Raw genomic sequence first — 115,343 nt, 5'->3', positions numbered from 1 at the left:
CCGGGCAAACCGTGCTGGAGCTGGGGTGCGGTGTGGGCACCGCCTCCATCTGCTTGCGTACGCGGGTTGAAGCCCGGCTAAGTGGCATCGAGTTGCAACCCGCTTATGCTGAACTGGCCCGCCGCAACGCCGCCGAAGCCGGCTTTGAAATGGAGGTTGTCGACGCAGATCTCGCCCAACTCCCGGCTGATCTTCGCAACCGCAGTTTCGATCATGTTATCCTGAACCCTCCATATTACGGCCCCGGCACAGCTTCGCCAGATGAAGGCCGAGACACTGCTTTGCGTGAACACACTCCACTTTCTGTATGGGTCGACACGGCCCTGCGACGGGCCGGTCCAAAGGGGTGCGTCAGCGTCATTCATCTTATCGACCGGCTTGGAGACCTTATTGAGATGCTCAATTCTCGGGCAGGTCTAATCGAAATCAAGCCAATCGTTGCGCGAACGGGTAAGCCTGCCGGGCGGGTTTTGCTGCGAGCGCAAAAAGGGCGTGCCGCAAAGACAATACTCCATAACCCGTTGGTTCTGCACGATGGGTTGCAGCACAATCAGGATGGTGATGACTACTCGCAAGCTGCCACCGATATTTTACGCAACGGATGCTCACTAAAATTTTAGAAGCAATCGCTGCAATGCCGCGACGCATTTGCGTGACTTGGGCTTTTTAATGTGATGCAATGAAGATCTAAACCACACAAAAAGGAGTTATGCCCATGACGATCAGTTCTCACGTTTCTGAGCTGAAGCGCAAACACGATGCATTGTCCCAACGAGTGGAAGAAGCACAAAGAAGCCCAGGCTCAGACGACCTGACTGTCGTTGAACTGAAAAAGCAAAAGCTGCGATTGAAAGAGGAAATTTCGAAATTCGCTGATTAGGATTTTCGTGACCCAAGCGCGGCAAGCCCCGCTCCGGCCGTAATCAGTCCGGCCGCGAGCAATAAAACTGCCGTCGCTTGGGCATACCCTGCTACGATCAAGATACAAGTAGAGAACAGCGGCGCCGCATAGGATGCAGTGCCAAGCAACTGGATGTCGCCCTGCTTGACGCCAACATCCCACAAGTAAAATGCCAAACCAACGGGCCCCAATCCGAGCCCTGCGATCGACAGCCATGTGATGGCACCGCTCGGCAAAACTGTTTGCTCGAAGATCAAATGTGCAAGACCCGACAGAATTGCAGTGGCTAGGCAAAAAAATGTGACAACTTCGGTCGGCACTGCACGAAAACGCCGTGATACAACGGAATAGCCCGACCAAGTTAAGGCACACAAAACCGCCAGCAAATACCCGGGCACATAGGCCCACTGAAACCCCGCCCCGCCCCGCGCCACAATAAGTGCCGCTCCAGTGAAGGAAACGATCGCACCCAATACATGCAGCGGTTTCAGCTTTTCATCGGGGAGCAGGCCAGAGAAAATTACAATCAACAGCGGCCAGAGATACGCGATAAGCCCTGCTTCAGCGGCTGGAGCCAGCCTTAGAGCCGAAAAGTACAATGCGTGGTAACCAAAGAGCCCGCCAATCCCAAGCACCCAAGCCAAAACCGGAACGGACCTGAGCGTCCGAAAGAGATGTCCGCGCTTAAGTGAAAACCCGAGGCCGACCAGCCCGCCTATCAAGAAAGCCATAGCGCTAAGCTGAAAAGGAGGTATCGGGTCCGATCCCACAGTCAGCAATGCCAGCAAGGACCAAAGCAACACGGCCCCAAATCCAATCGTCGTCGCCAAGGATTTACTCATCAGGTTGCCTGAGCAAAAACCGAGCGTCCTGCGCAACCGTGTCCATTCCTGCAATCTCCCGTACAACCCACTCGATGAAGCGTGCCACCTGCGGCCGTGCTTCCTGTCCTTTAGGGCAAACAATTCGGTAACTCGCGCCGGTAGGCAACCGATGACGGATTGGCATGACCAACCGACCATCCCCCAAATACGTCGCCGCCAAAGACAGCCTACCCAACACAACACCACCACCAGCCAAGGCTGCATCCACAGCATGATCCGCCTGAGAAAATCGTGGCCCGTGCTCCTCGATATATGGAACCTCCGCAGCGGCAAAATATGCGCGCCAATTCGCAGGTGGCTTGAGAAAATCAATGTCTTCTTGATGAAGCAATGTCATCCTTTGCAAGTCGGCCACCTCGGTCACGTTCTTGGCAAGTTCCGGCGACATCATTGGCGCCATCCACTCGTCTATCAACGTCCTAGAGTACAACAGCGGATCAAATTCCTGACCAAAGCGAATGGCGACATCCACGTCATCACGGGCAAAATCAACCAACCCGAGGCCAGCGGAGAACCGAAGCTCAATGTCAGGATTCTCTTTGGCGAAGCTGAACAGCTTCGGGGCGAGCCATTTTGCGGTAAAGGCTGGCCCAGCGGTCACCGTCAGGGTTGCACTGTTCAACCTTCGCTTCACAGCGCGCCATGCAGATTGCAATGCGTCAAAACCATCAGACACACCGGGGGCGAGCAACTGCCCCTCCTCGGTGAGTTCTACCGCGCGGTTTAGCCTGCGGAACACGAGCACCCCAAGATGCTCTTCAAGCGACTTTATTTGAAAACTAAGTGCTGCTGGGGTCACGTTCAACTCATCCGCTGCACGCGAGAAACTCATATGTCGCGCTGCTGCCTCAAAGGCGCGCAATGCAGATAGTGGGGGAAGCCTGTCGCTCATCTCACTCAAGTAATACTAAACTGAATGAATAGAAAGTCTAGTTTGTGGCCTTAACCTAAAGAAAGCATAAGAGTTTCAGTTAAGTTATTCAGGATAGAACTGGAACACCCCATGATCGAGACACACTTAAGCCAGCACATCATCGCCGCTCACAAACGCGCCCACAAAGAACGCGCGGACGCGTTTGCGAGGTTCTTTCATACTATTCCGCGCTTTGTATCTAACCTGAGGGGGCGAAGCTAAGGCTAAGCGATCAAAAAAAGGGCCAGCGCATAATGCACTGGCCCTCCTGTTGATCAACAAGCGTGGATCAAGCCATGTATTGGCCACCATTGGCAGAAACTGTCGAGCCGGTAATGAAACCTGCATCATCAGAGGCAAGGAAGACCACAGTGCGCGCAATTTCTTCAGGTTCACCCAAACGGCCAACAGGAATTTGCGGCAGGATCACTTCGTTCATCACCTTTTCAGGAATCGTGCTCATCATCTCGGTATTGATATAACCCGGACAAATCACGTTTACGGTGATGCCAGCGCGGGCACCTTCCTGAGCAAGAGCCTTTGTGAAACCGATATCGCCAGCCTTCGCAGCTGCGTAATTGGCTTGAGCGAACTGGCCCTTCTGGCCATTGATCGAGCTAATGGTGATGATCCGCCCAAACTTACGTTCACGCATACCGGGCCAGACGGGGTGGCTCATGTTGAACACGCCCGAAAGGTTGGTGTTCATCACTTCTGACCATTGCTGTGGCGTCATCTTGTGGAAGGGCGCATCGCGGGTGATGCCGGCGTTGTTCACCAAAACCTCTACTGGGCCTAAGTCAGCTTCGACTTGTGCAATTCCAGCGGTGCAGGCTTCGTAATCAGCCACGTCCCATTTGTAAGTCTTGATGCCAGTTTCGGCAGTGAATGCGGCGGCCTTCTCGTCATTGCCAGCGTAGGTCGCAGCAACGGAGTAGCCAGCAGATTTTAGAGCCTTGGAGATTGCCGCGCCGATTCCGCGCGATCCTCCGGTAACAAGTGCAACACGGGACATGGTGATTCCTCCTAAATCAGGTAATAATATTATGTCTAAATCAGAATAGGTTGCGCAATTTTCGTGCGCAACCCTGTTTTCTGTATCAGTCGCGTTCGACGCAGACCGCGACACCCATGCCGCCACCGATGCACAAAGTCGCGAGGCCTTTTTTGGCGTCGCGGCGCTGCATCTCGAACAGCAAAGTGTTCAACACACGACAACCAGAGGCACCAATCGGATGGCCGATAGCGATAGCGCCACCGTTGACGTTCACAATCGCCGGATCCCAGCCCATGTCCTTATTCACCGCGCAAGCTTGCGCCGCGAAGGCTTCGTTCGCCTCAACGAGATCAAGATCTGAAGCTTTCCAGCCTGCTTTCTCGAGAGCCTTGCGGGAGGCATAAATCGGCCCAACGCCCATGATGGACGGATCTAGCCCAGCAGTCGCATAGCTGGCAATACGTGCCAACGGCTGCAAACCGCGCTTCTCGGCGTTTTCGGCACTCATCAGGAGTGTCGCTGCAGCACCATCATTCAGACCCGATGCGTTTGCAGCTGTGACCGAACCATCTTTGGTGAAAGCAGGGCGCAATTTCGCCATCGCTTCCATAGTTGCGCCATGGCGGATGTATTCATCCTGATCGACGGTCACATCCCCCTTGCGGGTTTTAATTGTAAACGCGGCAATCTCGTCGGCAAACTTACCAGCCTTCTGCGCAGCCTCGGCTTTGTTCTGGGAGGCGACTGCAAATTCATCCTGCATCTCGCGGCTGATTTGCCATTGGTTGGCGACATTTTCGGCGGTTTGGCCCATGTGATAGCCGTTGAAAGCATCCCATAGACCGTCACGGATCATGCTATCGATGTACTGCATGTCGCCCATCTTCTGGCCTTGGCGCAAGTTCGCGACGTGGCCGCTCATGGACATGTTCTCTTGGCCACCTGCAACGACAATCTCAGCGTCGCCCAGCATGATGTGCTGCGCGCCAAGTGCCACCGCACGAAGGCCGGAGCCACACACTTGGTTGATCCCCCAAGCGGAGCTTTCTTGCGGAAGACCTGCGTTGATATGAGCCTGACGGGCAGGGTTTTGCCCTTGGCCTGCGGTGAGAACCTGGCCCAGAATGGTTTCTGAGACTTCACCTTTATCGACGCCGGCCCGCTCTACAACGGCTTCGATAACAGCGGTTCCCAGATCATGGGCCGGAGTATTGGCAAACGAGCCTAGGAAGCTACCTACAGCGGTGCGGGCTGCTGAGGCGATTACGACATTGGTCATGGACATTCCTTTCCTGCGATCGGCGTGTCTCTGCTGCCCAGAGCACTGGATATAACCGACCGTGTATGGCGAAGCATTTAACTGGCTTACGTAGGGTATACGATTGGACAGGGTGTCTCACATTGCGGCGAGAAACAAGGTCTTGCTCCAACAGATTGTCGACCATCGCCCACTATCTTAACAGAGCGCGTCTTTCGGCACTTGCGTCCTTTTCCCAAGGCTTCGACACAGATGGAACACCAAACAGATAGCCTTGAAGGCAGTCAATTCCGATTTCCCTAAGATATTCAGCCTCTTGCGGGCGCTCTATACCTTCTGCGACCGTGAACATGTCAAACTGTTGAGCAATGGAGACCAAGGCCTGCATCAAAACCTGATTGTCGCTATCAACATCGATGTTGCGTGCAAAAGACGTGTCGATCTTAACCAGATCGAAATAGAAATCCTTGAAGTGCCGGAACGCAGTATAGCCCGCACCAAAATCGTCAAGCGCAAAGGAAACCCCCCGTCGCTGCATACGCATCATAAAATCCGAAACCAGATCGGGCATCAGAAGAGCAGATGATTCGGTAATCTCGATGATGAGCCGCTCGCCAATGGTTGGATCACTTAGCAAGCCGCGTTCCAACGCAGTTTCCCACTGAGGATGTCCGATAGATCTGGGCGACATATTGATTGAGAGTCTCAGCCGCGGTTCTTTCACCAGGCTTTCCACGCCCAATTCCACCGCCAAACAGTCAATGAGCCGCCCTTCTTCCCGCGCCTCAATTGTTTCGATGAACTCTTTTGCAGGAATGATCCGCCCTGTTTCATCAAGCACCCGGATTAGACCTTCGTAAAATGCGATCCTTTTCGTATCTGCGCCCTGCACCACCGGTTGGTAAGCGAGCAAGACATCTTTTTTGCGTAATGCGGCTCGGACCATATCCAGAACATGCACGTCACGTTGTGAAATCGCGGCAGACAAAGGGCTGTCTTCTGAGTTTGGATCAAATGTCATAACGCGTTCTACAGTGATTTCCGGTTTGATCCATCTAGGAGCTTCGGCCTTAAACGCGGGTTAATGTTCCAATTTTGTTCCAATTAGAGTAAACAACGATTCAATCTTGGAAGCCCTTGGAATACAGGTGAAAACTATGAATGATCGTTGCGGTTGGTGTGGCACAGAAGAAATCTATGTCGATTACCACGACACAGAATGGGGCGTACCGGAATATGACAGTCGCGCGCTGTGGGAGAAACTGATTCTAGACGGGTTTCAAGCCGGGCTAAGCTGGATCACCATTTTGAAAAAACGCGACGCCTTTCGGGATGCATTTGAGGGCTTTGATCCAAATATCATCGCAGGATGGGGCGACACTGATGTGGAACGTCTACTGCAAAACACAGGCATTGTGCGACATAGAGGGAAAATCGAAGCCACCATCGGAAATGCCCGAGCATGGCAAAAGATTGAGCAGCGCGAGGGTTTCGACACTTTTCTGTGGAAATATTTCGACGGCAAGCCGCTGCAAAACGATTTCCGCAGCCTGAGTGACGTGCCTGGTTTCACGCCACTTAGCACCCAAATCTCAAAAGACTTGAAAAAAGAAGGTTTCAAGTTTTGCGGCCCGACAATCGTCTACGCGTTCGCGCAGGCTTGCGGTCTAATCAACGACCATCTCGTAACCTGCCCGCGCCATGATGAGGTTAAAAAGCTCGCTCGTTAGGAGCCCCAAGGGCCGTGATGCGCCCCCTCCTTGTCGACACGCTCGAAACTATGCGCTCCGAAGAAATCACGCTGCGCCTGAATCATATTGGCGGTCGAGCGACCGGTGCGCATAGCATCATAGTAGCTGAGCCCTGCCGCCAAGGCAGGCACTTGCAACCCGTGCGACACAGCAATTGCCACAACCTTGCGTAGCGCTGGTGTGTTTTCGTCGATCATCTTGGCAAAGAAAGGTGCGAACATCAGGTTGTCTTGAGGCGCGGCGGTCAATGCCTCGGCCATATCATTGAGCATGGTTGATCGAATGATACAGCCTTCGCGCCAAACGCGCGCGATTTCCGGCATGGGCAAGTTCCACCCGAACTCTGCGCTTGCGGAGTTTAGCAAATGGAAGCCCTGCGCATAGCACATAATCTTTCCCGCGATCAGCGCCTGCTCCAGATCGTCACGACCAAGCGCACCAGCGGGAAGCGGCACAGGGGCGGCGCCGAAGGTCGCCTCCCCGCGTTCGCGCTCCGATTTCATCGCGGACAGGTTGCGCGCAGCAACCGCAGCTTCAATCACTGGTATTGGAGCACCCAGATGCTGCGCCTCAATCACCGTCCAGCGACCGGTACCCTTTTGCCCGGCACGGTCCAGAATGATGTCGAGCACTGCATTCCCAGTCGCCGGATCTGTGGCGGCAGCGACCTTGCCCGAAATCTCGATTAGGTAAGATTGCAATGGCCCCTTGTTCCACGTATCAAACGCCTCGGCACAAGTTGCAGCGTCTGCCCCCTGCCCGTCACGCAATATCCCGTAGATCTCCGCGATCATTTGCATATCGGCATATTCGATGCCGTTATGAACTGCCTTTACAAAGTGACCCGCGCCGCCCTGCCCCATCCACGTGGCGCAAGCGGTACCTTCGTAATCGGCGGCAATCGCAGTGAGGATATAGGAGACCTGATCCCAAGCCTTCTTGCGCCCACCACCCATGATGGACGGGCCATGGCGGGCACCTTCTTCACCACCGGACACCCCAATGCCAAGGAAAGGGACGCCATCGGCCTCGGCTTGGGCCGCGCGTGCCTCTGTATCGCGGAAGTTGGCGTTTCCTGCGTCTATGATCAAATCATCCTTGCCCAGCAATGGGCGAAGCGCCGCGATCTGTTCATCCACGGCCCGGCCGGCAGGGACCATCAATATGATAGCGCGCGGCTCTGCAATGGACGCCACCAAGTCCTCAAGGGTGTCGCAAGGTGTGATCTGTTCGGCAAGTTCACCCGCTTCAGCGTGGAATTCTGAGGTGCGGGATGTCGTCCGGTTGAACACCGAAATAGCGAACCCCTTCTCCGCAATATTGAGGGACAACATTGCCCCCATTGTACCAAGTCCGATCAAGCCAATTTCAGATTTCGACATTGCAAAGTTCTCCCCAGTCTGCCTTCATCTGTTATCGCTAACGACCTGAAGGGTCAAACTCATCTCTGATATGCCGGTCAGGACAAGCAGGAGTTTTCATGCGCGACATTGACCTGACAGAAGGCTCCATCGCGAGCCATTTCAACACGCTAGCAGTGCCAGCCGCCTTGGGCATGTTGTTCAGCACCCTCTACAATGTGGTCGACGTCTACTTCGCTGGCCAGATATCAACGCAGGCGCAGGCGGGCTTGGCGATCGGATTTCAGGCATTTTTCATAACCATGTCGGTAGGTTTTGGCCTCGGTTCGGCCATGAGCGCCCTTGTTGGAAATGCCCGAGGCAAAAAGGACGACGATGCGGCGCGGAAACTAGCGTCTCAAGGTATTGGTTTCGGTATCATCGCAGTTGTGTTGCTCATGATCGGGGCCGTTTTTGCCGGGCCGAGCGTCATCGCACTGGTCTCGGAGCCGGGGGAGTACCGCGACGCGGCCACCACCTACTTTCTGTGGCTCATTCTTGCGCTCCCCGGTTTTCTGCTCGCCTACGGGGCGAACGGCATTCTGCAAGCACATGGTGACACGGTGTCGATGCAACGCGCGATGATGGTGGCGTTTTTGGCCAATATCGGCCTCAACCCGTTGTTGATCTATGGCATCCCCGGCATCATTCCCGGGATGGGGCTAAGCGGCATCGCTGTGGCCACTATATTAAGCCAAACAGGGGTAATGATCTGGATTTTGTATCAGGTATTGGGTCGCCGGATCATGGAAGGGTTTCAACTCAGCTGGCTCAAACCAAATCTGGCAAGCTATCGCGAGATCACCGAGCAGATGTTACCCACGACCACCGCCATCATGGTCATGTTCGTCTCCGGCTTTGTTGTGCAATTCGCGCTGAAAGGCTTCGGCGCTGAAGCAATCGCCGCTTACGGCGTCGCACTTAGGGTGGAGCAAATACTACTTTTGCCTGTTCTGGGCATGACGGGCGCGCTTTTGCCAATTGCTGCGCAGAACTACGGAGCGGAGCAATTCGACCGCGTGCGGGAAGCTCTCTTCTTCTGCTGGAAGCTGGGGTTCGTGATGACCTTTGCAGCCTTTCCCATCCTCTGGTTCGCATCCCCGTATGTCGTGGCATTGTTCAACGATGATCCGGAGGTCGTGCGTATCGGTGTAAGCTACCTAAGGATCGACGGGTTTATCTTCCCGATCTACATGATGCTCTTTGCCATCAACTCGTTTCTCCAAGCCCTTAAACGTCCGGTTTGGACACTTTGGATCAGCGTGTACCGCCAAGGCTTCGGCGTCGCATTTTTCATCTGGGTATATGTCGGGTTGGTCGGCATGGACGTTTGGGGCGTCTGGATTGGCATAGCCACGGCGGTGGCAACTGGCTGGATCATAGCACTAGTCGTCACAAAGCGCATCGCAGACCAGAAGATCGGTGGCCTTACGAGTTAGGCTCGTCTTCATCGTCAAACAGGATGCGTGCGGCATCGCCCTCGATATCCTCGTACTGATTGTGTCTCACGGTCCAAAGAAACGCCACGATACCCATCCCGCCAAGGATCAGCGACACAGGTATAAGGATCACAAGCACATTCATGCTCGAACCCTTAACGCGTTTAGGATTACGAGGATAGAGGAGCTCGACATCGCCAACGCCGCCATCAAGGGGCTGGCATAGCCCAGAACGGCAAGCGGGACGGCCACAGAATTGTAGCAAATCGCAATCCCGAAGTTCTCACGAATTCGAGCGCGGGCACTTCGGGACACTTTGAGTGCGTCCATCACTGGTGCAAGAGAACGGCCGAGCAGAACAATATCGGAAGACGCCCGCGTAGCATCAACGCCGGACGCTGGCGAGATCGACACGAATGCCTGAGCCATCGCCCCCATATCATTAAGCCCGTCCCCCACCATCAAAACACGCTTGCCGCGTTCTTGAAGCGCGGCGAGATGTGCGATCTTGTCCGCGGGCAGCATGGCACCTCTAGAGTCTTTCAAGCCCAAACGTGCGCCAAGCTTGGTTGCCGCGAATTCGGTGTCACCAGACAAAAGTTCTACGTCCAAACCTTGTGATTGCAGCTTTGAAACCAACTCTTGAGCTCCGGGGCGAAGGGCTTCGTCGATGCGCAAAGTCTGCTCTGGGCCTTTGCCACGTTGGAAGACCGTCCCACCCGTAGCTGTTCTTGATTTTCCTAGCCGAACACGCACCTCACCATCCAGACCTTCGACACCGTCACCCGCAATCTCATGGATTTCTTTCAAAGCTGACGGTGTTGTTTGCATACCCTCCAATGCGGACGCCAGAAGACGCGAAACAGGGTGGTCCGAAGATTGGCTCAACGCCAAAGCGGCAGCGCGGTCTTCGACCGAAAGGCTCTGCAAGTCATCGAGGATAGGCGTGCCGTCGGTTAGCGTTCCGGTTTTGTCGAAAACTACTGCATCGACTTCCGCGAGACGTTCCAACGCAGTTGCGGATTTGATTAGCAGGCCCTTGCGAAACAAGCTCCCCGACGCCGCAGTGGTCACCGCAGGAACGGCCAGCCCCAAAGCACAGGGGCAAGTTATGATCAACGTCGCAATCGCGATATTGAGGGAATAGCGCACGTCACCGGTTGCAACAAACCAGCCAATAAATGCCAACGCAGCGACCCCGTGCACCAGCGGCGCATAAAGCTGTGCTGCACGATCAGCCAAGGGCGTATAATGTGAGCGTCCACTCTCGGCCACAGCGACCATCTCGGCCATGCGGCGCAGAGTAGTGTCCTGACCCACGGCAGTCGCGCGTATGATTAGCGGGTTTGACAAGTTTACTTCACCAGAGACGACTTTAGCGCCAACCTGCGCTGCGACCGGTAGGCTTTCGCCCGTCAACAAAGAGCGATCCATTTGGGAACGACCAGTGTCAATCACGCCATCAACTGGTACGCGCCCACCTGCGGGCACCTGAACAAGGTCTCCGACCACGATTTCGGCAGCTTTGACACGTACCGGCTGACCCTCGCGAATGCAGGTGGCCGAGGGCACTTCCAGTGCCGCAAGTTCCTGTGCGGCTGATCGTGCCGCCGCACGCGTGCGGTGATCCAGATAGCGCCCGATCAGTAAGAAGAAGGTCAGCGACAAAGCCGCATCAAAATAAGCGTTCTCACCGCCCGCCATCGTCTCGTAAAGCGACAGCCCGCTGGCAAGTAGGATCGCGAGGGAAATCGGAACTTCCATATTGACCCGACCAACCCGCAATACGGACAAAGCCGAAACAAAAAACGGTCGCGCAGCATAAGCCACAGCAGGCAAGGCGATGACCGCGGAAATCCAGTGGAATAGCTGCCGCGTCGCGTCAGCAGCGCCCGCCCAAACTGCTACCGACAAGATCATGACGTTCATCATGGCGAAGCCTGCAACCGCCAAGCGCAGCAGCAACGCACGCCCTGCTGGGTCACCTTCCCCTGCACGCAAGGTATCACTGTCTAGCGGCAGTGCTTCGAAACCCAAGGCCAACAAGGCACCAATCAGATGATCTTCGTCTGCATCCCCACGCGTCAGAACTGTCACGCGCTTCAAGCTCAGGTTTACGCGGGCATCAAGCACATCAGGTAGTTTTGCCAGGCCACGTTCCACCCCCGACACGCAGGCGGCACAATGGATCCCGGGCAACGACAACGATATCGTATCGCCAGCCGAGGACGTCGGAGACCTACGCGCGGCCTCTTCCGCGAGCGGAGCGCCCGCGCAACCTGGGCAACTCATTACGCTCATTCAGCGACCAGAAATGGAATCCGTTGCTCGAATACGGTTCCATCCTTTGCAATTGCCTTCATGCGCAGGTTCCAGTTTCCCGGGGCCAGATCGGCGGCCGCCAGATGCGCCTCTCCGTCGAAGCGGAATGCAGGGGTTTGATCCTGACTGACATTGGTAGCTCGACCAAGCGTAGCGTCGATCAACGAGGGGTCGACGGGACCACGCGTATCTTTGATCTCAAGGCGCAGTATTCCGTCAGCGTACCCGGCCTTCACGTCCCACCCCAAAGCAAGCTGTGCGCTACGACGTGCATCGAAACTCTGGCTCGCCACATATGAGTTTTTCGTCTCAAGCCCCGGAAAGGTCCGAATGGCTTGGGTGGCGAGGGTCAAGTTCACACCAATAATGATGCTGAACCCCACCGCAAACATTGCGAAGACATGAATACCTTTGATCTCGCGGCTCATTGGTCGGCTGCCTTCCCGTTAAACACAGTATTGGTATACGCGCGCTCTCCGGAGACTACGTCTTCAACCCAAAAACGCAAATCGGTGCGTGCCGCAGTAGCGCTAGGGTCGCCGCGACGCGCGGTAACATACACCCGCTGCAGCTTTGTCTCGTTTGCTGGAACCACAACATTAACCAAATCGGTCCCTTCCAAGTCGATAATCAATACTTCTTCCGACGTCAGAGACATGTGGAATTCGCGATCATCACCATGTTTGTTGCGCAAACGAATGTCATAGGCGTTGCGGATCGAACCATCGGACATCGTCACATAAGTCGGGTTTCGGACTGGCGAAACTGTCATGTCGATCTCGGCGCGGATAAACAGCGCAAAAAGCAAACCCAAGCCGATCGTTGACCACAAGAAAGTGTAGACCAATGTGCGCGGACGCAAGATGTGCTTCCAAACGGGTTTTGCTTTGCCACCGCCACGCTCAAGCGGCTCATCCGAAAGCGCAAGGTAGTCAATCAGGCCACGCTCCTTGCCGATTTTCTCCATGATGTCGTCGCAGGCATCAATACAAAGCGCACAGGTGATACACTCCATCTGCTGGCCATCGCGAATGTCGATCCCCATCGGGCAGACGTTCACGCAGGCCATACAGTCGATACAGTCGCCGGTTGTGCCTTCGTGCTTTTTGCCACGTGGCTCACCGCGCCACTCGCGATAACCGACCGTAATCGTGTCTTCGTCCATCATTGCGCCCTGAATGCGCGGCCACGGGCACATGTAAATGCAAACCTGCTCACGCATGAACCCGCCAAAAACGAAGGTTGTCGCAGTCAAGGCAGCAATAGTTGCATAGGCCACAGGGTGGGCATTGAGCGTCACAAGATCGACGGCCAATTGCGGCGCATCAGTGAAATAAAACACCCAAGCACCGCCTGTCGCGATCGCAATCATTAGCCAAACCAGCCACTTGGTCATCCGCAAGCGCCACTTGTGCGCATCCCACTTTGCACGCCAGAGGCGTACACGCGCGTTCCGGTCGCCTTCTATCCAGCGCTCAACAAGAATAAACAGATCAGTCCAGACGGTCTGCGGGCAGGTGTAGCCACACCAAACACGTCCCAAGGCCGACGTGAACAAGAACAGGCCAAGGCCAGCCATGATGAGAAGACCAGCAACGAAGTAAAACTCGTGCGGCCAAATCTCGATCCAGAAGAAATAAAAGCGACGACCTGCCAGATCGATCAACACGGCTTGGTCTGGCAAATTCGGGCCGCGATCCCAACGGATCCAGGGCGTCAGATAGTAAATGCCCAAGGTAACGGCCATGATCCACCACTTGAATGTGCGGAAAAAGCCCGAGACTTTGCGCGGGAAGATCGGCTCTTGCGCTGCATATAGTGAAGGAGGGTTCTCAGCATTGTTCATAGTAGACTCGTCCGGAATTTTGACTCTGTTCGCAGTGTGTATGTGCAAGCATAGCACTTCTAGGTCCTTGACCCAGATCAATCAGCAAACTGCGACATCAACGGCAGCTAGATCGAAGAACGCAATCGTGATAAACAAGCCCATCAGCATGGAGATTTTATGTCCCGTTAAAGTGGGGAGCACCAAGTTCCCGATGTAAACCTAAGCCGATCCAGTGGCTTGTTGGAGTTTGTCCAGCATCCAGAGGCTATGCGCATCATCCAAAGCACTATAACTCACGGCCGGGCTTTGCCCGAAGCCGGTACATGAAAGTAGAACTCCATGACTCGGGACTATTCTCAATTTCTTCCCACCGACACCGACCCGGATCGCCGCGTCGCTCCCCTCTCGCCACTTGCTCAACTCGGCTGGCAACAATTCTTTGCCCAACAAGTCAGCGTAGAGCAGATCGAGGAGACGCCTCCGCTTCGTGTCACAGAGGTTCACCGCAACGGGCTTCAGGCGCGCGGAGACGGCATCGATATGCACATTCCGCATGGGCCAGATGCAACTGTCGGTGACTGGCTTCTTCTCAATCGTGAACTGCCATCTGCCAGTGAGGTGCTGGACCGAAAGAGCCTGATCAAACGTAGGGCCCCCGGTAAAACGCTTGGAGTGCAGTTAATTGCCGCCAATCTGGATACCACCTTCATTGTGTCCTCCTGCAACGACGACTTCAACGTGGCACGTATTGAGAGGTTTATCGCACTTGCCTTCGAGGCCGACGTTACACCGGTGATCATTCTGACAAAGGTCGACAAATGCGACGCCCCAGAAACCTATATCGCGCAGGCAGAGGCGATCTCACCTTTTGTGCCCGTCGTGGCTCTCAACGCCAAAAGCGCGGAGCCGCAAATGAAACTCGCCGACTGGTGCAAACCTGGGCAGACAGTCGCATTCCTCGGGTCGTCTGGCGTCGGCAAGTCCACCCTGACCAACGCGTTGGCGGGTGACGACGCAATCGCGACGCAAGAAGTCCGTGAAGACGACGCCCGTGGCCGCCACACCACGACGCGGCGGCAGTTATATTTCCTCGCCTCCGGCTGCGCCGTTCTGGACACGCCCGGAATGCGGGAACTGCAACTCACAGACGCGGCTTCCGGCTTGGCCGAAATGTTCTCGGATCTGGATGAGCTGGGTGCTCAATGTAAATTCAACGACTGCAAACACACAGTTGAACCTGGTTGCGCGATACTGGCCGCGGTTGAACGCGGTGAAGTTGACGCAACGCGACTGGCCCGATGGCAAAAACTTGTTGCAGAAGATTTGCACAATTCAGCGACGCTGGCTGAACGGCGATCGAAGGACAAAGCTTTTGGCAAGATGGTTCGCAATGCTCAAAAGAAGAAAAAGAACTAGTTCAAAATAACAAAAGGCCCGCCAGACAAATGCCCAGCGGGTCTTCTCGTGGATTGCCCCCGCACCCCAAGCCCAATGCGCGAACAGGTGGCTTAAGGGCGGGGATCACATGCTAAGTCCGAGCTCTTCCCGAAGTCGCATATGAATATGTTAGCAGCGCGCTACTCGCCGCCACCTTTCTGGTGCACGTAAGCCGCCACCGCGTTCACTTGCGCATCAGACAGCCGAGGAGACCAGGGCGGCATAACACCAAAGCGTGCGTTGGTGATGGTCTCTGTCAGAACCTCGTCAGAGCTTCCATAGAGCCACACGGAATCGGTTAAGTTTGGCGCACCTTGATCGCGGTCCCCCATGGCTTCGTCACCGTGACAGGCAGTACAGTTGTCGGCAAACAGCTCGGTGCCTTGTTCGATCAGAGCAGTATCGTGATCCAGGCCCGACAGAGATTGAACATAGGCAACCAGCGCGGCGATTTCGTCTTTCTCCAATTGCTCGCCAAAGGCGGGCATTTCGGAATAACGAGCATCCTCGTCTTGTTCGTTTCTGATACCGTGACGAACAGTTAGAGCAATCGCTTCGATGTCACCGCCCCATAGCCAGTCATCATCCAGCAAGTTTGGATATCCGACTGCACCAGCCGCGCCAGATCCGTGGCACTGTGAACAGTTGTTTGCAAAGACCGAAGCACCTGCAGACACTGCGAATTGATGCAGCGACTCGTTGTCTTTCAACGTGGTCAGGTCGATTGCCGCCAACTGAGAGTTAAGGTCCGAATTTGCCTCTTCTACACGAGCAATTTCGGCCGCCACTTCAGCGCGGGTCGAGTAGCCTAAGAACCCCGCTGTCGCTGAAGACACCAAAGGCCATGCAGGGTACGCGATTGAGTAAATCACCGCCCACACGATCGTCGCGTAAAGCGACCATAGCCACCATCTAGGTAGTGGTGTGTTCAGCTCTTCGATACCGTCATAAGAATGGCCGGTGGTGTAGGTTTTTGTAGCCTCGTCATATCTTGGCTCATCCATTGTCTTGGCCTTTCAGTAGAGCGGCATCCTTGTCGTCCAGTGCGGGACGGTCCTCGTTGCGAAAAGGTGCTTGGCTGATGTCATCATGCATCTTGCGTGACCCCGGGCGAAACGCCCAAAGGATCACTCCGAAGAAGAATGCGAACATGGCGAGCAGCACCCAGCTGTCTGCCAATTGTCGCATGAAGGAATAGGTATCCATCACTCCCTCCCCCCTAGCGAGATGCATCGGGCGTGAAGGTAGAAAAATCTACCAACGTGCCGAGCATTTGCAGATAGGATATCAGTGCGTCCATCTCGGACACCCCGGCAGCCCCATCGAAGTTGCGCGTTTGCGCGCCTGGATACCGCTCTAGCAAACCGTCCCAATCCGCATCCGGGTCCGACTGAGCGAGGAAGTCAGCCTGCGCTGTTTCGATCATCTCGTCAGAATAAGGCACGCCGACAAACCGGTGTGTTTTCATGGTCGCCTGAATGTACTTTCCATCAACCATAACGTCGCTAAGGAACGCATATTTCGGCATAACGGATTCAGGAACCACTGATTGCGGATCACTCAGGTGGTCCACATGCCACTCGTCGGAATAGCGACCACCGACACGAGCAACGTCAGGCCCGGTACGCTTCGAGCCCCATTGGAACGGATGGTCATATTGAGACTCCGCTGCCAGCGAGTAGTGACCGTAGCGCTCCACTTCGTCACGCATCGGGCGGATCATCTGCGAGTGGCAAACGTAGCAGCCCTCCCGCACATAGATGTCACGCCCTGCAAGTTCCAGCGGGGAGTAAGGGCGCATGCCCTCAACATCCTCGATCGTGTTCTCAAGATAGAACAAGGGTGCGATTTCGACGATGCCGCCGACACTCACCACAAGCAAGGAGGCGACGAGAAGCAATGTACCGCTGCGTTCCAGAGTGGCGTGGCGATCCAGGAAGGTGCGTTTTTTCTTCGGTTCTGTTTGTTCAGATGTCATTTGTCCGCTCCTTATTCCGCAGCCACGCCAACAGGGGCCTTCACCGAAGCGCCTCCGCGAATGGTCATCCACATATTCCAGACCATGATCAGCCCCCCGGCGAGATACAAAACCCCACCCAGTCCGCGAACCACATACATCGGATACTTGGCGGACACTGTGTCTGCGAAGCTGTTCACCAGGAAGCCTTGGCTATCGACTTCACGCCACATAAGGCCTTCCATAATACCGCTGACCCACATCGACGATGCGTAGAGCACGATACCGATGGTCGCCAACCAGAAGTGTGTGTTGATGGCCGAGATTGAATACATCTTCTCACGTCCCCAAAGTTTTGGTGTCAGGAAATAGATCGCTGCAAATGTGATCATACCGTTCCAGCCAAGTGCGCCAGAGTGCACGTGACCGATGGTCCAATCCGTATAGTGCGACAGCGAGTTCACTGCGCGGATCGACATCATTGGGCCTTCGAAGGTCGACATGCCGTAAAAAGCGAGCGAGGCCACCATCAAACGGATAATCGGGTCCGTGCGAAGTTTATCCCAAGCGCCTTGCAGCGTCATCAGACCGTTGATCATGCCACCCCAAGACGGCATCCACAGGACGATCGAGAACACCATACCCAGCGTCGACGCCCAGTCAGGCAGAGCTGTGTAATGCAGGTGGTGAGGGCCGGCCCAGATATAAAGGAAGATCAGCGCCCAGAAGTGGATAATCGACAGCTTGTAAGAATAAACCGGACGACCTGCCTGCTTTGGCACGAAGTAGTACATCATGCCGAGGAAGCCCGCAGTCAGGAAGAACCCAACGGCGTTGTGACCGTACCACCACTGCGTCATGGCATCTTGCACACCCGAGAACACCTGAACCGATTTAGATCCCCAGATGGAAACCGGGATCGACAGGTTGTTAACTAAATGCAGCATCGCGATCGTCACGATGAAAGATAGGAAGAACCAGTTGGCCACGTAGATGTGGCGCTCTTTTCGGGTCAAGATCGTGCCAAGGAACACCGCCAGATAGGCGACCCACACGATGGTAAGCCAAATGTCTACATACCATTCAGGCTCAGCGTATTCTTTCGACTGCGTGGAACCCAGAAGGTAGCCCGTTGCCGCCAGTACGATGAACAGGTTGTAGCCCCAGAAGACGAACCAAGCGAGGTTGCCACCCCAAAGCCGCTGCGCCGACGTGCGCTGCACGATGTAAAACGACGTAGCGATCAGGCCATTGCCACCAAACGCGAAGATTACCGCAGAGGTATGCAAGGGGCGAAGGCGCCCAAAGTTGGCATATGGCTGGGCCCAGTCAAAATTCAGAACGGGAAATGCGAGTTGGAAAGCAATGAACGTGCCGACCAGGAACCCCGTAACACCCCAAAAGGCCGTTGCGACGATCCCGTAGCGCACTGGACCATCCATATAGCCCGCTGCCTCTCCGGCTGAGACAGCTACAGGCTCATCTGTATGCCGAAGCACCCAAACAAACATGACAATCCCAACCACAAGAATCAAAAGTGCGTGTACTTGGTAAGCCAAGTCATGCGCCCAGTTTGCTGCAAGAGCGGCAAACAATATGACGCCTCCTAGCAGTATTAGCTTGATATAATTAAGCATTTTTCACCCGTTCCGTTCATTCCTGACCGCTCGCAAAGAGAATCCCCCCTACCTCGGCATGGCAGGAAATGCCGAATTATAGGGAGTTGAACCTTGATATATGTCAAAGGCTTCATAAAGCGGCCCAACTGAAACATGTTTATGCCAGCAATGCGGGCCTACGCCACCGCACATCCGCAATTAAACAAAAAATTCCGAAGAAATCCGCTGCTCAGGAAAGAGTGGCGCCATCGCTGTCATCACCGGCTTCATCAAGCAGGCGGCTAAAGTCCGGAATCTTCACTTTACGCGTGCCCTCTAAGAGCAACACTCCGTCGCGCTTCAGCGCTGCCATTTGACGGCTCACCGTTTCAATAGTCAGACCTAAATAGTCCGACATGGCGTCTCGGGTAAGTGGAAGTTCCAGATGGAGGCTCTCGCCTTCTTTTCGACCCAGCCGACGCGCACAAATGAGCAGGAAACTTGCGATCTTCTCGCGCGCGGTTTTGCGTCCAAGAAGCAACATCCATTCACGCGCAGCATCCAGTTCATCGAGCGCGATTTCGACCAGTCGTTCCTGAACGTGTGGAGTCGCATGCGTTACTTTTTCGAAAGGTTTCTTATGGAAGTGGCAAAGCGTGAGTTCTGACACGGCAGTAACGTCATAAGAAGCCTTGTCGCGCCCCGGGCGGCCAATGAAGTCCGACGGCAGCAATAGCCCTACCATCTGCATGCGCCCGTCAATCATCGAACGCGACAGAGTCGCCACGCCTGACACCACTGACGCGACAAAAGTCATGGGATCACCCATTAGCACAACGGAAGCCCCGGCCGGATAGGTCTTGTAAAACTTGATCTTGTCCAGCTCCATCAGTTCGTCAGCCGTACAGCGAGAGCAGATAGCTCTCGGCCGGATAGGACAGTTGGCGCAGGTCTTAGGGCTCAGGTCTATTTGGGTCATGCTGTCTTACATGATTGAGAACTTGATCAGGATCAAGGTTTGCTGACCATTATCAGATCATTTAGGTCAGTATGACACAGCACGAAACTCTTCGCCGCTACGGCCTGTTTACATCCCGCGCGCCGCGATATGCCAGCTATCCAACTGCGCAGCATTTCAACGCCGATGTCGGCCCCGCTAAGATGGCAAGCTGGCTAGAACAAGTGCCTGAAGGCGCAAAAGTCTCGCTATACGTGCATATACCATTCTGCCGCAGTTTGTGCTGGTTCTGCGCCTATCGAACCCAAGGCACCAAGACGGATGCTCCTTTGCGTGGCTACTTGGATATGCTCAAATCCGAACTTGCGATGGTTGCCAATAGCCTGCCCGCCGGTGTTCGATTAAATAAGATTCATTGGGGTGGTGGAACGCCTACGATCCTACCGGCTGCGATGATTCGCGAGCTGGCAGATGAAATTGACAAGAACTTTTCCCTTTCAGATGGCCCAGAATTTTCGGTTGAGGTCGATCCAAACCTGCTCGATGCCGAGAAGATTATAGCGTTGGGCGCGGCTGGCCTGACACGCGCCAGCATAGGAATTCAAGATTTTGACCCGCATGTTCAATCCGCCATTGGCCGCGCCCAGAGCTTTGAGGACACCAAATGTGTAGCCGGGGCGTTGAGAGATGTCGGAGTGAAGCACCTTGATCTCGACATCCTTTACGGGCTGCCATTCCAAACCGCCGACAGCTTGACCGACACAGTTGCCAAGGCGTTGGATTTATCGCCGAACAGGCTTGCATTATACGGGTATGCGCATGTTCCTTGGGCCGCAAAACGTCAGGTCCTTATTCCAGAGGATCATTTGCCCGATGGACCGACCCGCTACGCGCTGTTCCACATGGCCTCCCAGCTCATTGGGGCTGCCGGTTATGACGCTGTAGGAATTGACCACTTTGCCCGCCCCGGTGACGGCTTGCTAAATGCGTCACTGAACGGAATACTACGTCGTAACTTTCAAGGATACACCGATGATCAGGCCGAAGTGACAATCGGCATCGGCGCCTCCTCGATCTCGAGTTTCCCAGATGGCTATACACAAAACGCCTCGGCCACGAGTGACTACGCCACAGCGATAACCGCAGGACGATTAGCCACGACCAGCGGTCACGTTATGACATCCGATGACAAATTGCGGTCTCAGTTGATCGAAGATCTCATGTGTCGCTTTGCTATCGATTTCTCCTCAATCGCGCAGCGCGCTGGAGTGAAGCAATCCAAGGTGGAGAGCATGGCTGCAGAGCTGCACAGAAATTATGCAGATGTGTGCACACTTAGCCCTGACGCCCTAATTTTGTCAGAACCCGCGCTATCGCGACTAATGGCCAAGGATCTTGATACCTATCAGACCCCGTCTAACAGGCACTCTTTGACGATTTGACTAGAAAGCTTTGAAGGTCAATGTGGTCAACGTGCGCTCTATCCCTGCAATACTTAGCAGGTTGTCGTTGATGAACTGGCCAACATCATCACCTTCCGGCACGTATATCTTGAGCAACAGGTCAAATGCGCCTGACGTCGAATACAGCTCGGAATGGAACTCCCTAAGAACGATTTCTTCCGCAACTTTATAGCCCTGCCCCGGCTTGCATCTTATCTGGACGAATACGCAATTCATCTTGGTCCCCTTGACTGCATTTGCATCACCCTGCCACGCCGCAGCATCAGAGGAAAGTGGCACAACGATGTATGGATACCATTCTCAATTTTTCTGCGAATCCTGTTGGCTGGGCAGTGCTGCTCGGGGTAATGTCTAACTGCGTGCTTCCGCTCTGCTGTTCGACACATGAAGATAGACCTTCAATCATGAAGCCGGTTCCTGCGGTTAGCCCTGAATGCTCAACTGAGCCATTCATGGCCTTTTCATTGCGGCAGAAATGAACCGACATCGCTGGATTTCACCGCGCCACTATGGCAAGACCTAACCTGCAACAGGCATTGGGAATAGCATCGTGAGAAAAGCCCTCATCACCGGCGTCACCGGACAGGACGGCTCCTATTTAGCGGAGTTTTTGCTCGAAAAGGGTTATGAGGTTCATGGCATCAAGCGGCGCGCCTCTTCGTTTAACACTCAACGTGTCGATCACATCTACCAAGACCCGCATATCGATAATGCCAAGTTTATTTTGCACTACGGCGACCTGACGGACAGCTCGAACCTGACGCGCATAATCTCGGAGGTTAGACCTGACGAGGTGTATAATCTCGGTGCTCAATCCCACGTCGCAGTCAGTTTTGAGGCACCTGAATACACAGCGGATGTGGATGCCATGGGCACGCTACGTCTGCTGGAAGCAATTCGGTTTTTGGGCTTGGAAAAGAAGACCAAGTTCTATCAGGCGTCGACCTCGGAGCTATACGGTTTGGTCCAAGAAACCCCGCAAACCGAGACAACACCTTTCCATCCTCGCAGCCCCTATGCTGTAGCCAAGATGTATGCGTATTGGATCACGGTAAATTATCGTGAAGCCTACGGAATGTATGCTTGTAACGGTATCTTGTTTAACCACGAAAGCCCGCGACGCGGAGAAACTTTCGTGACGCGCAAGATCACCCGCGGATTGGCGAATATCGCCCAAGGGTTGGAAGACTGCCTCTACATGGGCAATATCGATGCGTTGCGAGATTGGGGACACGCGAAAGACTATGTTCGCATGCAATGGATGATGTTGCAGCAGGACAAGCCGGATGATTTTGTAATCGCAACGGGCAAGCAGTATTCGGTTCGCCAATTCATTATCTGGTCAGCCGAGCATCTTGGACTAAAGCTTTGCTTTGAAGGTGAAGGCATTGATGAAACAGCGTCTATTGCCGCGATTGAGGGTGACAAAGCGCCAGGTCTAAAGGTTGGAGATGTCGTGCTGCGAATTGATCCTCGCTACTTCCGCCCTGCAGAAGTCGAAACTCTTCTTGGCGACCCTGCCAAAGCTAAACGCGAACTTGGATGGACACCTGAAATCTCGGTACAAAAAATGTGTGCCGAAATGGTGGAAGAAGATCTTAAAGAAGCACGACGAGCGGTTGTCATGAAGGCCCATGAGGCCGGGCAGAAAGCTTAGTGGCTCCACTCCATCAGAAACGCATCCTGCTTACAGGTGGCGGTGGCATGGTCGGTCGCAACCTGCTTGAAGCAGCGGGTGATTTGCGGATTGATCATCCGACAAGCCGCCAATTGGACCTAACCAACGCCGACGATGTGCGGGTCTATATTCAAGACACGAAACCGGATTTGATTATCCACGCGGCGGGCAAGGTCGGAGGCATTCAAGCCAACATGGCCGATCCGGTTGGGTTTCTGGATAAAAACCTCGCCATTGGTCGAAATCTGATCATGGGAGCTTATGAGGCCAATGTTCCCGAGCTATTAAACCTTGCCTCAACCTGCATCTACCCGCGAGGAGCCGAAAATCCGCTCTGCGAAGATATGGTTCTGACCGGCGAATTGGAACCCACCAACGAGGGCTACGCGATCGCAAAAATTGCGGCACTGCGGCTGTGTGAATACATTCGCAAGCAAAGGCCGGAACTCCAATATAAGACACTGATCCCCTGCAATCTCTACGGGCCTTACGACAACTTCCACCCCGAAAAGTCACACCTTCTTCCTGCGATCATCCGTAAAGTGCATGACGCCAAGAACAACGGCGTCAACGAGGTGGAAATCTGGGGAGATGGGACCGCGCGGAGGGAGTTCATGTATGCGGGTGATCTTGCTCTAGCCATCCTGAAGGCCTCGGAAGAAATGGAAACGCTCCCGGACCTCATGAATACAGGGTTAGGCTTTGATCACTCGATTAACGACTATTACCAAACTGTTGCAAACGTTCTCGATTGGGGCGGCACGTTTACCCATGATCTGTCCAAACCTGTTGGGATGAAACAAAAGCTCTGTTCAACTGAACGTGCCGACAGTTGGGGCTGGCGGGCATCTACATCGCTTGCTGATGGCATTGCCAAAACCTACACCTTTTTTCTGGAGAACCACACCTCATGAGTTTCAAATATCCTTTGGCAACTTCCTCGTGGGATCAAGATGAGCAGGACGCTCTCCAACGTGTCATAGCATCTGATCGCTTCTCCATGGGTGACGAAGTTGCGACTTTTGAAAAGCAGTTTGCAGCGCACTTCGGGTCGAAATACGCGGTTATGGTCAACTCCGGCTCGTCGGCAAACCTGCTGATGGTTGCCGCGCTGTTCTATAGCCAGAACCCTGATTTGAAGCTTAGCGCTGGCGATGAAATCATCGTGCCGGCAGTGTCGTGGAGCACCACCTACTTCCCGCTCCAACAATATGGATTGAAACTGAAATTCGTCGATATTGATGCCGAGACCTTAAACTACGACCTTGATGCGCTCGCGGATGCCATCACCGATAGGACCCGCGCCCTTATGGTTGTAAATTTGTTAGGGAATCCCAACGACTTCCATCGCCTTGAAGAGATCACCGCAGGGCGTGGTATCGTCATGATCGAGGACAATTGCGAGTCCATGGGGGCAACCCTGGGAGGCAAGCAAGCCGGAACCTTCGGGGTGATGGGCAGCTACTCGTCCTTCTTTTCACACCATATTTCGACCATGGAGGGCGGATTGGTGGTCACTGACGACGAGGCGTTGTACCATATTATGCTTTCCTTGCGCGCCCATGGCTGGACACGCAATCTTCCCAAAGAGAACACTCTAACCGGCACCAAAAGCGATGACCCGTTTGAAGAATCGTTCAAGTTTGTTTTGCCGGGTTACAACCTCCGCCCCTTAGAAATGTCTGGGGCCTTGGGGCAAGCCCAGCTTCGGAAGCTTCCCGGTCTAATCGAAGGCCGCCGCAAAAATGCAGCAGTCTTTCAGGACAAGATGCTCGATCATCCTGTTTTCTCTATCCAAAAAGAGATCGGAGAAAGCAGTTGGTTCGGCTTTAGCTTGATCGTAAGAGAAAGCGCAAATATCACGCGAAAACAGGCCATCGCTGCCCTTACAAGTGCGGGCTTTGAGTGCCGGCCAATTGTAACGGGCAATTTTGCCAAGAACGAAGTTCTGAAATATTTCAACTATGAGGTGCATGGCGATTTGAAAAACGCCAATTACCTAGACCAAAACGGGCTGTTTATTGGAAATCATCATTTCCCAATTCGCGACGCAGTGGAAGCCCTTGCAGAGGTGACAGTCTAATGGCTCAGGTTGTTCACCCGCTTCTTCTTTGCGGAGGGTCTGGCACTCGGCTTTGGCCACTGTCCCGCAAAAGCTATCCCAAACAATTCGCTCAGTTGACCGGGGCACAAAGTCTCTTTCAATCTTCGGCAATTCGCTTGGCCGGCGACGGGTTTGCAGCGCCAATGGTTGTGACCGGCGCCGATTTCCGGTTCATCGTCAAAGAACAACTTGCAGATGTAGGTCATTCCCCGCAGGCCATTATTATCGAACCGGAGGGGCGCAATACCGCTCCTGCTATCCTTGCAGGTGCACTGACGCTGGATGCCATAACACCGGGTGCGCTGATGCTTGTTGCGCCCTCGGACCACGTTATTCCAGATGCCAAGCGCTTCAGGGACGTTGTGCAAGCTGCCGTTCCCGCCGCGATTGACGGGGATTTGGTGACGTTTGGAATTCGGCCCGACCGTCCAGAAACCGGATACGGGTGGTTGGAGTTGACGTCCACACCATCTGGCGACTTTGATCCTATTGTACAGCCGCTCAAAGCCTTCGTCGAGAAGCCGAATTTAGCAACCGCCGAAGCGATGTTGCACGACGGTCAGCATCTCTGGAACGCTGGAATTTTCTTGTTTTCAACCACCACGTTGATTGCGGCCTTCGAAGCACATGCACCGAAAATGCTCGCCGGAGTTCGCTCGGCCGTCTCCAATGCACAGAGTGATATTGGCTTCACACGGCTTGCTGAAGCGCCTTGGAATAATCTGGAAAGCGAGTCTATCGACTATGCTGTAATGGAAAAAGCCGACAACCTTAGTGTAATCCCTTTTGGCGGCGCATGGTCCGACCTTGGAGGTTGGGACGCGGTGTGGCGCGAATCCGGGCCTGATGCGACCGGAGTTGTGACCAACGGCCCTGCAACTGCAATCGAGTGCGAAAACACCTTGCTGCGGGCGGAAGACAGCAAACAAGCTCTGATAGGTATCGGTCTTAAGGATATCATTGCAGTGGCGATGCCAGACGCCGTGTTGGTCGCCCACAAAGATCGCGCTCAGGACGTCAAAAATGCTGTCGCAGCGCTCAAAGCCGATGATGCTCCGCAGGCGGAAACCTTACCTCGTGACTACCGTCCATGGGGGTGGTTCGAAAGCCTCGGAACCGGAAGTCGTTTTCAAGTAAAGCGCATCGTCGTGAATCCGGGTGCGGTGCTATCTTTACAAAGTCATAAGCACCGCGCAGAGCATTGGATCGTGGTTGAAGGGATTGCCAAAGTGACCATCGACAAGCTGGTTCAACTCGTCGAGGAAAACCAATCTGTATACATTCCCTTAGGTGCTATTCATCGGATGGAAAACCCGGGCGACGTGCCGATGGTCTTGATCGAAGTTCAAACAGGCAGCTATCTGGGCGAAGATGATATCATCCGCTATGAAGATATATATGCCCGTGGCCAAGGCGCGAAGGGCTGATTATCACACTGAAAAATATTAAGGAAACGCGATGAACCCGGAGGAAATAGATACCGAATGGGTCGAGCGCTTCCCGGGTCTTTCAAGGCTTGAACCGACGACCAAGAAGCTGCTTCTGCAACGTAGCACCGTAGTCAGCATGCCTGAAACGACCGTGATTTTCGGCCCCGGAAAGTCACCCGAAAACATGCTATTCTTACTGAGTGGCACAGTAAGAGTGCAGCAGGTATCCGAGACCGGTCACGAAATCGTCCTCTACCGCATTAATGCAGGCGAAAGCTGCGTTTTAACGACCGCATGTTTGCTCGCATATGACGACTATTCGGCGGAAGGCATCGCGGAGTCCGCGGTCAGAGCAGCCGCCGTCCCGCGTCAGGTTTTTGATGATCTGGTCGCTCAATCACCATCATTTCGCAACTTCGTCTTTGCGGCTTTTTCCAAGCGCATAACCGACCTCTTCCTGATGATTGATGAGGTCGCGTTTCAACGCATGGACGTCCGGCTCGCTCACAAATTGATTGAGCTGTCGAAAGGCAGAGATCAAATATCGACAACGCACCAAAAGCTATCGGTTGAACTGGGTACCGCGCGCGAGGTCATCTCGCGACAGCTGCAAGAGTTCCAGCGTCGAGCATGGGTAGAGCAATCTCGCGGTACGGTAAAAATTCTGGACCGGGCGCAGCTCGAAAAACTTGCAGCGAGAGACTGAGTTATTCGCGTCTATGTGACATTGTCACTGTTAGCACGGTCACAAGCCGTTAACACGATCATAGATAAATACAGGAGTCTGACCAATGACTACAAATGTTGGCAACATCGATCGCGTGTTTCGCTTCGTTTTGGGCGTCGTTTTGCTCGCCGCACCATTCGTTAGCGGCATGGCCCTCTTCAATTCCACAATCGTCACCGTCATCGCGGTGATTGCTGGTGTCGTAATGCTGGTCACGTCGTTAGCCCGCACGTGCCCGCTTTACTCGATCTTCGGCATCAAGACCTGCAAGGCATAACTGTGGATACAGTATTTACCCCTTGGCAATCCCTTGGCGGCGGCATCCTAATTGGTGCCGCCTCCATTTTGCTTATGGCCACTCTTGGCCGTATCATGGGGGCGACTGGCATTCTGGCTGGTTTGCTCTCACCTTCCAGCGCCGCCGACTTCAGCTGGCGGGCCGCTATACTCCTCGGAATGGTTTCCGGACCCGTCGTGGTAATGCTGACAACGGGACAAATGCCGGAGATTCAGGTTCCCGTTTCAACTACAATGTTGGCGGTCGGAGGCTTCATTGTAGGCATCGGCGTGACCTTTGGATCCGGATGTACATCCGGCCATGGAGTCTGCGGAATGGCACGGCTATCGCCTCGCTCCATTGCAGCTACCGTCACATTCATGGTGATGACCGGCATCACTGTTTACATTGTACGCCATGTTTTGGGAGCCTGAGAAATGCGCCTGATTGCAAGTTACATCAGCGGTCTGATCTTCGGTATCGGCATCTCGATATCCGGCATGGCAAACCCTGCCAAAGTTCTCAATTTTTTCGACATCGCGGGCACTTGGGACCCTAGCCTGATATTTGTGATGGGTGGAGCGTTGATCGTCACATTCATCGGATATCGGTTTGTCCTACGCCGTCCGGCTCCGACATTTGAGACTTCTTTCAAGCTCCCGACAAGAAGCGATCTTGATCTACCGCTAATCGGTGGCTCAGCGCTGTTCGGGGTTGGCTGGGGGATCGCTGGTTTCTGCCCCGGCGGCGCGCTGCCTGCACTTGGGACAGGTCGCTCAGAAGTAATCATTTTTACCGTAGCTCTACTCGCTGGCATCTTCGCCGCGAAGGCATTGCAGCGGTTTGCTGCTTCACGTGCAGCCGCAGCCTAAGCGCTAATCTAAGGAGACACCTCATGACCTACCCTGTGAACATGAACGTCACGCCAGTCGTATCGGCTCATTTCGACGAGGCCACAAACACGATCAGCTATATCGTTCGGGATCCTTCCAGCACACATTGTGCGATTATCGACAGCGTGATGGATATCGACTACGCCGCCGGTCGAATTACATATGACCATGCCGATAAGCTGATTGAAGAAATCACTTCGCAAGGCCTTACCTTGGACTGGATCATTGAGACTCATGTCCATGCAGACCACCTGAGTGCCGCGCCCTACATTCAAAGCAAACTTGGCGGCAAGATTGGTGTCGGCGAAAAGATCATGATTGTGCAGGAAACCTTCGGAAAGGTTTTCAACGAAGGCACTGAATTCCAACGCGACGGGTCTCAATTCGATGCGCTGTTCAAAGATGGTGACACCTACATGGTGGGCAGCATGCAAGGCTTTGCAATGTTCACCCCAGGCCATACGCCAGCTTGTATGGTGCATGTGATGGGGGATGCTGCTTTCGCAGGTGACACGTTATTCATGCCTGACGGTGGCTCTGCGCGTGCGGATTTCCCCGGCGGAGACGCTGGCGAGCTTTATGACAGCATCCAGAAGGTCCTGTCTTTGCCCGATGAAATGCGCCTGTTCATGTGTCACGACTATGGGCCGAATGGCCGCGCCATCGAATGGGAAACCACGGTGGCTGAGCAAAAAGCCGACAACATCCATGTTGGCGGTGGCAAATCACGAGAAGAATTCATCAAGTTTCGCACAGAACGCGATGCACAGCTCGACATGCCAAAGCTGATTATCCCTTCCCTTCAAGTGAATATGCGCGCCGGTGAAGTGCCGACCGACAAGGACGGCAATCCAATGCTCAAAGTCCCTGTAAACAAGCTTTGAGCAACAACAAATAGAACGGGCTTCCCTATGGATATCAAAGCACTGACGGCAGGCGTATCGGTCAGCCCACAAATCACACCAGAAGAGATTCAATCGATAAAGGACTACGGCTTCCGCTCGATCATCTGCAATCGTCCCGATGGTGAGGGAGCTGACCAACCCTCCTTTGAAGAAGTTTCCGCAGCGGCTGCCAAGTTAGGCTTGGAAGCCCGTTATATCCCAATCATATCCGGCAAAGTCAGCGATGACGATGCGCAGGCATTCGACAAAGCTCTGAGCGAACTGCCCGGACCAACGCTCGCGTATTGCCGCTCCGGCACACGCTCGGCTACTTTGTGGTCATTGGCCAAAGCGGATGTTCTCAGCGTCGCGGATATTCTGGCGGCAACAAAATCTGCAGGTTATGATATGGGCGGAGTTGTGCGCCGTATCGTCAATGGCGGGAAAACCCCGACTGACCGCGCAGACGCTACATATGATGTGGTGATCGTAGGTGCTGGTGCGGCGGGTATCGCCGCCGCTTCCAGCCTTCGATCCCGCAAGCCGGACCTGAACATCGCAATCATCGACCCTGCCGACATCCACTATTACCAACCTGGTTGGACAATGGTTGGCGGCGGCATTTTTGATGCGCCAGACACTGCGAAAACAATGGGGTCTCTGATCCCACGCGGCGTTCATTGGATCAAGGCCGCCGTGGCCGCGTTTGAGCCGCAGGACAACGCCGTCATTCTTGATGGTTGTCGTGTCGTGAAATACGAGCGCCTGATCGTTTGCCCTGGCCTCAAGCTTGATTGGAACCGTGTCGAAGGTCTGGTCGAGACTTTGGGGAAAAATGGCGTCACGTCCAACTACCGCTACGACCTCGCCCCTTATACTTGGGAGCTTGTTCAGCAAATGAACGAAGGCCGCGCGATCTTTACGCAGCCCCCGATGCCAATCAAATGTGCAGGCGCACCGCAGAAGGCAATGTACCTATCCGGCGACGCATGGTTTCGCCGAGGCGTGCTAAAAGACATCGACATCCAGTTCAACAATGCCGGTGGCGTGCTGTTCGGGGTAAAAGACTATGTTCCAGCGTTGGAAAAGTACGTGAAGAAGTACGACGCATCGCTCAACTTCTTCCACAATCTTGTAGCGGTAGATGGCGCGGCAAAGAAAGCGTGGTTCGATGTGTCAAAACCGGAGACTCCTGTCGAGCGTATCGAAATGGAATTCGATATGATGCATGTATGCCCGCCTCAAGTTGCTCCTGACTTCATCCGCGTCTCCCCTCTTGCTGATGACGCCGGTTGGGTCGACGTGGATCAGGCCACATTACGGCACAAAACTTATGACAATGTCTGGTCGCTGGGCGACGTGATGAACGCTCCAAATGCAAAAACCGCTGCGGCCGCACGCATTCAGGCTCCGATCGTAGCAGAGAACCTTATTGCCGACATTGAGGGGCGAGCACCGGTCGCGCAATATAACGGCTATGGGTCCTGCCCGCTGACTGTCGAGCGCGGAAAGATCATTCTAGCAGAGTTCGGGTATGGCGGCACTATGCTACCGAGTTTCCCGAAGATTTTTATTGATGGCACCAAACCTTCCCGAGCTGCGTGGTTCCTGAAAGAAAAGATGCTTCCTCCGATCTATTGGAAAGCTATGCTGCGCGGTCGGGAATGGATGGCCAAGCCTGAAAAAGTCACTGCGAACTAGACATGACGCCCCCACCACGCGACCGGTGGCGGCAATTACCCGACTGGCAGCCAATGCAAAATCGATTTAGCCAATATGTTCCTGCCCTAACTTGGGCGCGCGAATATGACCGCACGATCCTTTCAAACGATCTGCTTGCGGCGTTGATCGTCACAATAATGCTGATCCCTCAGTCCTTGGCCTACGCCTTGCTAGCAGGGTTACCACCCGAGGCAGGGCTTTACGCCTCCATCGCGCCTATCATTCTATACGCGATCTTTGGGACAAGCCGCGCCTTGGCGGTGGGACCGGTGGCCGTCGTTTCACTCATGACCGCAGCCGCGCTCGGGAATATCGTTGAGCAGGGAACGGCGGGCTACGCCGCTGCCGCTCTGTTACTTGCGGGCCTGTCAGGGCTTATCTTGCTTGGCATGGGGCTGTTCCGCCTAGGGTTCATCGCAAACTTCCTGTCACACCCGGTCATCGCCGGGTTCATTACCGCATCCGGCATCATAATCGCCGCCAGCCAATTGAAACACATTCTTGGTATTAACGCCGAAGGTCACAACCTACTTGATTTGGTTATGTCCTTGTTTAAGCACCTGCCGGATACAAACTGGATCACATTGCTCATCGGTGTATTGGCCACAGGTTTCTTGTTCTGGGTTCGAAAAGGTCTCAAGCCGACGCTAAGACGCGCTGGAGTAAGTCCGGCCCTCGCTGATGCCGCGACCAAAGCTGGCCCGGTGCTGGTTGTGGTTTTAACGACCTTAGCAGTTTGGGTCTTCGGTCTTGATAAGCAGGGTGTGAAAATCGTGGGTGAAGTGCCGCAAAGTCTTCCACCACTCACTTTCCCTGCGTTCTCACCCGAGCTTATCCGGCAATTGTTGTTGCCCGCATTTCTGATCTCCATCATCGGATTTGTTGAATCCATTTCCGTAGCTCAGACGCTTGCCGCGAAAAAGCGCCAACGCATTGATCCCGACCAGGAATTGATCGGTCTTGGTGCCGCGAACGTGGCCGCTTCACTTACTGGTGGCTTTCCGGTAACTGGCGGCTTTTCACGATCCGTCGTGAACTTCGATGCAGGTGCTGAAACCCCTGCGGCCGGGGCCTTCACAGCTGTCGGTCTAGCGATTGCGGCAGTCGCGCTGACCCCGCTTATCTTCTTTCTTCCCAAAGCAACGCTCGCAGCAACAATCATTGTCGCCGTGTTAAGCTTGGTTGATTTCAGCATCCTCAAGCGAAGCTGGGCCTATTCAAAGGCTGATTTCGCCGCAGTACTTATCACTATCTTGCTCACTTTAACTCTTGGTGTTGAAGCAGGCGTATCTGCAGGCGTCGGCCTGTCCATACTGCTTCACCTTTACAAGTCTTCGCGCCCCCATATAGCCGAGGTCGGTCTTGTCCGCGGAACCGAGCACTTCCGCAATGTGTTAAGGCACAGTGTCAAAACCCATCCCAAAGTGGTTACGTTACGCGTTGACGAAAGCCTGTACTTTGCAAACGCACGCTTTCTAGAAGACAGCATTCAAAACCGGGTCGCGGGTGATCCGGACATTCGGCATGTGATCCTGCAATGTTCGGCGATCAATGAAATCGACTTCAGCGCGCTGGAGTCCTTGGAGGCGATCAACAAACGTCTCGATGAAATGGACGTAAAGCTGCACCTCTCCGAAGTGAAGGGTCCAGTTATGGACCGGCTTGAGAAATCCCACTTCCTCGACGAATTGACCGGGCAAGTTTTCCTCACCCAGTTCGAAGCTGCGCGCGTAGCGGAAGAATGCTGTGGAACCCTTCGTAGCGGTTAAGCCTTGCAATACTCCCTCTAGCGCGCTCATATTCAGCAAACGGAATGGATGTGGAGCGCCCGATGGATATTAACCGCAGACTACTTATTGCCGGACTCGGAGGAGTTGTCGCATGCGGACTTCCTCGCACTTCCTTGGCATCCACGTCAGCCAGAATCGGAGACATGGAAATTCTAAGCGTTAGTGATGGCAATCTGGTTTTGCCCGGCGCAATGTACTTTGACGGGCTTCCAAAGGAGGAAGTCGATAGCATCATCACCCCCCTGAACATCTCAAAGAACCAAGTCGAGCCACCTTGCAACGTCACCCTCCTACGCTACGACGACCGTGTGGTTTTATTCGATGCAGGCTCTGGTGACGGGTTCATGCCGTCTGCGGGTGCCTTGATTGATAGCCTCGATGCGATCGGTGTCACGCCGGATGATATAACGAATCTGGTATTCACACATGGCCACCCCGATCACCTTTGGGGCGTTCTTGACGATTTTGATGACCCTGTGTTCACAGAAGCCGAACACATGATGGGGCAAACTGAATGGGATTACTGGACCGACCCCGAGACCGTTAACACCATCGGAGAGGCCCGCGCGTCCTTCGCGGTGGGAGCTGCGCGCAGGCTTGAAGCGATCGAAGACCGCATGACATTTTTCGGCGACGGTGAAGAGGTTTTGCCCGGCATCATGGCGCATGCCAGTTTTGGCCACACACCCGGCCATATGTCGTTCGAAGTCCGCTCGGGGAGCGAAGCGCTCCTTATCGGTGGGGACGCTATTGGCAACCATCACATCGCATTCGCCCGGCCAGACTGGCCAAGCGGATCCGATCAGGATCCGGACTTGGGCGCTGTTACCCGAGCACGCCTGCTCGACAAGCTGTCTCATGACAAGATCACCTTACTCGGCTTCCATCTTCCGAATGGTGGTATCGGGCAAGTCGAACGTCAGGACACCGGATATCGCTTCATAACCGAGGACATGTAATGAGGAATTCACTTTTACTCGCCGTTTTTGCGTGCTCAGGCGCGGCGCATGCAAGCGAAGACATCGCGGACAAATATCCAAACTCCCTTCTCTACGATATGCCCGTCGAAGTGATTCCCGGCGTTTTTTCTGCCATCGGAGCCACCGCTCCGCCGACTTACGAAAACTCCGGCCATAACAACAACCTGAGCTTTATCATTACGGGCGATGGCGTGGTTGTGGTGAACGGTGGGGCTGCTTATTCGCTAGCCAAGGCGCTCCATGACGAAATCCGCGCGATAACCGACCAACCCGTCAAACTGGTGTTCAACGAGAATGGACAGGGACATGCCGTGCTCGGTAACAATTATTGGACCGAACAAGGTGTTCCCGTGGTCGCCCACCAAGAAGCTGCCGATGTGGTCGAGGAATATGGCGGGTCCATTCTAGATGGTATGAAGCGGTATAATCGCGACAAGGCTGAAGGCACAAAAGTGCAAGGCCCCACAGTAACCTTTGAAGACGAATATATTGTCGACATGGGCAATTTCCACATCGAAGCCCGTTATCTTGGCCCTGCTCACAGTCCGGGCGATATCGTGATTTGGCTGCCGGAGCAAAGCTTGGTCATCGCCGGTGACATGGCCTTCCACGAACGGATGCTGCCCATTTTCGAGGACACATATACCGCTGACTGGTTGGAGACGTGGGACACCGAATTCGAACCCCTTGGCGCGACCTACGTCATACCGGGTCATGGCCACCCCACCAACATGGATCAAGTGCGCCGCTATACCAAAGGCTATCTGGAATATTTGCGTGGTGAAGTCGGTGAATTGATCGAGAACGGCGGGGGTCTTGCGGAGGCGTATTATGTCGACCAGTCACCCTATACCAATCTCGATACGTTCGAAGAGCTTGCAACCAAGAATGCCGGTCGCGTTTTCGAGCAAATGGAGTTCGAATAAAAAGCCTTAGGCTGCAACAGCAGCACGGCGCGATATGCGGCCCATCAAAAGGTGGGTCGCCATTGCGCCGACCCACATGAAGAACACAGCTACCCACGCGGTAATCGCGAAGACCGCGCCTCCCGACATACCAGCACCAACGGCGCAACCACCTGCGAGCATGCTTCCGAACCCCATCAAGGTCGCTCCAGCCAGATAACGCTCCATCGGCGTGTCCGGCCCGAACCGTTCAATGTGGGCCTCGCGGGTTAGTATGGCCATAGTCATCGCCCCAACGAAAACCCCCGGCACCAAGCCTACTCCAAAACCAAGCGGCAGTTCCGTGCTATTGACCAACCCCATCAGTGTATCGGTCGACGGGCCCGTGAAGGTGACGGAAGAAATGGCGACAACTTCGAAAGAGGCTTGAGATATCGCGTAAGTGAACAACCACCCCAACCCAACAGCGCCACCAACGATTGCAGCGGCAAAGGCATGGCTGCTCCGCACGTCAGAGCGCCGGGCCAACCAGAACGCGAAGGCTAAGGCAACCGCGGCAATGATCGCGGCGATAGTCGACGACAGGCCCAGCTGGCTCAGTAGATTTCGCGCCTCGCCACCGGGCACAAGCCAAAGTCCTGCAAGAGCCTCTCGTGCGGGTGAAAGAGCACCTCTCAAAGACGCCTGCGCAACAAGAGTTAGGACAAGCCCAGTGATAATTGCGCGCAAATTTCCCGTTGCGGACAAGACTAGCAACCGGCTTGCACACCCGCGCGCAAGGATCATGCCACAGCCAAACATCAGACCACCAATAATCGCGCCAGACATACTGCCAGTCGCCGCAAGTTGTCGCGATTGAGATACATCGAGAATACCCGCAGCGATGCTCAGCTGCACAAACAAGACACCTGCACTGAAGGCGATGAGCCAGATCGAAATGCGGGGCCCGAAACCGCCCTCCGACAACTCAACACTGGCAGCCCTGAGACAAAATCGGGAATGCTGCGCGGAAGCCCCGAAGATGATGCCAACCAATGCTCCGGCCAGCATCAAAACGCCTCCGTCACCAAATTGGTCGATCAAACTTTCAAGCATTCGCCTTACCTTTGCTTTCGCAGGGCTAGAAAGACTGGACGCGCGATATCAGTTACTGCGCCGCCATCGGCATGCGGGCAAGCTCACACTGAGACCACAGGTTTCCCAAAGCACCAATTAAGCGGTCAACATCCTCTTGGCTGTGCACTGGCGAGGGTGTGATCCGCAGTCGCTCGGTTCCTTTCGGAACAGTTGGATAGTTGATCGGCTGAATGTAAATTCCATGATCCTGCAGCAGCAGGTCAGAGATGTATTTGCACTTCACCGGGTCACCAACCATCACTGGAATAATATGGCTCGGATTTTCCGTATGCGGAATCCCAAGCGCGTCTAGACGTGCGCGAACCTCGGTTACACGGCTTTGATGATCTTCTCTCTCAGCAGTTGAGGACTTCAAGTGCCGAATCGAGGCCGCCGCACCTGCTGCAACGGCCGGAGGGAGCGCGGTCGTGAAAATGAAGCCGCTGGCAAAGCTTCGAACGAAATCACTCAGATCCGCAGACGCCGCGATGTAACCACCGACAACGCCAAATGCTTTGCCAAGTGTACCTTCGATAACGGTGATCCGGTCCATGAGGCCTTCACGCTCAGCAATCCCACCACCACGCGGGCCATAAAGGCCAACTGCGTGAACCTCGTCGAGATAGGTCATAGCGTTGTATTTGTCCGCGAGATCGCAAATCTCTTTGATCGGAGCAATGTCTCCGTCCATCGAGTAGACGCTTTCGAACGCAATCAGTTTGGGCTGGTTCAACGGAAGGGAGGCCAGTTTGGACTCCAGATCGTTCAAATCATTATGCTTCCAGATCATCCGCTCTGCCTTCGAGTGGCGGATGCCTTCGATCATCGACGCGTGATTCAACGCATCCGACAGCACAACACAGCCCGGAATTTTACCCGCAAGGGTGCCAAGCGCGGCCCAGTTGGACACATAGCCCGATGTAAACAGCAACGCATCTTCTTTGCCGTGAAGATCGGCCAATTCCGCCTCCAGCTGAACGTGGTCATGGGTTGTTCCGGATATATTTCGCGTCCCACCCGCGCCCGCGCCACAACGGTCCAAGGCATCATGCATCGCCTCAAGAACAGCCGGATGCTGCCCCATGCCAAGGTAATCGTTCGAACACCAGATCGTAACAGGTGCGGTATCGCCACCGTCATGCGCTTGGGCATGCGGAAAATCGCCGCATTTGCGTTCCAGCTCTGCAAACACACGATAGTTCCCGTCGTCGCGCAATTGATCGAGGCTCGCGGCAAAGAAGTCTTGATAGTTCATTGTTACTGCAAAGCCTCTTTCACAATTTCATCCAAAAGCGCCTGCACTTCCTGCATCGGTCCTTCTGGGAATGTCTTGTAGCCAATCATGACCTCGCCTTGTTGATCTGCAACAAAGATACCGTACGGGCAGAACGCGATGTTCATCGGATCGGCTTCCATAACCTTGCGAGACAATTGAGCAGAGCAGAACTGGAATATGTCAGCGCCATCAAAGAGCTTCACGTCACTGCCGACATCTTCAGCCGTGCGGTTGAGCATGTCGCCAGTATGGCTCACCCAATCAACCACTAGGCCGCGCCCGACGATTGCGCTTTCGACAGCGAATGTCGCATCCCCGAAGTCACCCTCGAACGGATAGGTCACAGCGTGGCCATCAGCCAATGCTGGTGCCGAGAAGAGGGCAAACGCCCCAGCTATCACTAGTTTCTTCATGAGAGTTCCTCCTGTCGCGTGATTCATCGAACCACAAACTTGCGGCGCGGGCCTTGACTTAGATCATACCCGCGCTCTTGATTTAGCCGAACATGTCGGCAGTGATACCTGCGTACCACCCCTCAGATTCTTCGTATGTCGCTTTGCGGGTCGCGCTATCTTCACCCGTCGCGGAAATGAAGCCATCCACCTTGGCGATTTTTTCGTCGGTCGCCTCGTAAGTAGCGCCGACCTTCACACCATCGTCAGTGTCGATCAGCGACCAGCACGTATTGGAGAACTTGGCTGGGAAGACTTTCGAGCCTGTAAGCGCCCCGCGCACTGCATTGGCACAGACCTTGGCTTGGGAATTCGCGGAGAAGCCGGATTTTGGCATGTCGCCCTGCTGGCTTGCATCCCCAAGGACATAGACATCAGCATCCGCTTTTGTGCTCATATCCGCCGCGTTCACTGGTGCCCAATTACCATCGGTGACACCCGCAAGCTCCGCAATGCGGCCAGCCTTCATCGCCGGAATTACGTTGCAAGCGTCTACTTTGGTTTCTTCACCATCAATGGTGACCGTCATCGCATTTGGATCAACGGAAACATTTCCGCCTCCGAAATCAGAGCCGATCCAATCAACCATTCCTGCATAGTGGTTTGCCCACCCTTCTTGGAACAAGGCTTGTTTAGAGAACTTGTCTTTTGGATCAGCCACAATGATTTTTGCAGTTGGATTGTTGGCCTTCAACACATGCGCGACCATCGAAATCCGCTCGTAGGGCCCAGGAGGGCATCGATAAGGGTTCGGAGGGGCAACCATCGCAAATGTGCCACCCTCGGGCATCGCCATGACTTGGGCTTTGAGAAGTTCTGTTTGAGAGCCGCCCTTATATGCATGCGGCATCGCGTTTTGCGCGGCAACGCTCCAGCCTTCAACAGCGCCGTCGACAAAGTCGATCCCAGGGCTCAAGACCATTTTGTCGTAAGGTAGTTTTGAACCACCTGCGAGAGTGACCGTTTTGCTGTCCCGATCAACGTCCACAGCCCAATCGTGCACGACGTTAATGCCATATTTGGCGGCCAGCGTTCCGTAGGTGTGTCCCAAATCATCAATGTCCTTGAAGCCACCGAGATACAGATTTGAAAAGAAGCAGGTGAAGTAGGTGCGCGTGGGCTCAACCAGGGTCACGTCGATCTCGCCTTTGCTGTCTTTGGCAAGATATTTGGCTACGGTCGCGCCGCCTGCGCCACCGCCGATTACAACCACGCGAGGTTTGCCGTGACCATCAGCAAGCACCGCAGGTGAACTCAGTGATGCCATCGCAGCAGCACTGGTCCCCATAAAAATACGTCTGTTTAGTTTCATGTTTTTTCCTCCCAGAAAATGGCCCCGTTAATCGAGGTCCTTAAAATACGCAGCAAGCGCCGCGATTTCTTCGTCGTTCAAACGGCCCGCCATCATTTGCATCACGGGATGCGGGCGAAGCTTGCGCTTGTAAGCGTGCATTGCGACCACAAAATCCTCTTCAGGCCATTGAGTGATCGACGGAATGCCCTCCGCACTTCCATCGGCCTGATGGCATGTCAAACATTCGTTAGACAGATACTCACCATATTCAGGGTCGCCCTGAAGCGCTAGAATTTCAGGGTCCAGATCGTGATCTGTTGCGCGCGCTGTCGGCTCTGCTTCGGGCAGGTTTGACGGGTTGTCAGAGAAATCCCGGAGGTAGGCCATCAGATTTGCTCGGTCATCGGGGTTCTTTATCCCGCGAAAGCTCATCCGTGTTTTGGACACAAGCGCGCGGGGATTCTCGATATAGGCGTCTAGCGTCTCTGCGGTCCAAGTAAGGCCGTCTACACCTGCACGCTGCATAGACTTCGAATACGCAAACCCCTCATGGGCACCTGCGCGGCGACCGAAGATGCCATTGAGATGTGGTCCAATGCGATCCTCAGCACTGGCACCAATCTGGTGACATCCCTTGCATTGGGAGAAAAGCGCTTCACCCGCATCAGCATCACCGATTTCTTCCGCCAAACTTGCCCCAGCAACGAAGCTTGCTGCTAGGGCTGACTTCAAAAACGGTGCGCTGCGCATAATCAGTTTCCTAAACTGGCAAGATACGCCGTAATCGCCGCTAGGTCTTTTTCTTTTCTAAGTCCCGCAAAGCTCATCTTCGTACCTTTGATGTAAGACTTTGGTTTCGCGAGAAATTCCGCCAGCGTCTCGTCGGTCCAGACAAGCCCCTCGTCAGCCTTGGCAACCAATGCTTTGGAATACTTGAACCCCTCCACAGAACCCGCGGCTTTACCAACGATCCCGTTCAAAATCGGACCTGTTTTATTCTTGGCACCTTCACCCACCTGATGACAGGCCTTGCATTTTTTGAAGACTTTCTCACCTGCGGCTACCAATTCAGGATCAATCGCTACCACTTCTTCCGCTGCGATTTCTTCACCCTTGGCTTCTTCTACCACCTCGGTTTCTTCGACGGCTTCCGGCTCAGCACTGGTTGCGTCGTCACCACCTTCATCAGGAGTGACGTCCAGTACCATGGCGCGCATGGTTACTTTCACGTCTTCTTTGCAATTCTCCATGCAAGGCTCGCCGATCCACTTGGAATGCTCCGTTTCAATACGGTCATCCACAATGAAGCCGTCATGGTTTGGCAAAACGACATCTTCGAATGTCTCGTTTGACAGAACAAATTCATCATCAACCAAATCGTTGGAGTACAAGATGTAAGCCACGATCGCGTAAACTTCATCCGGCTCAAGCGTTTGCGCATTCCCGAAAGGCATGGAGCGGTTCACATAGTCCCACGTGGTGGACAGGTACGGCCAATAGCTGCCGACAGTTTTCAATGGATCATCGTCAGCCAGTGTGCCGGCACCACCTGCGAGCTTGGGCCAGTTTCCGACACCTTCGGCGAAGTCCCCGTGACACACAGCACATTGGTCCGCGAACACCTCTTCACCGGTGAGCACATCACCGGAACCAACAGGCAAGCCGGTACCGTCAGGACGAACATCCTTGTCCCACGCCGCGATTTCCTCCGGCAGGGCAGCGCGTCCAAGACCAAAAGTCTCCGCTGCAATCGGGCTTGAAATGAGCGCAAGCGCCGTTGCTACCTTAAGAAACTTCGACATTTTCCGCCTCCCCGCTGGAGCGCACCAACCAAGTCTGGATGCAATTGTTGTGATAGATCGAGTTCAAGCCACGCACTTCGCGCAACTGACTCTTGGTGGGTTGAACATAGCCCGTATCATCCATCGCGCGCGACTGGAGCATCATCTCCTCGCCGTCCCAATCCGTGTCGAGATAAAAGCGCGTCAGCGCCATTTTCTCTCCGGGTTTTGCGAGTCGGGCCGTTTCCCACGTCTTGCCGCCGTCTTTCGACACATCAACGCGGGTGATTGCACCGCGGCCCGACCAAGCCAGACCCGTGATCACAAGTGGACCTTTGCCGTGCATGATCGGAGACTGAGGGCTGGGGGACGTGACAACGGACTTCGCGTCCATTTCCCATGTCCACTTGCGTGACGTGCCGTCTTCCAGCGTATCCGTGTATTTCGATGTCTCCTCGCGGCTTTCAACCGGCGCGTCAGAAACTTCGATACGGCGGATCCATTTGACCCACATGTTACCTTCCCAACCGGGAACGACCAAGCGCACAGGGTAGCCATGTTCCTTACGCAATGCCTCGCCATTGGCCTTGAACGCGACCAATACATCGTCGAGCGCTTTTTCCATCGGAATGGAGCGCCCATTCGACGACGCATCCGCGCCCTCGACGTAAACCCATTTTCCAGCCGTGTCGTAACCGGCCTCTTCCAACAACGTGCGCAGCGGCACCCCAGTGTATTCCATGTTGTGGATCATACCGTGGGTGAACTGCGCACCGTTCAGCTGGGCCCCTGCCCATTCCATACCCGTATTCGCAGCACATTCGCAGAAATAGACGTGGTTCTCGCGTGGGAACCTTTCCAAATCGGCATATGTAAAGATCAAAGGACGGTCCACCATGCCGTTGATCATCAAGCGGTAGTCTTCCTTCTTAAGTTCGATTGCGCCCGAATGGTGACGCTCGAACGCACAACCTTGCGGCGTGATCGTGCCGTCCAACGCATGGATCGGCGTGAAGTTGATCGAGCTAATCGTATCAGCGGTGAGCCATTCGACATTCCGGCGGACCACGTCACTCTCGAATTGGATCGGCAACCCATATGGCGTTTCATCAACCCCGTCGCCAAGGCCGGAAGCCCATGGCTGAACCTCGGTGATTAACGGGTCGGGTGTGGCAGCGCTTGCTTTTCCAGCTGCGAGGCTGACCCCGGTCAGGGCCGCTCCCTTAAGGAAGGCGCGGCGGGAATTACCGGTCGTTTTTTGTGTCATCTTTTTGCCTTTCTGGTTGGGTCGCTTACGCGCCAACCACCTGAACGCTGTTGTTCGGATCAACTGTAACGGTGCCTTGTTTGCGAATGTGGTTTTCCACAACGTCCCAAATCTGAGGACCCTCGGTGCCCTCATTCACAGAAGCCCAGCCGGCGACCTGATAGGTCTTCGCCGGGTCAATCATTTCGCCGGTTTTCAGCAACGTCATTTCCGTAATGCGTTCGCCTTGCGGCTTTGTCACATCAATGCGGTAACCAAGCCCGCCAGTGCGGACCATGTCGCCGCCTTGCTGATAATATGGATCGGGGTTGAAGAGGTTGTCGGCCACATCTTCCATGATCACATGCAAGAACTCGCCCGTCATTTCAGAGCGGTAAGCCGCGCCATAGGTCATCGACGTGACGTTCCAGATATCCTCACGTGTGATGTCTTGACCCGGCAGAAGCGATGGCCCCCAGCGCACACCCGGGCTCAGGGCGATGTCTGCTTCGCGCTCCGAGATCAATGCATCGCAGATAACATCATCCCACGTTCCGTTGAAATTGCCACGACGGTACAACAACGACGCAGTTTGGCCGATAACCTCGGACAGTTCCTCCTCGTAAGGCGCACGTTGCTCGTCGATAACTGCCGCAACATCAGCGTCCGGCGTGATAACATCCGAGAAGATCGGGATAAGCTTGTGACGGAAGCCCATCATGCGACCATCACGAATGTCCAGATCGACGCGAGACACGAATTTTCCGTTCGATCCCGATGCTACGATGATTGTCTCCCCAACCAACACAGGCTCAGGTAGGGCGTCATGCGTGTGGCCTGACAAGATCACGTCGATGCCGGTCACAATGCCAGCCATCTTCTTGTCCACATCAAAACCGTTATGGCTTAGACAGACGACCAACTCGGCACCCGCCGCGCGGACTTCGTCGACCATAGATTGCATGTTCTCATCACGGATACCGAATGCATATTCGGGGAACATCCAACCGGGGTTCGCGATCGGCATGTAAGGGAAGGCTTGTCCGATGACAGCGATTTTCACACCGCCACGCTCAAAGAACTTATAAGGCGGGAACAGCTCCGCAGGTTCGTCCCACTCAGCGTCAAAGATGTTTTGACCAAGGGCCGCGAAGGGAAGACCTTCAACGATTTCGTTTACCCGGTCTGAGCCGAGCGTGAACTCCCAGTGGAAGGTCATCGCGTCGGGTTTCAACGCGTTCATCACGTTGACCATGTCTTGGCCTTCCGTGTGATAACAGGTGTAGGAGCCGTGCCACGTGTCACCACCGTCCAGTAACAAAGCGTCCGGGCGATCAGATCGGATCTGATTGATAACAGTTGCGACACGGTCCAAGCCACCAACGCGGCCATACCCAGCAGCTAACGCCGAGAAATCTCCAGAGCTCAGCGCATAATGTGACGGGCTGCCATCTTCGACCCCGTACAATTTTCGGAAATCGGCACCCGTGACATGTGGAACCTTTCCGCGATTGTCACCCACACCAATGTTGATGGAAGGCTCGCGGAAATAGAGCGGCTTCAGCTGCGCATGAATGTCTGTCACGTGGATCAACGACACGTTGCCAAACGTATCGAACTGCAACAACTGGTCTTGTGTCAGCGATTGCTGCGCGGCCAAACGCCCCCAATTACCATAGCTGGACGCTCCGAGAATGGCACTTGCTGCCATGCTTGTTTGAAGAAAATCACGCCGTGAAATCATTTGGGGTTGTCCCTATGCCTAGCATACATGCTGATTTTTGAATGTTTTGACGAGAAGAATGCCCCGTACTGATCAATCAGTACGGGGCAGACTAGATACTTAGTTGCGAACGGACGGCCCTTCGACCGACAAGCCGTTCCCACGCGAAGCAACATACAATTCGAGTGCCACAAACTCTGGACTACCAGGGCTGTAGGTTTCAGCACGCGTATCGCGGATACAACCTTTGAACCGATCATGGATCGAGTTCAGTTTGGTGTTTTTCAAACGGTAAGTTGGGAAGCCGTTGATTTGTCCTTGGCTAAGGTGATCCGCACGGATCATCAAACCATAGCTGTCCTCGTGGCAGTTGGCACAAGACAGTTCGAGCTGCCCGGTACGTGTGTAGTACAACTCTTTGCCTTGCTCCCAAGCCGCTTGGGCCGGACCGTCGATTGCCACGTTTACAGGGTTGCCGCGCGAAACAGAGGCAAGCAATGCGGTCATGTTGACCATCTCGCCACCATTGTACTTCCACTTCTCGGCACCCATGCGGTTTTCACGGCAATCGTTGACCTGCATCTCAAGCGTGAAGACCTCTTCCGCCGCGTCGTTCCACTTCGGGAATGTTGGGCGGACCTCGGACATATCCGAAGATGCACCATGACAGTCAGCGCAGGATTTACCCTCTGAGCCGTCAGCTGTGTTCCAGACGTCTTCGGCTTGTTCGACAAAGATCATGCCGGGGTTGTCGAAGTCATCAGTCTGCATGGCTCGCGTTTCAGTCCCGCGAAACAGCCAGCCCGACATCACTTCGTCAAGCGCATCCGACACATGTGCCGGAGCTTTAGTGCGTGTGACAAGTGTTGTTTCGCCATTGATGATCAACGTGTCATCCACAGGATCTGCCACAGCAACAGACGCCATAGTTCCTGCTATGATTAGGGCGCTCAGCGCTCCTTTTAGATTGGTCATATTCATCCCTCCCTGATGTTGCGACGCTCAGCCAATGGCAATTTTCTTGCTCTCTTCATAGACAGAGCCGTCGTCGTCATACCAAGTGAATTTAAACTCGCCAGCTTCCGGTACGGTCGCGGCGAATTCTAGATATGGGTTGGTCGAAATCGCAGGCTCAAGCGTCACGTCGATGACGTTCTCGCCGTTAAAATCACATGTGAAGCGATTGATGATCGACCGTGGGATCAGATTGCCATCGTCATCCTTGCGTTGACCGGATTCCATCTTGTGGCTGATCAGGGTCTTGATTGTGATAGCTTCGCCAGCAGCTGCCTTCTTAGGCACCTTGACGCGGGGTTTTACACCTTTTGCCATTTTAAAATTCTCCTTGAGATACCTTAGCCGCCGCAGCCGCCGATTGTGACTTTGACCGTGCTCGACGCTTTCGCAAACGAACCGTCGGGCATTTTAGCGATAGCAACTACGTCCTGAGTACCCGCGAGTCGAATGCGAGTAGACGCGGTTTGCGATGCAGCCAGCGTACCAAATTTAAAGGTCGCGACTGCTGGGGTTGGGTTGCCAGTGGCCAGAACCAAAATCTCGGCAGCGCCCGGCGCGGACACCTCGACCGGAACAGTATTCCCGTTCTCAGCGATTTCCGGTGCGGTCAGGGTGATACCTGAATCTGCCATTTCAGCACCACCTGTGAAGGCGGCGATAGCGTCATCCGCCAAAGAAGCGGATGCGCGTAGCGGCAGGCCCAGTGCCACGAAGGCACCTGCGCCCATGACCATGGCGTTTCGTCTTGTCAGTTTCATTGATTAAGCTCCTGAGCTTTATCCTTTTGAAAAGGATTGATCATTCTTTGAGAGTGGACAGGTAGGCCACCACGTCTTCGATTTGCTGAGCAGAAAGAAGCGGGCCGAATGTGTCGTCGGCCGCCTTACCTGTGTAGGCGTTACCTGGGCGGATAAAGCCCTCGGTCTTGTAGAACGAAGGCATCATCGAGTCTTCGAACATGATTTTTGCGTTCGCGACGATGCCGCGAAGCTCAGCTTCGGACCAACGATCGCCAGCACCATCAAGTGCAGGGCCGATTTCACCTTGGAAAGGTACGTCCGCAAGATCTGAAACCTGATGACAGGCCACGCAGTTACCTTGCCCTTTGTCCCCGACAATCTCGCTGCCGTTTGCCGGATCACCAGCAACGCCTGTCAGCGATTGCGAGACCGCGCCGTCTTCGAAGCTAACAGCAGTAGGTGCAATTTCAGCCGCGCCCAAAGCGGTGGCTGAGACAGCGGCTGCTATCGTTGTAAGTATGGAAATTCTCATGCGTCCTCCCGTAACACATTCAATTTTTTGTATACCATAGGACACGCCTTCGTGAACGAGCAAGGGTAAATTCGAATTTGTGAATACAACCTTTGCCAAAGGATGTCTTAGTCCGTAGATCCGTTCTGCCTTTCTTGAATTCGGCGCGCATGATAGCGCTGAAAATCCTCTTCAGAATCAAGGGAATACAGCTTTTCGTTGACCCAAGTAAACATATCCAGAGTCGTGCCTGCGCCGAAAGCTCCCGGCATCACCGCCACCGCTGCAGATTGGGCCGATTGGTCTTCGTCGACCTCCTCGGGCATGAACAGAATCGATGGGGTGAACAGAAGACCCCATTTTCGAGCCGCTGCTTTTTCCGTGAGGACCTCACCGTCAAAATCTGTAACTTCCGTGTCGCCATGCAGATTTAGCTGAACAACGAAGAAGTTCTCGCGGATATAGCTGGACACATCTTCTCGCGGATAGACTTCCTTGTGCATCTTGGTGCAATAGATGCAGCCCCTTTGCTCCATAAACAATGCCAACCGCTTTCCTTCAGCGTTGGCCTCGCCAAGGTCTTCGCGCAAATCTTTGAACGTATCGCGCATCCAATCGGTTTTATGCAGACCATCGTCACCAAGCTCTGCTGCAGCTGACGGTAGTGCGAAAAAGACCGCCGTCACGGCCATCCAAATACGTCTCATCTGCTTGTCTCCTCCTTAAATTCCCTGAAACACAGGGAAGGTATTTAACATCCATTCTGCGATACGGTTAACGCTGTCGGTGGCAATAAGCGCTGCGAACAGGATCATGAGTAGCCCCATCGCCTTTTCCACCTTCGGAAGGTGTTTGCGGAAGCGTGACGCGAACCGCAAGAATGGCCCGATAAAGAGAGAGGCGACCATAAATGGTGCCGTCATCGCAAAACCGAACACCAGTAATAGTAGCAACCCTTCAAATGCAGTCGACTCGGTGCTTGCGGTGAACACGACAGCAGTCAAAACACCACCAACGCACGGGGTCCAGCCAGCGGCGAATGCAAATCCGACGACATACGCACCAAGAACCGACATGTTTTTCGTGTCGCCTGCATCCATCTGGAAAACGCGGTTCAGAAAGCCAATCCGCAACACCCCGAGAAAATGCAGCCCCATGATTAGCACGACAGTAGCAGCGAACAGGCGAAACTCCGTCTGCATTCCTCTGAAGGTTTGACTCAACCCATATGCGGCTGCGCCCAAAAGGACAAACACAGTGATGATCCCTAAAGAAAACATCACAGATGCAAGGAATGCGCGCCGACGGACACCTGGGGCCATTTCACCCTCGGCGCTGATTTCCGACATCGACGCACCCGCCATGTAGCTCAAGTAGAATGGGACGATCGGCAAAACGCAAGGCGAGAAAAAGACAATCAGCCCCCCCGCCAAAGCTCCAAGAATAGTGACGTCAAACATGGTGGGAGTCCCAACAGTTGCATGCATTACACATTCAAGTTATTGTATGTTTTAGCAATTGGTCAACTGGAACCGCTATGACCGCTGTCCGTTTCTACTTTCTCAGCGCATTGCTCTCAGGAGTATTCGCCATCTCCGCAAACGCCGCTCAACTCGTCATGGTCGAGCAAGACGGATGCCATTGGTGCGCCCAGTGGAACAAAGAGATTGCTCCAGCTTACCCAAATACAACTGAAGGTCAGCGCGCTCCGTTGAGACGTGTCGATCTTCGTGATCTTCCAGATGATATCGTATTCACCTCGAAACCCGTTTTCACTCCAACCTTTGTGCTGGTCGAAGGTGGCAAGGAGCTGGCGCGACTAGAGGGTTATGCCGGCGATCAATTTTTCTGGTTCCTGCTTGGCAAAATGCTTGATGCACATCCAGATGCAACACAGGCAAATCAGTGACCCGTCTAGGTGACCGATATAGCGCAGCGCCCATTTTCTTGGGACCTGTGGATTGCCACATGCAGCTTTCAGCATGTAAAGGATCTCCAAAATGCTGAATAGCGATAGTTCCATGAGCCTGCCTGTCATAACCAAGAATATGTCCGACGAAGACATTGAGAGAATGATGGATAGCGCCTGCACGGCCTCAAATTTCCTCAAAGCGATTAGTCACGAAGGTCGGCTGATGATTTTGTGTCATCTCGCCACTGGTGAAAAATCGGTGACCGAGCTGGAAGAATTACTATCCGCCCGTCAAGCAGCTGTATCTCAGCAGCTCTCACGCCTGCGCAGCGAAGGTTTGGTATCCCCGCGGCGCGATGGCAAGGCGATCTATTACAGTTTGACAGATCGCCGTGCCGTTCAGATACTCGACGTGGTCTACGACCTTTTCTGTCAGAAAAAGTAAGACCCGTGTTCGAGGCTCTTAGGTGAGAGCATTGGGGAGGACAATTGCTAGACAACATCTCAGATGCGTGGCTGTTAACCTTTTTTGGGTTCGCTGGGGGTATGGTGTTGGGCCTCGCCGCACGATTGGGACGCTTCTGCACATTGGGCGCAATTGAAGACTTTCTCTATCAAGGCAGTTCGATCAGACTTCGCATGTGGATTCTCGCTGTTGCAGTAGCAGGCTTAGGGAGCTTCTCTTTGGTGGCCTTGGGACATCTCGATCTTGCCCAGACAGTCTATCAAATTTCACCTTGGTCTCCTGCAGCCAGCGTTGTCGGTGGGCTTCTTTTTGGTTACGGAATGTCGCTTGCCGGCAACTGTGGCTTTGGCGCGCTCGCTCGTTTTGGTGGCGGCGACCTGCGATCCTTTGTGATTGTTCTGGTGATGGGAATTTCTGCTTACGCGATGCTATCAGGCCCGTTTGCAGCAGCCCGTGTTGCGTTCATTGACAGCACAACGATTCCAGTCGAAAGCCACGGATACGCTGGGCTGATATCGTCCTTAAGCGGCCTGTCCACGGCGTTTGTTGGCCTGATACTGACTTCGGGAATTGGACTGGTTGCACTGAGTTCTCGCAGCTTTCTCAAAGATACCAAATCCATCGCATGGGCCTGTCTTGCCGGACTCGCTATCGCAAGCGGCTGGGCTGGAACACAATGGGTCGCCTCAACAGGTTTCAGCACAGCACCCGTAATCAGCCATACCTTCACCGCACCGCACCGCTCGGCGAAACTCTAATCTTCCTAATGACGTCAAGCGGGGGCGGTCTCTCTTTTTCCGTCGGATCGGTGTTTGGCGTTTTGACAGGGGCATTCTGCGGAAGCTTGATCAAGGGGCATTTCAGGTGGGAAGCCTGCGATGATCCGCGCGAACTCAAGCGTCAGTTTCTCGGAGCAATGTGCATGGGGTTCGGCGCTGTCTTGGCAGTCGGGTGCACCATCGGTCAGGGAATCTCGGCGTTTTCGGTTTTGGCCTTTAGCGCACCGATCACGTTTACCGCAATCTTCGCTGGGGCAGCCCTTGGGTTGCGACAGCTCATTACCGGTTTCGCTTGGTCTTCCTAATCTATCCTTGGGTACAGTCATGCACCGCGCGGTCACGTTTCAGGTATGTGCAAAACATCGTCGATTGAAACTATATCTTTCGGACCAAATCACCGCCAAGTTTGTTTCGTCGAATTCTCCAGACCGCTATATAGATCGCCACGTTTATGGTATTTTGGGTGATGCAAGGGGGCAAAAACCATGAAACTTGATGGCGTCACCATCCTTATCGGCACGACAAAGGGGGCCTTCCTGGCGTTAGGTGGCGCCGATAGATCTGGCTGGAAGGTCAAAGGACCCTTTTGCGACGGCTGGCCGATTAACCACCTAGCCAGCCACCCCGAACGTGGGATTCTCTGGGCGGGTGGCGGCGGTGAGTGGTCGGGCGCGGGCATCTGGTGCTCGACTGACGAAGGCGAAAGTTGGGACGTCACCAGATTGACCAAAGGCACGATGGACGAATGGGCTGCAAACGACCCCGAGTTCGCGGAAATGATCGGCTGGACGGACACGCCGCTGCCCTTCGCTGAACAGTTCTCTCAGATTTGGTCTTTGGGCTATGCACACGGAAAACTTTATGCGGGGACGAAACCCGCCAACCTTCTCGTGAGCGAGGATGATGGAAAAACTTGGGCCGCAATTCAGGGGCTAACAGACCACGAGTCCGCGGAAAGCTGGAATCCTGGTGCCGCAGGGTTGGTGCTCCATACGATCGTGTCTGACCCGCAGAACCCACAGAAGCTTTGGGTCGGAATTTCAGCCGCTGGCGTTTTCGCAACCGAAGATGGCGGTAAGACTTGGGAAAGGCGCAACCGCCTGTCCAATGTGGAGGCGTGTGTTCATGTTGATCACCCTGCCGCGCCGCGTGATGGCGAAACAGGCCACTGCGTTCATAATATGATGCGAGCACCGGGGAAAGGTGATCTGCTGTACCAGCAAAATCACCATGGCGTTTGGCGGTCTGGTGACGGTGGGCGCAGCTGGGATGATATCACCACAGGGCTACCCTCGACCTTCGGGTTTCCAATCCGCATACACCCTCGCGATCCGAACATGATTTGGACCCTGCCTCTCAACGGCGACAGTGCGGGGCGCTTCCCGCCGGATGCTGCGGCTGCCGTTTGGCGGTCAAAAGACGGTGGGGACAGCTGGCAAGCCATGCGAAACGGGCTTCCTCAAGAAAGCTGCTTTTTCACAGTTCTGCGTCAAGCCATGGCAGGCGATACACAAGACCCTGCAGGCCTGTATTTCGGCACGAATAGCGGGTCCGTATTTGCCAGCCTCGACGAAGGCGAAAGCTGGCAAGAGGTCGTTCGGCACTTACCGACAATCTTGGCGGTTGAAATCTTCGAGAACATTTAGGACGGCAAGCCGATCAGTGAAAATCTCTGCTCGGGAACAGCCTTTTGGCCTGATCCCGAGGGTGCATAGCGCGAGGTTGTTGCTTCGGGCGACGTGGGGCATCGTCAGCCTGCGGTTGCGTGACGCCGACGGCGGCCTCCAACGGGTGACCCAGATCGGTGAGGCGGTAAGACATGTCTTCAATCTCTTGCGCAATCAAATGCACGACAATGCCTTCGCGCTGCAAATACCCTGTCACACGCAAAAGCCGCCCTCCCATTACAATGCGGCGAAACCGATCATAAACTTTACGCCAGACAACAACATTGGAAACACCGCTTTCATCCTCCAACGTCAGGAAGATTACACCCGAAGCGGTGCCGGGGCGTTGACGGGTAATGACAAGACCGCAAACACTGGTGCGCTGTAGCGGTGCCGTGATCAACTGATCATGCGGCGTCAAACCGGACATCGAAGGGCGTAAAAGCTCCATCGGATGGGCCTTCAAGGTCAGCCGCATGGCGACGTAGTCCTCCACCACTTCTTCGCCCAGATGCATCGCCGGAAGTTCCACCTTCGGCTCGTTGACGCTCTCTCCGTCAATCGGATCATTGAACAGCGGAAGCGGGGTCTGACTGCGGATCGCCTTCACCAGCCAAAGCGCATCGCGCCGCGTCAGACCCATGTCAGAGAACGCATCCGCCTCGGCCAACCGCTCCAGCACCGAAGGCACCACACCGGCACGCAGCCAAACGGCCTCTGGGTCGCGGTAACCATTGCCCCGCGCAGACACGATCCAGCCCGCGTCTTCTTCCTTGAAACCTTTGATCTGGCGGAACCCCAACCGCAACGCCAGCGCCCCGTCTGCCCTGCGTTCCAGACTGTTGTCCCAACCGCTGGCATTCACACAAATCGGACGCACTTCCACTTGATGCTCCCGAACGTCACGCACGATCTGCGCAGGGGCATAAAACCCCATAGGTTGCGAATTGAGCAAGGCGCAGGCGAAAACCGCCGGATGGTGGCATTTGAGCCAAGCCGACACATAGGCCAGCATGGCGAAGGCGGCGGCATGGCTTTCGGGGAAGCCATAATCGGCAAAACCCTCGACTTGACCAAAACACCGCTCGGCCACCTCGGGGCTATAGCCGTTCTTCAGCATTCCGTTGATGAACTTTTCCTTAAACTTGCTGATTGTCCCCATACGCCGGAACGATGCGATAGAGCGGCGCAACTGGTCAGCCTCCTCCGCCGTGAACCCTGCACCGACCACTGCGATTTGCATCGCTTGCTCCTGAAACAACGGCACGCCAAGCGTCCGCTTCGTCACCTCCTCCAAGGCCGGCCCAAACGGCTCCGCTTTCTCAAGACCTTGTCGCCGCCGAATATAAGGCTGCACCATGCCCCCCTGAATCGGGCCGGGGCGGACAATGGCGACCTCAATCACCAAATCATAGAAAGTTTTCGGCTTCATTCGAGGCAGGAAATTCATCTGCGCGCGGCTCTCCACCTGAAACACACCTATAGCATCGGCATTTTGCAGCATCTGGTAAGTTGAGATGTCTTCTTGTGGCACCGTGGCTATATCAAGCCTCTGGTGCTCATGTTCATCCATCAGCTCAAAGGCCTTGCGGATACAGCTGAGCATCCCCAGCCCCAATATATCAACCTTGAGAATACCCAGTGTGTCGATGTCGTCCTTGTCCCACTCGATCACCGTGCGGTCTTCCATGGCCGCGTTCTCGATAGGGCACAGCTCGTCCAGCCGTCCCTTTGTGATAACGAAGCCGCCCACATGCTGGGACAAGTGGCGGGGAAAGCCGATAATCTCCCCGATCAACCGGATGGTTTGCGCAAGACGACGATCGGTAGGATCAAGGCCAAGTTCCTTGATCCGTTCTGGGTCCGCCCCGCCGTTTGACATGCCCCATATCTGACTCGAAAGGCCCGCAGTCACATCTTGAGACAGCCCCATGACTTTTCCCACCTCGCGGATAGCTGCGCGAGACCGGAAATGAATCACCGTAGCGCATAGCCCCGCACGGTGGCGGCCGTATTTTCCATAAATCCACTGGATCACTTCTTCGCGCCGCTCATGTTCGAAATCCACGTCGATATCCGGTGGCTCACCACGGTACTTGGAAACGAACCGCTCAAACACCATAGATATCTGGTCAGGGGACACGTCAGTGATCCCCAGTAAATAGCACAGGATGGAATTCGCTGCCGAGCCACGCCCCTGACACAGGATGCCAACAGAACGTGCGTAATGGACGATGTCGTAGACCGTCAGAAAATAGGCAGGGAACCCCAGCTCCGCCACCAGCTTCAACTCCTTCTCCATCAGCTTGTGGACCCGTTCCGTCGCGCCTTCGGGATATCGGTGCCTCAGTCCTTCATGTGCCAGCCGTTCCAGCCTCGTCAGCGGCGTTTCCTCTATCGAAATTTCATCCGGATAATCGTAGCTTAATTCACTCAAGCAAAAGCCACATCGCGTAGCGATTTCCAGCGTTCGGCGTAAGGCAGCGGGATGGTTGGGGAACAGACGGGCCATATCGTTATGCCCCTTTAAGCGGCGTTCAGAATTAGGCAAGGCGCGGGTGCCGATCTGGTCGATGGTGAGATGCTCCCGCATACAAGTCAGCACATCAGCCAGTTGTTTCCGGCTGCCGCGATGCATCAACACATCCCCCACCGCCACCATGGGTGCAGAGGTTTTCAACGACAAACTGGCGCAAGCATTGAAATAGAACTGATCGGAACCATCATAACGCGGCACGGCCCCTAGAAAAACATGTCCAGGAAAGCGCCGTTGCATCCGTTGGATATGATGCACCGCCGCGCCTAATTCTTGCTGCGGCAACGCGATCAGGGTCATCCCCAAACAGCTGTCGAGCATATTTTCCAGATCAAGGTGGCATTCCCCCTTCCCTGCCCGCCGCTTGCCCAAGGTCAAAAGCCGCGTCAGGCGCTGATAGGCCGCTTTGTCACGAGGCAAAGCCACCCACTCCACGGAGCTGTCACGAAGCACCAGACGGCAGCCAACGATCAGCTTTGGCAAGCGCAGCATTTCAGGGCGCGGAATATCGTCCGGATGTCCGACTTGCTGCCGCGAGGAGGAATCTATCCGGTGTTGGGACCGAATTTTGACGGCCTCACCCGCCTCCTGCTTCAACTGCTTTAGCACCGAATAAGCCCGCACCACCCCTGCCAGTGAATTCCGGTCCGTTATCGCGACAGCCGCAAGGCCAAGCTCCGCGGCGCGGGTCATGATCTCCTCCGGGTGCGAGGCTCCCGTGAGGAACGTGAAGTTGGTAGTGACGCACAACTCGGCATAGCTGCTTTGCACAGCGCCTGGCTGACGTATTTCGCGAACGGAATCAGTCACGCAAATTCCCCATGCGCAAACCAGCCGGGATTTTGCGGTGTATAATAAAGCCAGAGCCGCCGCCCCTGCCGTGTTTCTACATGCCAATAATCACGCACGCCTGAGCGCCAGTTATCATCCTCCAACCACCACTCCGGCGTGATCCGTTCAGGTCCTGTTGCCCGCGCTGTGGACAATGCCATTCTGCGCCATCGAAACTGCTTTGGCGGCTGAGCCCCTACGCCCGCAATGGGTTCTGGCGGGAAAAGGCTTAACGGGCGTGGGCGCAACGCGACCCATGGACCTTCGGGTTCAGAATAGGCCGCCGGAGCAATCAGAAAGCTCCGTTCGGGGATATGGCTGTCAGCGGGCAGAACACGTTGGATATTTTCCAACCCGATCCGCGTCCCGAGACGGGAAATCAGGTCTTCCAACTGATCCTTCCGAGAGGAGGTGACCGAACTGATCTGTTGTGCTGGCAAGGGTAGAACTTGCGTCGCCTCCAACCGCATCTGGTCTATACCAAAGCCCGCATCCACATCTGCGACACCCCGCTCGAAAAGTGGCAAGATACGCTGCGGGTCGCGCAAAGGGCGGGCAAGGCGCAGTTCCACGACCTGCGCTTCCTGATCGACCCGTCGCAAAGTCAGACACAAAATTCGAGCGCCCGCTTCCCGCGCCTTGAGCTTGGCGCACAGGCTGTCCAATAGACGAGACGTGCCCGCCATCACATCGTCCTTCAGCCCGATAGGATCGGGCAGCGTAATTCGCACGCCATAATGGGGAGGGTCCGCCAGCGGTGTGATCTGCTCGGGTTGGCGACCAAGGGCCTGGTCCAGCCGCATCATCAACCCCGGCCCGAACCGCCGCGTCAACGGCGCCCGAGGTGACTCAACCAGATCGGAAATTGTACGCAAGCCCAGACGCTGCAAAGCGGTTACGGTTTTGTCTTCCAGCCGCAGCGCCATTACAGGCAACGGCCCCAATGCGTCCAAGGTGCGACCTGTTTCAGCCAGCCCTTCGCCGTAATGCGCCAGCCCCCACGCCGCCCCACGTGTGTCCGCAAATCCGACCTGTACTGACAACCCGGCTCGGCTTAGTCGCTGGCGCATATCGGTCACCATCATCGCCTCGCCACCAAAAAGATGCGCAGCACCGGTAATATCAAGCACTAGACCGTCCGCGCCTTCCAACCCGACCCACGGACAATAGCGGGTCGCCCATCGGCGTAGCACATTCAAAAATCGCTCATCTCCAATTGGGTCAGCCGGGCGGCTTTGCAGATCGGGGCAAAAGGCCCGCGCATCGGAATAGGCCATCCCGCGATGTAAGCCCTGTCGTTCGGCCTCTGCATTTAAGCAATAAATGCGATTGGCGTTGCTTTGTTTGAACGTGAGGACAAACGGCCCGCCAATCGGGCGCATCCGAAGATCCCGGTCACTCGAGAGCCGGGGAAACCACATTGAGACGACGCGACGCTGTATTCCATCGAACATGCCAGACACCTAATGTTCCCGATTTGTTCTTTGTAATTTCCCAACGCTGCAGAGTCGAGTCGTCGCGATCTAAAACTGGCGTGCAATGCCAGCGCGTTTCAGCGGCATTACTCCCCATCCCTTCTGAGATACGACAAAGTCCGATAGTTTTCCCCGCTTTCGCCGCAAGTTGTAATCGCCGCCCTTCGGTTAAGCTCAAAGGCTCTCCCAGTTCCATGACGACAAGTGACAAATGTCCATCCCGCAAAGCATCTTCCATCACGGCCAGCCCTTCAGCCTGATCTTTGACTTGTGCAATCAGAAACTTCGAAGGGTCAACATACGCACTTAATCCTGACGGGTTCAAAATCTCCGGTCGCCACCTCTCACGAATCCAGAAAACATCGCCTCCCGCTAGAGCTGCCGCAACAGCGGCAAAGCTCAGCGAACCCGGTCCATAGACCTCATGAACGCGTGCCTTTCGCAACGGAAAATATGGGACCAAATCAGATGTCATTCCAACAAAACTATACCGAACCTGTCGTGTTTCAAAGGGCGCTCGGTAAGATCACTGATCTCTGCCTAAGCCCGCGCTTCCCCTCTCTCTTAAACAAACGCAAATGGAAGGCAGGCAGTTTGAGCCGTTGGGAAAGAGCAAAAGCAACAGGATCGGAAGAAAGCTTGGTAAGGCCAAAGGGTGCAGCCCTTTGCGTTTGTAAATGGTGCATCTGGAACGGCGATAGAAGTCACAATTCCCTCATTGGTTCATATTTAAAACTCTTCTGACTCGAGCACCGACCCTTCCTTTGATCACCGGATTCACAATATTAATGCTAGCACACCAATAGGGTTACTAGTATGCTAGATTGAGAATTCAGGATGTGTTCAAGAATCGAATTCAAGCCAAAGCTTAGAAATAAGTCAAAGCTTTCGAAATGCTGCACATCACTGGGAGGGTATATGTCAGAGGTTCAACTTTACGGAAATGTTCAGACATATGGTGCCGTTAAGATCGTTCATGGGGCCGATCTTGAAGTGGACGAAGAAGAATTCGTCGTTCTTGAAGGTCCTCTGAAATATGGGAAATCGACCACGCTGCGCATAAACGCTGGTCTTGAAAAAATCTCACACGGCACCCCTCCGAGATTGAGCGCCTACAGATGGGGACACGGCTCAAGGCGATCCTTCCCAAGGCCATCCGGCACCTGATCGCACCACAGCTTCAAGGTTGTCGACCCACAGACATTCAATAGCGGCAAACAGCCGACCAAGTAACTCTACGGAAGGGACTCCACATGAAACTCGCAGGCAAAACGGCTATCATCACAGGTGGCGGGCGCGATATCGGGCGGGCTTGTGCCATCCGACTGGCCGAAGAAGGTGCCAACGTCGCCATCAACTACTTCTCGAGCAGTGAAGGTGCGGATAGTGCGGTCGCTGAAATCACAGCGGCTGGCGGCACGGCCTTCGCGCTTCAAGGCGACCTGAACACACAAGAAGGGGTAGATGCGCTCGTCGGAAAAGCAGTGACAGATTTCGGCGGCGTCGACGTGCTGGTCAATAACACCGGTGGCCTGATTGCCCGCAAGACGATTTCCGAAATGTCGCTGGAGCATTGGAACAAGGTCATGGACCTGAACCTGACCAGCACGTTCTTGATGATAAAGGCGTGCCTGCCGCATCTGAAGTCCCGTGCGATCGTGAACCTCGCAAGTCAGGCCGGCCGCGACGGGGGAGGCCCCGGATCGGTGGCGTATGCTGCGTCCAAGGGGGCGGTGATGACAATGACCCGCGGCTTGGCCAAAGAGCTGGGCCCCGATATCCGCGTCAACGCGCTTTGCCCCGGCATGATCGACACGGACTTCCACAACATCTTCACCAAACCAGAAGTGCGCAAAATCGTGGAGAACGCAGCACCGGTGAAGCGCCAAGGCTTGCCGGTGGACATTGCCAATCTTGTGTTGTTCCTCGCCTGCGAAGATAGCGCCTTCATTACTGGTGCCAATGTCGACATCAATGGCGGCATGTTGTTCAGCTAACTTTGACAGCCTAAAGTGAACCAAACGCTATCCGGCCAATTGCAAGGACAAGGCAGCGGGCCATTCAGATTTAGTGAAAATGATGATCTTATCTTCGCTGCAAGTGAGATAGTGAAATTGAGGGCATTACCGAGATGAGTGCATTTCCAATCGTCGAAACCGAAGCAAACGTCACACGGCAAGTCATGGCGGATCATCCCGAACTGATGGTGGTCACCTTCGCCTTCGGCAAAGAAGGTGCGGCAGGATCGCTGCACAACCACCCACATGTGCAATCCACCTATGTCGCAGAGGGCCGGTTTCGTTTCATTATCGACGATGAAACCTTTGAAGTCGGACACGGGGACAGTTTTGTTATTCCGTCTGGCGCTATGCACGGATGCGTTTGCCTAGTGCCTGGAAAGATTGTGGACTGCTTCACGCCTCGCCGGGACGATTTTCTTTAACCTCTCAAAACAAGGTCATATGCAATGACGCCGCCTAGCCCATCGCACCAAATTCTCAACAAATTGGATCGATTTCTATCAATCGGGGAGTGCATGGTGGAAATGGCTCCAGCCGAACTGGCTGGCGATTTTCACATGGGCTTCGCTGGGGATACTTTCAACACGGCGTGGTATCTGCGCGCCCTTCGCCCCGACGTCGCGACCCGCTATTTCAGTCGTGTCGGGACCGATGCTGTGTCGCAGTCCATGTTGGACATGATGTCCGGAGCTGGTGTCGACACATCCTTCATCAAACAAGACCCGAAGCGATCCGTCGGGCTCTACCTCATCTCGCTAAAAAACGGAGAACGGAGTTTTTCCTATTGGCGCGACCAGTCAGCAGCCCGGACGCTCGCGGACGACACGGCACAGCTGACCAATGCGATGCAGGACGCCAATCTGATTTACTTCTCCGGCATCACTCTCGCGATCCTCGACACCCATGGTCGCAAGGCCTTGTTGAACGCATTGGAAACGGCCCGCGCCAAGGGAAAGACTATTGCGTTCGACTCAAACCTGCGACCCCGTCTTTGGAACAGCACCAGCGAGATGACGGCGACCGTCATGCAAGCCGCCGCGGTAAGCGATATCATCCTGCCATCCTACGACGACGAGGCCGATTTTTTCGGAGACGCGAACATCGACGCGACTGGCACCCGCTACTTGAACGCAGGTGCGAAAACGATCGTGATCAAGAATGGTTCTGGCGCGATCCACTATATCCACGACGGTTTGAGCCATCATATCGAGCCGCCGTCGATCAGCAATATCATTGACACGACTTCAGCGGGCGACAGCTTCAATGCAGGATTCTTCGCTGCGTTGGATCAGACCACGACCATGGAAGACAAAATTCTATTTGCGTCAAAAATCGCCGGTCAAGTCATTGGCCGCAAAGGTGCTTTGGTTCCACTCGATCCCACCAAATTCGCAATCTAGTGCGAAGCTATAGCGACGCCTCTAAAAGCTGTTTTGAATAGGTATGCGTTGCATTCATTGCCCGCAGCGCGGCGACGTCCAGAATCTCGACGATTTCGCCGTCTTTCATGACCGCTAGACGATCACACATATGTCCAACCACGGACAAATCATGAGACACCATTAAATAGGTCAGCCCGCGATCGTTCCGCAGATCAGCAAGCAGGTTTAATATCTCTGCCTGCACAGACACGTCCAACGCTGACGTCGGTTCATCCAGCAAAAGCAGTTCCGGCTCCGGCGCTAGTGCACGGGCAATCGCGACCCGTTGGCGCTGCCCACCGGACAATTGGTGAGGATATCGGAACCGGAATTTTTGCCCCAGCCCTACGTCGTCCAGCAATTTCACGACGCGCGTATCAATGTCCTTGAACCCATGAAGATGCAGTGTTTCACCAAGCACCTGATCGACAGAGTGGCGCGGATGCAGTGATGCATAGGGGTCTTGGAACACCATTTGAACGGTTTTGAAAAATTCCTTTGGCCGCTTCTTCCCGATTGGCTTACCATCCAGTGTCATTGCACCGGACCAATTCGGAGCCAGCCCTGTGATTGCGCGCAGAATGGTCGACTTCCCTGAACCGCTTTCGCCGACCAACCCAAAGCTTTCGCCCTGCCCCACATCGAACGTAGCGCCTTTCACGGCGTCCACCCGGTCCCGGTTCTTGCCAAACCAGACGTTCAGCCCGTTCACATCAAGCATACTCATTCGCTGCCACTCACGCTCGGTGCCTCCGACCATTCAGGATCGCGTTCCAGCACTTCAAGACGGTCGCGCGGCGCGTCCAGTCGAGGAAGTGAATTCAGCAACCCGCGGGTATAGGGGTGTTTCGCTTCGTGCAGCTTGTCGGCATCACACACCTCCACGATCCGCCCAGAATACATGATCAAAACCCTGTCGCAAAAATCGGCAACCAAGTTCAGGTCATGGCTGATGAAAATCAGCCCCATGCCCCGTTCCTTGACCAGCTTATCCATAATATCGAGCACCTGCCGCTGTACGGATACGTCCAGTGCCGAGGTCGGCTCGTCCGCGATCAGAATCTCGGGATTCGGGATCAGCATCATCGCAATCATGATGCGTTGCCCCATGCCACCCGACATCTCGTGCGGATAGGCACGCATCACGCGCTCGGCGTCGCGGATCGACACCGCTTCAAGCATTTCAAGCGACTTGTTATAGGCGTCGGCCTTCGACGCCGAGTTATGAAGTCGATATGCCTCGATAATCTGGTCCCCGATGGTCATCACTGGATTGAGCGAAAACTTGGGGTCTTGCATAACCATGCTGATGCGTTGACCGCGCACAGCGCGCATGTCCTTTTCCGACAGCTTCATCAGGTCCTGTCCCTCAAGACTGATTTGATCTGCTTCGACAATGCCCGGTGGACGGATCAGCCTAAGGATCGCACGACCCGTCATCGACTTGCCTGACCCGCTTTCGCCGACAATCCCCAACCGCTCGCGGCCAAGGGTGAACGACACACCACGGACCGCATCGAACACACCATTCCGTGTCGGGAATCGCACCCACAGGTTTTGAACATCCAATAGAGTGCTCATCATTCACCTGCCTTCGGATCAAGGACGTCTCGCAAACCGTCACCCAACAGATTAAACGCCAGCGACACCGTGAAAATTGCGAGGCCGGGCATGGTTGCAACCCACCAGTAGTCCAAGATAAATCGTCGTCCTTCGGAAATCATCGCACCCCATTCCGGGCTAGGCGGTTGCGCACCTAAACCAAGGAAGCCAAGACCCGCCGCCGCAAGGATGATCCCCGCCATGTCGAGCGTCACCCGAACAATGAGTGACGAGATACAGAGCGGCCAGATATGCTTGGTGATGATCCTGAGCGGTCCTGCACCTTGTAGTTTGATCGCGCTGATGAAGTCTGAGGAGCGGATCGTCAGCGTCTCTGCCCGCGCGATGCGGGCGTAAGGGGGCCATGCGGTCAACGAAATCGCCAACACAGCGTTCTCGATCCCTGCCCCAAGCGCTGCCACGAAAGCCAACGCAAGAACGAGCCGGGGGAATGCCAGAAAGATGTCGGTGATACGCATCAGGACCGTGTCAGTCCAACCGCCGACATAGCCCGACACGGTCCCCACCAACAGACCCGCAATCGGTGCGATCAACGCAACCAATGCGACAATATAAAGGGTGATCCGCGCGCCGTAGATGAGCCTCGACAGGATATCGCGCCCAAGGCTGTCAGTGCCGAAGATATGGCCATCTGTGCCCAGTGGAGCGAGCCTGTTACCGAGATCCTGCACAAAAGGATCATGCGGGGAAAGCAATGGTGCCGCGGCTGCAATAAAAACAAGCAGCACCAGAATGCCCAGCCCGATCATCGCCATGGTGTTGGACCGGAACGACAACCACCCCTGATACAGGGCAGATATCTTTGCGTGGCGACGCGAGGTCGGAGTCTCGGCCAGCAGCCATTCGCGCATTGTTTGTGTCTCGGCCATTATTTAGCCCTCGGATCAAAGACCTTGTAGAGCAGGTCTGAGAAGATGTTGAGCAAAATGAAAATCAACCCGACGACCACGGTGCCGCCCAAGACAGCATTCATGTCAGCACTGAGCAGAGCCGTCGTGATGTAGCTACCGATGCCAGGCCAACTGAAGATGATCTCGGTCAACACCGACCCCTCAAGCAGGTTGGCGTAGCTGAGGGCGATCACAGTAATCAGCTGCACGCGGATATTCTTGAAGGCATGTTTCCACACAACGTCCCATTCCGACATGCCTTTGACGCGGGCCGTGGTGATGTATTCGGCGCTGAGCTGCTCCAGCATGAATGACCGCGTCATCCGGCTGACATAGGCCAACGAGTAGTAGCCCAGCAACGACGCAGGCAGGATGATGTGGCTGAAGGCGTCTTTGAACACATCCCAATTGCCGTCCAGCAAGCTGTCCACCAAAATCAGGCCAGTCACGCTCGGCACAACATCAACGTAGAAGATACCAACGCGACCCGGCCCACCGACCCAGCCAAGGATGCCGTAGAACACCAGCAAGCCCATCAGGCCCAACCAGAAAATCGGCATGGAGTATCCGACCAGCGCCACGACACGCGCGATCTGGTCGATCCATGATCCTTTGCGCACGGCGGCCAGAACGCCCAGCGGCACGCCTAATACGACACCGAAGATGATGCCGATCGTGGCCAGCTCAAGCGTGGCGGGAAAGACGCGCGCAATGTCCTCGGACACAGGTCGAGCGTTCAAAAGGGAGGTGCCGAAATCCAGGTGCAGCACGTCCCAAAGATAGTAGAAAAATTGAACCATCAGCGGTTTGTCGAGCCCCAGCTGAAGGTAAACGGTGTCATATGTCTCCTGCGAAGCGCGTTCCCCAACGATGGCAAGCACAGGATCAATCGGCATAACGCGGCCGATGACAAAAGTGATGAACAGCAAGCCCAAGAGCGTGACCGCAATTGATCCAAGCGTCAGCAGGGTTGTCCGAAGAAACGGCCAAACCTGATCTGTCAGAGGCGCCCGTGTGGGGCGCCTCTGGTTGTTGTCCTCAGTGAGGGCCATTTACTTCGTGACCTGCCAGTAAGCTGCAGATGTCACAGCCTGACCGGTGGACCAGTTCATGACGTTGTCACGCAGAGCAGATTGCTCAATTTGCTGGAACATCATCACGAAGGGCGAGATCTCGCGGAACTCTTTTTGGATATCCAAATACATCTGAACACGCTTCTCGCGGTCACCTTCGGTTACTGCGGCTTCAACCTTCTCGGTCAAACCACCAGCATCCCAACCCGTGCGCCAAGCCAACAAGCCAGTCGCATTGGCTTCGTCAGAGTTGTCTGGGTTATAGGCGAACGTACCAGCGTTGGTCTGTGGATCAGGATAGTCCGGACCCCAAGCACCCAGATAAACGTCCAGCTCACGGGCACGGTAGCGAGCAAGGATTTGCTTCGCAGTACCCACCGTGATGTTCACCTTGATCCCGGCTTGGGCAGCCGCGTTCTGGAAAGACTGGCCAATCTCGATACGCTCTTGCGCCTCGCGAACGCCGATCTCGACTTCTAGGTTTTCAACACCGGCAGCAGCCAAAAGCTCTTTAGCCTTTTCAATGTTGTAGGAGAATGGGTTCTCTTCGGATGCACCAAGGTAAGTCGCAGGCAGGAAGTTCTGGTGGATGGTGTACTGACCCTTCAGGAAGCTGTCGCGCATGCCTTCATAGTCGATCAGATACTTGAAAGCCTGACGCACTTCCGGCTTGGACAGAACTGGATGCTTCTGGTTCAGAGCCAGATACATCAAACGGCCTTTCAGCTCGTCCTCGATCTTGACTCCATCCGTGCTGGAAGCGCCTGCAACGTCTTCCGGATTCAGGTTTCGCGCGATGTCGATATCGCCGCGCTCCAACAAGAGCCGCTGCGAAGCGCTTTCCGTCACGTGGCGAACGATGACGCGCTCCATGGCAGGCGCACCGCCGTAATATTCGGGGTTAGACGACAGCGTAACGCTTTCGTTTGGCTTCCATCCGTCCAGTTTGTAAGGGCCGGAACCTGCGGAGTTGGTTTTGAGCCAGGTGTTGCCCATATCGCCATCGGCCTCGTTGGCCATGACAACTTCTTTGTCCACGATCCCGCCGATGGTTGCAGTCAAGCAGTTCAGCACGAAGGACGTCGCGTATTTCTTGTCCGTCGTGATCATCAACTTGTTGCCATCGGCTTTGATGGTCTCGGCGACATTTTCAGGCGTAAAGCCGAATTGCGTCAGGATAAACGCAGGCGTCTTGTTCAAGATCACCGCCCGTTGCAGCGAGAACGCAGCATCTTCGGCGCGTACAGGGTTGCCCGAATGGAACTTCACACCTTCACGCATGGTGAACGTGATTGTCTTGCCGTCTTCGGAGACTTCCCAGCTTTCAGCGAGGTCAGGCTGGTAACCCGCGGCCAGATCCATCGGGTCAAGATTGACCAGACGATTGTAGACATTGCGGCTGATGTCAGAACCGGCAAATTCAAAGCTTTCTGCCGGATCCACTGTGGTCACGTCGTCAATCCGGTTGGCGATAACCAACATGTTCGCTGGTGTTTCGGCAATTGCCGAGAACGATGTCACACCTACGGCTAGGCCGATTGCGGCACTCGTCAGTAGTTTGTTTATAGCATTCATTTCTAGAACCTCTCCTGTTCCGTTTCACTGAAATCTTTCTGGCCTTAAGGGGTTATGCCCCCCATGTTTTTTCCAGCACGCGCAACCAGTTTTCGTGGCAAAGTTTGGCTATCAACGCATCGTCGTAGCCGTGTTTCGCCATCGCGTGCCGTAGTTTTGGCAATCCTGCACAAGAAGTAAGCTCTTCCGGCACAACCGCCCCATCGTAGTCCGAGCCGAGTCCGACACGGTCTTCACCCAGATGCTCGATCAAATGATCAAGATGCCTAAGCATTTGCTCCAGTGGTACATCCGCCAGCATGCGTCCGTCATCCCGCAGAAAGGCCACCGCAAAATTCAGCCCCACCATGCCATCGCTTTCACGGATCGCTGCCAGCTGTTTGTCAGTCAAATTTCGACTATGCGGGCAGATCGCGTGAGCGTTGGAGTGCGTTGCGACAAGCGGTTTCGACGAATGCCGCGCCACGTCCCAGAAGCCTGCTTCATTAAGGTGCGACAAGTCCACCATTATTCCCAACTCGTCGCAGCGCTTCACCAGCCGTAAACCGTGATCGGTCAGGCCCGCGCCGATATCGGGAGTACTAGGGTAGCGGAACGGAACGCCGTGACCAAAGATCGTGGAGCGGCTCCAAACCGGCCCCAAAGAACGCAAGCCAGCTTGGTAAAGCACTTCGAGCGTATTCAACTCAGCATCAATGGCTTCCGCTCCCTCGATGTGAAAAATCGCTGCCAACTTGCCGCTACCCAGCGTCGCCCGGAGATCGGCGGCAGACTTACAAACCTTTAACGCCCCGCGCTTTTCCAGATCGAAGAGGATTGCCGCTTGCGACATCACAACGGGAAACGCGTCTTCCCAATCAATCGGATCCGGAAGCGGAAGGTCGTAGGCAGGCTTCGCCATCTCCTCAAACTTAAACTCAAGATCGACCGGGGACGGAACATAGACTGCGAAAAAGCCACCGCCAAATCCACCTGACTTGGCGGATGGCATGTCGATTGCACCTTCTCGCCCAGTCATGAAACTATCGGAAGCAGATACTCCACCCGCACGATAAAGCTTCAGAAGAACATCGTTGTGCCCATCAAAGACCAACGGCGAAGTTTCTATGCTCACAATTTTCATCCCCCAAGAGTACATTTCATCTTATGCCAGCAATTCTCATGGACCAGATCTAATGACATGATATTAATTCATAGCTCAATGAGGCTTTCGCAGAGGACCAAATGGCAACAAAGACTTGGCACAGCCTGCCGGAATATCAGGCGCTGCGCGCATTAATGGAGAGCGGCACGACGTCCAAGGCCGCTATTCGACTGGGCTTGTCGCAGTCTGCGATCAGCCGCTCGATTGCCAGCTTGGAGGCGCGCACAGGACGCATGCTGTTCGAGCGCGAAGGCGGCCGGTTACGCCCGACAGACGAAGCCACGCGATTGAACCGTCGGCTTGACCAGCTGTTCCTTGCGCTTGATCGAATTGACGGCCCACCCGATGCAACCCCGGAGACTTTGCGGATTGTTGCGCCTCCAACCTACGCGCATCGATTTATGGTCCACCAAGTGGCAACTTTTCTGAAAACAAATCCTCAGTTTTTTATCAGCCTCGAAGTGGCCTCCTCGGAAGATGTCATTCGCGGCATCCTTGATGAAAGGTTCGACCTTGGATTCACCGGCGTTGAACTGTCGCGTGATGGCGTGAAGCTTTCGCTGTTTCGAACGTCCAGCGCTGTTTGTGCCATGGCCAGCGATCATCCACTTTCCGAGCACAGCACAATTCGTCCAGAGGACTTAGACGGCCAGCCGCTCATCGCATTGACCCACCGACATGCTCGAAGAGCCCAGTTGGACAAAGTGCTACACAGCGCACGAAGCACCCCTCGGTTGGTCGCGGAAGTGTCGACGTCAATCGCGGCGGTCGATCTTGCAAAGGAAGGTCTTGGCCTCACGATCGTCAACCCGTTCCCTATTGTTCAGTACCGCTCGGATGATGTCGTATTCAGGCCCTTTGCCTCCCAGATTGCGTACCGAAGTTATTTCGTCACGCCGGATCACAGACCGATGTCACGCGTCGCCCGCGCCTTTATCCGCCACCTGAGATTGCACACGCCAAAGGATGTGTTTTCCCAAAAAGCCTGAACCCGAATATCCAGCGTTCAGGTCAATCGCTCGACGATGATGAGCTAACTGTCTGGCGACAAACACCCGCTGCATCAAGTGTCAGCCCGTCGACGTTCACCGCTTCAGAGTTATAGTTGAACCAAAATCTTTCCGTCCCGCAATCACGGACACGGACACCATCCGGCAAGTCCAACGTCGCAATCCTTGCAGTCTCGCATTCTTGTCCAATGATCCGACGCAACGCATCCTGATCCAGCCAAGCGCCGAAATAGCATAGGCGTCCAGTGCCCATGGCGACGGCCAACCCGTCAACGGATCGCTCTAGAACCTCCGCCGAGCCTTCTAACACCTCGCGGTAAAGATGCAGGTTGCCACCGCCTTCCAACGCCACGGGCATGTCCGAGCGCAAGCTTTCAACTCTGGAAACAGTCACATCCAATCCGGCCATATCCGGTGGCAAAGGTACTGGTATCGACATGTCTTCATTTCTTGCGGCACTTCGCGGTCCTAAAAGAACGCGTGCCTTGGCGGCGGCCAATGCCGCTTTCAGACCGTCAGACATATGCATCAGTCCGGGTGCCGCGATCAGGTCGTACTCTGAAAAGTCTCGACTGCTCGCGGGTAAAATATCAAGCGACAGTCCAAGACTGCGCATCGCTTTATACCAGTCGAAAACCAAGCCGAAATAACTCAGCCCCTGACCGTGCGGCTGAACCTGCCACGCAGCATCCGCGTCATAGTCAAAGAGCATTGCAACTCTTGCGCGGCCTTGTTCAACCTCAGGCGCGTCTGCTATTTCAGTTGCCACCCTTCGGGCTTCTTCAAAACCTGGTGCCTCCGCATTGTCAGGACGCAACAGGCCAGCGTGCATCTGCTCTTGAGCAAATGGAGCCTGCCTCCAGCGGAAATAGCAGACCGCTTCGGCTCCGTGGGCAAAAGCCTCCCAACTCCACAAACGCACCATCCCTGGCAACGGCGCAGGGTTGTACGGTGCCCAATTGACTGGCCCGGGTTGTTGCTCCATCACCCACCAGCGCCCTCGTCCCACTGCGCGATACAGGTCATGATGGAAAGCCTGAAAATCGGGATCACCCTGACGGGCAAAGCGGCGCTGCCATGCCTCATCTGCGCCAACACGGTCCTCAAGAAAGCCCAGCGGGTAGCTGTCCCAAGTCGCGATGTCCAAATCCGACCCGACGGCGAAGTGGTCGAAATCGGTAATACGTCCCATGTAATTATGGGCAATCGGCGCATCTGTATGAGCGCGCAAAATGTCGACCTGCAATCGGTTGAACGCCACGACTTGGTCCGAGCTGAACCGTCGGAAGGCGAGGCTATGCGCGGGGTTCGGTTCGGTAACTGTCAGGTTTGGTAAGTCAATCTGATCGAAGTCGTCATAGTCCATTGACCAGAAGATGTTCCCCCAAGCCTTATTCAGCGCGCTGATATCACCGTCTTTCCCATCCCCGGAGTAGTGCGCGCGCAGCCAGTTCTGGAACGCGTGTCGCGCAGCATTGCTATATGAAATCGTCGTGTCATGGCAGCCGTACTCATTGTCCGTTTGCCATGCCGCAACATGAGGATTGGAACCATATCTTTCGGCCATCGCCGTAACGATACGCGCACATTCAGTTTTATAACCTTCGTGACTGAAGCAATAATGCCTGCGTGATCCGAACTTGCGCGGACGCCCTTCGACGTCTAAGGCCAGCATGTCGGGGTGGCGATCAATCATCCAGCGGGGTGGTGTCGCCGTGGGCGTTCCCAGAACCACTTTTAAACCTGCGTCGCCCAGCACTTCGATTGCATCGTCGAGCCAGTCAAACCGGTACTCCCCCGGTTCAGGCTCCAGCTGTCCCCACGAGAACTCGCCGATGCGCACCCAAGTCAGCCCCAGTTCTACCATCCGCCGCGCGTCGTCTTTCCAGATTTCGCGTGGCCAATGCTCAGGGTAATAGCATGTTCCCAGAGTACGCTTCATCAGCTTACGTCATCATAAGCAGCAACAACATCCGCGGCCCGTATTGCAACATCCGCCACCGAGAAACCCGGTTTGTAGATTCCGCTGCCGATGCCGAACCCGACGGCTCCTGCAGAAATCCATTCAGCGAAATTCTCCGGCCCCACTCCACCTACCGCATAGGTTTCCGTTTCAGGTGGCAAAACAGCAGATATCGCTTTTAGGCCTTCAGTGCCCATAAGAAACGACGGGAATATTTTCAAACCATCCGCGCCCGCACGAAGTGCTGCAAAGCATTCCGTCGGGGTCAAAACACCCGGATAGGACGCCAATCCGGCGGCTTTCGAAGTTACAATCACTTCGGGGTTGGTATCGGGTGAAACAATCATCTTCCCGCCCGCGTCCGCCACATTCACCACATCTGCGGGGCTAAGAACGGTTCCTGCCCCGATCAGCGCATCTTGCCCGAAAGCGTCCGCCATCCGTTTGATGCTGTCCAATGGCTCGGGTGAATTTAGCGGCACCTCTATTCTGTCAATGCCAGCTTCGATCAGCGCGGCGCAAATCCCTTCCGCTTCGTCGGGTTGGATGCCACGCAATATCGCGATAATTTTCCGGCTCATTAGACTTTTTCCTTCAACGATTCATACGCGGCTGTGAGGCCTCTCAAGGTTGTGTCCGTCACATTCACCGCTGTCGCGTCGACACCCTGAGCCGCAAGAGCAGTCCGGTACAATTTCGAAAGCCCCCCGTCCCCTATGATTGCCACATTCTGACCCAACCAATAGGGACGCGCGCCGGAAAGCTCTGCTCCGATTAGCAGCCCCGATAGCCGTGCACGCGCCTCGGACGGCTGCAAATCAGCAACCAAAGCGCCGGCACGAACGCCAAAAAGCTGCGCGGCTATGGATTGCGGGCGCGCCAACGCATCTGAAATGCCCTCGTCAAAACGCGACTGATCAAATTCTCCGTCAGAGATGCCGTGACGCAACACCGATTGCTTAGAAAGTAGCGCGAACATCTCGCCCGTCATAAATGTTTGAAAGCTGATGATCTCTCCCAGACTGATATGCACCCATTTGGTATGCGTTCCGGGCAGGCAAAGCACGCCGTCAAAGTCAGGATTGGTGGCCAGATATCCCGCGATTTGCGTCTCTTCGCCTCGCATCACATCAGGAGGCGATATCTGTTTGATCCCGGGCAGAATAAGCACCGAAATACGCGGGTCCTTTGCTGGGACACGGGTGGCTGCCTGCCCGTCCGGCGGGGCGCAAGGTGTAGTGAGATACGCAGCCTCTGCCCAGCCTTGCCGCGAGCCCACCATGCCACAACACAAAACCGGCAGCGTGCGATCAGTAGTCAGGTATGGCGCAATGAGCGTCAAGAGCGCCGCTTCGAACCCGTCACGATCGAGCACACCCATGCCTTGATCGGACTCATGTGCCGCGAAGGCTTGACCACCCGCATCCAACGCCCAAACCCGTAGGTTGGACGTGCCCCAGTCAACAGCGATCCACGCGGCGTCAGTCATCAGCCCGTCACCACGACGCCGCCATCGACGACCAAAGCCTGCCCCGTCATCATGCGGCTGGTGTTTGATGCGAGAAACAGCACCGCGTCGACCATGTCTTGCGGGGCGAGCGTATCTTTGAGGCATTGGCGAGCCACATGGGCCTCCAGCGCCTCGGGGGTTACCCAAAGCTCTTTTTGCTTGTCGGTCAGCACCCAGCCAGGGGCGAGCGCGTTGACCCGTATCCTGTCAGGGCCAAACTCACGGGCCAAGCTGCGGGTCATGCCGTTGATGCCGGAATTCGCGGTGGTGTAGGCCGGATAGCCTGCGTTGCCCATCATGTAGCTGATGGACGAGAAGTTGATGATCGAGCCGCCGCCCGCCTTGCGCATTCCCTCGATCACAGCCTGACAGGCGAAGAAATATGCCTTCAGGTTGATCGCCATCGACCAGTCCCAAAACGCCTCGTCCACCTCTTCAGTGGTGTGGCGCTTGTCGTTGGCGGCGTTGTTGACCAAGACGGTGACGGGACCATGGGCATCGCTGGCCTCTTTGATGCAGCTTTGCAGACGCGGAATGTCGGTGATGTCGCATTGTAGGAACAGCGGGCGGGTACCGTGCTTCTGCTCCATCTCGTCGGCAAAATCCGTGGCGTCGGAGCGTTGGACAAAGGCGACCTTGGCACCTTGTGCCATCAAACCATCGGTCAAGGACGCCCCGATGCCGGAACCGCCGCCGGTGACAAAGACCGATGCCCCGTCGAGATCGTGGAAAGTGGCTGTCTTGGTCATTGGCGCGTTCCTTCGATGACCCACATCGTTTCAGGAAAGGACCACGGCAGGGTCAGGCCGTAGCTCATCAGATATGCGCCGCTCAGGACGAGCGGGCCAGATTTAAGCGCGGGGTCGCCGCGTGACAGACCGACAGCATCGGCGCGGTTGATAAGCTCCACGCGATACTTCGCGTCCGGTGTCAGCCGCGTCAACCGCAACGGGCGAGGGGCGATCTGAACGCTGGTGTCGGCCTTGCCTGCGAACACCACGAACCTGTCACCGCCTTCGGCCAGTTGCTGCTCGGCGATGACCGCCGGATCAGAACTGTCGAGCCGTAGGATATCGGCGCGATACATCCAGTCGCGGTTAGCCTTCCACCACGTTGTGACCTCGGTGAGCACTTTCGCCTCTTCCTCGGTCAACTCGCGCGGGTCCATCTCGAAGCCCATATGCCGCTGGGCCGCGACCCACGCGCGGAAACGGATATCAAGCACCCGCCCCGATGTGTGGCATTTGCGGGGACCGACATGGCTGCCGGTGACGGCCAAAGGCAGGAAAATCGCCGCGTTGTGCTGCATCCTCAGTCGCTCCAACGCGTCGTTGCTGTCGGAGAGCCAAACCCGATGCGTGCGCTTGAGGATGCCGAAGTCGATCCGCCCGCCGCCAGAGGCGCAGCTTTCGATTTCGACATGCGGGAAGTCCCGCCGCAGCTGGTCGATCAGCATATAAGAGCCACGTGTTTGCGCGGCGTCGGGCATGGGCAGAACGCGGTTGTGGTCCCATTTGATGTAGTCGATCGGGTTGTCGCGCAGCACTTTGCTCATGCGGTCGAGCAGAAACGCGCGGACCTCGGGCAGGGCCATGTTGAGGGCCTTCTGGTTGCGGCCCAGAATCTGATCCTCACCGCCAAATGCCCAGTCAGGGTGGGCTCGGTAGATATCACTGTCGGGGTTGATCATCTCTGGTTCGAACCAGATGCCAAAGGTCATGCCCAGCTCGTGGACATGGTCGATCAATGGCTTCAAACCGTCGGGGTATTTACGCGGGTCGACCTCCCAATCACTGAGTGCGCGAGTGTCGTCATCGCGCCCACCGAACCAGCCGTCATCGAGCACAAAACGCTCGGCACCAAGAGTGGCGGCACGGGTTGCGATATCCTTGAGCTTGGGCAAGTCATGGTCGAAATAAACCGCTTCCCAACAGTTGAAATGCACCGGGCGCGGTCGGTCGGGGTCGGGGAATTGCACGATCTCGTCGCGCAGGTGCCTTTGGAACGCTACCGCGCATCCGTTGATCCCATCATCAGAGAACATGGCGTAAAGTGGTGCCGTCTGAAAACGCGTTTGCGGCGCACCTTCTACCCGTGCGGCGTGGCCGAACTGGATTTGGCGACGGCCATCGGGCAATTCTTCGGCCACCATGCGGTGCCCGCCGGACCAGCCGTAATGGAACGCGTAGGCGTGGCCTTGCCCGTTGGTAGCGCCGCGGCAGGGAACGATCAGGCCGGGGAAATGCTCATGCCCTGTACGCCCCGTGCGGTTCTCGCGATAGCGGATGCCAGCGGACCAAGGTGTGCGGTTCAACTGGAACTCGCCGCACCAGCGACCCGCGACGTCGATCATCTCGTCCGACATTTGTGGTGCAGGGAAAACAGGCGCGCTGAGCCAGTGCAGGTGAACGGGGTCTGCGGATTCTAGAGTTGCCTGCGCCTCGATCATATGGGTTCGCCCATTGATCGAAAAGCTGGCGATGTAGGTCAGCCCGTTGGCCTCGTCGCTATAGGTCAGGATCAAACTGTCAGCGCCGGTCTCGGCACTCGACAAGCAGAACTTCGGCAAAAGCGGTGTCCCGTCCTTGGCCCGCAGGATCAGGCCAGGTTGGCCGGGGAAGGTGCGCGTCGCTTCGGGACATAACGAAAGCTCCGGGTTGGCGTCGAGCATGCCGCCCGTCACGTCGATCGTGTCTGCGTGATAAAGTGTCGTGAGGTCTTCGTCATCGGGAAGCCTCGGACCCCAATAGACCACCTCTGCAAGGCGGCCATTCGGGGATCCGAGAACCAGTGATTGACGTCCGTCATCCAGTCGCCAGCTTTGGATCATTTTACGGCTCCGAGTGTCAGACCGGCGATGAAGTGCTTCTGCATCAGAAAGAACATCGCCACTGGTGGCAGCGCAGCAACGATCGCGCCCGCGCTCATCAGGTGATAGGCCGCGCGATACTGCGCGTTGAACGAGGTAATCCCCGCTGTGACCGGTTGCGATTCCGCGCCTTGGGTTAGCACCACGGCCCAGAAATAGTCGTTCCAGATGAAGGTGAAGATCAGCACCGCGAGCGCGGCAATCGCGGGCTTCATCAATGGCAGAACCACGTAGATGAAGATTTTCCATTCCGCGACGCCCTCGACCCGTGCGGCTTCGATCAGCGCGAAGGGCAGACCCTTGATAAAGTTACGCATGAACAGCGTGCAAAAACCCGTCTGGAAGGCGATGTGGAACAGCACGAGGCCGGTCTTGGTGTTATACAGCCCAAGGTCCAGCGTCAGGTCGCGCACCGGCACCATCAGGATTTGAAACGGTACGAAGTTGCCCGCCACGAACATGAAGAACAGCCACAGGTTCGCTTTGAAATTGTAGATGCCAAGCGCAAAACCAGCCATGCAGGACAGCGCGACCGCACCTATGGCCGTAGGAACCGTGATCAGGATAGAATTTAGCAAATAGCGCGGCATGTCGGACTCGAAGAACACCTTGCCGTAGTTCTCCCAACCGCCGAATTGCGACGGCAGGTTCCAGTAATCACCGGTGGAGAAGTCAGCGGCAGGTTTGACTGAGAACAGGGCGACCGCGATCAGGGGCAGTAGCCAAAGGATCAGGGCGACAGGCAGAAGCGACTGATAGCCGATTTGGACGGAGCGGGATGATTTCTCAATCGGTTTCGGAAACATCTCAGTGCCCTTTCTGTTCTTTGTACATCGAGTAGAGGAAGTACGCGATGAAGCAGAGCATGATGAGGAACAGCACCACAGCGATGGCGGCGCCATAGCCCATGCGGAACCCGTATTCGGATAAGGCGACCTCGAACATGTAGAAGCTGAGCACGCGACTCTCCCCGAACGGCCCACCATTGGTCATGATCGAGATCAGGTCGAACGAGCGCAGAGCACCGACGATGGTGACGACAAAGGCGATGAAAGTGGCGGGCTTCAACTGTGGCACGATCACATACCACAGCATCTTCCAACCCTTCGCGCCATCAAGGCGCGCGGCCTCGACCTGCTCGGGGTCCACTGCGTTTAGGCCCGTCAAGTAGAGGATCATGCAGTAGGCGGTCTGCGGCCAAAGGCCCGCAGCGATGATGCCGTAGGTGACGTAGGTCGGATCGCCCAGCACGTTGACTGGCCCAAGGCCGACGACGCCCAACACGGAGTTGAGCAAGCCAAAGGTGGGATCATAGAACCACGTAAACACCAAGCCGACGACGACCTGGCTGATGACGAACGGGAAGAAGAAAAGCGACTTGTAGATGCGGATACCGGCCACGGTCTGGTTTAGGAACAACGCGATGAACAGGCCGGCAGGTATGGCAAGCAAGTAAAGAACCAACCAGATCAGGTTGTTTTTGAGCGATGTGTAGAAGGCAGGGTCGTCCCACAACTCTTTGTAGTTGCTGAGGCCCACATATTCCTTCTCGCCCAGCCCGTCCCACTGATACGCGGACAGATTGAAGCTTTGGAAGATCGGGAAGATGACGTAAACGAGGAAGAACAGGATCGCAGGGATCAGGAACAGCCACGGCGTCACGCTGATCTCATTGCGCTTGTACCACGATCTTCGTTGCGGTTCCGGCGTGATCGGGGGGACTGCTGTGGTCGTCATGGAAACCTCGCTTCAGTAGAGCGCCAAAGAATGATGGGCGCTGCTCAATCAGGCAATGCAGACAGAGAGATAGGGGCGACCAAGCGGCCGCCCCCAAATGTTTACTTGTAGATACGACCGCGAGCTTTTTCCAAGCGCGCAAGGATCGCGTCCAGATTGTCGGGACGCACCATGAACTCCTGCAGGCCTTCCATGGCAACTTTCGCCATTTCAGCCGGGAAGTCGCGGTCAAAGAACTGTGCCACACCACCCGGTGAGTTGGACGACAGCATCGTGAAGCCCTCGTTAAGGAACTTGTCATCATCCACCGCCGACTTGGCATTGACCGGAAGTTGACCCAGCGCATCACCCGCATTGATCTGCGTTTGTATGTCAGGCGAGACCATGAAGCGCAGAAACGCCTTGGCGTTTTCTTTGTTGCTGGCACCTGACGGGATGTGGAACGTATCTGTCGGCGCGTCTTCCGCCAGTGCGACATCAGGGTTGATTGCCGGGAACTGGTAGAAGTCGAGCTGATCATCGCTCAAGCCAGCTTCACGCAGCGGAGCCACAGCGAAGTTACCGATCAGATAGGACGCAGCATCGCCTTGCACCATGAAGGGCAACGCTTCCTGCCAGCTGTAGGACTGATGGTTCTCGAGGAAGCCGCCCATGTCGATCAGCTCGCGCCAGTTGGCGAATGTTGCGCGGACGCGGTCATCTTCCCAGCTTACATCGCCGTTCGCGAGTTCCATATGGAAGTCGAACCCGTTGGTGCGAAGGTTCAGGTAGTCAAACCAACCACCAGCAGTCCAGAGGAATTTGGAACCGATCGCATAGCAGGCGCGGCCAGACTCGACGATTTTGGCGCAGTTGGCTTTTTCTTCTTCCCAGTTGGTGGGTTCAGACAGGCCAAGCTCACCAAAGATATCTTTGCGGTAGTAGATGCCCCATTGATAGTAGGTATAGGGAACGCCCCACTGCTTGCCGTCGATAGTCATCGCGCCCTTGGTCGAGGCCAGGTTTTCCGCGATCTCGGGCTCGGCCCACAGGTCGGACACGTCTTCAAACAATCCAGCCTCGACATAGGGCTTCATCCGGTTCGCCGCGTACCAGTTTGCAACGTCAGGCGAGTTGGCGGTCAGGAAGTTGCGGATCTGGGTCTTATAGGCCTCACGGTCGATGATCGTGGTCTCGATATTGAGGTCAGGGTTCAGCTCGCCGAACTGTGCAATGGCCTTTTCCATCGTCGCGCGCGGTGCGGGGTTCGATGTGTCGAGGAAGATTTTGAGATCGCCGGTCAGCTCTTGAGCCGACGCGCTGAGCGATCCGCCTGCCACAACGGCAACCGTAGATAGCGCAGCAATCGACGCCTTGTAAGTGAAACGCATGGTGTCCTCCCTAGATGTTTCAAATAGTGAAATGATAGTTTATATATTGAAACGAAATCACGAATCGCCTAGTTTTGTCAAGTAGGGCCGCAGCGGCAGAAGGCGTTGAGGTCGGGAGGAGAGATCAGAATGCAAAGCCCGCAAACGGCCAGTGGCACCGTCAAAAAAGCGTTGAGCGTTCTGGATCAAGTCGCCTCTTTTGAACGCCCTGTACGGCTCAATGAACTTGTCGAAGTTTCACCCTATCCCAAAGGCACGCTCTACCGGATGCTGCAAACCCTGCGCTCTGAAGGGATGCTGACATATGATGAAACTCAGCAGGCATACTCCTTGGGAATTCGTCTCGTCAGATTGGCACACACCGCTTGGACACAATCGTCGCTCGCGCCGACTGCCCGCCCGATTCTGGACGCCCTAAGCAAGTCGATTGGTGAAACGATACATTTAGCCCAGCTCGACAACGCGCAGGTTCTGTATGTGGACAAGCGAAATGCCCAGCGCCCTGTCGAGATGTTCTCCCAAGCTGGCAAGGTTGGGCCTGCGTATTGCACTGGCGTTGGCAAAGCCATGCTCGCCTTTTTGCCAGAGGCCGAGCTTCAGCAAGTGCTTGAACAACAATCGTATCATCGCTTCACACCTCACACTTTAGGAAGCGTAGAAGAACTGCGCGACGAACTGTCAAACATCCGCACGCGTGGTTACGCCTATGATCGCGAGGAACACGAGCCGGGAATTATTTGCATCGCGATGCCAATTCTAACGCGAACCAAGCGCGTTATGGGGGCCATTTCGGTTACCAGCACAACCTCACGCACGTCGCTTGATCAACTCGAATCTTTGGCCCCGGAAATGCATCAGGCCGCAGACGCGATTGCCGAAACAGCGGAGCATTGGCGCTTCCCTGTCGAACAGAAATCTAAAGAAGCAATGGAAGGCTGAACTCATGTCTGGTGTCACGCTACGAAACGTAATCAAACGCTACGGCGACGTTCAGGTCATCCACGGGATCGACCTTGAAATAGAAGACGGTGAGTTCTGCGTGTTTGTCGGCCCTTCGGGCTGCGGCAAGTCGACCTTGTTGCGTATGGTAGCCGGGCTCGAAGAAACGACCAGCGGTGCTATCGGCATCGGCACGCGCGATGTTACCAGCATGGACCCCGCCGAGCGCGGCGTCGCGATGGTGTTCCAGACTTACGCGCTTTACCCGCATATGACGGTTCGCGACAACATGGGTTTCGGCCTGAAAATGAACGGGCACCCAAAGGCAGAAATCGCGGAAAAAGTTGCCGAAGCGACCCGAATCCTAAAACTGGAGGAATACTTGAACCGCAAGCCCTCCGCTTTATCAGGTGGCCAGCGGCAACGGGTTTCCATCGGACGCGCTATTGTTCGCGGTCCTGAAGTTTTCTTATTCGACGAGCCTCTGTCCAATCTTGATGCTGAGCTGCGCGTGGAGATGCGTGTCGAGATTGCCCGACTGCACAAAGAAATCGGCGCGACGATGATTTACGTGACCCATGACCAAGTAGAAGCAATGACGCTTGCCGATAAGATCGTCGTATTGCGTGCGGGTCACATCGAGCAGGTCGGCGCACCGCTGGACCTGTATCGCAATCCCGACAATAAATTCGTGGCAGGCTTTATCGGCTCCCCTGCAATGAACTTCCTCGACGGAGTTGTCACAGGTGGTGAAGTCGACATTCCAGCGCTGAAAGGGAGATACAAACTCCCACTTGGCACACCAGCCGACGGGACTGAGGTTTCCTTCGGCATCCGTCCTGAGCATCTTGAGATCGACCCCAAGGGCGACACGCACACGGTCGACATGACCGAAGCCCTTGGCGGCGTATCTTTCGCCCACCTGATCTCGGATACCGGTGAAAAGATCATCGTTGAAGAGCGGGGTGACGAGCGTTCGCAAGAAGGTGCACGGGTAGGTGTTTCATTCGCCCTCGACCGCGCCATGTTATTTGATCGCAAATCCGAAGCCCGCATCAGATAAGTTCGAGCCTCTCGTTCAGTGACTGGCTTGATGTTTCACTGGGTTCGGAAGGTTTGGCTTCAGCCCTTCGTTCTCCTCAACTTACCCCATTCTGGCTCGACCATTCATGGAAGCGAGGCTGTCGGCAGACGATCTTAACAGGTTGAATGTTGCAAGCCATGCTGCTTGAGTATTCAAACCGCATATCTGCACGAGGGAGCGAGTGATGGAAGGCTGGAACTTGCAGACTTTCATGCGTCTATTCATTCTTGGTCTGATGATACTGATCCCAAGCCATGCCATCGCGGGCGAATTGCCCGCTCCAGTGACAGATGCTGACTATCGCTCAATCACGAAAGCTGAAGCCGAGCTTGGACAGTTGCTATTTTACGACCCGATCCTGTCGGGCAATAAGGAAGTGGCTTGCGCTACCTGCCACCATCCCCGCCTTGGCACATCGGACGGGCTGTCCCTTGGGATTGGTGACGGGGGTATCGGCCTTGGGCCGGATCGTGTGATCAATCCGGACAATCTGCCGGAGCAACGAATACCGCGAAATGCGCCCGCTCTTTTCAACCTTGGCGCACATGAATTCACGGTTCTTTTCCACGACGGCAGGATAGCCCTAGATCCATTAAGACCGAGCGGGCTGCGCACTCCACTTGATGACGATATGGTCACAGGGTTTGCCAGCTTGCTGTCGGCACAAACCATGTTTCCGGTGCTAAGCGCGGATGAGATGGCTGGTCACTACAGCGAAAACGATGTGGCCAAAGCAGTACGTCAGGGATTGTTAACCGGGCAAGGTGGTGCGTGGGATATTATCGCACGACGCGTTGCTGCCCTCCCGGACTACGTTGAGCGTTTCACGACACTCTATCCGCATATCAGCTCCGCTGACCAAATCGGCTTCACCGACATTTCAAACGCCATCGCAACATTCATGGAGTTTGAATGGCGTTCTGACACGTCTCCATTTGATGCATTCCTGCGCGATCAACAGGAGTTATCAGAACTGGCATCCGAAGGCATGGCGCTGTTTTACGGTGATGCCGGATGCTCAACCTGCCATAGCGGGGCCTTTCAGACAGACCACAAGTTCCACGCCATGGCGGCACCACAGGTCGGACCGGGCAAGGCCGCGCGATTTGAGTCACATGCAAAAGATGAAGGCCGGTTTCGGGTGACTGGCGACCCGTCGGATTTATACAAGTTCCGCACGCCCTCCTTGCGCAACGTAGCCATAACCTCTCCCTACGGGCACGCCGGTTCGCATGCGTCTCTAAGTGCGTTTATCAAAGACCACCTCGATCCTGTTGCGGCCCTCAAGCGTTATGATCCGACGCAAATGATCTTGCCACAAATGCAGGTAGATGACTTGCGCGCTCTTGAGAATAGCGCGGAAATGTCAGCAATAGTCTCGACGGTCGAGCAACCTTCTGTGCATCTATCCGATGCAGAAATTGCCGCGCTGACAGCGTTCCTGAACAGCCTTACCGACCCCAAAGCCATGATAGGGAGGCTTGGTGTCCCTGACACGGTTCCGAGTGGGTTAAAGGTGCCAAATTAACGATCTGGCTTTTCAATCAACAAGGATTGGTCACCATGGACTTCAGTCTGTGTGATCGAACCGTCCGGCCAAACCACTTGGATTACCGCGATATTCTCATCACCAAGCCCGAAATGTAGCGGTAATGCGCTGCCACCGGCATGGCCGCCACCAATACGCAAATGCTGAATCTGCCCGTTAACCGTCACCTTAGCTCCGATGGCATCGCGATTTCCGCCGCGCTGGAACAACGACACCCCAAGCCAATGTGCTGTGTCGCCGACATTCCGGTAAATCCGCATCGCGGCCCGTCGGTTGACGACCACCAGATCAAGACGTCCGTCGTTGTCAAAATCCGCCAACGCCGCCCCACGAGACCGCGCAAAATCTGCAACACCAGCGGTCTCGGCGCTTTCGTGAAACCTGCCGTCAGAGTTCTGAACCAACAGGTTGTTGGGGTCATTCATCGCATTGCTTGGCATCTGATCAACGTTCCCCTTGGCAATAAACAAATCCATCCGCGTGTCATTATTGATGTCGCCAAACTGCGCGTGCCATCCGGTTGATGGGCGCCCGTCATCACCTGTGTGGGGCCGGTGTGCATAGGTGCCTATTCCGAACGGAGCAGCAATATACGTGCCATCCGGCATCGCCAATTGCATCAACTGGTCACCCATAGATGTTAGCATCACCTCATCAACGCCATCACCAGTCAGGTCAGCACTGGCAATGCCCATGCCCCACAACATTACCTTGGGCCAACCATCGGCCTCGGTCAGAAAGCGTTTCTCGTCGATATCCCAAAGCTGTTCCTGACCGTCGCGGACATAATATTGGCGGTCATTGGATATCCGAAGTGTCCTGCGCCCGCGCGCGTCCGGACCCGCCAGCATGGACAATGCACAAAACCCCGGCGACAGGTCGTGCGCATCATAGCCGTTTGGAATAGGGCGAAGGATCGTGTTGCTGTCACAAGCACCAAACGGACCATCCTTGTTGGCGCGATCTACGTAGTGCCCGAGCGCAATCACTGGCCGCGCATCATCTTCCCACCAAGCCGTGAGGGAGGTCGTCCAGCGATCAGTTTGTGGGATACCCCATTGGGAAGTGACATCGCTGAACTGACAGCCCGCCTGCCCCTTCAGCACGACATCAGGCCCCACGCGCATCACATACAGGTCCGTCCACCCGTCCGCATCAATATCAATTGGATACGCACCGGTTACATTGGTTATCGGTTCAATACTGACCGGCTCAAAGCCAAAACCCCCGACATTTCGCAATAGCATCGCGGGATTCTCGCCGCCCGCCGCGAAAACATCCGCAAGCCCGTTTTGATCACAATCAAAGACTGCCACGCCTCCGCCGACGAAGTGCTCCCAACCGCCATCATAGACATGCTCAGGAATTCCGCTCGACATATCTTCAAACCGGATTTCTGCTGCGGCTGTGCTGCCAACACAATTCCCAATCAAGGCAATCCAAGTGAGTGCACCAAATCCAGCCCGCTGTAGCCGTCTTCGAACGCCAGTAAATCTCATGGGGTGCTCACGCCAACAAGACTGTCTGTGGCCGCGGTCAAAGCAAGAGCAGTTGCCCCTTTTGCCCACACCAAACCACCCCAAGCATGGGTCGCGATTTCACAGGGATTATCCCCGGGATGGAGCGTCAGCTTATGTACCTCGGACAACATGTCATCGGCATAAAGGTAGTCATATCGCATCCGCTCCCCGGATAGAATAATCAGCCCGGGGTCGAAGAGCTGAACGACATTCGCAAGACCCAGCGAAAGATATCGCGCTGCCCGATCAAAAATCGCCTTTGCTGCGCGGTTGCCGGCCTTGGCTTCGGCGAAGAGAACCTCAAGCGAAACATTCGTACGTTGCAAAGTGGTCACCCCCAACGCCGTCGCGGCTTCGCGGGTAAGAGCATAATCAGCGAGATAGGCTTCCAAGCATCCCCGCTGGCCGCAGCGACACAACGCGCCGTCGAGTTGAACCTTGGTGTGACCAAGCTCCAGCCCCATGCCACGTGCCCCGCGGAATAGCCTATTGTTCAGGACAAGCCCCATCCCGACGCCATGCTCTACCGTAACGACCGCAAAGTCGGATTTGGCCCGTCCGTCCCCAAACCAAAGTTCTGCCAGGGTGACGATGTTGGCGTCATTATCCACAAAGACCGGACAATTGGTAAGCGCTGCGAAAGCAGATCCCAGCTCTGCATTTGCTTCGGTCAACAACGGAGACCATTTGACCACCCCAGTGTTGTTGTCCACCATTCCGGAAATACCGATACCGATGGCTGCAATTTCGGATTCGGTCTTGCCTGCGTCGTCGAGCAGTTGAGCAATCAGCGGTGCAACTTCTGTGACGAGTTCTGCAACCGACCGGCGTTGTTGATCTGCGGTAGCTGTCACTTCGGCAAGTATGCATCCAACCGAGTCGGTCAGGACAGCCGAATGCACCCTGTCGGAAATGTTTATCCCGATGACGTGAAAACTGTCCGCAACAACCGCAAGGGCAACAGGTGGCCGCCCACGGCTTGCCCCTTGCCGCGCAACATCTTCAACTTCTTGCAAAAATCCATCAGTTATCAATTCAGCTGCAATACCCGTGACCGACCCCGCGCTGATAGACAAGGCCCGCGCCGTGTCAGCCCGCGCAGCCGTTCCATGTGCGCGCACATGCTCAAAAACTTGCTTTCGCAAAGATCTTGATTGATCATTGTGATCAGGCAAAATAGGCCCGCAACCAGGTGCAGCGGCTTTGGCTTGTGCTTCGCTCATGAGTGCTTTCGACATACTTTAAAGCCTAAAATAAATCGCTGCATAATTCGACCTCATTTCTGAATTTACAGCATCCTGCAAACATGAAGCATGATAATTTGCCGTGTGGCAATAATATTTACTTCAGTCCTTAAATTTAATTTGACTCATGCTGCCGAGTCAGCTTTTATTGCTGGAACGGATGTAAGGGCCGTGCCCGCTGCTTGAGGCAGGGGGGGATAACTGTCTGGGAGGACACCATGAAAAAAATTATTGCAGCCGCCGTCATTGCGACAGTCGGTTTTAGCTCTGCCGCCTTCGCCGAGGGCCTTCGCATTGGCGTATCTTGGGCCAGCTTTCAAGAAGAGCGCTGGAAAATTGACGAAGCCGCGATGGTTTCTGCCATCGAAGCCAACGGCAACACCTACGTATCCGCCGACGCTCAATCTTCTTCTGCCAAGCAGCTGACAGACATCGAAGCTCTGATGAGCCAAGGCGTTGATGCGCTGATCATCAATGCTTGGGACAAAGACGCGATCGGCCCTGCAATCGACGCCGCCGCCAACGAAGGCATCCCGGTTATCGGCTATGACCGATTGATCGAAGACGACCGCACCTTCTACCTGACATTCGATAACGTTGGTGTTGGCCGCATCATCGCGAAGTCGGTTGTCGCTGTTCAGCCAGAAGGCAACTACGCCATCATCAAAGGCGACCCTGGCGATCCGAACGCTGCATTCTTGCTGCAAGGCATGATGGAAGTGATCGGCGCAGACGTCGAAGCTGGCAAAATCAAGATCGTTGGCGAGGCTTTCTCCGATAGCTGGAAGCCCGAGAATGCTCAGAAGAATATGGAGCAAATCCTGACGGCCAACGACAACAACGTAGACGCTGTTCTGTCGGAAAATGACGGTATGGCCGGTGGTGTTGTCGCAGCACTTGGCGCGCAGGGTCTCGTGATCCCTGTCGGTGGGCAAGACGGCGACCTGGCCGCAATCAACCGTGTTGCACGCGGCTCGCAAACTGTGTCGGTCTGGAAGGACGCACGTGCCTTGGGCAAGGCAGCTGGTGAAATCGCTTCTGCACTGGCCTCCGGTACTGCGATGGCAGACATTGAAGGTGCCGGCATCTTCTCTGACGGTGAAAAAGGCACTCCGATCAACGCGATCCTGTTGGAGCCGACACCTTTGACCCGCGACAACCTGAACGTTGCAATTGAAGCAGGCCACATCTCGAAAGAGCAGGCTTGTGAAGGTGCGATCGACGGCGTCGCAGGCTGCGAATAGTCAAATTTTGATTGATCGGCGCCGGGGAACATCTCGGCGCCGACACCCTTTCGGCCAATAATTTGCGACCGCCCGGCCAGCCACTGCTCCCCACACTTTCGAATCCGGATTGGCCTCCAAGTCGATTTGCATCAAAGCCATTCTCAAGCTGGGACATCGTATGACCGACTCAACCGAGACCCTGACCACATCCAAGTCCGACAGCCCGAGCTTGATCGCCAAGTTTCTAAAAGGCACCGAGCTCGATACCCGCCTGTTGGGGATGTTCGGCGCATTAGCCCTGATCTGGCTTGGCTTTCATTTCTATGGCGCGATTATCAACGGCTATGGCGCGATGCTAACGCCGCGCAATCTGTGGAATTTGTCGGTGCAGACGTCCTCCATCGGGATCATGGCAACCGGAATGGTTCTGGTGATCGTCACACGTAACATCGACCTTTCCGTTGGTGCCTTGGTTGGCGTGACCGGCATGACGATGGGGCTGCTTCAGGTTGAGTTCCTGCCGCAATATTTGGGCCTTGGAAATCCGTTCATCTGGATCATCACTGCGGTAACCGGAATACTCGTCGGCGCAATGATCGGGGCCTTCCACGGCTGGTTGATCGCCTATCGCGGCATCCCTGCCTTTATCGTCACACTGGGCGGTTTGCTCGTTTGGCGCGGCGCGGCCTTCCTGTCGAACAACGGCAAAACAATTTCTCCGGTAGACTCTACGTTCCAACTCCTTGGTGGCGGCCCTTATGGTACCATCGGCGCTACAGGAAGTTGGATCGTTGGTGCTCTGGCCTGTGTCGCGATCATCTGGATGCTCATCTCAGGTCGTCGCAGCCGCATGGCACACGGCTTTCCCCTGCGACCAATCTGGGGCGAGGTAACCGTAGGTGGTTTGGCGTGCAGCTTGGTCGTTGGCGCGGTATTTTTGGTGAATGCCTACCCTTGGCCCAAAGGCATTATCAAACAATACGCCGCCGCGAATAACATTACTGTCCCAGAAGAGGGAATGTTCATTAGTCACGGCTTTGCCATACCGGTCCTAATTCTTTTCACCGTCGGCATTCTAATGACAATTTTAGTTAATCGCACACGGTTCGGACGCAATGTCTTCGCCATCGGCGGGAACCCTGAAGCCGCAGCCCTTGCTGGTATCAACGTCAAATGGATGACGCTCAAAATCTTCGCCTTGATGGGTGCGCTTGCTGGTTTGGCTGCCGTTGTGGCATCCGCCCGTCTGAACTCGGCCACCAACGCACTAGGATTGCTGGACGAACTTTACGTCATCGCGGCTGCCGTCATCGGCGGCACATCACTCGCAGGCGGTGTTGGCACGATCTACGGCGCAATACTGGGCGCGCTGGTCATGCAATCGCTACAGTCCGGCATGGTGCTGATCGGGTTCGATACTTCCGTCCAGCAAATCGTCGTGGGCTCCGTCCTCGTCTTCGCCGTCTATCTTGATAATCTTTATCGCAAAAAAGCCAAATAAGGGTCACGGGTATGAGCACTGAACGAACTGGAACCCCACTTGTCGAAATGCGCGATATCTCGATTGCTTTCGGTGGCATTCACGCGGTTGATGGCGTGTCGTTGGATCTATATCCGGGCGAAGTCGTCGGTCTCTTGGGCCACAATGGCGCGGGCAAATCGACACTGATCAAATGCCTGTCGGGCGCCTATCAGGCGGACAGCGGCGAGTTCTGGATTGATGGGAAAAAGGCCAATATCGAAAGCCCCATCGACAGCCGCGAGTTGAATATCGAAACGATTTACCAAACGCTGGCTCTGGCCGACAATCTCGACGCTGCCAGCAACCTATTCCTAGGCCGCGAATTGACCACTCCACTTGGCTTTTTGGATGATGCGCGAATGGAGGCTGAAACCCGCAAGATCATGGCGCGGCTCAACCCTAACTTCAAGAAATTCAAAGAGCCTGTGAGTGCGCTTTCTGGCGGTCAACGGCAATCCGTAGCGATTGCCCGCGCCGTCTACTTCAACGCGCGTATCCTGATCATGGATGAGCCGACCGCCGCATTGGGCGTGCATGAAACGGAAATGGTTGCTGACCTGATCAAAGAACTAAAAAGCCAAGGGCTCGGTATATTCTTGATCAGCCATGACACCCGCGAAATGATGGACCTTTGCGACCGTGTCGCGGTGATGAAAAATGGGAAATTGATCGGAAATGAGCGTGTCGAAGATGTCACCGAAGATGACATTTTGTCGATGATCATTATGGGCAAAAACCCGAAGAAAGCTGCTTGAACCTCAAGCCGAGCTATTCAGCCAGAGCCGCTTGGTCAACGCTTTCGCTCTTAGCGTGTTAAACGAAGCATAGTCGGCGATCCGTGTGCGAGGCCCATTCTCAGTGGCTGGAAAATCCTTCAGTGACGCCTCAATACGTATGACAACTGCTCTATCGCAGTTGATCCAGTTTTTGACGCGTTAATGTGCCGTGGCATGTCTCGCACAATCGCACCTCAACGACCCCGTCCCTGACCGTGTAGCTTGCCCCCTTCGCGTGCACTACCCAACTGGCAATTAGGCCATCAGGTCAAATACCTCAGAGCTTCCGCTGATTTGCAGATTGATCTCGTCCAACGCCGCGCCATCGATAATCGCCCATATGATCTGGCCAGTGGGTTTGTAGATCACGAAGGCCTCCGCGGTCCCTGCCTCGCCGGCGTTTTCGGTCTCGGCGAAGTTGATCTGGAAGTCGGCGGCATTGGCTCCTGACTGCCCAAATATGAAGACGTCGCCATCAGTGTCGCTGTAGTCCTGGACCCAGTCCGAACCGTGGCCCTGCACACCTAGATGATAGAAGTCGTCCGCGCCTGCACCCCCATTGAGACGGTCGTGACCGAACCCGCCGTTGATGAAGTCGTCACCCGCGCCGCCAAAAATGACGTCGCCCCACGCGCCACCGCTCAGAACATCGTTACCGTTTTGGCCAATCAGCCTGTCCCCACCAAAACCACCTACAATCTTATCGTTGCCGTCTTGGCCGTAGATTTCATCGTTGCCATCACCGCCGTCGACCTCGTCGTCGCCCGTTCCAGCATAAATTTTGTCATTGCCGCTTAACGCGCCTAACCCACCGTGGATGCTATCGTTGCCATCCCCTCCGATGAGAACATCCGCACCCGTTCCACCGTCGATATCGTCATCACCTGCCCCGCCGTCGAGCCTGTCATTGCCTTTCCCACCTTCCAGGCGGTTGGCAGTCAAGTTACCGAATACGGAATCGTCAAAAGAAGACCCGATCACGTTCACGACAGTTGAGGTTAACGGTACATCCCCTGCAGCAGCGCCCCAAGTCGCGCCCCCGTCGAGACGCACACCGACATAGCCCGAAGCACCAGCATAGCTGACGGTATCCACCGCCGGCTGTGGTTCAGGATCGGGCTGTGGTTCGGGATCCGGCTGTGGTTCGGGATCCGGTTGTGGTTCAGGATCCGGTTGTGGTTCAGGATCAGGCTGTGGTTCAGGATCAGGCTGCGGATTCTGACCACCTTGATCGTTTGTTAAGGCCGCCCACAGATCGGAATTATCCCGCGCATCGGATTCATCACCAATGGTTCGCACGGTGTTCTGACCGGTCCCAGAACCTGCGGAGGTAACATTGAGCGTGACCGTGTCAGTTTCATAGTCAATGACGATCTCTGTGTCGCGATTTCCGGCGAGGCCTGTGATAGTTGCCGAAGCAAACTCACCGATTACCTCATCTACGCGGATAAGCTCGGTACTTAGGCTACCGTTCCCAATTCCGTTTAGGTCAAGGATCAAGGTTCCATCGCCCAAATTCACTCCGGTTTGGATATTGGGGTTGTCACCTTCAGCGCCTGAACGGAATTCTTCTATAGTACCTAGCTGCCCACCTTCGGCAGTGAAGCGCAGCTCTGATCCCACCTCAAGCGAAAGGACACCCGTGCGACCTTCATCGCCATCAAAGCCCACTCGGGCCTCGTCACCGACAATATTAAGCTCACTGCCTGATTGCAGGACAAAATTGGCACCATCGGTGGCCAAAATGGCCTGTCCATCAGTGATATCGACATCCACGTTACCGACAAACACGTCGGTATTCACAAAGCGACCGCCATCAATATCGATATCGAGCCGGTCTTGGTCGGAATAGCCGTCCATCCATATCTGGCCTGCGGCACTGACGTTCAAATGTGCACCAGCATCGCCTACGGCAGTGTGATCGGTGATGTCGAGGCGCCCATGAGATACATTCAGCGTGCCGCCTTCGCCAAAATCGAGATCCTCGATGATTGTGGTGCCACCATAGTTCACCCAGTTCCCGCCAAGATTGACGCTATCACCGGCAACAGCACCGGGCAGATCATCGGTCTCCCAATTCAACCGGTTGTCCCAGCGAATGCCATCTCCCAACGCGTCAGGGACGAAATCAATCGTCTCTGAGGTGATCCGACCTTCGACCGAAAGGCCAAAGCCGGACTGGAAGTAGGAAATGATAAGATCGGCATCTACCACATCATCGAGGTCTTGCGCTGATTGGGCTCGCAAATAGTCAGCCAGATCAGAGATCGTGGCGTTAGGATTGCCCAAAAGCTGTTGGGTGAAGTTTTGAATTGTAGTGGCGTTGAGGGTGCTAGTGTTTAGACCATCAGTGTTTACACCCGTTGTACCATATCCGGCCGATCCCAACCAATTGTGAATGATTGTATCATCGTAGAACGCTCCGTTCTCGATGTGCAGCGCAGTTTGACCGTTGTCTTTAGCCGCAGTCTCGTTTGGATTATTTGGGTCAGCAAGATGAGTGATTATGTTGTCTAGCAAAACCGATTCATTTCCGCGGGTATCTACGCCGAACGACAACGCGCCTTGAGAGGCTGAATTAGAAGCTTTGTGCCCTGCAGACGTGATAACATTGTCAGTGAACAACGAGAAGTTCCCCACGTTCCCGGCTCCAAAGCTGTCTCCGCCGTGGAAGTTTGCTGCGACGTTATTGTCGAGGAATAGGTTGTCCTCAATGAAGCCACCACTGCGCACTTGCGCGCCCGTAGCCGAGCCTTGCATTGTGATGTTATCGCGGAATGTTACGTCGGCATTGTTTGCGTCAATGTAGACGTTATGGCTAAACATGTTTGGTGGCTTGCCACCGGCGGCCGAGAGATCATCGCGATAGTCGTCCGCCCATCCGTTGTGATCAAAGAGGGAGTCTTCGATTAAGATACCATCCGTTCCAGCTACATAGAGCCCAGAGGCAAATTCTGATCCGGTCCAGAAAGCACCTCCTTCAGGAGGTGTCAGATGATACGCGTCAACGATGGAGCTATCGCGGAAGGTAAAGTTCAACGAGTCCTGAACTATGAGTCCAAAACCATCGTTGGTGATGTCCACATTGTTAAAGATAATGTTCTCGGCCTCAAGAATCGAGGCACCCTCTTGCAGTGATAGATTGCTAATCACTACATTTTCTGCGGATTGTGAAAATGCGAAGATTTCACTGTTGATGACTGGCTTGTCGCCATTGCCATACGACGTGATGTGCACTGGGTGCAACTCATCCTCGCCAGTGGTTCCGCGCAAGTCAAAGGTGTTCCCGAGGTCATATTCGTAACCGCTTTCGAACAACAACCAGTTGGACGATGGCGCCGAGCCTTGGCCTGCCACTGTTTCCCACAGCATCATTGCAGCGTCGGCATCGAGCGGTGCATCAGGGCTACCACCGTATTGCGGATGTGCAGCCAACCAAGCGCCGTTAATGGCTCCGGGGCTAACTCCTTCAATTGCCGCGATATCTTCAATGCTAAGCGCAATGTCGCTGCCTGAAACATGGATGTCGCGGTGATTGTCGCCGGTTTCAACGACCAGGTCGCCGTTGGCCGCAGTCTCCAGCATGTAAATGTCGCCGTCGTTCCAACCTGCAGCCTGCGTTGTTGTTGCGACTGTGACATTGTCATTGAACGTCTGGGAGGAACCGTCGTTGTAGGTAACTTCATAGCTGATGTTCAACGCGCCGGAGTACTCATGATCCATACTCATGACCAATGACAGAGTATTGTCTGGGTTCACCGTCAGGTTACCGTGATCGGGCTGCTCGACGATGCGAATGCTTGCGACACTGCCTTGGTTTTCGACGCTAAGCGTGGAAACGCGGCCACCAGAAACGCTATAGCTCCCTGAGGAAGCATCTATTGCACTCACCGAACCGCCGTTAGCTGTATTTACTGGCATTGAAAGTCCTCACAAGAATGTTGCATTCCGCGTTTAAGATGCGGTTGATCCGAGCCGACGACTCGCGACGCCGACGCTATGGCGCGAATGTGTTATTGATTGGAATGAACAGCGGCGAAGTCGTGGCGAATCGGCAAAGTCCTGCCGTTAGTTTCGTCGACGCAAGCGACAATGCGCGCAAATTTGACCGAGGGGGGATTACTCCTGAACTCACGGAGCAACTTTCGGAATGTCTGACGTTTACTTCGGTCGTAACAAAGCCATCCTACAACACAGAAAAAGGAGCAAACGAAAGACACTCGAACAGCTCTGCGATGCTGTCCTCACCACGCAGACCGTCCAGCACGATCCTGATCTTCTCTTCGGATGAGTAATGCTTGCGCGTGGCACGTTTGATATCTTTGACGATCTTCTCGCCAAGGCTTTTGCGTGTTCCAGTTGTCTGTCTCATCTTCCACTCCGCAGTGGTTACGATGAGCTAAGAACACTCTCTTATCAAATACCGCTATTTGGACCCCTAGGCGCTGACGTCAGACAGGTGGGTTGTTCTTTTTGGCGGAGTCGCAACCGGGTCCGGACGAATATGCGACCTTAGATCGGCTGGAGATTATCAGCGATATCTCGAGGCCCCAACTCATTGCAAGCTTCCAAATGCTGCGGGAGTTTGCCCGCGCCAACTTGTCCGCTCCGAACGCGCGATCCGCGTTAGAGAAAGACTTTGTGGCCCGTTTCAAGAGCGCGTTCGGCTATCCCGATTTTGACCCGTTGCGGGGCCCGTCGGTCGATGACGATAAAGACCAAACCGGCGGCGAAAATGTCTGACTACGCTTTTGCAATGCGACGCCAGTGACACTCACCCGGTGCTAACCACGCGTCAATTGGCCCCAAATTAAGTGCCGCCGCGCGGCGGCAAGTTCGGCCATTCCGGCTAAAGAAGAGGTGTTGATCTAGAGACGAAACTCGCCGAACGGAAGAGCTTCCAAAATTTTGCCAAACTGGGTAGCGTCCCGTGCGGTCAAACCCCATACGAAGTGCTCAGAGAAAAACAATCGGCGCGAGTTTCAAACACCCTTCGCAAAGCCAAAGCAATATCGGAAAGCGCGACAAGATGACGAGGCCGCAGCAGCAAGATACGAAGTCAAGTCGCAGACTTGCAAACGAACGGATCATAGTACCTGTGGCCCACCAGTTGCGCGTTGCTGGTGCGCTGTCTGTTGCTTCCGGCCTGATATGGCCCGCACAGGCGGGCGCGCTGGCATGGGCCATTTCGGGTTGGGTGATGGGCGAGATGAACCGAACCAACATCGCAGCCCTGTTTTTTGTTCTGGGCGGCCTCCTGAGTGCGCACTTGAAGCGGGCGGCTGGCGCCTACCTTTTTGATGCCGCCGATCAGACCATCGCGCGAGAACGTGCGGCTCTCATCTCACGCGAAGCACGCGCGCGCGCTGGTATCAGCTCAGCCGAGATTGCTGCGCTCGCAGTGCAGAAGCTTCCGCTCCTTCAGCCTTGGATCACGCGTTACCATGTGGCCATGATGCGTGTGTCGATCCTGCCGGTTGTCTTGCTTGCGGTGACGTTTTGGTTTTCGTGGGCCGCAGGGCTTGTCTTGCTGGTCACAGGGCCGCTGATCCCCGTATTTATGGCGCTGGTCGGCATGGCCGCCGAAGAGGCATCTCGGCGACAGATGGTCGAAGTTGGCACGATGAACGCCATGCTGATGGACCGGCTTTCGGCGATGCTCGACATCCGGCTTTTGGGGGCGATCGACCGTGCGTCAGCAGAATTTGAGGAGAGAGCCGAGGCCTTGCGCGTCAAGACCATGGCAGTGCTGCGGGTGGCTTTTCTGTCATCGACGGTGCTGGAGCTTTTCAGTGCCATCGGTGTCGCGATGATCGCGGTTTTCGTTGGCTTCACCCTCTTGGGGGAAATCACTTTCGGGAGTTGGGAAACCCCGCTTGGGCTTGGTGAGGGCCTGTTCCTGTTGCTGATCGCGCCCGAATTTTTTCAGTCCTTTCGAGATCTGGCAGCAGCGTGGCATGATCGCGCTGCGGGCTTGTCCGTGATGGCCGAGTTGGAAGAACTTGACGCGGTTGAGCGCGTGGCTTTTCTGGGTGCGGCGCGTGCGACTGCGCCTCTGAGCGGCCCGATTTCACTAGAGCTTTGCGGTGCCGCCGTTGCATATTCCGAGCGGATATTGCCACTGCCGAACTTCAAGTTGAATGCTGGTGAATCCGTCGCGCTTGTCGGCCCCAGTGGTGCAGGAAAAAGCACAACTCTGGAAGCCATCGCGGGCCTTGTTCCGCTCGCGCTGGGGCATATAACCGTATGCGGTGAGACGCTGGACGAGGACAAAGCGGACGCATGGCGGGCGCGCATTGCTTTGATCCCCCAAAAGCCACATTTTTCTGATCAAAGGCTACGCCACTGGCTCGACCCCGACGCGGACGAGGCCGACCTCTGGGGTGCTTTGACCCTTGCCGAGGCAGACAGGATCGTCGCGCGCTTGCCTGATGGGCTCGACACCCACCTCGGCGAGACAGGCGGCGGCGTATCGGGCGGCGAGGCGCGGCGCCTCATGGTCGCCCGCGCGGTCTTGAGTGGGCGCGAGCTTATCCTTGCTGACGAGCCAACAGCTGATCTTGATCCTGAAACAGCGGCCCTCGTCATTGCATCGCTGAAACGGCTGAAGGACGCGGGGCACAGTCTGATAGTGGCGACGCATGATCCAGCGGTCTTTGGCGCGATGGACGCCACTGTGAAGGTGAAACCATGAAGTCGCTCTTGCCCATCATCCGCCTGCTGTTGACGGCGGAGCCCAAATCCATGGTGCGTGGGGCTGCCCTTTCAGTGATCGTTCTGCTGATGGGCGCGGCACTTCTGGGGCTCTCTGGCTGGTTTATCACAGCAACAGGGATCGCGGGTCTGGCAGGTATCGGCATCGCTTTTGACGTGTTTCGCCCTTCGGCAGGTGTTCGGTTTCTGGCACTTGGTCGCACTGCCGCACGCTATGGCGAACGGTTGCTTACCCATGATGCAACACTGCGGGCGCTGGCGGCGCTGCGGGTGTCGCTGCTGCGACGTCAGGTTGGCCTTGATGCACGTGCTCTGGTACGCCTGCGCGGCGAGGCCGAACTCACCAGGATCATTTCTGATGTGGATGCACTCGACGGGGTTATTTTGCGGCTTTTCCTGCCCGGGCTGGCGGCACTGGTCACACATTTGATTGTCTTTCTAATGCTTGGATGGCTGGCGGGTTGGGCTGTCGCTAGTGCCGTTCTGGTGGGCTACGTGCCTTTTGCGGCCTTTGTGTTCTGGCGGCTGGCCCGCCAAAGTGTCGTGCCCTCGGGCCAATCGGAATCGCAGGCGCAAGCCCTGCGGCGCGGTATAATCGATATGATCAGAGATCGTCAGGCACTGATCCTGCGCGCACGTATTGCAAAACGTGAAGATGACATGCTGAGCCTCGATGGCTCTTCGCGCAAGATGATGCGGGCGTTGGACCTTTCGGACCGCAACGCCGCCGCTGCCCTTTCGATCTTGACCGCAGCGGTGACGGGACTTGCCCTGATGGTCGGAGCTGCCCTTGTGGCACGGGGCGCAATCAATCCTGCGACCGGCGCGATTGGCGTCTTCGTTGCGCTGGCGCTGGCCGAAGCCTTGCCACCGCTGGCGCGCGGTGTGGCAGACTACGGCAAGATGACAGGTGCGGCAGAACGGATCGGACATGCGCCAAAGACAATGCCTGAAACAACAGCCAAATCCCACGCTAAGCTTGATGCACCCGTTCTGACAATCGACACCCCAAACCTGACGCTTCGCCTAGATGTAGGCGAGGCGGCTGCGCTCACAGGTCCAAGTGGCGGTGGCAAGACCAGTTTGTTGATGCAGGTTACCGGAATGGCCGCGAGTGACGGCATTTTGATATTTGGCACAAGGCCCGATGAATTGTCTGAATCGGCCCTGCGCGAGATCGTGACCATGGTGCCACAACGCAGTGCGTTGATTGCAGGGTCTATCCGGGAAAACCTGTCATTATCTGGCGGGACGGGCGATGAGGAGATGTGGCAGGCGCTTGCGGCTGTCGCGCTTGACGGTGTCCTTCGCGCGCGAGGCGGGCTTGAAACGCAACTGGGCGAGGGCGGCACGGGTCTTTCAGGTGGTCAGGCGCGCCGACTGACGCTTGCGCGTGCCCTGCTTAGAAAGCCGAAGCTATTGCTTTTGGATGAGCCGACAGAAGGTCTCGACGATGCCACAGCAACGCTGGTTCTGTCCGGCATCCGCAAAGCCTCGCCTGATGCAGCGATCCTTGCGACACTGCACCGCAGCGTGGATCATCCTGTATTTGATATATCTAAAAAACTGAATATATCTCGGTAACACCGCAGGCTTATATCTTACTGACCGCCATGGCGCGGCCGTCACCTACACTGCCTGACAATGCCAGATGGTTTTGCCAGCAGAAACCAAGGAGCACTAGAAATGGAGCTTGATATCGTCGATCTGTCACGTCTGCAATTTGCGATGACAGCTATGTATCATTTCCTTTTTGTGCCGCTAACACTAGGTTTGGCAGTGCTGGTGGCGATCATGGAAACAGTCTACGTCATGACAGACCGTCCGATCTGGCGGCAGATGACGAAGTTTTGGGGCATGCTCTTCGGCATCAACTTCGCGATTGGCGTGGCCACGGGAATTACGATGGAATTCCAGTTCGGCATGAACTGGTCATACTTCAGCCACTACGTTGGTGACATTTTCGGCGCACCGCTGGCGCTTGAGGGGCTGATGGCGTTCTTCCTTGAGGCGACATTCGTCGGCCTGTTCTTCTTTGGCTGGGACAAGCTGAGCAAGGTGGGCCACCTCACCGTGACATGGCTTGTTGCCATCGGCTCGAACTTCTCGGCGCTTTGGATCCTGATCGCCAATGGCTGGATGCAAAACCCTGTCGGAGCAGAGTTCAACCCCGATACAATGCGCATGGAAATGACCAGTTTTTTTGACGTTATGTTCAACGAGGTCGCACAGGCCAAGTTCGTTCACACCGTCTCGGCGGGTTACGTCACCGCATCGGTTTTCGTGCTCGGCGTATCGGCATGGTATCTGCTCAAGGGGCGGCACATCGAGCTGGCACGCCGCTCGATAACTGTCGCCGCGTCTTTCGGGCTGGCCTCTGCGCTTTCCGTTGTCATCCTCGGTGATGAGTCCGGATATTCGGCCACCCACAGCCAACGTATGAAGCTCGCCGCAATCGAAGGCATGTGGGAATCCGAGCCTGCCCCTGCCTCCTTCACTCTGGTCGGCCTGCCCGATCAGGACGCGCGCGAGACAAAATATGCGGTGCATATTCCCTATGTCATGGGCCTTATCGGGACACGCTCGCTCACAACTGACATCGCCGGTATCGACGAGTTGGTCGCCGAAGCCGAGACACGCATCCGCTCCGGCATCATCGCCTATGATGCGCTGATGACAATCCGTGAGCAGCGCGACGCCACAAGCGCAGAGGTGCGCGGCACATTCGAAGCGCATAGCGGCGATCTGGGCTACGCCTTCTTGCTGAAACGCTACGTGGAAGACCCGCGCGACGCGAGTGAGGCGCAGATTCTGCAGGCCTCAAACGACACGGTGCCGACAGTCTGGCCGCTGTTCTGGGCCTTCCGCATCATGGTCGCTCTGGGCTTCAGCTTCATCGCCGTGATGGCCTATTTCTTCTGGCGCTCGAGCTTTCGCGGGCAAGACTACCCACGCTGGGCGCTCTGGGGTGCTGTCCTGATCATTCCGACACCCTGGATCGCGGCAGAGCTTGGCTGGTTCGTGGCCGAGTTCGGCCGCCAGCCGTGGACGGTGGACGGCGTGTTGCCCACGGCACTTTCCGTCAGCCACCTGTCGGTCGCCGATCTGCTGCTGACGCTGGCCGGCTTCATGATCTTCTACACCGTGCTGTTCGTAGTCGAGATGGGCCTGATGCTGAAATACATTCGCAAGGGTCCGTTCGAAGATGTCGAAGAAACCGAAGTCTGGACTGCACGCCACGAACACCGCCTGCGCACCCATGACGGCAACGTTCCCTTTGCCGAAACACCAGCGGAGTAAATGCCATGATCCTGCATGAATTCATCAGCTACGATATCCTGCGCGTGATCTGGTGGGCGCTTCTGGGCGTGCTGCTTATCGGTTTTGCACTTACTGACGGCTTCGATATGGGTGTTGGAGCATTGCTGCCCTTTGTTGCCAGAACTGACATCGAGCGCCGCGTGGCGATCAATACCGTCGGGCCTGTCTGGGAGGGCAACCAGGTTTGGTTCATCCTCGGCGGTGGTGCGATCTTCGCAGCCTGGCCTCCGCTTTACGCGGTCAGCTTCTCCGGCTTCTACCTCGCGATGTTCGTTATTCTCGCAGCCCTTATCGTTCGGCCAGTTGCGTTCAAATACCGCTCCAAACGCGAGAGCGCACGCTGGCGAGCCACTTGGGACTGGGCCTTGTTCGCTGGCGGCGCCGTGCCCGCTCTTCTCTTTGGTGTGGCGGTGGGCAATGTGCTGCAAGGCGTGCCGTTTGAGCTGACACCTGATCTGTTCGCACGCTACGAAGGTGCCTTCTACGCCAAGTTCGCCGGGCTGCTAAATCCCTTCGCGGTACTCACTGGCGTGGTCTCGCTTGCGATGCTCGTAACCCACGGAGCGGCTTGGCTCTCCTTCAAGGCTGAAGGTATCGTGGCGACACGTGCACGCTCGATCGGATCAGTGGCAGGTCTTTTAACGATCACGGGCTATGTGTTGGCGGGTGTCTGGCTTGCTTTTGGCATTGAGGGCTACGCCTTTACTTCAGACGTTGTCGCAAACGGCCCTTCCAACCCGCTTTACTCCGAGGTGGTGCGCACTGACAGCTGGCTTGCTGCCTACTTCGCGCGCCCCTGGATCGCGCTTGCGCCTGTGCTCGGCCTTTTTGGGATGGTCATGGCAGTGTTGGGCTTGCGTGCAGGCCGTGAAGGCTCAACGCTACTCTGGTCCAAACTCGGAATTTTCGGTACGATCTCTTCTGTCGGGCTGACGATGTTTCCCTTCATCCTGCCCTCATCTCTTGATCCGAGGTCGTCCCTGACCGTGTGGGACAGCTCTTCCTCACATCTTACTTTGTTCGTGATGCTGATCGCGACAATCATTTTCATGCCGCTTATTCTGGCTTACACCGCCTGGGTCTATAAAGTGCTTTGGGGTAAAGTCACCGAAGCTGACGTGACGGAATCCAGTTCCGCCTACTAATTCGCTAAACCGGAAGGAAAACAGAATGTGGTATTTTGCCTGGCTACTTGGCCTGCCTCTGGCCGCGATGTTTGCTGTCGTGAACGCAATGTGGCTTGAAATGCGCCGTGATCGCATGCTGTCGGAACAGACGTATCTGGAAAAGGACTAATACTCCTCTCAGCCAATGAAGCACTTTAGCGCCGGTCGTCAGCACTGTGCTGATGCTTGGGTATGGAGCGAGGACTGGAGGGCATATTATGCCAAGAGTCCAACTTCCCGCAGTATCCCCAAAGCGCAAAGCCTGGAACAAAGGGCGAATTATCGGGCAGAAGCGACCGCTGCTTTCCAAAAGGTGCGGGCGATCCGTGCACGACTCGAACTTGCGGGCGAATTGTTCGTGATTGGGTGTCCACGATCGGATTAGAGCCGAGTGGCTACGGCACTCATTCGCTCCGCCGGACCAAAGCTGCGGAGATGGACCGCAAAACGGGCAGCTTCGTGCCGTGCAACTTTTGCTTGGCCACATCAAGGTCGATAGCACAGTGCGTTACCAAGGGGTTGAGTTGGAAGACGCTTTAAGTATTGCCAAACGCATCGACCTCAAAGCGATGTCGGCGAACGATGCTTGCCGTTGCCGATTTAGAGGAGACGGGCGAACAAGCAGCGGCGAAAGCGCACTGCGAGCCCAACCTGTGAACTGGAATTTTGTGCTGCATATGCTCGCTGAATAGGCAATGCCGCGTGTGCGAGAAACCTGGTGTGGTCGCGCGGAGGAAAAACCGGTCATTCATGCCGACGGCAGCGAGGATCCAATGTCGAATTCACAGTTAGCAGGACGAAAAGCCGACCTTGCGGCCCGCGCGGCCAACGGCCGTTTTTCAAATGTTGCGCGGGCGGTGATATAAACCGAGGGCGCAGAGTGGCGGTTCTCTGCACACCCGAGATACTCAAAACAGCGGCAAAAAGCAGACGCAGATCTTAGCTGTGAGTAGCATTATTTCTGCAAGGAGCAGCGCTACCCACATGTCAGTGGAAAAGCCGGAAATAGGCGCAGGACATGCTTAGCCGACAGATGAGACATCAGCTGAAATGGTTGCAAAGTACCTGGCCAGCTTTCAAACTGGTCAGTACTTTAGGCAGCTCTTTTGTACGCGCATAACGTCGAGCTGGACACCCATACACAGCTTCAACATCACAAGAAGCCAGTCTGGGAAGTTGGGTGATAAGGGATAGCAGAGACGAAGTCCGTATGCCCCCTGTTTTTGGGGGTTCACCCACATTCACTATAATTCAATAAAAAACAATATTTTCAGCATGTTAAATTCACACCATTCCATTGACGTTCACGCAAGTTCACCATAAATCTAACTCAAGTGTGGGAACATATGTGGGAACGATATGAAGTTGAACGCTCGGAAGGTTGAAACCGCACTAGCTGGACGTCACGGCGATGGGCGCGGGCTGTTTCTTTATGTGAAGCCGACTGGCGCACGTTCATGGGTTCTCAGGTATCAAGTGCAGGGGCGACGCCATGATCTTGGGTTAGGGGCTTATCCGGATGTAACATTGGCAATGGCGCGCCAAAGGGCAACAGACGCAAGGCGATTGATCTTGGACGGGGATGACCCAATAGCCAAACGCCGCCAAGCCCAGCCCAAGACCTTCAAAGACGCCGCCTTAGAACTGATCGAAAGCAAACGCCCCGGCTGGAAGAATGCAAAACACGCTGCACAATGGACCTCGACCCTAGAGGCTTACGTTTTCCCCAGCATTGGCAACATGCAGGTCACAAAGATTGCCACCGCAGATGTGGTCGGGGCGCTGAAACCTATCTGGTCGCTAAAGCCCGAAACCGCCAACCGGGTGCGCCAAAGGATCGAAGCGGTTTTGGACTATGCATCCGCGCTGGGCATTCGCGAAGGGGACAACCCGGCACGCTGGCGCGGGCATTTGGACAATCTCTTGCCGAAACCGACGAAGGTGCGGACAGTGCAACACCACCCTGCCCTACCTCATGCAGATATCGCAGAGTTCATGGCCGCGCTATCAATCCGCAAGGGCGTTTCGGCGCGGGCATTGACGTTCACCATCCTTACATCGGCACGATCAGGCGAGACCCGTGGCATGACGTGGGCGGAAATTGACTTGGACAACCGCGTTTGGACCATCCCCGCCCAGCGCATGAAAGCGGGCAAAGAACACCGCGTTCCCCTTACGCCTGCCGCGATTGCCCAGCTTGGGCCAAGGGGGCAGGACGCCGACTTGGTCTTTGGCAGCGAAACGAAGGCGGGCAAGCCAATATCTGATATGAGCATGACCGCACTCTTGCGACGGATGAAGTATGACAACATCACCGTTCACGGGTTCAGGTCCACATTCCGCGATTGGGCGGGCGAAACCACCAGCTTTCCCCGCGAAGTGATCGAGGCGGCGCTGGCCCACGGGATCAAAGACAAGGCCGAAGCGGCCTATGCGCGATCTGACCTTTTCGACAAACGTCGCGAGCTGATGCAAGCTTGGGCGAACAAGGCAGAAGTCAAACCGCAGGCCTGCAATGTGATTTCTTTGAAGTAGGGTCCAAGAGACGCAAGCCACCCCAACCTTCATAAGTTCAATCTTCCAACGCACCGAATCTTTCACCATTCAATAACATAGCTGCTTTGCCGGATTTTTTCATCTCGATTAACAGCGAAGCGAGAAATGCAAACTCTACGTCCTGCTTGTCCTTGTTTACACGGAACATAGACCGAGACCGCACATCTACCTCTATGCCTTCATCTCGAAGAATTTCTGTATCGAACGGACCTGCAGGAAAAGTCTTCGACCAATCTTCACGATCAGAATAACCAGACAGAAGTAGGTGTTTCGCCAAAACTTCTACGTGCTCGGGCTCTTCAAGGTCTGTGTATAGGGTAACATCTAGCGACATTCTAAAGTCCTCCGATACTTCCATCTGGTAAAATGACTATGGCGTCCTTCTAGCCGTTTATTGGGCCTCGCGAGCCAATAGCGAAGAGATCAAAGCCACGTTACCTGGAAATGCCTTTCTGCAGGCCATCTAGCACGTGGTTTTCATCTCATAAGCTGAAGCGCTTTCAACAGTTTACAACTTTTGGGAAGGCTCGCTTAAGTACGGCATAGTTCCAGACGGATTGGATCAATATTCAACATGGATACGTCAACACCGCGCAGATCGACATCAACAACACTCGCCTTGTGGAAAATTGCTTCTGCAAATGAAATACCACGAAGATCCGATCCATCGAGAACGGCTCTAGAAAAATTTGCTCCGTCCATTCGAGCACCGCGAAAATCGCAATCAACAACATGTGATTTTATGAATAAAGAGTTCGAAAGATCGCATTCAGAAAAATCTACTTCAGCCAGAGCACATTCGCTAAAGTCGATGCCAACTAATTTCATTCCGTGAAGGGATAGCCCCTTAGCAACGAATTGCTTTCCGGCTCGACCAGCAGTGTTCAACCACTCAGCATGAGAACTGATCATTGTTTCTATATTATTTGTATTCATGGCCAAAACTTCACATTTTCATCCAACCCGTTTCGGGTCACTATTTCGCGTACACTACTTAGGTCCGTCGAAGAAAGTCCTCTGGTATCAATCATAACATTTTCTCCTAAGCGACGCGACATGTTGAGCTGGCTTTCCACTCTCTCGGCATTGAAGCCATTGGGAAATTCTGATCGGTACGCTTTTACATCCCATTCTACGCCACTTGCATCAATAAATTCAGCTCCACCTGTTGGGTCTCTTCTTATGGGGCCAGGCACTTCTCCGTTGTCTTCGAGACCCAGTCCGACATCTCGCTCTGCTTTTGTCGCAGGTGTTGTCTTCCCACCGTGAGCAGGATCGCGCGCGAGATCGTCAAACTCATCTTGCGTTCTGGCGAAGCGCCCCTTCTTGCGCGTTATCCTTATATTCCCGCCATTCGAACCTAGCGTGTTCGGATCAACCTCAATCTTGTACTGGTTCAACCGCCGCCGAATACGTGCCACACCGTCGGCCCCAGCGCGGGTGGCGGCTTCGATCTCGTCGTGCAGGCCTTTGCCAATTTTGGCGAGAGCTGTGATGGCCTTGCCGAATGCCTCAACGATGTCGGCTAAAACACCGAGGCTCTTGGCCTTCACCGCCAAACCACGCAGTTTGACGACAAACGTCGCTAGACGCCCGGCAACCAAGACACTCCCACCGCCAACGGTCAGAGCCGCGATCACGGCTAGAATGATCTCGATCAGTACTTCGGGCAGAATAAAGCCGGTGACGACGCCAACCATCTCGGACCAGAAGTTCGGGACCATGTTCATCGCCACCGACATTATGATGTGGAAGACATATTCAAACGCGTTGGTCTCGCTGGCAATCAGCACCATGGCCTCGATCCAGTCTTGGCCATTGTCGATAAGTTGCGCAAAGAGCTTGCCCAGATCGCCGGGCAAGTCACGCAACGTGTCGAGCGCGGCCTCCATCAAGTCTACCGTACCCGAAGCCAAATTGCGCATCGCCGCCATGATGGTGTCGATGTAGTCGGACAGGTCGCCGATACCGCCGATCCACTCCGTGACACTTTCGGCAACCGTCTCGGCCATCGAGGTGCCATAGACGATGGCCGCGCCACCGGGTCCGCCCCATTTCAGCAAGAATTGCTCAAACTCGGATTGACTTGCGACATAGTTATCGTGCCAGTTTTGCGCGCTTTGATAGGCCGAGATCGCTTTCTCGCTAACGCCGCCCCAGAAACTCGCTTCGCCTTGGTACCACGACGACAGACCTTTGCCGATGCCGCGCAATCGGGCCTCTGGGATGGACAGAAGGCCTTTGGCCTCCCATTCGGCCACGTAAGGTTGCAGCTTTGTAAGGGCATCGTCCCGAAATGCCGTGAGTGCCGCGCCGAGGTCGTCCATGCCGCTGTCGGCCTCGCCCGCTCCTTGCGCCACGAGCGACACGTCCGTGATCCCATGAGCCACTTCAATGAGCGGCGTGGTTCCCATCGTCACAAGCGGCGCAGTTGGCGCATCGCCGTCCTTTTGGCCATGGGCAGCTAGCGGTTCGGTTCGGATCGCCCCGTCAACCACCACGCCGGTCGAATCCTCGACCTTCACACAGGCGTCGGTTAGCGGTGTATTCCAAGCGTCCACATAGCAGGCCTCGACCATGATTTGCCCCGAACAAGGCAAACAGATACGGTCCATCTCGCCTTGCGACGCGGGCGCACCCGCTTGGGCTTGTGCCGCGACCGTGCCGGGGCAGGGCGTCTTTGGGTTGCCATCGGCCATCTAGATCACCCCTGCGCTATGCAGCGCATCCATACGGCTTTGCATTTGAACCAACTTGGCGTCTTCGCCCAATTCCGAGCGACAGATGTTATAGAGATTGCCGTTAGGATCGCGCCGCTCAAACAGGTCGCCATAAAATAGCTGCCAACTGGCAAGCACATGGATGTTGCGCACTTGACGAATGCCATAAGCGCCCATCCGCAAGGAAACGCGCCCAACGATGTCGATTAATTGGTCTTGTGCCATGTCTTCGGTTTGATCTGGAAAGCACCGGCGCAAAGCGGTTGCGATATCGGCACGTCGCCGACGTTCTTCGCCTTGGATCAGTGCACGCTCCTGCGCAGGCGTCAACTTGTAGCCCATCTCCGGACTGGCTTCGGGCGCATAGTGAACCGTCGAGACGTCTTGCGTCCCACAACAGATCACAGCATCAACAATCTTGCCGTTTGAGTTGTGAAAAAAAGACGGGCTGCCGAGGGCGTCGCGGCCACCCACACTGAGGTAGGCTTGCGCTACATGCGGCTCCCAGAAACGGAAATAGACGGAATCGCCTAAGCTGTTTTGAACTTTGGTAAACTTCCGAAAATGCCGCCACAACGTAACAAGGCTCTGGGAGGATCGAAGAAAGATACCAGCCTCTTTATCCCACAAGTGCCAAGGTGCGTCTCCTTGAGTGAATAGGTTTCGGGTTAGTCGGTTCTCGGCCTCAAGCCGCACAATCCATGGGGCCACGTCGCCAAGCTCGTCGAGCATGTTGCCCTTGTAGAAACATCGATGCTCTAGCCCGGACGAGGCAAGAAGCTCAGGAAGTCCGATTACTTTTGCCGCATCGAGGATGGCGTAGGTTTGTGGTGAGGTCTCATCATTTGAAACGAAAAGCGCGCCAAAAAGCGGAACCTTTAGAGCCTCTGGCACAGATGCCGTTTCACCCTGCCCGACCTTATTGCTCAATGGGACAACGTCGAACTGCTCGACGCAGTCTAGCTCAGAAGACATGCCAAGCGTATGGTCGTGTACGCCAAACCCAGCCGTCCAAATGTCAGAATCTTCAAGAGTCACAAAAAATTCGCCGGCAAAAACTAATAAATCTGGAATAACGGTAACCGTTTGGCAAATTTCTTCAATAGCGGATTAGCTTACCCTTATGCACGGTCCGATCTGTTCGTTAAACGGCGGAAGCTGATGCAGGCATGGACTGTGATCGCTTTGGCGCAGAGTAACACAGACAACATCATTGCTTTTTCGAAGTGATTTGCTGCCCGCTAAAGAGGAGCTTGCCAGCTTAAAAGCGTTTCGGCTTGGCTCAACACCAAGTTAATGGCTGCCGGTGCTAAATCTGGCGGGTATCCATATTTTTTTAGAATACGCCGAACAAGAATCCTTAGCTTGGCGCGGGCACTTTCTTTGCGCTGCCAATCCACGGTGACGTTCTTCTGGAGTTGTTCGACGAGCACGTGAGCTATTTTGCGCAGTTCGTCATTTCCTAAGACGTTCATTGCGCTTTCGTTTTGCGCGAGAGCATCATAAAATGCCAATTCTTCTTCGGTTAGCCCAAGGTCATCGCCGCGTTGTATCGAGGCCTTCATGTCTTTGGCCATGTCGATCAACTCTTGGATCATCTCAAGGTTAGTGATGGCATTTGCGTGGTAGCGGGCCACAGCCGCCTCAAGGCGCTCTGAGAAGGCCTTGGCCTCTACCACATTCCTTTGCCCCCGCGCTTTGATCTCGCCTGCCAGCAGCTTCTTGAGCGCCTCCAATGCGAGGTTCTTGTGCTCCATGTTTTGTATCTCAGCCAAGAACTCTTCAGATAGAACTGAGATTTCCGGAGTTTTCATGCCCGCCGCCGCCAACACGTCGATGATGCTCGCATCGGCGATGGCGTTTGAGATGAGCTGGCCAATGGCAAACTCTTTCTCTCGCTTGCTCATACCTGTCTTTGGCGAGGATTTCGAAAGCGCTGCGCGCACAGCTTGGAAAAAGCCCACTTCTTCTTTGACCGATTGCGCATAGTCGCTGGCGGAGGCTAAGGCGAACGCCTTGGACAAATTGGCAATCAAATCGGCATAGTAGTTCAGTTCGGTCTTCTTGGACTTTTCGTCGGTTTCCTTGTCGGCGCGCGCCTTCTGCTTCTCCAGCGCCCATTCAATCGCTCCAGCGAGCGCCTGTAAACGCTCCTGAGGTGCTCCGTCGATCCCGGCTCTATAGTCGAAGCCTGAGAAGAAATCTTGGCACCTTTCGACAAGCTCTTGAAACGTGGCGACGGCCTCTTCTTCATCAATGCCTGTCTGGTCGCGGTCTGTTGCGGTGTAGTTTTGAAGCGCCTTCTTCAGGTTTTGGCCAATGCCGATGTAATCGACCACCAGACCACCCGGCTTGTCTTTGAACACGCGGTTCACGCGCGCGATGGCCTGCATCAGACCATGACCGCGCATGGGCTTGTCGATGTACATCGTATGCATGCTGGGCGCGTCAAAACCCGTTAGCCACATATCCCGCACGATCACCAATTTAAGCGTGTCTTCAGGATCACGTGCCCGTTTCGCCAATAGGTCACGACGCATTTTGCTGCCAATGTGTTGTTGCCAATCCAGCGGGTCAGACGCAGACCCCGTCATGACGACTTTGACGACGCCCTCTTTATCGTCCTCTGAATGCCATTCGGGGCGAAGCGCTGTGATCCGGTTGTAAAGGTCCACGCAGATTGCACGGCTCATACAGACGATCATGCCTTTACCGGCCATCGCCTCCACGCGGTCTTCGAAATGGTCTACGATGTCCTGTGCGACCTTCTCTAGCCTCGGAGGCGCACCCACAAGGCGCTCGACGCTACTCCAGTTCGCCTTTGCCTTCTCCTGTTCCGAGAGAGTTTCGTCGTCAAAGAGCGCGTCAACGGCAGCATCAATCTCGGGCAGCTTATCCTGTTCCAGCTCGACACGTGCGAGGCGGCTTTCATAGTAGATTGGAACCGTGGCTTTGTCTTCAACAGCGCGGCTAATGTCGTAAACATCAACATACTCACCGAAGACGGCGGGTGTGTTTACATCAGCGGCCTCAATGGGCGTGCCGGTAAAGCCCGCGAAAGAGGCATTTGGCAGCGCTTGACGCAAGTAGTGCGCATAACCATAGCGCCGCGCTCCTGTGTTGCGATCTAACTTTGCGTCAAAGCCGTATTGGCTTCGGTGCGCCTCATCGGCCAGCACAATGACGTTACGCCGGTCTGAGAGCATGGGGAAGTCTTCCTCGCCCGCCATAGGAGAGAACTTTTGCAGCGTGGAAAAAATCACGCCGCCGGATTGACGATCCAGCTTTTCGCGCAGGTCTTCGCGGTCCTCGATCTGCTCTGGGGTCTGTCTGATGAGGTCCCGGCACAGCGAGAACGTGCCAAAAAGCTGGTCATCCAGATCGTTCCGGTCCGTAACCACAAGGATCGTCGGGTTTTGCAACTCGGGTGCGCGCACCAGAAGCCCCGCAAAAAAGGCCATCAAAAAGCTCTTACCTGAGCCTTGCGTGTGCCAGATCACGCCGACCTTTCGGTCGCCGCCCACGCTGACAGCATCAACAGCGCTTGCAAGCGCCTTCCGCGCGCCGTGGAATTGATGATAGCCGCCGATGATCTTGAAAATGCCATCTCCTTTGTCGCCAAAGACCGTGAAATCGCGCACCAGTTGCAAGAGCCGTTCAGGCTGCAATACGCCGCGCAGAAGCGTGTCCATCTCTTTCGGGCCTTCGGGCGTGAAATCATCCTGTGCGCCCGTCACCGTACGCCATGGCATGAAACGGTCCTCTCCGGCGCTCAGGGAGCCAACCCGCGCGAGCAGCCCATCCGAAGTAATCAGCGCCGCATTGGTGCGGAACAGTGAGGGGATTTGCGCTTTGTAGGTTTGGAACTGGTTAAAGGCGTCCTCAATCGTCGCGGTCTCGCTCGCGGCATTCTTCAATTCAACGACGATCAGCGGCAGGCCATTCACAAAGGCCACCACATCAGGGCGCCGGTTGTGGCCGCTTTCAACAACGGTGAACTGGTTCGTCACCATGAAGTCGTTGTTCGAGGGCGTGGTAAAGTCGATCAACCGGACCTTGTCGCCCTTGATCGAGCCATCGGGGCGGCGGTATTCCACGTCTATGCCATCGACTAGCAGGCGATGGATGCGCCGGTTTTCGCCTATCAGAGAGGGAGTTTCGGTGATCTGCACCTGTTTTAGCGCGGCCTGCAAGGCCTCGTCGGGGATGTCGGGGTTCAGGCGCTTTGCGACCTGCTCCAAAAGCCCCAGCAGAACCACATCCCCATTCGACACCCGCCGCCGCTCCGGTCCATCGGGGGCGATGGAGACAGGGGCTTCATACCGCCAGCCAAGCTCTTGCAGGATACCAAGGGCGACTTGTTCGACGAGGTCTTCGGTGAAGCTCATAGCGCCTCACTAGTCAAAGTTCTCACCCGCCTTGCAAAGGTCTTTTGCATCTGCTCCAAGGCTGACACCAGCCACCCTTGCAGCTCCGGCCAGCGCCTCTTTTCCGAAAGGTCGTCCATTGAGTGATACCCGATGATCCGGCAGGCGCGCCGTTCAGGCAACGGCATCCAAACTAGCTCGAAATCCAGTTCCGCTTCGATGGTCTTCTTGTCGAGTTCCAGCTGATCGAAATAGGTATTCGCGTTGTCATCGCCCAGATAAAGCTCAACTCCGATGCGGTTTTCGCGAGTATTCACAATCGCTCCCAAGTGCATCCCGGACCGCCCGATGGAGAACGTCGTCCAGTGCTGAGGCAGGGGTTTTTGCGACCGCAGCGTCGGATGCCCTGCAAGGCGATCTTTCAGCGCCTCCCAGAACTCCAGTTGCAGCCGCTTGGTCTCGGTCAAATTCGCAGGCTCCATCGAGCGCGCTGTCCGGCCCACTTCGCGCTTCCAATCGTTGGGCTTGGCCACGATATTGAACTTCGGCGCAGCAGGGCTGTCGCCGATCCGCCAAAGCTCGATCTCAAGACCGAAGAACTGGAACTCGTCACTGGAAATCTCGTTCAACCAATCGATCGTAGCGCGGTGTTCCTCGTGAAATTTCGCCGCAACCCAGATGCAGGTCTTGGCCTCTAGCCCGGCGGCATAGGTCAGAATTTGGCCCAGATGCGAATGGTCCGTGGTTTCCAACTGGTTCTCGATGACCACCCAGCCCGCGTCGGTCGCGCCGGTATCCTTGCACAGAATATCCGCGCTGAACCGCCCCACGCGGCGTTCTTCCTGCTCGACCTCCAGCGACATGTTCAACGTCTCCCCAAGAAGCGCGATGTTGTCCTCTCGGGCCAGCCAAGGCGTGAAGTCGCGATCTTCCTTGGTCCATTCCGCGCGCAGATCAACGCGTTCAAGGCGGCCTAAGTCAGCCATGGTCGGCACCCTCAATCCAAGTGGCCGGAAAGACGCGATTGCCAAGTCGCATACGGTCCTGCCAATAGTCCAAATCGACACCAGTGTCGGAAATGCGTTTGGGAAACTCTAGGCGCGCCGCTTCAGCAACTTCAATGCGACCGTTCCACGGAGAGCCGCTAGCGGGGACCTCGAGCCGATCTTCGGCAACAGCTATCCGGAGCAATGACCCATCAAAACAAACCGACAATGGCACCGCATCGGGAACGTCAACAATCAAAGTATCGAAACGTTTGCGAAGAATGCGCGCGAAATCCGCGTCAATTAGACAGAAAGGTCTTTGCTGATACGCCACTTGTTCCGCGACCATTGGAACCAGCATTTGATTAGCGCGCCCCAAGGTGACCCATTCAGGTTCGGAGCTTATTTGCTTCAATGTCGATTTGAGAGCATAGGCCAGCCAAGCCGCCGCACTTTCTTCTGTTTCAAGGTTTGGCGGGATTTCGTGGCTGATCCCGGACAGTGTGCGACCATTGTTGAAGACGCCAGAGACCAGAACGACCTCCTGAAAATGCCTACTGACCCCGTCGCAGCATGTCAGCGGCAGGTGTGGCAAATCGTAGGAGACGCAAGGCATACCGTATTGAGGCTCTTCCGGTTTGAACCCAAGGCACAGCAGAGTTTGCAGGGTCGGTGAAAGCGCACTCATACCAACGCCTCCGCGTCTTTCAGGCGGATTTCGCCGGACATGAGCTTGGGCAAGAGGAGGTCGCGCATATCGGCGAGGGTTTGGTTTTCTTGTTCGTTGGCTTGCAACTTATCAAACAGCAGGCCCGCGACCTTCGAGAAGGCGGCCATAACCTCCGTCGAAGAAACAGTTGCTAAGATCGGCTTGAAGTTCTTTTTGCTGATCTCTTGGAAGGTCGAGCCGTTGGCGTTTGATTCTATGGTTTCCATGTTGGCTTCGCACCATAGCTTGGCGAAATGCGTCGGGAACTGATCCGTCGGGCGCATCACGATGAAGCCTTGGTTCACGGCGACCGGAATAGAGGCGATTGCAAGATACCCGATCGGTGCGCGTGACGACATCAACACACTTCCTTTAGGTGAGAGGCCGCTGCTGACCTTCGCTAGTCCCTCATCAGTGAGCTTTCGCTCTGTATTGCCAATGAACACACCGGACAGCTTCGATAGGTCACGTGGTGTTGCCCAGAGATGCGTTCCGCCTTCCCAAAACTCCTCGGTCTTAGTGCTGGGTGTGCCGCCTCCAACGATCTCTGAAAGCTCTCCGACTGGCTGCTTGTCCCACCCCTCAGGCAAGCCATCTTTTCCAATCTTCGCGGGGAAGAGGGGGGCGAGGGTGGCGGCTTTTTCGAGGGGGAAGGCGTGGCCCATGATGGCGGCGGGGTCGGTTGCGCCTTCCATCTGGCGGCGAGTGGGGCCGAAATCGACAAACCAATCCCGAAACAACGCCCGCGCCATCTCTTCCAACGTCTCATTCATCCGCCGGTTCAGCTCGATTTTGTCGTCGAGGGAACCGAGGTATGCCGCGATGCTTTCTTGATCCTCAAGTGATGGTAAGTCGAATTCGTATGACTTGATTTGACCAGCGCTGATATGAGGAACCGCTGTACCAGTTTGAACGCCCAGCACATGGGCTGTGAATGCTCTGCTCCCGATCAGGTAGCGAAGGAAGTCCGTCCGCAGGCGCTCGGTGCCTCGCATCCTTGCGACCCGTTGGACAAGAAATGCGGGAAGGTCGTGCTCAGACAAGCACGCATATTTCAGCCCGGCTTCGATCCAAGGGCGGTCCATCGCAAGGACGACATCGCCCGCTTTCAGTTCATATCTATCTAAACCTTCAGATTTGCTCTTTGGCCAACGCTTCACGTTCTCCCAGCGCAGCGAACCTTGAGCAATGTTGTCGCCCCTCAGGAGTTTCGGGTTCGCTTCCCCATCTTCATATTCCGCACTTTTGAATGGGTTGCCGGTCAGAATATCCACGACTTCCCCAAGCGAAACCGTGCTGCGTTCAGACATTGGACACTGTCCCAGCCAAAAGCTTTTTGATCTCTCTGGAAAGGCTGTCCGCTTCCTCAAGTTGCTCAATCAAGTTGCTGCTCAATGCCGCAAACTTTTCCTCAAACGACACCCCGTCATCTACCAAATCAGCCGCCCCAACATACCGCCCTGGCGTCAGTACGTGGTCGAACTTGCGGATGGTCTCCAGCGTTTCGGATTTGCAGAAGCCCGGTTCGTCGGCATAGGCCTCCCAGCCTTTCTCCTCCAGCGTCTCGGGCTTGGCGCGCCAGCGGCGGTAGGTACCTGCGATGTCCTCTATGTCGTCACCCGAAAACTCGCGCCGCACCCGGTCCACCATATGGCCCATGCTGCGCGCGTCGATGAACAGCACCTCTCCGCGCCGGTCCCTGAACCCGTTGGCCGATTTGTCCCGTGACAGTATCCACAGGCAGACGGGAATTTGCGTGGAATAGAAAAGCTGCCCCGGCATCGCGACCATGCAATCGACGCGGTCTTCCTCGATCAGGCGTTTCCTGATCTCACCCTCGCCGCTGGTTTGGCTGGACATGGAGCCATTGGCCAGCACCACCCCCGCATGGCCGCGCGGGGCGAGGTGATGGATGATGTGCTGTATCCACGCGAAGTTGGCGTTGCCCTTGGGGGGTGGCCCATATTGCCAGCGATCATCCTCGACCAATCGGTCGCCGCCCCAGTCCGAGATGTTGAACGGCGGGTTGGCGAGGATGTAATCGGCTTTCAGCCCCGAATGGGCGTCCTTGTGGAAGCTGCCCGCGCTGTCCCATTCGATGGCGGCGTCGATGCCGTGGACGGCAAGGTTCATCTTGGCCAGCCGCCACGTGGTGTGGTTAATTTCCTGCCCATAGACCGACAGGTTCAACGGGTTGCCGCCGTGATCTTCGATGAACTTCTCAGACTGGATGAACATGCCGCCCGAACCGCAGCAGGGGTCGTAGACACGGCCTTGGTACGGCTCCAACATCTCAACGAGGGTGCGGACGACGGAGCGGGGTGTGAAGAACTCGCCGCCGCGCTTGCCTTCGGCGCTGGCAAACCCGCTGATGAAGTATTCGTAGACCCTGCCCAAGAGATCGCGCGCGCGGTCGGCGCTGTCATGCATTTTGATGTTGGAGAAGAGGTCCACCAACTCGCCCAGCATGGTTTTGTCCAGCGTGGGGCGGGCATAGTTCTTGGGCAGCACGCCTTTGAGGGTTTCGTTGGTGGGTTCGGCTTCGATGGCCTCCATCGCGTCGTCGATGATCTTGCCGATGTTCTCGGAGCGGGCGTTTGGCTGGATGTGGGACCACCGGGCCACCTCAGGCACCCAAAAGACATTCTCGGCGAGGTATTCCTCAGGGTCTTCCGGGTCGGCAAACTCGTCTTGGGCCAGCTCGTCATGTTTGGCTTGGAAGGCTTCGGAGATGTATTTCAGGAAGATTAGGCCAAGGGCGACGTGCTTGTATTCGGATGGTTCCAGTGCGCCCCGCATTTTGTCAGCTGCTTAAAAAAATCAGCCGCAAAATCGAGATCAGCGGAGCGGGAATTTTGCGCCATGTGAATGAGTTCTTTCAATTTAGATTAATTCAAAAGGTAGCAGAGGAGTTTGTCGGTTCACAATGGCCCGCGCCACTTTTGAGCGTCATTTCTGGACGCAAACAACTTGCACGGGACGTCTGCGAACCCCATATTTCGGTAAAGTCATCTTATTGGGCTCAAGATATGGCGTCATTTAGTGCTTTTATTCGCAAATCACCTTCTGCGCGGTTACGGGCTTTTCTAGCCGCGCGCGGCGTTCATGCAGAAAGCGATTTCGATTGGAGTAATGACGGGCGCGGCGCAGCACTTGTACGGTCAATCGAAGCCCTAATTGCGGGCCTGCCCGACCTAAAACAAGATGCGGTAAAAGCTGAGCTAGAGCTTTTGGCCGAACTTGCCTCTGACGATGGTATAGGCGGCGTGCAGCATGTTTGCGCCGGGGAAGGCGTCGATCTGGAGGGCTATGAGGGCGTCGAAGACATCCTTTTGATGCTAGCGATCCAATTTGACCGCGTGATGATCGACCGAGTTCAGGTTCAGGCGTCCTACTTACGCAAGTCCGGTGGCAAGCAATGGGCACGTTTCCAATTCCTCGATGATGGCAAGCCTTGGGTTCTGGATCAGCAAAGCGCAAAAGACGCATTCTTGGCAGAGACGGTCGGCATACTGAAATTGCCCGCGCATCGAAAGCGCGAGGCGGATTGGTTTCATCCCGTCCGAATTGATCCGGCCACTGACGCAGAAACGAAATTGACCCAAGCGACCATATATATCGAGGACCACGCCGAAAGCGAATTGGCTTTTGGCGAGACCAGCCTTGAACGGCACACACGGCAAAAGGTTCTTGAGGTAGGCGTAGTTTGCGACCCTAAGGAGCGGATCGTCGAGATTTGCGCGAAAGGTGGCCACAAAATTCGCGAAAAATATCTGCGCGCCTTTTCAAAACACTTCGCGCCGCAGTCCACGCCGCCTGTCCAAGTACCCCGTCGCAATGTTCGTCTGGAAGTGCTGCGCAAAGCGCCGGAATTGACGACCGTACCGGCGGATAGAATTGAACGTGTAGAGGTGTCGTCGCTGTCTTTCCGGTCAACGGAAGGGGCATTTTTGATGGTCGAAAAGCGCGGCGAAGATGAAACGCTTTATCAATTTCTGAAACGACGGTTTGGGATTGCGTCGCCATTGCAGACCGGAGGCTGGCACATTGTTGCGGCAACCTTGCGCATTTTCAAAGCACCTCGCGACGGCAAAAGGGGCCATGTTCTGACAGTGACCCTACGAACACCCAACACAACGAGCGTACCGAACAAGACCGAAGCGGAGAGAGCTTTCGTTTTCGATCTTTTGGAACGCTGGCAGTTGTTGGACCCACCACCGACCAAAGCCGAGTTGTTTGAGGTGGTCGAGTGAGCGCAGCGGCGCGTCTTTGCGATATCATTGCCCAGGGCGGCAAGGTATCCGCAGATTTTGACGGCGGCGACGATGGCCTAACTGCTCTGGCCCGCCATGGGTATCTGCGCGAGGCGGGCGTTTTGGCCTCGGTCGTCTGCGATGAGTGCGACGCGCCGCATTCTGCGCCAGTTGTCTATGAAGCCGATGAGTATGGACATTACTGCCCGGACCTCGGCTTTCTGAAGCTTGACCCCACGCGGTTGGCTGCGTTTTCGCCAGACGTTCCAAAGTTGATTGATCGCTTGTCCGAAGCCCTCGGATGTCGTCAGCGCAAGTCATCCAGCGTTTACGGCGAGACGTGGCGGATCGGCGCAGCCCAAACCGAGGCTGCGGCGGTGATGTTGTACTTTCACCCGACCCTCGCAACCGAAGAAAATGCGCGCGAATTGCACCATGCCTTGGCGCGTGAAGCCAGGTCGGAATGGCGGCTGGTAGTGACGGCTCAGGGCGCTTTGCCAATTGCCGGTTTGCCGACGGTGCGGCTTGATGAACTTGCCGAGATCAACCTCACGACTGGCGCGTTACGCGTTATTGCTGATCCCGGCGTTTTGGCAGGCTTGCCTCGCAAGAACCCCGGTGGACGTCCAAGCGTGCATGGCGATGTGCTCAGGCCCTTGATTGAAGGCCGCATTCGCGACGGTGCGGCGGTTGTGGGCGTCAATGCCGAAGCGGGCGAAGTACGTGATGTATTCGAGGCCTTGTTTCCAAACCGCCCCATACCATCCGCCTCTGCAATCAAGCGCTACATTAGAGAAGCGCGCAGGGGTTCATAACTGGTCTAAAACCTCATCTCTTTTTTGAACTACCCAGCGTCCGGCAACGTCCGCTCATGCTCTTACAAAGGAGAATGAGACATGACAAACGCACCTGAACTTCTTCATCAAGCCGCCCAAATCCTTGCTGTGTCACCCAATGAGGCCGCCCGGCTTTGCAGCATCGGACGGACGACGCTCTATGCGGCGCTTTCATCTGGCGATCTCAAAAGCACAAAAATTGGGACACGCCGCTTGATCACCATCGACGCGCTGCGCGATTGGTTGAAAGAGAACGAACAAAAGACGAGCGAGTAAGAGGCCCGCTATGCCTAAGCAAGCGCGCCTGAGCAGGATCAAGTTATTCCGCAGTTATACAATCAATGAGGCGGCGGAGGTTTCCGGCGTTTCACCTCGGACGATCCGCAACTGGATTGAGCAGGGATTGCATGTGATGGATGGTGAACGCCCCGTCCTGATCCGTGGCGATGATCTGAGCAAGTTCATCAAAAAACAGCGTGAGGGTCGGAAGGTCAAAACAGCGTCAGACGAGTTCTATTGCGTGTGCTGCAAGAAAGCGCGCAAGGCCGCAGAAGGGTTCGCGGATTGCACGATCATAGGCAACCGCGTCAAACTCACGGCGTTCTGCGAGGTCTGCGAAACGGTCATTTCCAAGCCAATAACCGAAGCACGTATCCCTGTGATTTCCCGGACTCTTGCGCTCACAGTTAAGCGGCATGAGCCAACATTATAGTGGTAACCACACGCCCCCTTGTTCTTCCACTTCGCGCCCATGTCGAATGAACGACTTTTGGCACCCTCTTTCTCACACTCAAAAAGGAGGTCACGATGAAAAAACGACCCAATGAGAAAAACGAACGCATCAAACGGCGCTTCATTGAATATCGAAAGTTCGCAAGGCAGCTTTCCGAACAAACCCTTGATCGCGAACTTGCGGCGTTGGAACGCTTCGACACTTGGAACGGACGGAAGGACTTTGCCCGCTTTCATATCGAATGGGCGATGGGATTCCGAGCGCATCTGGAGCAAGCCAAGACCAACGCGGGCAAGCCTCTGAGCAAATCCACGAACCGCGCGACCATGGCGACCCTGCGCGAGTTCACGCTCTGGCTTTCTCAGCAAGACGGATTCCGAAGCCGCATAAAAACAGCTGATGCCGATTACTTTAACCTGTCCCGCCGCGATGAGGCCGAAGCGCGCGCCGCGCCAACACGCCCGGCACCAAGTATCAAACAAGCCAAACGCGCTTTATCGTTGATGCCTGAAAGCACACCGCGCGAACTACGCGACAAAGCAATCTTCGCCATTCTCTGCCTGACAGGTATCCGCGTGGCTGCGTTGATCTCACTGCGCATCAAACACGTTGATCTTGACGAAAAATCCGTCAACCAAAACCCGCGCGAAGTGGCAACAAAATTTGGTAGTGACATCGACACGTTCTTCGCAAAGGGGTTTGAAGAAGCTGAAACAGTCTTGGCCGCTTGGCTCTTTCACCTTGATGAAACTGCTCTTTATGGTCCCGATGATCCTCTTTTCCCAGCAACCTCGCTAACCGCAGACGCCATCTCAGGCTTCAAAGCAAATGGCTTTCAGCGTCGCCACTGGAAAAGTACGGAACCCGTTCGTAAAATCGTCAACCAAGCCTTCGCCGCTGCAAACTTGCAAGCCTTTGGCCCACACGCCTTCCGCCACATGCTCGCCCGCCACGCCGCTAAAACCTGCACCTCTGTTGCCGAACTGATCGCAACATCCCAAAACCTCGGCCACAAAGACGTTCTCACGACACTGCGCAGCTACGGCCAAATCAGCCGCGAACGCCAACGCGCCCTTGTGACTGGCGAGTCGGAAGACGACTTAGATGATTGAAGAAGGCAGCTAGGTCAAACGACCGATTGTCAAATGTGGGAACAAGTGTGGGAACGAAAAACCAAAATTCCGAAAATATCCTTTAAAAACAGATACTTTAATACGGCAAGTGGCGGAGCCGAAGGTGCAAGAGTTTGAATTGACTGAGGCCCGGGATAGAACGACTCAGTGGCAACACCATTGGCGTAAATGATCTCGTGACGCGGTAAGAGTAGATGCACATAGGTCAACTGACGAATTCCTTGCGCAACACGAACCTTCCCGCCCGGAAGACGCGCCAGTTGAATAGCGCGAACGAATACATCGGGCGAGCCTTCTTGTAGCGAAGCGAGAATTCCATGTTGAGGGGATACGACAATATCTCGATCGGCGTGGGTCCAATCGGAACTAATGAGGTGCCCCTAGTTTCCTAGACGCCCACCTCGCTCATTTTCTTCTGTTCTGTTTCATAGTCAACTGGCGACAGCATGCCGTTGTTTGTGTGCT

General features: G+C 55.3%; 104 protein-coding genes and 3 pseudogenes (1 of these 107 running past the window's edge). 46 read left to right on the top strand and 61 right to left on the bottom strand.

The window, feature by feature from the left end; translation table 11 throughout:
- A protein-coding gene (locus BUB72_RS06605; protein WP_073141999.1) for a tRNA1(Val) (adenine(37)-N6)-methyltransferase crosses the window boundary here: on the top strand, positions 1-620 show its 3' portion. Its footprint begins 130 nt before the window's first position; only the last 620 of its 750 coding nucleotides appear in the window; its start codon lies beyond the left edge, outside the window; the stop codon is at positions 618-620.
- A 95-nt stretch (positions 621-715) separates the two neighbouring features.
- Positions 716-880, top strand: a complete 165-nt coding sequence (locus BUB72_RS06600) for a YdcH family protein (RefSeq protein ID WP_073141997.1) — start codon at positions 716-718, stop codon at positions 878-880.
- On the opposite strand, the gene yddG is transcribed toward BUB72_RS06600, so the two are convergent.
- The 5 genes from yddG to BUB72_RS06575 form a co-directional block, all read right to left on the bottom strand.
- Positions 877-1,743, bottom strand: coding sequence for an aromatic amino acid exporter YddG (gene yddG, locus BUB72_RS06595; protein ID WP_073141994.1), 867 nt, complete (start codon positions 1,741-1,743; stop codon positions 877-879). The genes BUB72_RS06600 and yddG overlap by 4 nt on opposite strands.
- Positions 1,736-2,677, bottom strand: a complete 942-nt coding sequence (locus BUB72_RS06590) for a transcriptional regulator GcvA (protein WP_073141992.1) — start codon at positions 2,675-2,677, stop codon at positions 1,736-1,738. The genes yddG and BUB72_RS06590 overlap by 8 nt, the downstream gene beginning before the upstream one ends.
- A gap of 310 nt (positions 2,678-2,987) precedes the next feature.
- Positions 2,988-3,713, bottom strand: coding sequence for an acetoacetyl-CoA reductase (gene phbB / locus BUB72_RS06585; protein WP_073141990.1), 726 nt, complete (start codon positions 3,711-3,713; stop codon positions 2,988-2,990).
- An 85-nt stretch (positions 3,714-3,798) separates the two neighbouring features.
- Positions 3,799-4,974, bottom strand: coding sequence for an acetyl-CoA C-acetyltransferase (locus BUB72_RS06580; RefSeq protein ID WP_073141987.1), 1,176 nt, complete (start codon positions 4,972-4,974; stop codon positions 3,799-3,801).
- 172 nt (positions 4,975-5,146) lie between these two features.
- A complete protein-coding gene (locus BUB72_RS06575) occupies positions 5,147-5,974 on the bottom strand; it encodes an EAL domain-containing protein (RefSeq protein WP_073141985.1) in 828 nt (275 codons plus the stop codon).
- A gap of 136 nt (positions 5,975-6,110) precedes the next feature.
- Between BUB72_RS06575 and BUB72_RS06570 the strand changes: the two genes are divergently transcribed.
- Positions 6,111-6,683, top strand: a complete 573-nt coding sequence (locus tag BUB72_RS06570; RefSeq protein ID WP_073141982.1) for a DNA-3-methyladenine glycosylase I — start codon at positions 6,111-6,113, stop codon at positions 6,681-6,683.
- Here the strand turns inward: BUB72_RS06570 and gndA are convergent.
- Positions 6,680-8,086, bottom strand: a complete 1,407-nt coding sequence (gene gndA / locus BUB72_RS06565; RefSeq protein WP_073141979.1) for an NADP-dependent phosphogluconate dehydrogenase — start codon at positions 8,084-8,086, stop codon at positions 6,680-6,682. The two genes, BUB72_RS06570 and gndA, sit on opposite strands and share 4 nt — an antisense overlap.
- 98 nt (positions 8,087-8,184) lie before the next feature.
- Here gndA and BUB72_RS06560 point away from each other — a divergent pair, with 98 nt between their 5' ends.
- On the top strand, positions 8,185-9,543 hold the full coding sequence (locus BUB72_RS06560) for an MATE family efflux transporter (RefSeq protein WP_073141977.1): 1,359 nt from the start codon (positions 8,185-8,187) through the stop codon (positions 9,541-9,543).
- Here BUB72_RS06560 and ccoS read toward each other — a convergent pair.
- Genes ccoS through ccoG form a run of 4 tightly spaced genes read right to left on the bottom strand, consistent with a single transcriptional unit; the run spans position 9,533 to position 13,711 of the window.
- A complete protein-coding gene (gene ccoS, locus BUB72_RS06555) occupies positions 9,533-9,688 on the bottom strand; it encodes a cbb3-type cytochrome oxidase assembly protein CcoS (RefSeq protein WP_073141975.1) in 156 nt (51 codons plus the stop codon). The two genes, BUB72_RS06560 and ccoS, sit on opposite strands and share 11 nt — an antisense overlap.
- Positions 9,685-11,844, bottom strand: coding sequence for a heavy metal translocating P-type ATPase (locus tag BUB72_RS06550; RefSeq protein ID WP_073141973.1), 2,160 nt, complete (start codon positions 11,842-11,844; stop codon positions 9,685-9,687). Before BUB72_RS06550 ends, ccoS begins: the two co-directional genes overlap by 4 nt.
- On the bottom strand, positions 11,841-12,293 hold the full coding sequence (locus tag BUB72_RS06545) for a FixH family protein (protein WP_073141971.1): 453 nt from the start codon (positions 12,291-12,293) through the stop codon (positions 11,841-11,843). Before BUB72_RS06545 ends, BUB72_RS06550 begins: the two co-directional genes overlap by 4 nt.
- A complete protein-coding gene (gene ccoG / locus BUB72_RS06540; protein WP_073141968.1) occupies positions 12,290-13,711 on the bottom strand; it encodes a cytochrome c oxidase accessory protein CcoG in 1,422 nt (473 codons plus the stop codon). Before ccoG ends, BUB72_RS06545 begins: the two co-directional genes overlap by 4 nt.
- A 321-nt stretch (positions 13,712-14,032) precedes the next feature.
- Here ccoG and rsgA point away from each other — a divergent pair, with 321 nt between their 5' ends.
- Positions 14,033-15,109 carry a ribosome small subunit-dependent GTPase A gene (gene rsgA / locus BUB72_RS06535; protein WP_073141965.1) on the top strand — a complete coding sequence of 359 codons (1,077 nt, stop codon included), beginning with the start codon at positions 14,033-14,035 and terminating at the stop codon, positions 15,107-15,109.
- Positions 15,110-15,270: 161 nt separating this feature from the next.
- Here rsgA and ccoP read toward each other — a convergent pair whose 3' ends face one another.
- The 5 genes from ccoP to fnrL form a co-directional block, all read right to left on the bottom strand.
- A complete protein-coding gene (gene ccoP, locus BUB72_RS06530; RefSeq protein ID WP_073141963.1) occupies positions 15,271-16,134 on the bottom strand; it encodes a cytochrome-c oxidase, cbb3-type subunit III in 864 nt (287 codons plus the stop codon).
- Positions 16,127-16,336 (bottom strand): CcoQ/FixQ family Cbb3-type cytochrome c oxidase assembly chaperone, encoded by a 210-nt coding sequence (locus BUB72_RS06525; protein ID WP_073141961.1) that lies wholly within the window; start codon positions 16,334-16,336, stop codon positions 16,127-16,129. The genes ccoP and BUB72_RS06525 overlap by 8 nt, the downstream gene beginning before the upstream one ends.
- A 13-nt stretch (positions 16,337-16,349) precedes the next feature.
- Entirely contained in the window at positions 16,350-17,108 is a 759-nt protein-coding gene (gene ccoO / locus BUB72_RS06520; RefSeq protein ID WP_073141958.1) for a cytochrome-c oxidase, cbb3-type subunit II, read from the bottom strand.
- An 11-nt stretch (positions 17,109-17,119) separates the two neighbouring features.
- Positions 17,120-18,724 carry a cytochrome-c oxidase, cbb3-type subunit I gene (gene ccoN / locus BUB72_RS06515; protein WP_073141956.1) on the bottom strand — a complete coding sequence of 535 codons (1,605 nt, stop codon included), beginning with the start codon at positions 18,722-18,724 and terminating at the stop codon, positions 17,120-17,122.
- 211 nt (positions 18,725-18,935) lie between these two features.
- Positions 18,936-19,664 carry a transcriptional regulator FnrL gene (fnrL, locus tag BUB72_RS06510; RefSeq protein ID WP_073141954.1) on the bottom strand — a complete coding sequence of 243 codons (729 nt, stop codon included), beginning with the start codon at positions 19,662-19,664 and terminating at the stop codon, positions 18,936-18,938.
- A gap of 71 nt (positions 19,665-19,735) precedes the next feature.
- On the opposite strand from fnrL, the gene hemN reads away from it, so the two are divergent.
- A complete protein-coding gene (gene hemN / locus BUB72_RS06505; protein WP_073141952.1) occupies positions 19,736-21,085 on the top strand; it encodes an oxygen-independent coproporphyrinogen III oxidase in 1,350 nt (449 codons plus the stop codon).
- Here the strand turns inward: hemN and BUB72_RS06500 are convergent, their stop codons facing one another.
- Positions 21,086-21,322: an Lrp/AsnC ligand binding domain-containing protein gene (locus BUB72_RS06500; protein ID WP_073141950.1), complete on the bottom strand. Its 237-nt coding sequence runs from the start codon at positions 21,320-21,322 to the stop codon at positions 21,086-21,088.
- Positions 21,323-21,656: 334 nt separating this feature from the next.
- On the opposite strand from BUB72_RS06500, the gene gmd reads away from it, so the two are divergent.
- The 13 genes from gmd to BUB72_RS06435 all read left to right on the top strand — a co-directional run bounded on the left by gmd (position 21,657) and on the right by BUB72_RS06435 (position 34,517).
- A complete protein-coding gene (gmd, locus tag BUB72_RS06495) occupies positions 21,657-22,763 on the top strand; it encodes a GDP-mannose 4,6-dehydratase (protein WP_073141948.1) in 1,107 nt (368 codons plus the stop codon).
- On the top strand, positions 22,763-23,698 hold the full coding sequence (locus BUB72_RS06490) for a GDP-L-fucose synthase family protein (RefSeq protein WP_245814758.1): 936 nt from the start codon (positions 22,763-22,765) through the stop codon (positions 23,696-23,698). Before gmd ends, BUB72_RS06490 begins: the two co-directional genes overlap by 1 nt.
- Positions 23,695-24,867, top strand: a complete 1,173-nt coding sequence (locus BUB72_RS06485) for a DegT/DnrJ/EryC1/StrS family aminotransferase (protein WP_073141945.1) — start codon at positions 23,695-23,697, stop codon at positions 24,865-24,867. Before BUB72_RS06490 ends, BUB72_RS06485 begins: the two co-directional genes overlap by 4 nt.
- Positions 24,867-26,315 carry a mannose-1-phosphate guanylyltransferase/mannose-6-phosphate isomerase gene (locus tag BUB72_RS06480; RefSeq protein WP_073141942.1) on the top strand — a complete coding sequence of 483 codons (1,449 nt, stop codon included), beginning with the start codon at positions 24,867-24,869 and terminating at the stop codon, positions 26,313-26,315. The genes BUB72_RS06485 and BUB72_RS06480 overlap by 1 nt, the downstream gene beginning before the upstream one ends.
- 31 nt (positions 26,316-26,346) lie before the next feature.
- Positions 26,347-27,024, top strand: coding sequence for a Crp/Fnr family transcriptional regulator (locus BUB72_RS06475; protein ID WP_073141940.1), 678 nt, complete (start codon positions 26,347-26,349; stop codon positions 27,022-27,024).
- An 85-nt stretch (positions 27,025-27,109) separates the two neighbouring features.
- On the top strand, positions 27,110-27,322 hold the full coding sequence (locus tag BUB72_RS06470; RefSeq protein WP_073141937.1) for a YgaP family membrane protein: 213 nt from the start codon (positions 27,110-27,112) through the stop codon (positions 27,320-27,322).
- A 2-nt stretch (positions 27,323-27,324) separates the two neighbouring features.
- The gene (locus BUB72_RS06465; RefSeq protein WP_073141935.1) at positions 27,325-27,756 is read left to right on the top strand and encodes a YeeE/YedE family protein; all 432 of its coding nucleotides are present in this window, start codon (positions 27,325-27,327) and stop codon (positions 27,754-27,756) included.
- Positions 27,757-27,759: 3 nt separating this feature from the next.
- Positions 27,760-28,194 (top strand): DUF6691 family protein, encoded by a 435-nt coding sequence (locus BUB72_RS06460; protein WP_073141932.1) that lies wholly within the window; start codon positions 27,760-27,762, stop codon positions 28,192-28,194.
- Positions 28,195-28,217: 23 nt separating this feature from the next.
- Positions 28,218-29,099 carry an MBL fold metallo-hydrolase gene (locus BUB72_RS06455; protein ID WP_073141930.1) on the top strand — a complete coding sequence of 294 codons (882 nt, stop codon included), beginning with the start codon at positions 28,218-28,220 and terminating at the stop codon, positions 29,097-29,099.
- A 27-nt stretch (positions 29,100-29,126) separates the two neighbouring features.
- The gene (locus tag BUB72_RS06450; RefSeq protein ID WP_073141928.1) at positions 29,127-30,800 is read left to right on the top strand and encodes a bifunctional protein tyrosine phosphatase family protein/NAD(P)/FAD-dependent oxidoreductase; all 1,674 of its coding nucleotides are present in this window, start codon (positions 29,127-29,129) and stop codon (positions 30,798-30,800) included.
- A gap of 53 nt (positions 30,801-30,853) precedes the next feature.
- A complete protein-coding gene (locus tag BUB72_RS06445) occupies positions 30,854-32,590 on the top strand; it encodes a SulP family inorganic anion transporter (protein ID WP_073141925.1) in 1,737 nt (578 codons plus the stop codon).
- A 164-nt stretch (positions 32,591-32,754) separates the two neighbouring features.
- Positions 32,755-33,570: an MBL fold metallo-hydrolase gene (locus BUB72_RS06440; protein WP_342742149.1), complete on the top strand. Its 816-nt coding sequence runs from the start codon at positions 32,755-32,757 to the stop codon at positions 33,568-33,570.
- Positions 33,570-34,517: an MBL fold metallo-hydrolase gene (locus BUB72_RS06435; RefSeq protein ID WP_073141923.1), complete on the top strand. Its 948-nt coding sequence runs from the start codon at positions 33,570-33,572 to the stop codon at positions 34,515-34,517. The genes BUB72_RS06440 and BUB72_RS06435 overlap by 1 nt, the downstream gene beginning before the upstream one ends.
- 6 nt (positions 34,518-34,523) lie before the next feature.
- On the opposite strand, the gene BUB72_RS06430 is transcribed toward BUB72_RS06435, so the two are convergent.
- The 14 genes from BUB72_RS06430 to BUB72_RS06365 all read right to left on the bottom strand — a co-directional run bounded on the left by BUB72_RS06430 (position 34,524) and on the right by BUB72_RS06365 (position 47,112).
- On the bottom strand, positions 34,524-35,591 hold the full coding sequence (locus tag BUB72_RS06430; protein ID WP_073141921.1) for a YeeE/YedE family protein: 1,068 nt from the start codon (positions 35,589-35,591) through the stop codon (positions 34,524-34,526).
- Between the two features lie 52 nt (positions 35,592-35,643).
- Positions 35,644-36,867, bottom strand: a complete 1,224-nt coding sequence (gene hemA / locus BUB72_RS06425) for a 5-aminolevulinate synthase (RefSeq protein WP_073141918.1) — start codon at positions 36,865-36,867, stop codon at positions 35,644-35,646.
- A gap of 2 nt (positions 36,868-36,869) precedes the next feature.
- Entirely contained in the window at positions 36,870-37,301 is a 432-nt protein-coding gene (locus tag BUB72_RS06420; RefSeq protein WP_073141916.1) for a DUF302 domain-containing protein, read from the bottom strand.
- Between the two features lie 82 nt (positions 37,302-37,383).
- Positions 37,384-38,652 carry an NAD(P)/FAD-dependent oxidoreductase gene (locus BUB72_RS06415; RefSeq protein ID WP_073141914.1) on the bottom strand — a complete coding sequence of 423 codons (1,269 nt, stop codon included), beginning with the start codon at positions 38,650-38,652 and terminating at the stop codon, positions 37,384-37,386.
- A 27-nt stretch (positions 38,653-38,679) separates the two neighbouring features.
- The gene (locus BUB72_RS06410) at positions 38,680-39,384 is read right to left on the bottom strand and encodes a c-type cytochrome (RefSeq protein WP_073141912.1); all 705 of its coding nucleotides are present in this window, start codon (positions 39,382-39,384) and stop codon (positions 38,680-38,682) included.
- A 2-nt stretch (positions 39,385-39,386) separates the two neighbouring features.
- A complete protein-coding gene (locus BUB72_RS06405) occupies positions 39,387-40,436 on the bottom strand; it encodes a c-type cytochrome (RefSeq protein ID WP_073141909.1) in 1,050 nt (349 codons plus the stop codon).
- A complete protein-coding gene (gene soxC / locus BUB72_RS06400; RefSeq protein WP_073141907.1) occupies positions 40,420-41,682 on the bottom strand; it encodes a sulfite dehydrogenase in 1,263 nt (420 codons plus the stop codon). The genes BUB72_RS06405 and soxC overlap by 17 nt, the downstream gene beginning before the upstream one ends.
- Positions 41,683-41,707: 25 nt before the next feature.
- Positions 41,708-43,405, bottom strand: a complete 1,698-nt coding sequence (gene soxB / locus BUB72_RS06395; protein ID WP_073141904.1) for a thiosulfohydrolase SoxB — start codon at positions 43,403-43,405, stop codon at positions 41,708-41,710.
- Between the two features lie 99 nt (positions 43,406-43,504).
- The gene (gene soxA, locus BUB72_RS06390; RefSeq protein WP_425435157.1) at positions 43,505-44,311 is read right to left on the bottom strand and encodes a sulfur oxidation c-type cytochrome SoxA; all 807 of its coding nucleotides are present in this window, start codon (positions 44,309-44,311) and stop codon (positions 43,505-43,507) included.
- Positions 44,312-44,386: 75 nt separating this feature from the next.
- Positions 44,387-44,716 carry a thiosulfate oxidation carrier complex protein SoxZ gene (gene soxZ, locus BUB72_RS06385; protein WP_073141900.1) on the bottom strand — a complete coding sequence of 110 codons (330 nt, stop codon included), beginning with the start codon at positions 44,714-44,716 and terminating at the stop codon, positions 44,387-44,389.
- A gap of 23 nt (positions 44,717-44,739) precedes the next feature.
- Entirely contained in the window at positions 44,740-45,159 is a 420-nt protein-coding gene (gene soxY / locus BUB72_RS06380) for a thiosulfate oxidation carrier protein SoxY (RefSeq protein WP_073141898.1), read from the bottom strand.
- 40 nt (positions 45,160-45,199) lie between these two features.
- Complete coding sequence (soxX, locus tag BUB72_RS06375) at positions 45,200-45,673, bottom strand: sulfur oxidation c-type cytochrome SoxX (protein ID WP_073141896.1); 474 nt, start codon at positions 45,671-45,673, stop codon at positions 45,200-45,202.
- Positions 45,674-45,780: 107 nt separating this feature from the next.
- Positions 45,781-46,359 carry a thioredoxin family protein gene (locus tag BUB72_RS06370; RefSeq protein ID WP_073141894.1) on the bottom strand — a complete coding sequence of 193 codons (579 nt, stop codon included), beginning with the start codon at positions 46,357-46,359 and terminating at the stop codon, positions 45,781-45,783.
- A 15-nt stretch (positions 46,360-46,374) separates the two neighbouring features.
- On the bottom strand, positions 46,375-47,112 hold the full coding sequence (locus BUB72_RS06365) for a cytochrome c biogenesis CcdA family protein (protein WP_073141891.1): 738 nt from the start codon (positions 47,110-47,112) through the stop codon (positions 46,375-46,377).
- A 77-nt stretch (positions 47,113-47,189) separates the two neighbouring features.
- Between BUB72_RS06365 and BUB72_RS06360 the strand changes: the two genes are divergently transcribed.
- The 4 genes and pseudogenes from BUB72_RS06360 (at position 47,190) to BUB72_RS06345 (ending at position 50,455) form a co-directional block, all read left to right on the top strand.
- Positions 47,190-47,561, top strand: coding sequence for a thioredoxin domain-containing protein (locus tag BUB72_RS06360; RefSeq protein ID WP_073141889.1), 372 nt, complete (start codon positions 47,190-47,192; stop codon positions 47,559-47,561).
- A gap of 139 nt (positions 47,562-47,700) precedes the next feature.
- Complete coding sequence (locus BUB72_RS06355) at positions 47,701-48,009, top strand: ArsR/SmtB family transcription factor (RefSeq protein WP_083588615.1); 309 nt, start codon at positions 47,701-47,703, stop codon at positions 48,007-48,009.
- A gap of 44 nt (positions 48,010-48,053) precedes the next feature.
- A pseudogene (locus tag BUB72_RS06350) lies at positions 48,054-49,114 on the top strand (YeeE/YedE family protein).
- 180 nt (positions 49,115-49,294) lie between these two features.
- Positions 49,295-50,455 (top strand): WD40/YVTN/BNR-like repeat-containing protein, encoded by a 1,161-nt coding sequence (locus BUB72_RS06345; protein WP_073141884.1) that lies wholly within the window; start codon positions 49,295-49,297, stop codon positions 50,453-50,455.
- Between the two features lie 13 nt (positions 50,456-50,468).
- On the opposite strand, the gene BUB72_RS06340 is transcribed toward BUB72_RS06345, so the two are convergent.
- The 3 genes from BUB72_RS06340 to BUB72_RS06330 are packed head-to-tail and all read right to left on the bottom strand — an operon-like array spanning position 50,469 to position 55,793.
- Positions 50,469-53,822, bottom strand: coding sequence for an error-prone DNA polymerase (locus tag BUB72_RS06340; protein ID WP_245814756.1), 3,354 nt, complete (start codon positions 53,820-53,822; stop codon positions 50,469-50,471).
- Positions 53,819-55,297, bottom strand: a complete 1,479-nt coding sequence (locus tag BUB72_RS06335; RefSeq protein ID WP_073141882.1) for a Y-family DNA polymerase — start codon at positions 55,295-55,297, stop codon at positions 53,819-53,821. The genes BUB72_RS06340 and BUB72_RS06335 overlap by 4 nt, the downstream gene beginning before the upstream one ends.
- Entirely contained in the window at positions 55,239-55,793 is a 555-nt protein-coding gene (locus tag BUB72_RS06330) for an ImuA family protein (protein WP_073141879.1), read from the bottom strand. The genes BUB72_RS06335 and BUB72_RS06330 overlap by 59 nt, the downstream gene beginning before the upstream one ends.
- 778 nt (positions 55,794-56,571) lie before the next feature.
- On the opposite strand from BUB72_RS06330, the gene BUB72_RS06325 reads away from it, so the two are divergent.
- The 3 genes from BUB72_RS06325 (at position 56,572) to BUB72_RS06315 (ending at position 58,739) form a co-directional block, all read left to right on the top strand.
- Positions 56,572-57,315, top strand: a complete 744-nt coding sequence (locus BUB72_RS06325; protein ID WP_073141877.1) for an SDR family NAD(P)-dependent oxidoreductase — start codon at positions 56,572-56,574, stop codon at positions 57,313-57,315.
- Positions 57,316-57,449: 134 nt separating this feature from the next.
- Positions 57,450-57,761: a cupin domain-containing protein gene (locus BUB72_RS06320; protein ID WP_073141875.1), complete on the top strand. Its 312-nt coding sequence runs from the start codon at positions 57,450-57,452 to the stop codon at positions 57,759-57,761.
- Between the two features lie 24 nt (positions 57,762-57,785).
- Complete coding sequence (locus BUB72_RS06315; protein WP_073141873.1) at positions 57,786-58,739, top strand: sugar kinase; 954 nt, start codon at positions 57,786-57,788, stop codon at positions 58,737-58,739.
- Between the two features lie 7 nt (positions 58,740-58,746).
- On the opposite strand, the gene BUB72_RS06310 is transcribed toward BUB72_RS06315, so the two are convergent.
- Genes BUB72_RS06310 through BUB72_RS06285 form a run of 6 tightly spaced genes read right to left on the bottom strand, consistent with a single transcriptional unit; the run spans position 58,747 to position 65,029 of the window.
- On the bottom strand, positions 58,747-59,487 hold the full coding sequence (locus tag BUB72_RS06310) for an ABC transporter ATP-binding protein (protein WP_073141871.1): 741 nt from the start codon (positions 59,485-59,487) through the stop codon (positions 58,747-58,749).
- Complete coding sequence (locus BUB72_RS06305) at positions 59,484-60,341, bottom strand: ABC transporter ATP-binding protein (protein WP_073141868.1); 858 nt, start codon at positions 60,339-60,341, stop codon at positions 59,484-59,486. The genes BUB72_RS06310 and BUB72_RS06305 overlap by 4 nt, the downstream gene beginning before the upstream one ends.
- Positions 60,341-61,252: an ABC transporter permease gene (locus BUB72_RS06300; RefSeq protein WP_073141866.1), complete on the bottom strand. Its 912-nt coding sequence runs from the start codon at positions 61,250-61,252 to the stop codon at positions 60,341-60,343. Before BUB72_RS06300 ends, BUB72_RS06305 begins: the two co-directional genes overlap by 1 nt.
- A complete protein-coding gene (locus BUB72_RS06295) occupies positions 61,252-62,325 on the bottom strand; it encodes an ABC transporter permease (protein ID WP_073141864.1) in 1,074 nt (357 codons plus the stop codon). Before BUB72_RS06295 ends, BUB72_RS06300 begins: the two co-directional genes overlap by 1 nt.
- The gene (locus tag BUB72_RS06290) at positions 62,326-63,921 is read right to left on the bottom strand and encodes an ABC transporter substrate-binding protein (protein ID WP_073141862.1); all 1,596 of its coding nucleotides are present in this window, start codon (positions 63,919-63,921) and stop codon (positions 62,326-62,328) included.
- A 52-nt stretch (positions 63,922-63,973) separates the two neighbouring features.
- Complete coding sequence (locus BUB72_RS06285; protein WP_425435156.1) at positions 63,974-65,029, bottom strand: dipeptidase; 1,056 nt, start codon at positions 65,027-65,029, stop codon at positions 63,974-63,976.
- A 116-nt stretch (positions 65,030-65,145) separates the two neighbouring features.
- Here BUB72_RS06285 and BUB72_RS06280 point away from each other — a divergent pair, with 116 nt between their 5' ends.
- The gene (locus BUB72_RS06280; protein WP_073141858.1) at positions 65,146-66,054 is read left to right on the top strand and encodes a LysR family transcriptional regulator; all 909 of its coding nucleotides are present in this window, start codon (positions 65,146-65,148) and stop codon (positions 66,052-66,054) included.
- Between the two features lie 22 nt (positions 66,055-66,076).
- Here the strand turns inward: BUB72_RS06280 and BUB72_RS06275 are convergent, their stop codons facing one another.
- The 8 genes from BUB72_RS06275 to BUB72_RS06240 all read right to left on the bottom strand — a co-directional run bounded on the left by BUB72_RS06275 (position 66,077) and on the right by BUB72_RS06240 (position 75,524).
- Positions 66,077-68,017 carry a beta-galactosidase gene (locus BUB72_RS06275; RefSeq protein WP_073141855.1) on the bottom strand — a complete coding sequence of 647 codons (1,941 nt, stop codon included), beginning with the start codon at positions 68,015-68,017 and terminating at the stop codon, positions 66,077-66,079.
- The gene (locus BUB72_RS06270) at positions 68,017-68,619 is read right to left on the bottom strand and encodes a 2-dehydro-3-deoxy-6-phosphogalactonate aldolase (protein ID WP_073141853.1); all 603 of its coding nucleotides are present in this window, start codon (positions 68,617-68,619) and stop codon (positions 68,017-68,019) included. Before BUB72_RS06270 ends, BUB72_RS06275 begins: the two co-directional genes overlap by 1 nt.
- A complete protein-coding gene (locus BUB72_RS06265; protein ID WP_073141851.1) occupies positions 68,619-69,527 on the bottom strand; it encodes a 2-dehydro-3-deoxygalactonokinase in 909 nt (302 codons plus the stop codon). The genes BUB72_RS06270 and BUB72_RS06265 overlap by 1 nt, the downstream gene beginning before the upstream one ends.
- Complete coding sequence (locus tag BUB72_RS06260; RefSeq protein ID WP_073141849.1) at positions 69,527-70,297, bottom strand: SDR family NAD(P)-dependent oxidoreductase; 771 nt, start codon at positions 70,295-70,297, stop codon at positions 69,527-69,529. The genes BUB72_RS06265 and BUB72_RS06260 overlap by 1 nt, the downstream gene beginning before the upstream one ends.
- Positions 70,294-72,378, bottom strand: a complete 2,085-nt coding sequence (locus BUB72_RS06255) for an alpha-galactosidase (protein WP_073141847.1) — start codon at positions 72,376-72,378, stop codon at positions 70,294-70,296. The genes BUB72_RS06260 and BUB72_RS06255 overlap by 4 nt, the downstream gene beginning before the upstream one ends.
- Entirely contained in the window at positions 72,375-73,223 is an 849-nt protein-coding gene (locus BUB72_RS06250) for a carbohydrate ABC transporter permease (RefSeq protein ID WP_073141845.1), read from the bottom strand. Before BUB72_RS06250 ends, BUB72_RS06255 begins: the two co-directional genes overlap by 4 nt.
- A gap of 1 nt (position 73,224) precedes the next feature.
- Positions 73,225-74,154, bottom strand: a complete 930-nt coding sequence (locus BUB72_RS06245; RefSeq protein ID WP_073141843.1) for a carbohydrate ABC transporter permease — start codon at positions 74,152-74,154, stop codon at positions 73,225-73,227.
- A 101-nt stretch (positions 74,155-74,255) separates the two neighbouring features.
- Positions 74,256-75,524: an ABC transporter substrate-binding protein gene (locus tag BUB72_RS06240; RefSeq protein ID WP_073141841.1), complete on the bottom strand. Its 1,269-nt coding sequence runs from the start codon at positions 75,522-75,524 to the stop codon at positions 74,256-74,258.
- Between the two features lie 129 nt (positions 75,525-75,653).
- Here BUB72_RS06240 and BUB72_RS06235 point away from each other — a divergent pair, with 129 nt between their 5' ends.
- From BUB72_RS06235 to BUB72_RS06225, 3 genes are all read left to right on the top strand, one after another.
- Positions 75,654-76,463, top strand: a complete 810-nt coding sequence (locus BUB72_RS06235; protein ID WP_073141839.1) for an IclR family transcriptional regulator — start codon at positions 75,654-75,656, stop codon at positions 76,461-76,463.
- Between the two features lie 4 nt (positions 76,464-76,467).
- Positions 76,468-77,526, top strand: coding sequence for an ABC transporter ATP-binding protein (locus tag BUB72_RS06230; protein ID WP_073141837.1), 1,059 nt, complete (start codon positions 76,468-76,470; stop codon positions 77,524-77,526).
- A gap of 232 nt (positions 77,527-77,758) precedes the next feature.
- A complete protein-coding gene (locus BUB72_RS06225; protein ID WP_073142919.1) occupies positions 77,759-79,075 on the top strand; it encodes a cytochrome-c peroxidase in 1,317 nt (438 codons plus the stop codon).
- On the opposite strand, the gene BUB72_RS06220 is transcribed toward BUB72_RS06225, so the two are convergent.
- The gene (locus tag BUB72_RS06220; protein WP_245814749.1) at positions 79,072-80,475 is read right to left on the bottom strand and encodes a CRTAC1 family protein; all 1,404 of its coding nucleotides are present in this window, start codon (positions 80,473-80,475) and stop codon (positions 79,072-79,074) included. The genes BUB72_RS06225 and BUB72_RS06220 overlap by 4 nt on opposite strands.
- 116 nt (positions 80,476-80,591) lie before the next feature.
- Positions 80,592-81,854, bottom strand: coding sequence for an ROK family protein (locus BUB72_RS06215; protein ID WP_073141834.1), 1,263 nt, complete (start codon positions 81,852-81,854; stop codon positions 80,592-80,594).
- 224 nt (positions 81,855-82,078) lie between these two features.
- Between BUB72_RS06215 and BUB72_RS06210 the strand changes: the two genes are divergently transcribed.
- The 3 genes from BUB72_RS06210 (at position 82,079) to BUB72_RS06200 (ending at position 85,363) form a co-directional block, all read left to right on the top strand.
- Positions 82,079-83,104, top strand: a complete 1,026-nt coding sequence (locus BUB72_RS06210) for a substrate-binding domain-containing protein (RefSeq protein WP_073141832.1) — start codon at positions 82,079-82,081, stop codon at positions 83,102-83,104.
- Between the two features lie 160 nt (positions 83,105-83,264).
- Complete coding sequence (locus BUB72_RS06205) at positions 83,265-84,587, top strand: sugar ABC transporter permease (RefSeq protein ID WP_073141830.1); 1,323 nt, start codon at positions 83,265-83,267, stop codon at positions 84,585-84,587.
- A gap of 11 nt (positions 84,588-84,598) precedes the next feature.
- On the top strand, positions 84,599-85,363 hold the full coding sequence (locus BUB72_RS06200) for an ATP-binding cassette domain-containing protein (RefSeq protein WP_073141828.1): 765 nt from the start codon (positions 84,599-84,601) through the stop codon (positions 85,361-85,363).
- A gap of 276 nt (positions 85,364-85,639) precedes the next feature.
- On the opposite strand, the gene BUB72_RS19065 is transcribed toward BUB72_RS06200, so the two are convergent.
- Both BUB72_RS19065 and BUB72_RS06190 read right to left on the bottom strand, forming a co-directional pair.
- Positions 85,640-89,275 carry a calcium-binding protein gene (locus BUB72_RS19065; RefSeq protein ID WP_245814748.1) on the bottom strand — a complete coding sequence of 1,212 codons (3,636 nt, stop codon included), beginning with the start codon at positions 89,273-89,275 and terminating at the stop codon, positions 85,640-85,642.
- Between the two features lie 334 nt (positions 89,276-89,609).
- A pseudogene (locus tag BUB72_RS06190) lies at positions 89,610-89,756 on the bottom strand (IS3 family transposase); the annotation flags it as partial.
- 101 nt (positions 89,757-89,857) lie between these two features.
- Here BUB72_RS06190 and BUB72_RS06185 point away from each other — a divergent pair.
- The 8 genes and pseudogenes from BUB72_RS06185 (at position 89,858) to BUB72_RS06155 (ending at position 99,120) form a co-directional block, all read left to right on the top strand.
- Positions 89,858-90,127, top strand: a complete 270-nt coding sequence (locus tag BUB72_RS06185) for a hypothetical protein (RefSeq protein WP_139250625.1) — start codon at positions 89,858-89,860, stop codon at positions 90,125-90,127.
- Between the two features lie 355 nt (positions 90,128-90,482).
- Positions 90,483-92,078 (top strand): ABC transporter ATP-binding protein/permease, encoded by a 1,596-nt coding sequence (locus tag BUB72_RS06180; RefSeq protein ID WP_245814746.1) that lies wholly within the window; start codon positions 90,483-90,485, stop codon positions 92,076-92,078.
- Positions 92,075-93,682, top strand: a complete 1,608-nt coding sequence (locus BUB72_RS06175) for an amino acid ABC transporter ATP-binding/permease protein (protein WP_073141817.1) — start codon at positions 92,075-92,077, stop codon at positions 93,680-93,682. Before BUB72_RS06180 ends, BUB72_RS06175 begins: the two co-directional genes overlap by 4 nt.
- Positions 93,683-93,784: 102 nt before the next feature.
- Positions 93,785-95,398, top strand: coding sequence for a cytochrome ubiquinol oxidase subunit I (locus tag BUB72_RS06170; RefSeq protein ID WP_073141815.1), 1,614 nt, complete (start codon positions 93,785-93,787; stop codon positions 95,396-95,398).
- A 5-nt stretch (positions 95,399-95,403) separates the two neighbouring features.
- The gene (gene cydB / locus BUB72_RS06165; RefSeq protein WP_073141813.1) at positions 95,404-96,564 is read left to right on the top strand and encodes a cytochrome d ubiquinol oxidase subunit II; all 1,161 of its coding nucleotides are present in this window, start codon (positions 95,404-95,406) and stop codon (positions 96,562-96,564) included.
- A 25-nt stretch (positions 96,565-96,589) separates the two neighbouring features.
- Entirely contained in the window at positions 96,590-96,715 is a 126-nt protein-coding gene (gene cydX, locus BUB72_RS06160) for a cytochrome bd-I oxidase subunit CydX (RefSeq protein ID WP_073141811.1), read from the top strand.
- Positions 96,716-96,915: 200 nt separating this feature from the next.
- Positions 96,916-97,148: pseudogene (locus tag BUB72_RS19270) on the top strand (tyrosine-type recombinase/integrase); the annotation flags it as partial.
- 796 nt (positions 97,149-97,944) lie between these two features.
- A complete protein-coding gene (locus tag BUB72_RS06155) occupies positions 97,945-99,120 on the top strand; it encodes a tyrosine-type recombinase/integrase (protein ID WP_073141809.1) in 1,176 nt (391 codons plus the stop codon).
- Between the two features lie 37 nt (positions 99,121-99,157).
- On the opposite strand, the gene BUB72_RS06150 is transcribed toward BUB72_RS06155, so the two are convergent.
- From BUB72_RS06150 to BUB72_RS06110, 9 genes are all read right to left on the bottom strand, one after another.
- Positions 99,158-99,475 carry a hypothetical protein gene (locus BUB72_RS06150; protein WP_139250624.1) on the bottom strand — a complete coding sequence of 106 codons (318 nt, stop codon included), beginning with the start codon at positions 99,473-99,475 and terminating at the stop codon, positions 99,158-99,160.
- A 197-nt stretch (positions 99,476-99,672) separates the two neighbouring features.
- Complete coding sequence (locus BUB72_RS06145; protein WP_073141805.1) at positions 99,673-100,077, bottom strand: pentapeptide repeat-containing protein; 405 nt, start codon at positions 100,075-100,077, stop codon at positions 99,673-99,675.
- Positions 100,074-101,840 (bottom strand): hypothetical protein, encoded by a 1,767-nt coding sequence (locus tag BUB72_RS06140; RefSeq protein WP_073141803.1) that lies wholly within the window; start codon positions 101,838-101,840, stop codon positions 100,074-100,076. The genes BUB72_RS06145 and BUB72_RS06140 overlap by 4 nt, the downstream gene beginning before the upstream one ends.
- Positions 101,841-102,836: a DUF4123 domain-containing protein gene (locus BUB72_RS06135; RefSeq protein ID WP_073141802.1), complete on the bottom strand. Its 996-nt coding sequence runs from the start codon at positions 102,834-102,836 to the stop codon at positions 101,841-101,843.
- Between the two features lie 266 nt (positions 102,837-103,102).
- Complete coding sequence (locus BUB72_RS06130; protein WP_073141799.1) at positions 103,103-106,249, bottom strand: type I restriction endonuclease subunit R; 3,147 nt, start codon at positions 106,247-106,249, stop codon at positions 103,103-103,105.
- Positions 106,246-107,214 carry a DUF4268 domain-containing protein gene (locus BUB72_RS06125; protein WP_073141796.1) on the bottom strand — a complete coding sequence of 323 codons (969 nt, stop codon included), beginning with the start codon at positions 107,212-107,214 and terminating at the stop codon, positions 106,246-106,248. Before BUB72_RS06125 ends, BUB72_RS06130 begins: the two co-directional genes overlap by 4 nt.
- Positions 107,207-107,902, bottom strand: a complete 696-nt coding sequence (locus BUB72_RS06120) for a hypothetical protein (RefSeq protein WP_073141794.1) — start codon at positions 107,900-107,902, stop codon at positions 107,207-107,209. Before BUB72_RS06120 ends, BUB72_RS06125 begins: the two co-directional genes overlap by 8 nt.
- A complete protein-coding gene (locus BUB72_RS06115; RefSeq protein ID WP_073141792.1) occupies positions 107,899-109,233 on the bottom strand; it encodes a restriction endonuclease subunit S in 1,335 nt (444 codons plus the stop codon). The genes BUB72_RS06120 and BUB72_RS06115 overlap by 4 nt, the downstream gene beginning before the upstream one ends.
- Positions 109,226-110,722: a class I SAM-dependent DNA methyltransferase gene (locus tag BUB72_RS06110; protein ID WP_139250623.1), complete on the bottom strand. Its 1,497-nt coding sequence runs from the start codon at positions 110,720-110,722 to the stop codon at positions 109,226-109,228. Before BUB72_RS06110 ends, BUB72_RS06115 begins: the two co-directional genes overlap by 8 nt.
- Positions 110,723-110,952: 230 nt before the next feature.
- Here BUB72_RS06110 and BUB72_RS06105 point away from each other — a divergent pair, with 230 nt between their 5' ends.
- The 5 genes from BUB72_RS06105 to BUB72_RS06085 all read left to right on the top strand — a co-directional run bounded on the left by BUB72_RS06105 (position 110,953) and on the right by BUB72_RS06085 (position 114,857).
- A complete protein-coding gene (locus BUB72_RS06105; protein WP_073141790.1) occupies positions 110,953-112,176 on the top strand; it encodes a hypothetical protein in 1,224 nt (407 codons plus the stop codon).
- Positions 112,173-112,991 carry a hypothetical protein gene (locus BUB72_RS06100; RefSeq protein WP_073141788.1) on the top strand — a complete coding sequence of 273 codons (819 nt, stop codon included), beginning with the start codon at positions 112,173-112,175 and terminating at the stop codon, positions 112,989-112,991. The genes BUB72_RS06105 and BUB72_RS06100 overlap by 4 nt, the downstream gene beginning before the upstream one ends.
- Before the next feature lie 81 nt (positions 112,992-113,072).
- Positions 113,073-113,288: a helix-turn-helix domain-containing protein gene (locus BUB72_RS06095; protein WP_073141786.1), complete on the top strand. Its 216-nt coding sequence runs from the start codon at positions 113,073-113,075 to the stop codon at positions 113,286-113,288.
- A 10-nt stretch (positions 113,289-113,298) separates the two neighbouring features.
- Positions 113,299-113,724: a helix-turn-helix domain-containing protein gene (locus BUB72_RS06090; RefSeq protein WP_073141783.1), complete on the top strand. Its 426-nt coding sequence runs from the start codon at positions 113,299-113,301 to the stop codon at positions 113,722-113,724.
- Positions 113,725-113,819: 95 nt separating this feature from the next.
- On the top strand, positions 113,820-114,857 hold the full coding sequence (locus tag BUB72_RS06085; protein WP_073141781.1) for a tyrosine-type recombinase/integrase: 1,038 nt from the start codon (positions 113,820-113,822) through the stop codon (positions 114,855-114,857).
- Positions 114,858-114,886: 29 nt separating this feature from the next.
- Here the strand turns inward: BUB72_RS06085 and BUB72_RS19265 are convergent, their stop codons facing one another.
- Entirely contained in the window at positions 114,887-115,216 is a 330-nt protein-coding gene (locus BUB72_RS19265; protein WP_425435155.1) for a Hint domain-containing protein, read from the bottom strand.
- Positions 115,217-115,343: the final 127 nt, after the last annotated feature.

Origin of the sequence: Litoreibacter ascidiaceicola (assembly GCF_900129235.1) — a bacterium.
In the GTDB taxonomy this organism is placed as follows: domain Bacteria; phylum Pseudomonadota; class Alphaproteobacteria; order Rhodobacterales; family Rhodobacteraceae; genus Litoreibacter; species Litoreibacter ascidiaceicola.
This window is presented reverse-complemented; position numbering and strand designations above follow the sequence as displayed.

What these genes read in the sequence shown, in the direction of transcription:
- BUB72_RS06500 (WP_073141950.1), bottom strand. Translation starts at nt 21,322, where the DNA reads ATGAATTGCGTATTCGTCCAGATAAGATGCAAGCCGGGGCAGGGCTAT.
- BUB72_RS06445 (WP_073141925.1), top strand. Translation starts at nt 30,854, where the DNA reads ATGCAAAATCGATTTAGCCAATATGTTCCTGCCCTAACTTGGGCGCGC.
- BUB72_RS06135 (WP_073141802.1), bottom strand. Translation starts at nt 102,836, where the DNA reads ATGTCTTCTGAGCTAGACTGCGTCGAGCAGTTCGACGTTGTCCCATTG.
- BUB72_RS06525 (WP_073141961.1), bottom strand. Translation starts at nt 16,336, where the DNA reads ATGGATACCTATTCCTTCATGCGACAATTGGCAGACAGCTGGGTGCTG.
- BUB72_RS06235 (WP_073141839.1), top strand. Translation starts at nt 75,654, where the DNA reads ATGCAAAGCCCGCAAACGGCCAGTGGCACCGTCAAAAAAGCGTTGAGC.
- BUB72_RS06130 (WP_073141799.1), bottom strand. Translation starts at nt 106,249, where the DNA reads ATGAGCTTCACCGAAGACCTCGTCGAACAAGTCGCCCTTGGTATCCTG.
- BUB72_RS06240 (WP_073141841.1), bottom strand. Translation starts at nt 75,524, where the DNA reads ATGCGTTTCACTTACAAGGCGTCGATTGCTGCGCTATCTACGGTTGCC.
- soxY (WP_073141898.1), bottom strand. Translation starts at nt 45,159, where the DNA reads ATGAAACTGACAAGACGAAACGCCATGGTCATGGGCGCAGGTGCCTTC.
- BUB72_RS06120 (WP_073141794.1), bottom strand. Translation starts at nt 107,902, where the DNA reads ATGAGTGCGCTTTCACCGACCCTGCAAACTCTGCTGTGCCTTGGGTTC.
- BUB72_RS06230 (WP_073141837.1), top strand. Translation starts at nt 76,468, where the DNA reads ATGTCTGGTGTCACGCTACGAAACGTAATCAAACGCTACGGCGACGTT.
- BUB72_RS06545 (WP_073141971.1), bottom strand. Translation starts at nt 12,293, where the DNA reads ATGAGCCGCGAGATCAAAGGTATTCATGTCTTCGCAATGTTTGCGGTG.
- BUB72_RS06315 (WP_073141873.1), top strand. Translation starts at nt 57,786, where the DNA reads ATGACGCCGCCTAGCCCATCGCACCAAATTCTCAACAAATTGGATCGA.
- BUB72_RS06215 (WP_073141834.1), bottom strand. Translation starts at nt 81,854, where the DNA reads ATGTCGAAAGCACTCATGAGCGAAGCACAAGCCAAAGCCGCTGCACCT.
- cydX (WP_073141811.1), top strand. Translation starts at nt 96,590, where the DNA reads ATGTGGTATTTTGCCTGGCTACTTGGCCTGCCTCTGGCCGCGATGTTT.
- BUB72_RS06200 (WP_073141828.1), top strand. Translation starts at nt 84,599, where the DNA reads ATGAGCACTGAACGAACTGGAACCCCACTTGTCGAAATGCGCGATATC.
- BUB72_RS06480 (WP_073141942.1), top strand. Translation starts at nt 24,867, where the DNA reads ATGGCTCAGGTTGTTCACCCGCTTCTTCTTTGCGGAGGGTCTGGCACT.
- BUB72_RS06260 (WP_073141849.1), bottom strand. Translation starts at nt 70,297, where the DNA reads ATGACCAAGACAGCCACTTTCCACGATCTCGACGGGGCATCGGTCTTT.
- BUB72_RS06115 (WP_073141792.1), bottom strand. Translation starts at nt 109,233, where the DNA reads ATGTCTGAACGCAGCACGGTTTCGCTTGGGGAAGTCGTGGATATTCTG.
- BUB72_RS06370 (WP_073141894.1), bottom strand. Translation starts at nt 46,359, where the DNA reads ATGAGACGTATTTGGATGGCCGTGACGGCGGTCTTTTTCGCACTACCG.
- BUB72_RS06095 (WP_073141786.1), top strand. Translation starts at nt 113,073, where the DNA reads ATGACAAACGCACCTGAACTTCTTCATCAAGCCGCCCAAATCCTTGCT.
- BUB72_RS06470 (WP_073141937.1), top strand. Translation starts at nt 27,110, where the DNA reads ATGACTACAAATGTTGGCAACATCGATCGCGTGTTTCGCTTCGTTTTG.
- BUB72_RS06140 (WP_073141803.1), bottom strand. Translation starts at nt 101,840, where the DNA reads ATGGCCGATGGCAACCCAAAGACGCCCTGCCCCGGCACGGTCGCGGCA.
- BUB72_RS06580 (WP_073141987.1), bottom strand. Translation starts at nt 4,974, where the DNA reads ATGACCAATGTCGTAATCGCCTCAGCAGCCCGCACCGCTGTAGGTAGC.
- BUB72_RS06335 (WP_073141882.1), bottom strand. Translation starts at nt 55,297, where the DNA reads ATGTTCGATGGAATACAGCGTCGCGTCGTCTCAATGTGGTTTCCCCGG.
- hemA (WP_073141918.1), bottom strand. Translation starts at nt 36,867, where the DNA reads ATGAACTATCAAGACTTCTTTGCCGCGAGCCTCGATCAATTGCGCGAC.
- BUB72_RS06575 (WP_073141985.1), bottom strand. Translation starts at nt 5,974, where the DNA reads ATGACATTTGATCCAAACTCAGAAGACAGCCCTTTGTCTGCCGCGATT.
- BUB72_RS06435 (WP_073141923.1), top strand. Translation starts at nt 33,570, where the DNA reads ATGAGGAATTCACTTTTACTCGCCGTTTTTGCGTGCTCAGGCGCGGCG.
- BUB72_RS06410 (WP_073141912.1), bottom strand. Translation starts at nt 39,384, where the DNA reads ATGCGCAGCGCACCGTTTTTGAAGTCAGCCCTAGCAGCAAGCTTCGTT.
- BUB72_RS06275 (WP_073141855.1), bottom strand. Translation starts at nt 68,017, where the DNA reads ATGAAGCGTACTCTGGGAACATGCTATTACCCTGAGCATTGGCCACGC.
- BUB72_RS06090 (WP_073141783.1), top strand. Translation starts at nt 113,299, where the DNA reads ATGCCTAAGCAAGCGCGCCTGAGCAGGATCAAGTTATTCCGCAGTTAT.
- BUB72_RS06330 (WP_073141879.1), bottom strand. Translation starts at nt 55,793, where the DNA reads ATGACATCTGATTTGGTCCCATATTTTCCGTTGCGAAAGGCACGCGTT.
- BUB72_RS06345 (WP_073141884.1), top strand. Translation starts at nt 49,295, where the DNA reads ATGAAACTTGATGGCGTCACCATCCTTATCGGCACGACAAAGGGGGCC.
- BUB72_RS06270 (WP_073141853.1), bottom strand. Translation starts at nt 68,619, where the DNA reads ATGAGCCGGAAAATTATCGCGATATTGCGTGGCATCCAACCCGACGAA.
- BUB72_RS06600 (WP_073141997.1), top strand. Translation starts at nt 716, where the DNA reads ATGACGATCAGTTCTCACGTTTCTGAGCTGAAGCGCAAACACGATGCA.
- BUB72_RS06360 (WP_073141889.1), top strand. Translation starts at nt 47,190, where the DNA reads ATGACCGCTGTCCGTTTCTACTTTCTCAGCGCATTGCTCTCAGGAGTA.
- ccoG (WP_073141968.1), bottom strand. Translation starts at nt 13,711, where the DNA reads ATGAACAATGCTGAGAACCCTCCTTCACTATATGCAGCGCAAGAGCCG.
- gndA (WP_073141979.1), bottom strand. Translation starts at nt 8,086, where the DNA reads ATGTCGAAATCTGAAATTGGCTTGATCGGACTTGGTACAATGGGGGCA.
- BUB72_RS06110 (WP_139250623.1), bottom strand. Translation starts at nt 110,722, where the DNA reads ATGCGGGGCGCACTGGAACCATCCGAATACAAGCACGTCGCCCTTGGC.
- BUB72_RS06485 (WP_073141945.1), top strand. Translation starts at nt 23,695, where the DNA reads ATGAGTTTCAAATATCCTTTGGCAACTTCCTCGTGGGATCAAGATGAG.
- BUB72_RS06265 (WP_073141851.1), bottom strand. Translation starts at nt 69,527, where the DNA reads ATGACTGACGCCGCGTGGATCGCTGTTGACTGGGGCACGTCCAACCTA.
- BUB72_RS06570 (WP_073141982.1), top strand. Translation starts at nt 6,111, where the DNA reads ATGAATGATCGTTGCGGTTGGTGTGGCACAGAAGAAATCTATGTCGAT.
- ccoP (WP_073141963.1), bottom strand. Translation starts at nt 16,134, where the DNA reads ATGGATGAGCCAAGATATGACGAGGCTACAAAAACCTACACCACCGGC.
- ccoO (WP_073141958.1), bottom strand. Translation starts at nt 17,108, where the DNA reads ATGACATCTGAACAAACAGAACCGAAGAAAAAACGCACCTTCCTGGAT.
- BUB72_RS06405 (WP_073141909.1), bottom strand. Translation starts at nt 40,436, where the DNA reads ATGTCGAAGTTTCTTAAGGTAGCAACGGCGCTTGCGCTCATTTCAAGC.
- cydB (WP_073141813.1), top strand. Translation starts at nt 95,404, where the DNA reads ATGATCCTGCATGAATTCATCAGCTACGATATCCTGCGCGTGATCTGG.
- BUB72_RS06145 (WP_073141805.1), bottom strand. Translation starts at nt 100,077, where the DNA reads ATGAATACAAATAATATAGAAACAATGATCAGTTCTCATGCTGAGTGG.
- BUB72_RS06280 (WP_073141858.1), top strand. Translation starts at nt 65,146, where the DNA reads ATGGCAACAAAGACTTGGCACAGCCTGCCGGAATATCAGGCGCTGCGC.
- BUB72_RS06295 (WP_073141864.1), bottom strand. Translation starts at nt 62,325, where the DNA reads ATGGCCCTCACTGAGGACAACAACCAGAGGCGCCCCACACGGGCGCCT.
- BUB72_RS06245 (WP_073141843.1), bottom strand. Translation starts at nt 74,154, where the DNA reads ATGACGACCACAGCAGTCCCCCCGATCACGCCGGAACCGCAACGAAGA.
- hemN (WP_073141952.1), top strand. Translation starts at nt 19,736, where the DNA reads ATGACACAGCACGAAACTCTTCGCCGCTACGGCCTGTTTACATCCCGC.
- ccoN (WP_073141956.1), bottom strand. Translation starts at nt 18,724, where the DNA reads ATGCTTAATTATATCAAGCTAATACTGCTAGGAGGCGTCATATTGTTT.
- BUB72_RS06225 (WP_073142919.1), top strand. Translation starts at nt 77,759, where the DNA reads ATGCGTCTATTCATTCTTGGTCTGATGATACTGATCCCAAGCCATGCC.
- BUB72_RS06105 (WP_073141790.1), top strand. Translation starts at nt 110,953, where the DNA reads ATGGCGTCATTTAGTGCTTTTATTCGCAAATCACCTTCTGCGCGGTTA.
- BUB72_RS06175 (WP_073141817.1), top strand. Translation starts at nt 92,075, where the DNA reads ATGAAGTCGCTCTTGCCCATCATCCGCCTGCTGTTGACGGCGGAGCCC.
- BUB72_RS06320 (WP_073141875.1), top strand. Translation starts at nt 57,450, where the DNA reads ATGAGTGCATTTCCAATCGTCGAAACCGAAGCAAACGTCACACGGCAA.
- BUB72_RS06250 (WP_073141845.1), bottom strand. Translation starts at nt 73,223, where the DNA reads ATGTTTCCGAAACCGATTGAGAAATCATCCCGCTCCGTCCAAATCGGC.
- BUB72_RS06325 (WP_073141877.1), top strand. Translation starts at nt 56,572, where the DNA reads ATGAAACTCGCAGGCAAAACGGCTATCATCACAGGTGGCGGGCGCGAT.
- BUB72_RS06550 (WP_073141973.1), bottom strand. Translation starts at nt 11,844, where the DNA reads ATGAGCGTAATGAGTTGCCCAGGTTGCGCGGGCGCTCCGCTCGCGGAA.
- BUB72_RS06125 (WP_073141796.1), bottom strand. Translation starts at nt 107,214, where the DNA reads ATGGCTGACTTAGGCCGCCTTGAACGCGTTGATCTGCGCGCGGAATGG.
- BUB72_RS06420 (WP_073141916.1), bottom strand. Translation starts at nt 37,301, where the DNA reads ATGAAGAAACTAGTGATAGCTGGGGCGTTTGCCCTCTTCTCGGCACCA.
- BUB72_RS06440 (WP_342742149.1), top strand. Translation starts at nt 32,755, where the DNA reads ATGGAAATTCTAAGCGTTAGTGATGGCAATCTGGTTTTGCCCGGCGCA.
- ccoS (WP_073141975.1), bottom strand. Translation starts at nt 9,688, where the DNA reads ATGAATGTGCTTGTGATCCTTATACCTGTGTCGCTGATCCTTGGCGGG.
- BUB72_RS06475 (WP_073141940.1), top strand. Translation starts at nt 26,347, where the DNA reads ATGAACCCGGAGGAAATAGATACCGAATGGGTCGAGCGCTTCCCGGGT.
- soxA (WP_425435157.1), bottom strand. Translation starts at nt 44,311, where the DNA reads ATGGCGTCTGTTGCTGTGGCAGATCCTGTGGATGACACGTTGATCATC.
- BUB72_RS06415 (WP_073141914.1), bottom strand. Translation starts at nt 38,652, where the DNA reads ATGAAACTAAACAGACGTATTTTTATGGGGACCAGTGCTGCTGCGATG.
- BUB72_RS06590 (WP_073141992.1), bottom strand. Translation starts at nt 2,677, where the DNA reads ATGAGCGACAGGCTTCCCCCACTATCTGCATTGCGCGCCTTTGAGGCA.
- soxZ (WP_073141900.1), bottom strand. Translation starts at nt 44,716, where the DNA reads ATGGCAAAAGGTGTAAAACCCCGCGTCAAGGTGCCTAAGAAGGCAGCT.
- fnrL (WP_073141954.1), bottom strand. Translation starts at nt 19,664, where the DNA reads ATGACCCAAATAGACCTGAGCCCTAAGACCTGCGCCAACTGTCCTATC.
- phbB (WP_073141990.1), bottom strand. Translation starts at nt 3,713, where the DNA reads ATGTCCCGTGTTGCACTTGTTACCGGAGGATCGCGCGGAATCGGCGCG.
- BUB72_RS06365 (WP_073141891.1), bottom strand. Translation starts at nt 47,112, where the DNA reads ATGTTTGACGTCACTATTCTTGGAGCTTTGGCGGGGGGGCTGATTGTC.
- BUB72_RS06310 (WP_073141871.1), bottom strand. Translation starts at nt 59,487, where the DNA reads ATGAGTATGCTTGATGTGAACGGGCTGAACGTCTGGTTTGGCAAGAAC.
- BUB72_RS06460 (WP_073141932.1), top strand. Translation starts at nt 27,760, where the DNA reads ATGCGCCTGATTGCAAGTTACATCAGCGGTCTGATCTTCGGTATCGGC.
- soxX (WP_073141896.1), bottom strand. Translation starts at nt 45,673, where the DNA reads ATGAGAATTTCCATACTTACAACGATAGCAGCCGCTGTCTCAGCCACC.
- BUB72_RS06150 (WP_139250624.1), bottom strand. Translation starts at nt 99,475, where the DNA reads ATGTCGCTAGATGTTACCCTATACACAGACCTTGAAGAGCCCGAGCAC.
- BUB72_RS06430 (WP_073141921.1), bottom strand. Translation starts at nt 35,591, where the DNA reads ATGCTTGAAAGTTTGATCGACCAATTTGGTGACGGAGGCGTTTTGATG.
- soxB (WP_073141904.1), bottom strand. Translation starts at nt 43,405, where the DNA reads ATGATTTCACGGCGTGATTTTCTTCAAACAAGCATGGCAGCAAGTGCC.
- BUB72_RS06290 (WP_073141862.1), bottom strand. Translation starts at nt 63,921, where the DNA reads ATGAATGCTATAAACAAACTACTGACGAGTGCCGCAATCGGCCTAGCC.
- BUB72_RS06560 (WP_073141977.1), top strand. Translation starts at nt 8,185, where the DNA reads ATGCGCGACATTGACCTGACAGAAGGCTCCATCGCGAGCCATTTCAAC.
- BUB72_RS06255 (WP_073141847.1), bottom strand. Translation starts at nt 72,378, where the DNA reads ATGATCCAAAGCTGGCGACTGGATGACGGACGTCAATCACTGGTTCTC.
- BUB72_RS06155 (WP_073141809.1), top strand. Translation starts at nt 97,945, where the DNA reads ATGAAGTTGAACGCTCGGAAGGTTGAAACCGCACTAGCTGGACGTCAC.
- BUB72_RS06085 (WP_073141781.1), top strand. Translation starts at nt 113,820, where the DNA reads ATGAAAAAACGACCCAATGAGAAAAACGAACGCATCAAACGGCGCTTC.
- rsgA (WP_073141965.1), top strand. Translation starts at nt 14,033, where the DNA reads ATGACTCGGGACTATTCTCAATTTCTTCCCACCGACACCGACCCGGAT.
- BUB72_RS06355 (WP_083588615.1), top strand. Translation starts at nt 47,701, where the DNA reads ATGTCCGACGAAGACATTGAGAGAATGATGGATAGCGCCTGCACGGCC.
- BUB72_RS06210 (WP_073141832.1), top strand. Translation starts at nt 82,079, where the DNA reads ATGAAAAAAATTATTGCAGCCGCCGTCATTGCGACAGTCGGTTTTAGC.
- BUB72_RS06450 (WP_073141928.1), top strand. Translation starts at nt 29,127, where the DNA reads ATGGATATCAAAGCACTGACGGCAGGCGTATCGGTCAGCCCACAAATC.
- BUB72_RS06305 (WP_073141868.1), bottom strand. Translation starts at nt 60,341, where the DNA reads ATGAGCACTCTATTGGATGTTCAAAACCTGTGGGTGCGATTCCCGACA.
- soxC (WP_073141907.1), bottom strand. Translation starts at nt 41,682, where the DNA reads ATGACACAAAAAACGACCGGTAATTCCCGCCGCGCCTTCCTTAAGGGA.
- BUB72_RS06170 (WP_073141815.1), top strand. Translation starts at nt 93,785, where the DNA reads ATGGAGCTTGATATCGTCGATCTGTCACGTCTGCAATTTGCGATGACA.
- BUB72_RS06300 (WP_073141866.1), bottom strand. Translation starts at nt 61,252, where the DNA reads ATGGCCGAGACACAAACAATGCGCGAATGGCTGCTGGCCGAGACTCCG.
- BUB72_RS06220 (WP_245814749.1), bottom strand. Translation starts at nt 80,475, where the DNA reads ATGTCGAGCGGAATTCCTGAGCATGTCTATGATGGCGGTTGGGAGCAC.
- BUB72_RS06205 (WP_073141830.1), top strand. Translation starts at nt 83,265, where the DNA reads ATGACCGACTCAACCGAGACCCTGACCACATCCAAGTCCGACAGCCCG.
- yddG (WP_073141994.1), bottom strand. Translation starts at nt 1,743, where the DNA reads ATGAGTAAATCCTTGGCGACGACGATTGGATTTGGGGCCGTGTTGCTT.
- BUB72_RS06455 (WP_073141930.1), top strand. Translation starts at nt 28,218, where the DNA reads ATGACCTACCCTGTGAACATGAACGTCACGCCAGTCGTATCGGCTCAT.